This window comes from Nonomuraea sp. NPDC052116 (assembly GCF_040680035.1).
Lineage (GTDB): Bacteria > Actinomycetota > Actinomycetes > Streptosporangiales > Streptosporangiaceae > Nonomuraea > Nonomuraea angiospora_A.
Genome location: NZ_JBFAWA010000006.1, coordinates 280,999 through 392,754, shown reverse-complemented (window position 1 = coordinate 392,754; position 111,756 = coordinate 280,999). Strand labels below are relative to the sequence as shown.

General features: G+C 69.8%; 107 protein-coding genes and 1 pseudogene (2 of these 108 cut by a window edge). 60 read left to right on the top strand and 48 right to left on the bottom strand.

Going from position 1 to position 111,756, the window contains the following annotated elements; all coding sequences use genetic code 11:
- From AB0L65_RS14415 to AB0L65_RS14390, 6 genes are all read left to right on the top strand, one after another.
- Window positions 1-424 carry the 3' portion of a uracil-DNA glycosylase gene (locus AB0L65_RS14415; RefSeq protein WP_364244684.1) on the top strand. 254 nt of this gene lie to the left of the window's left edge, so only the last 424 of its 678 coding nucleotides appear in the window; its start codon lies beyond the left edge, outside the window; it ends in the stop codon at window positions 422-424.
- Window positions 425-434: 10 nt separating this feature from the next.
- Window positions 435-758, top strand: a complete 324-nt coding sequence (locus tag AB0L65_RS14410; RefSeq protein ID WP_350729967.1) for a hypothetical protein — start codon at window positions 435-437, stop codon at window positions 756-758.
- 153 nt (window positions 759-911) lie between these two features.
- Complete coding sequence (locus AB0L65_RS14405; protein ID WP_364244681.1) at window positions 912-1,205, top strand: MTH1187 family thiamine-binding protein; 294 nt, start codon at window positions 912-914, stop codon at window positions 1,203-1,205.
- 43 nt (window positions 1,206-1,248) lie between these two features.
- Window positions 1,249-1,743 (top strand): SigE family RNA polymerase sigma factor, encoded by a 495-nt coding sequence (locus tag AB0L65_RS14400; RefSeq protein ID WP_350729965.1) that lies wholly within the window; start codon window positions 1,249-1,251, stop codon window positions 1,741-1,743.
- On the top strand, window positions 1,740-2,834 hold the full coding sequence (locus AB0L65_RS14395; RefSeq protein WP_364244678.1) for a hypothetical protein: 1,095 nt from the start codon (window positions 1,740-1,742) through the stop codon (window positions 2,832-2,834). Before AB0L65_RS14400 ends, AB0L65_RS14395 begins: the two co-directional genes overlap by 4 nt.
- A gap of 387 nt (window positions 2,835-3,221) precedes the next feature.
- Window positions 3,222-4,817 carry an FAD-dependent monooxygenase gene (locus tag AB0L65_RS14390; protein ID WP_364244675.1) on the top strand — a complete coding sequence of 532 codons (1,596 nt, stop codon included), beginning with the start codon at window positions 3,222-3,224 and terminating at the stop codon, window positions 4,815-4,817.
- A gap of 1,146 nt (window positions 4,818-5,963) precedes the next feature.
- Here AB0L65_RS14390 and AB0L65_RS14385 read toward each other — a convergent pair.
- A complete protein-coding gene (locus tag AB0L65_RS14385) occupies window positions 5,964-6,596 on the bottom strand; it encodes a hypothetical protein (RefSeq protein ID WP_364244673.1) in 633 nt (210 codons plus the stop codon).
- A gap of 1,059 nt (window positions 6,597-7,655) precedes the next feature.
- Between AB0L65_RS14385 and AB0L65_RS14380 the strand changes: the two genes are divergently transcribed.
- Together AB0L65_RS14380 and AB0L65_RS14375 are read left to right on the top strand one after the other, a co-directional pair.
- Window positions 7,656-8,006 (top strand): hypothetical protein, encoded by a 351-nt coding sequence (locus AB0L65_RS14380; protein ID WP_364244670.1) that lies wholly within the window; start codon window positions 7,656-7,658, stop codon window positions 8,004-8,006.
- A 758-nt stretch (window positions 8,007-8,764) separates the two neighbouring features.
- On the top strand, window positions 8,765-10,207 hold the full coding sequence (locus tag AB0L65_RS14375; protein ID WP_364244668.1) for a serine hydrolase: 1,443 nt from the start codon (window positions 8,765-8,767) through the stop codon (window positions 10,205-10,207).
- 351 nt (window positions 10,208-10,558) lie between these two features.
- Here the strand turns inward: AB0L65_RS14375 and treZ are convergent, their stop codons facing one another.
- Genes treZ through glgX form a run of 3 tightly spaced genes read right to left on the bottom strand, consistent with a single transcriptional unit; the run spans window position 10,559 to window position 16,482 of the window.
- Window positions 10,559-12,277, bottom strand: a complete 1,719-nt coding sequence (gene treZ / locus AB0L65_RS14370; protein ID WP_364244665.1) for a malto-oligosyltrehalose trehalohydrolase — start codon at window positions 12,275-12,277, stop codon at window positions 10,559-10,561.
- Window positions 12,267-14,396, bottom strand: a complete 2,130-nt coding sequence (gene treY / locus AB0L65_RS14365) for a malto-oligosyltrehalose synthase (protein ID WP_364244662.1) — start codon at window positions 14,394-14,396, stop codon at window positions 12,267-12,269. Before treY ends, treZ begins: the two co-directional genes overlap by 11 nt.
- Window positions 14,389-16,482: a glycogen debranching protein GlgX gene (gene glgX, locus AB0L65_RS14360; RefSeq protein WP_364244660.1), complete on the bottom strand. Its 2,094-nt coding sequence runs from the start codon at window positions 16,480-16,482 to the stop codon at window positions 14,389-14,391. Before glgX ends, treY begins: the two co-directional genes overlap by 8 nt.
- Window positions 16,483-16,675: 193 nt before the next feature.
- Here glgX and mscL point away from each other — a divergent pair, with 193 nt between their 5' ends.
- On the top strand, window positions 16,676-17,095 hold the full coding sequence (gene mscL / locus AB0L65_RS14355; RefSeq protein WP_350729947.1) for a large conductance mechanosensitive channel protein MscL: 420 nt from the start codon (window positions 16,676-16,678) through the stop codon (window positions 17,093-17,095).
- 75 nt (window positions 17,096-17,170) lie between these two features.
- Window positions 17,171-17,746, top strand: coding sequence for a hypothetical protein (locus AB0L65_RS14350; protein WP_364244656.1), 576 nt, complete (start codon window positions 17,171-17,173; stop codon window positions 17,744-17,746).
- On the opposite strand, the gene AB0L65_RS14345 is transcribed toward AB0L65_RS14350, so the two are convergent.
- Window positions 17,743-18,654 carry a threonine/serine dehydratase gene (locus AB0L65_RS14345; protein WP_364244653.1) on the bottom strand — a complete coding sequence of 304 codons (912 nt, stop codon included), beginning with the start codon at window positions 18,652-18,654 and terminating at the stop codon, window positions 17,743-17,745. The two genes, AB0L65_RS14350 and AB0L65_RS14345, sit on opposite strands and share 4 nt — an antisense overlap.
- A 44-nt stretch (window positions 18,655-18,698) precedes the next feature.
- Between AB0L65_RS14345 and pip the strand changes: the two genes are divergently transcribed.
- Complete coding sequence (gene pip, locus AB0L65_RS14340) at window positions 18,699-19,670, top strand: prolyl aminopeptidase (RefSeq protein ID WP_364244650.1); 972 nt, start codon at window positions 18,699-18,701, stop codon at window positions 19,668-19,670.
- Here the strand turns inward: pip and AB0L65_RS14335 are convergent.
- Entirely contained in the window at window positions 19,624-20,172 is a 549-nt protein-coding gene (locus AB0L65_RS14335) for a phosphatase PAP2 family protein (protein ID WP_364244648.1), read from the bottom strand. The genes pip and AB0L65_RS14335 overlap by 47 nt on opposite strands.
- A 92-nt stretch (window positions 20,173-20,264) precedes the next feature.
- Window positions 20,265-20,567 carry a hypothetical protein gene (locus AB0L65_RS14330; RefSeq protein WP_364244645.1) on the bottom strand — a complete coding sequence of 101 codons (303 nt, stop codon included), beginning with the start codon at window positions 20,565-20,567 and terminating at the stop codon, window positions 20,265-20,267.
- Between the two features lie 78 nt (window positions 20,568-20,645).
- Between AB0L65_RS14330 and AB0L65_RS14325 the strand changes: the two genes are divergently transcribed.
- Complete coding sequence (locus tag AB0L65_RS14325; protein WP_364244642.1) at window positions 20,646-21,440, top strand: universal stress protein; 795 nt, start codon at window positions 20,646-20,648, stop codon at window positions 21,438-21,440.
- 93 nt (window positions 21,441-21,533) lie between these two features.
- Here the strand turns inward: AB0L65_RS14325 and AB0L65_RS14320 are convergent, their stop codons facing one another.
- The 3 genes from AB0L65_RS14320 to AB0L65_RS14310 are packed head-to-tail and all read right to left on the bottom strand — an operon-like array spanning window position 21,534 to window position 23,836.
- The gene (locus tag AB0L65_RS14320) at window positions 21,534-22,649 is read right to left on the bottom strand and encodes a glycosyltransferase (protein WP_364244640.1); all 1,116 of its coding nucleotides are present in this window, start codon (window positions 22,647-22,649) and stop codon (window positions 21,534-21,536) included.
- Window positions 22,646-23,617 carry a glucosyl-3-phosphoglycerate synthase gene (locus AB0L65_RS14315; protein ID WP_364244637.1) on the bottom strand — a complete coding sequence of 324 codons (972 nt, stop codon included), beginning with the start codon at window positions 23,615-23,617 and terminating at the stop codon, window positions 22,646-22,648. Before AB0L65_RS14315 ends, AB0L65_RS14320 begins: the two co-directional genes overlap by 4 nt.
- 42 nt (window positions 23,618-23,659) lie before the next feature.
- Window positions 23,660-23,836, bottom strand: coding sequence for a hypothetical protein (locus tag AB0L65_RS14310; protein ID WP_364244826.1), 177 nt, complete (start codon window positions 23,834-23,836; stop codon window positions 23,660-23,662).
- On the opposite strand from AB0L65_RS14310, the gene AB0L65_RS14305 reads away from it, so the two are divergent.
- Both AB0L65_RS14305 and AB0L65_RS14300 read left to right on the top strand, forming a co-directional pair.
- On the top strand, window positions 23,783-24,667 hold the full coding sequence (locus AB0L65_RS14305; protein WP_364244817.1) for a Gfo/Idh/MocA family oxidoreductase: 885 nt from the start codon (window positions 23,783-23,785) through the stop codon (window positions 24,665-24,667). The two genes, AB0L65_RS14310 and AB0L65_RS14305, sit on opposite strands and share 54 nt — an antisense overlap.
- On the top strand, window positions 24,660-25,763 hold the full coding sequence (locus AB0L65_RS14300) for a zinc-binding alcohol dehydrogenase (RefSeq protein WP_364244634.1): 1,104 nt from the start codon (window positions 24,660-24,662) through the stop codon (window positions 25,761-25,763). Before AB0L65_RS14305 ends, AB0L65_RS14300 begins: the two co-directional genes overlap by 8 nt.
- Before the next feature lie 1,184 nt (window positions 25,764-26,947).
- On the opposite strand, the gene AB0L65_RS14295 is transcribed toward AB0L65_RS14300, so the two are convergent.
- A complete protein-coding gene (locus AB0L65_RS14295; protein ID WP_350729927.1) occupies window positions 26,948-27,733 on the bottom strand; it encodes a sugar phosphate isomerase/epimerase family protein in 786 nt (261 codons plus the stop codon).
- A 2-nt stretch (window positions 27,734-27,735) separates the two neighbouring features.
- The gene (locus AB0L65_RS14290; protein WP_350729925.1) at window positions 27,736-28,764 is read right to left on the bottom strand and encodes a zinc-binding alcohol dehydrogenase; all 1,029 of its coding nucleotides are present in this window, start codon (window positions 28,762-28,764) and stop codon (window positions 27,736-27,738) included.
- Window positions 28,765-29,142: 378 nt separating this feature from the next.
- Here AB0L65_RS14290 and AB0L65_RS14285 point away from each other — a divergent pair, with 378 nt between their 5' ends.
- Genes AB0L65_RS14285 through AB0L65_RS14270 form a run of 4 tightly spaced genes read left to right on the top strand, consistent with a single transcriptional unit; the run spans window position 29,143 to window position 33,411 of the window.
- Window positions 29,143-30,510, top strand: coding sequence for an extracellular solute-binding protein (locus AB0L65_RS14285; protein ID WP_364244629.1), 1,368 nt, complete (start codon window positions 29,143-29,145; stop codon window positions 30,508-30,510).
- A complete protein-coding gene (locus AB0L65_RS14280) occupies window positions 30,507-31,415 on the top strand; it encodes a sugar ABC transporter permease (RefSeq protein WP_364244627.1) in 909 nt (302 codons plus the stop codon). The genes AB0L65_RS14285 and AB0L65_RS14280 overlap by 4 nt, the downstream gene beginning before the upstream one ends.
- Window positions 31,402-32,247: a carbohydrate ABC transporter permease gene (locus AB0L65_RS14275; RefSeq protein ID WP_350729919.1), complete on the top strand. Its 846-nt coding sequence runs from the start codon at window positions 31,402-31,404 to the stop codon at window positions 32,245-32,247. The genes AB0L65_RS14280 and AB0L65_RS14275 overlap by 14 nt, the downstream gene beginning before the upstream one ends.
- Before the next feature lie 3 nt (window positions 32,248-32,250).
- Window positions 32,251-33,411 (top strand): ROK family transcriptional regulator, encoded by a 1,161-nt coding sequence (locus AB0L65_RS14270; protein ID WP_355191338.1) that lies wholly within the window; start codon window positions 32,251-32,253, stop codon window positions 33,409-33,411.
- Between the two features lie 23 nt (window positions 33,412-33,434).
- Here the strand turns inward: AB0L65_RS14270 and AB0L65_RS14265 are convergent, their stop codons facing one another.
- Window positions 33,435-34,181, bottom strand: coding sequence for a helical backbone metal receptor (locus AB0L65_RS14265; protein WP_364244624.1), 747 nt, complete (start codon window positions 34,179-34,181; stop codon window positions 33,435-33,437).
- Window positions 34,182-34,281: 100 nt separating this feature from the next.
- On the opposite strand from AB0L65_RS14265, the gene AB0L65_RS14260 reads away from it, so the two are divergent.
- Window positions 34,282-35,085 (top strand): SAM-dependent methyltransferase, encoded by an 804-nt coding sequence (locus AB0L65_RS14260; protein ID WP_364244621.1) that lies wholly within the window; start codon window positions 34,282-34,284, stop codon window positions 35,083-35,085.
- A 34-nt stretch (window positions 35,086-35,119) separates the two neighbouring features.
- On the opposite strand, the gene tpx is transcribed toward AB0L65_RS14260, so the two are convergent.
- Entirely contained in the window at window positions 35,120-35,620 is a 501-nt protein-coding gene (tpx, locus tag AB0L65_RS14255) for a thiol peroxidase (protein ID WP_350729912.1), read from the bottom strand.
- An 83-nt stretch (window positions 35,621-35,703) separates the two neighbouring features.
- The gene (gene icmF, locus AB0L65_RS14250; protein WP_364244618.1) at window positions 35,704-38,895 is read right to left on the bottom strand and encodes a fused isobutyryl-CoA mutase/GTPase IcmF; all 3,192 of its coding nucleotides are present in this window, start codon (window positions 38,893-38,895) and stop codon (window positions 35,704-35,706) included.
- A gap of 125 nt (window positions 38,896-39,020) precedes the next feature.
- On the opposite strand from icmF, the gene AB0L65_RS14245 reads away from it, so the two are divergent.
- Entirely contained in the window at window positions 39,021-40,070 is a 1,050-nt protein-coding gene (locus AB0L65_RS14245) for a glucose 1-dehydrogenase (RefSeq protein WP_364244615.1), read from the top strand.
- Between the two features lie 23 nt (window positions 40,071-40,093).
- Here AB0L65_RS14245 and AB0L65_RS14240 read toward each other — a convergent pair whose 3' ends face one another.
- Complete coding sequence (locus tag AB0L65_RS14240; RefSeq protein WP_364244613.1) at window positions 40,094-40,969, bottom strand: CHAP domain-containing protein; 876 nt, start codon at window positions 40,967-40,969, stop codon at window positions 40,094-40,096.
- Between the two features lie 181 nt (window positions 40,970-41,150).
- Window positions 41,151-41,921: a protein phosphatase 2C domain-containing protein gene (locus AB0L65_RS14235; protein ID WP_364244610.1), complete on the bottom strand. Its 771-nt coding sequence runs from the start codon at window positions 41,919-41,921 to the stop codon at window positions 41,151-41,153.
- 76 nt (window positions 41,922-41,997) lie between these two features.
- Between AB0L65_RS14235 and AB0L65_RS14230 the strand changes: the two genes are divergently transcribed.
- The 8 genes from AB0L65_RS14230 to AB0L65_RS14195 all read left to right on the top strand — a co-directional run bounded on the left by AB0L65_RS14230 (window position 41,998) and on the right by AB0L65_RS14195 (window position 51,214).
- On the top strand, window positions 41,998-43,827 hold the full coding sequence (locus AB0L65_RS14230) for an N-6 DNA methylase (protein WP_364244607.1): 1,830 nt from the start codon (window positions 41,998-42,000) through the stop codon (window positions 43,825-43,827).
- Between the two features lie 62 nt (window positions 43,828-43,889).
- Window positions 43,890-44,780 carry a serine/threonine-protein kinase gene (locus AB0L65_RS14225; RefSeq protein ID WP_350729905.1) on the top strand — a complete coding sequence of 297 codons (891 nt, stop codon included), beginning with the start codon at window positions 43,890-43,892 and terminating at the stop codon, window positions 44,778-44,780.
- A gap of 123 nt (window positions 44,781-44,903) precedes the next feature.
- The gene (locus AB0L65_RS14220) at window positions 44,904-46,202 is read left to right on the top strand and encodes an extracellular solute-binding protein (RefSeq protein WP_364244604.1); all 1,299 of its coding nucleotides are present in this window, start codon (window positions 44,904-44,906) and stop codon (window positions 46,200-46,202) included.
- Complete coding sequence (locus AB0L65_RS14215; protein WP_350729901.1) at window positions 46,199-47,161, top strand: sugar ABC transporter permease; 963 nt, start codon at window positions 46,199-46,201, stop codon at window positions 47,159-47,161. Before AB0L65_RS14220 ends, AB0L65_RS14215 begins: the two co-directional genes overlap by 4 nt.
- Entirely contained in the window at window positions 47,158-47,961 is an 804-nt protein-coding gene (locus AB0L65_RS14210) for a carbohydrate ABC transporter permease (RefSeq protein ID WP_350729899.1), read from the top strand. The genes AB0L65_RS14215 and AB0L65_RS14210 overlap by 4 nt, the downstream gene beginning before the upstream one ends.
- Window positions 47,958-49,328 (top strand): GH1 family beta-glucosidase, encoded by a 1,371-nt coding sequence (locus AB0L65_RS14205; RefSeq protein WP_364244601.1) that lies wholly within the window; start codon window positions 47,958-47,960, stop codon window positions 49,326-49,328. Before AB0L65_RS14210 ends, AB0L65_RS14205 begins: the two co-directional genes overlap by 4 nt.
- Window positions 49,329-49,360: 32 nt before the next feature.
- The gene (locus AB0L65_RS14200) at window positions 49,361-50,356 is read left to right on the top strand and encodes a LacI family DNA-binding transcriptional regulator (protein ID WP_364244598.1); all 996 of its coding nucleotides are present in this window, start codon (window positions 49,361-49,363) and stop codon (window positions 50,354-50,356) included.
- Entirely contained in the window at window positions 50,357-51,214 is an 858-nt protein-coding gene (locus AB0L65_RS14195) for a phosphotransferase (RefSeq protein WP_364244596.1), read from the top strand.
- Between the two features lie 12 nt (window positions 51,215-51,226).
- On the opposite strand, the gene AB0L65_RS14190 is transcribed toward AB0L65_RS14195, so the two are convergent.
- Entirely contained in the window at window positions 51,227-51,985 is a 759-nt protein-coding gene (locus AB0L65_RS14190; protein WP_364244593.1) for an SDR family oxidoreductase, read from the bottom strand.
- A 62-nt stretch (window positions 51,986-52,047) separates the two neighbouring features.
- On the opposite strand from AB0L65_RS14190, the gene AB0L65_RS14185 reads away from it, so the two are divergent.
- Window positions 52,048-52,920 (top strand): LysR substrate-binding domain-containing protein, encoded by an 873-nt coding sequence (locus tag AB0L65_RS14185; protein WP_364244590.1) that lies wholly within the window; start codon window positions 52,048-52,050, stop codon window positions 52,918-52,920.
- Between the two features lie 81 nt (window positions 52,921-53,001).
- Window positions 53,002-53,991: a hypothetical protein gene (locus tag AB0L65_RS14180; RefSeq protein WP_364244588.1), complete on the top strand. Its 990-nt coding sequence runs from the start codon at window positions 53,002-53,004 to the stop codon at window positions 53,989-53,991.
- Here AB0L65_RS14180 and AB0L65_RS14175 read toward each other — a convergent pair.
- The 5 genes from AB0L65_RS14175 to AB0L65_RS14155 all read right to left on the bottom strand — a co-directional run bounded on the left by AB0L65_RS14175 (window position 53,902) and on the right by AB0L65_RS14155 (window position 59,842).
- Entirely contained in the window at window positions 53,902-55,416 is a 1,515-nt protein-coding gene (locus AB0L65_RS14175) for a glycoside hydrolase family 13 protein (RefSeq protein WP_364244585.1), read from the bottom strand. The two genes, AB0L65_RS14180 and AB0L65_RS14175, sit on opposite strands and share 90 nt — an antisense overlap.
- Window positions 55,417-55,420: 4 nt before the next feature.
- Window positions 55,421-56,377 (bottom strand): carbohydrate ABC transporter permease, encoded by a 957-nt coding sequence (locus tag AB0L65_RS14170; RefSeq protein ID WP_364244582.1) that lies wholly within the window; start codon window positions 56,375-56,377, stop codon window positions 55,421-55,423.
- Window positions 56,374-57,240 (bottom strand): sugar ABC transporter permease, encoded by an 867-nt coding sequence (locus tag AB0L65_RS14165; RefSeq protein ID WP_355191312.1) that lies wholly within the window; start codon window positions 57,238-57,240, stop codon window positions 56,374-56,376. The genes AB0L65_RS14170 and AB0L65_RS14165 overlap by 4 nt, the downstream gene beginning before the upstream one ends.
- 5 nt (window positions 57,241-57,245) lie before the next feature.
- Window positions 57,246-58,604, bottom strand: a complete 1,359-nt coding sequence (locus tag AB0L65_RS14160) for an extracellular solute-binding protein (RefSeq protein ID WP_364244578.1) — start codon at window positions 58,602-58,604, stop codon at window positions 57,246-57,248.
- Window positions 58,605-58,852: 248 nt separating this feature from the next.
- Window positions 58,853-59,842: a LacI family DNA-binding transcriptional regulator gene (locus AB0L65_RS14155; RefSeq protein ID WP_364244575.1), complete on the bottom strand. Its 990-nt coding sequence runs from the start codon at window positions 59,840-59,842 to the stop codon at window positions 58,853-58,855.
- A 237-nt stretch (window positions 59,843-60,079) separates the two neighbouring features.
- Here AB0L65_RS14155 and AB0L65_RS14150 point away from each other — a divergent pair, with 237 nt between their 5' ends.
- Window positions 60,080-63,346, top strand: a complete 3,267-nt coding sequence (locus AB0L65_RS14150; RefSeq protein WP_364244572.1) for a discoidin domain-containing protein — start codon at window positions 60,080-60,082, stop codon at window positions 63,344-63,346.
- 81 nt (window positions 63,347-63,427) lie between these two features.
- Here the strand turns inward: AB0L65_RS14150 and AB0L65_RS14145 are convergent, their stop codons facing one another.
- Window positions 63,428-64,303, bottom strand: a complete 876-nt coding sequence (locus AB0L65_RS14145; protein WP_364244570.1) for a sugar kinase — start codon at window positions 64,301-64,303, stop codon at window positions 63,428-63,430.
- Between the two features lie 176 nt (window positions 64,304-64,479).
- On the opposite strand from AB0L65_RS14145, the gene AB0L65_RS14140 reads away from it, so the two are divergent.
- The 4 genes from AB0L65_RS14140 (at window position 64,480) to AB0L65_RS14125 (ending at window position 67,031) form a co-directional block, all read left to right on the top strand.
- Window positions 64,480-65,214 (top strand): hypothetical protein, encoded by a 735-nt coding sequence (locus AB0L65_RS14140; protein WP_364244567.1) that lies wholly within the window; start codon window positions 64,480-64,482, stop codon window positions 65,212-65,214.
- A 137-nt stretch (window positions 65,215-65,351) separates the two neighbouring features.
- On the top strand, window positions 65,352-66,056 hold the full coding sequence (locus AB0L65_RS14135; RefSeq protein ID WP_364244564.1) for a DUF4344 domain-containing metallopeptidase: 705 nt from the start codon (window positions 65,352-65,354) through the stop codon (window positions 66,054-66,056).
- Window positions 66,057-66,073: 17 nt separating this feature from the next.
- Window positions 66,074-66,778, top strand: a complete 705-nt coding sequence (locus AB0L65_RS14130; RefSeq protein WP_364244561.1) for a maleylpyruvate isomerase family mycothiol-dependent enzyme — start codon at window positions 66,074-66,076, stop codon at window positions 66,776-66,778.
- Window positions 66,779-66,800: 22 nt separating this feature from the next.
- On the top strand, window positions 66,801-67,031 hold the full coding sequence (locus AB0L65_RS14125) for a DUF6343 family protein (protein WP_364244558.1): 231 nt from the start codon (window positions 66,801-66,803) through the stop codon (window positions 67,029-67,031).
- A 29-nt stretch (window positions 67,032-67,060) separates the two neighbouring features.
- On the opposite strand, the gene AB0L65_RS14120 is transcribed toward AB0L65_RS14125, so the two are convergent.
- The 3 genes from AB0L65_RS14120 to AB0L65_RS14110 form a co-directional block, all read right to left on the bottom strand.
- A complete protein-coding gene (locus AB0L65_RS14120) occupies window positions 67,061-67,330 on the bottom strand; it encodes a DUF3040 domain-containing protein (RefSeq protein WP_364244555.1) in 270 nt (89 codons plus the stop codon).
- An 80-nt stretch (window positions 67,331-67,410) separates the two neighbouring features.
- Complete coding sequence (locus AB0L65_RS14115; RefSeq protein WP_350729869.1) at window positions 67,411-67,662, bottom strand: type B 50S ribosomal protein L31; 252 nt, start codon at window positions 67,660-67,662, stop codon at window positions 67,411-67,413.
- Between the two features lie 28 nt (window positions 67,663-67,690).
- Window positions 67,691-68,491, bottom strand: a complete 801-nt coding sequence (locus AB0L65_RS14110) for an SDR family oxidoreductase (RefSeq protein WP_364244553.1) — start codon at window positions 68,489-68,491, stop codon at window positions 67,691-67,693.
- Window positions 68,492-68,589: 98 nt separating this feature from the next.
- On the opposite strand from AB0L65_RS14110, the gene AB0L65_RS14105 reads away from it, so the two are divergent.
- The gene (locus tag AB0L65_RS14105; RefSeq protein WP_364244550.1) at window positions 68,590-69,792 is read left to right on the top strand and encodes an MFS transporter; all 1,203 of its coding nucleotides are present in this window, start codon (window positions 68,590-68,592) and stop codon (window positions 69,790-69,792) included.
- 399 nt (window positions 69,793-70,191) lie between these two features.
- Window positions 70,192-72,003, top strand: a complete 1,812-nt coding sequence (gene recQ, locus AB0L65_RS14100) for a DNA helicase RecQ (protein ID WP_364244547.1) — start codon at window positions 70,192-70,194, stop codon at window positions 72,001-72,003.
- A 295-nt stretch (window positions 72,004-72,298) separates the two neighbouring features.
- On the opposite strand, the gene AB0L65_RS14095 is transcribed toward recQ, so the two are convergent.
- Window positions 72,299-72,613 carry a hypothetical protein gene (locus AB0L65_RS14095; protein WP_364244823.1) on the bottom strand — a complete coding sequence of 105 codons (315 nt, stop codon included), beginning with the start codon at window positions 72,611-72,613 and terminating at the stop codon, window positions 72,299-72,301.
- 369 nt (window positions 72,614-72,982) lie between these two features.
- Window positions 72,983-73,387: pseudogene (locus AB0L65_RS14090) on the bottom strand (maleylpyruvate isomerase N-terminal domain-containing protein); the annotation flags it as partial.
- A gap of 289 nt (window positions 73,388-73,676) precedes the next feature.
- On the opposite strand from AB0L65_RS14090, the gene AB0L65_RS14085 reads away from it, so the two are divergent.
- Window positions 73,677-73,943, top strand: a complete 267-nt coding sequence (locus AB0L65_RS14085) for a CocE/NonD family hydrolase (protein ID WP_364244544.1) — start codon at window positions 73,677-73,679, stop codon at window positions 73,941-73,943.
- Between the two features lie 384 nt (window positions 73,944-74,327).
- On the opposite strand, the gene AB0L65_RS14080 is transcribed toward AB0L65_RS14085, so the two are convergent.
- Window positions 74,328-74,795, bottom strand: coding sequence for a nuclear transport factor 2 family protein (locus AB0L65_RS14080; RefSeq protein WP_364244542.1), 468 nt, complete (start codon window positions 74,793-74,795; stop codon window positions 74,328-74,330).
- A 136-nt stretch (window positions 74,796-74,931) separates the two neighbouring features.
- Here AB0L65_RS14080 and AB0L65_RS14075 point away from each other — a divergent pair, with 136 nt between their 5' ends.
- The 3 genes from AB0L65_RS14075 (at window position 74,932) to AB0L65_RS14065 (ending at window position 77,781) form a co-directional block, all read left to right on the top strand.
- Window positions 74,932-76,002 carry a helix-turn-helix domain-containing protein gene (locus AB0L65_RS14075; protein ID WP_364244540.1) on the top strand — a complete coding sequence of 357 codons (1,071 nt, stop codon included), beginning with the start codon at window positions 74,932-74,934 and terminating at the stop codon, window positions 76,000-76,002.
- Window positions 76,003-76,281: 279 nt separating this feature from the next.
- On the top strand, window positions 76,282-77,067 hold the full coding sequence (gene thyX / locus AB0L65_RS14070) for an FAD-dependent thymidylate synthase (RefSeq protein ID WP_364244537.1): 786 nt from the start codon (window positions 76,282-76,284) through the stop codon (window positions 77,065-77,067).
- A gap of 414 nt (window positions 77,068-77,481) precedes the next feature.
- Window positions 77,482-77,781 (top strand): hypothetical protein, encoded by a 300-nt coding sequence (locus AB0L65_RS14065; protein WP_364244534.1) that lies wholly within the window; start codon window positions 77,482-77,484, stop codon window positions 77,779-77,781.
- Here AB0L65_RS14065 and AB0L65_RS14060 read toward each other — a convergent pair.
- Complete coding sequence (locus tag AB0L65_RS14060) at window positions 77,774-78,598, bottom strand: lysophospholipase (protein ID WP_364244532.1); 825 nt, start codon at window positions 78,596-78,598, stop codon at window positions 77,774-77,776. The genes AB0L65_RS14065 and AB0L65_RS14060 overlap by 8 nt on opposite strands.
- A gap of 242 nt (window positions 78,599-78,840) precedes the next feature.
- Here AB0L65_RS14060 and AB0L65_RS14055 point away from each other — a divergent pair, with 242 nt between their 5' ends.
- The 4 genes from AB0L65_RS14055 to AB0L65_RS14040 are packed head-to-tail and all read left to right on the top strand — an operon-like array spanning window position 78,841 to window position 80,919.
- A complete protein-coding gene (locus AB0L65_RS14055) occupies window positions 78,841-79,329 on the top strand; it encodes a methylated-DNA--[protein]-cysteine S-methyltransferase (RefSeq protein WP_364244529.1) in 489 nt (162 codons plus the stop codon).
- Window positions 79,326-80,039 carry a 2OG-Fe(II) oxygenase gene (locus AB0L65_RS14050; protein WP_364244526.1) on the top strand — a complete coding sequence of 238 codons (714 nt, stop codon included), beginning with the start codon at window positions 79,326-79,328 and terminating at the stop codon, window positions 80,037-80,039. The genes AB0L65_RS14055 and AB0L65_RS14050 overlap by 4 nt, the downstream gene beginning before the upstream one ends.
- Window positions 80,036-80,293 (top strand): Ada metal-binding domain-containing protein, encoded by a 258-nt coding sequence (locus AB0L65_RS14045; RefSeq protein ID WP_350729851.1) that lies wholly within the window; start codon window positions 80,036-80,038, stop codon window positions 80,291-80,293. The genes AB0L65_RS14050 and AB0L65_RS14045 overlap by 4 nt, the downstream gene beginning before the upstream one ends.
- Entirely contained in the window at window positions 80,293-80,919 is a 627-nt protein-coding gene (locus AB0L65_RS14040; protein ID WP_364244815.1) for an alpha-ketoglutarate-dependent dioxygenase AlkB, read from the top strand. The genes AB0L65_RS14045 and AB0L65_RS14040 overlap by 1 nt, the downstream gene beginning before the upstream one ends.
- Here AB0L65_RS14040 and AB0L65_RS14035 read toward each other — a convergent pair.
- From AB0L65_RS14035 to AB0L65_RS14015, 5 genes are read right to left on the bottom strand one after another with little or no spacing between them, the layout of a single operon-like run.
- Window positions 80,903-81,580 carry a helix-turn-helix domain-containing protein gene (locus AB0L65_RS14035; protein WP_364244524.1) on the bottom strand — a complete coding sequence of 226 codons (678 nt, stop codon included), beginning with the start codon at window positions 81,578-81,580 and terminating at the stop codon, window positions 80,903-80,905. The genes AB0L65_RS14040 and AB0L65_RS14035 overlap by 17 nt on opposite strands.
- 49 nt (window positions 81,581-81,629) lie before the next feature.
- The gene (locus AB0L65_RS14030; RefSeq protein WP_364244521.1) at window positions 81,630-81,797 is read right to left on the bottom strand and encodes a hypothetical protein; all 168 of its coding nucleotides are present in this window, start codon (window positions 81,795-81,797) and stop codon (window positions 81,630-81,632) included.
- 56 nt (window positions 81,798-81,853) lie between these two features.
- Entirely contained in the window at window positions 81,854-83,413 is a 1,560-nt protein-coding gene (locus AB0L65_RS14025; protein WP_364244519.1) for a serine/threonine-protein kinase, read from the bottom strand.
- Window positions 83,414-83,461: 48 nt separating this feature from the next.
- A complete protein-coding gene (locus AB0L65_RS14020) occupies window positions 83,462-84,265 on the bottom strand; it encodes an alpha/beta hydrolase (RefSeq protein ID WP_364244516.1) in 804 nt (267 codons plus the stop codon).
- A gap of 31 nt (window positions 84,266-84,296) precedes the next feature.
- The gene (locus AB0L65_RS14015; RefSeq protein ID WP_364244513.1) at window positions 84,297-84,743 is read right to left on the bottom strand and encodes a helix-turn-helix domain-containing protein; all 447 of its coding nucleotides are present in this window, start codon (window positions 84,741-84,743) and stop codon (window positions 84,297-84,299) included.
- Between the two features lie 41 nt (window positions 84,744-84,784).
- Here AB0L65_RS14015 and AB0L65_RS14010 point away from each other — a divergent pair, with 41 nt between their 5' ends.
- Window positions 84,785-85,147 carry a nucleotide pyrophosphohydrolase gene (locus AB0L65_RS14010; protein ID WP_364244510.1) on the top strand — a complete coding sequence of 121 codons (363 nt, stop codon included), beginning with the start codon at window positions 84,785-84,787 and terminating at the stop codon, window positions 85,145-85,147.
- Window positions 85,148-85,465: 318 nt separating this feature from the next.
- A complete protein-coding gene (locus AB0L65_RS14005; protein WP_364244507.1) occupies window positions 85,466-86,506 on the top strand; it encodes a hypothetical protein in 1,041 nt (346 codons plus the stop codon).
- A gap of 55 nt (window positions 86,507-86,561) precedes the next feature.
- Here AB0L65_RS14005 and AB0L65_RS14000 read toward each other — a convergent pair whose 3' ends face one another.
- Window positions 86,562-87,155, bottom strand: a complete 594-nt coding sequence (locus AB0L65_RS14000) for a TetR/AcrR family transcriptional regulator (protein ID WP_364244504.1) — start codon at window positions 87,153-87,155, stop codon at window positions 86,562-86,564.
- Between the two features lie 50 nt (window positions 87,156-87,205).
- Here AB0L65_RS14000 and AB0L65_RS13995 point away from each other — a divergent pair, with 50 nt between their 5' ends.
- Window positions 87,206-87,652 carry a hypothetical protein gene (locus AB0L65_RS13995; RefSeq protein WP_364244501.1) on the top strand — a complete coding sequence of 149 codons (447 nt, stop codon included), beginning with the start codon at window positions 87,206-87,208 and terminating at the stop codon, window positions 87,650-87,652.
- 16 nt (window positions 87,653-87,668) lie between these two features.
- Here AB0L65_RS13995 and AB0L65_RS13990 read toward each other — a convergent pair whose 3' ends face one another.
- On the bottom strand, window positions 87,669-89,165 hold the full coding sequence (locus tag AB0L65_RS13990) for an MFS transporter (protein ID WP_364244499.1): 1,497 nt from the start codon (window positions 89,163-89,165) through the stop codon (window positions 87,669-87,671).
- Window positions 89,166-89,254: 89 nt separating this feature from the next.
- Here AB0L65_RS13990 and AB0L65_RS13985 point away from each other — a divergent pair, with 89 nt between their 5' ends.
- Window positions 89,255-92,419 carry a BTAD domain-containing putative transcriptional regulator gene (locus AB0L65_RS13985; protein ID WP_364244496.1) on the top strand — a complete coding sequence of 1,055 codons (3,165 nt, stop codon included), beginning with the start codon at window positions 89,255-89,257 and terminating at the stop codon, window positions 92,417-92,419.
- Window positions 92,420-92,422: 3 nt separating this feature from the next.
- Here AB0L65_RS13985 and AB0L65_RS13980 read toward each other — a convergent pair whose 3' ends face one another.
- A complete protein-coding gene (locus tag AB0L65_RS13980) occupies window positions 92,423-92,866 on the bottom strand; it encodes an SRPBCC domain-containing protein (RefSeq protein ID WP_364244494.1) in 444 nt (147 codons plus the stop codon).
- 97 nt (window positions 92,867-92,963) lie between these two features.
- Between AB0L65_RS13980 and AB0L65_RS13975 the strand changes: the two genes are divergently transcribed.
- On the top strand, window positions 92,964-94,196 hold the full coding sequence (locus tag AB0L65_RS13975) for an amidohydrolase family protein (protein WP_364244491.1): 1,233 nt from the start codon (window positions 92,964-92,966) through the stop codon (window positions 94,194-94,196).
- Between the two features lie 11 nt (window positions 94,197-94,207).
- Window positions 94,208-95,236: an alpha/beta hydrolase-fold protein gene (locus tag AB0L65_RS13970; RefSeq protein ID WP_363962710.1), complete on the top strand. Its 1,029-nt coding sequence runs from the start codon at window positions 94,208-94,210 to the stop codon at window positions 95,234-95,236.
- Between the two features lie 29 nt (window positions 95,237-95,265).
- On the opposite strand, the gene AB0L65_RS13965 is transcribed toward AB0L65_RS13970, so the two are convergent.
- A complete protein-coding gene (locus AB0L65_RS13965; protein ID WP_364244488.1) occupies window positions 95,266-95,547 on the bottom strand; it encodes a TetR/AcrR family transcriptional regulator C-terminal domain-containing protein in 282 nt (93 codons plus the stop codon).
- 95 nt (window positions 95,548-95,642) lie between these two features.
- On the opposite strand from AB0L65_RS13965, the gene AB0L65_RS13960 reads away from it, so the two are divergent.
- Complete coding sequence (locus AB0L65_RS13960; RefSeq protein ID WP_364244485.1) at window positions 95,643-96,269, top strand: TetR family transcriptional regulator; 627 nt, start codon at window positions 95,643-95,645, stop codon at window positions 96,267-96,269.
- A 15-nt stretch (window positions 96,270-96,284) separates the two neighbouring features.
- Window positions 96,285-97,124: an NAD(P)H-binding protein gene (locus AB0L65_RS13955; protein WP_364244482.1), complete on the top strand. Its 840-nt coding sequence runs from the start codon at window positions 96,285-96,287 to the stop codon at window positions 97,122-97,124.
- 21 nt (window positions 97,125-97,145) lie between these two features.
- Here AB0L65_RS13955 and AB0L65_RS13950 read toward each other — a convergent pair whose 3' ends face one another.
- From AB0L65_RS13950 to AB0L65_RS13940, 3 genes are all read right to left on the bottom strand, one after another.
- Window positions 97,146-98,147 carry a hypothetical protein gene (locus tag AB0L65_RS13950; RefSeq protein WP_364244479.1) on the bottom strand — a complete coding sequence of 334 codons (1,002 nt, stop codon included), beginning with the start codon at window positions 98,145-98,147 and terminating at the stop codon, window positions 97,146-97,148.
- Window positions 98,148-98,292: 145 nt separating this feature from the next.
- Entirely contained in the window at window positions 98,293-99,024 is a 732-nt protein-coding gene (locus tag AB0L65_RS13945; RefSeq protein WP_364244476.1) for an alpha/beta hydrolase, read from the bottom strand.
- A 241-nt stretch (window positions 99,025-99,265) separates the two neighbouring features.
- Window positions 99,266-100,108 carry an SDR family NAD(P)-dependent oxidoreductase gene (locus tag AB0L65_RS13940; protein WP_364244473.1) on the bottom strand — a complete coding sequence of 281 codons (843 nt, stop codon included), beginning with the start codon at window positions 100,106-100,108 and terminating at the stop codon, window positions 99,266-99,268.
- Between the two features lie 90 nt (window positions 100,109-100,198).
- Here AB0L65_RS13940 and AB0L65_RS13935 point away from each other — a divergent pair, with 90 nt between their 5' ends.
- Window positions 100,199-100,777: a TetR family transcriptional regulator gene (locus AB0L65_RS13935; protein WP_364244471.1), complete on the top strand. Its 579-nt coding sequence runs from the start codon at window positions 100,199-100,201 to the stop codon at window positions 100,775-100,777.
- A gap of 107 nt (window positions 100,778-100,884) precedes the next feature.
- Here the strand turns inward: AB0L65_RS13935 and AB0L65_RS13930 are convergent, their stop codons facing one another.
- Complete coding sequence (locus tag AB0L65_RS13930) at window positions 100,885-101,283, bottom strand: VOC family protein (protein WP_364244468.1); 399 nt, start codon at window positions 101,281-101,283, stop codon at window positions 100,885-100,887.
- Between the two features lie 92 nt (window positions 101,284-101,375).
- Between AB0L65_RS13930 and AB0L65_RS13925 the strand changes: the two genes are divergently transcribed.
- Complete coding sequence (locus tag AB0L65_RS13925) at window positions 101,376-102,365, top strand: YafY family protein (RefSeq protein WP_364244465.1); 990 nt, start codon at window positions 101,376-101,378, stop codon at window positions 102,363-102,365.
- A gap of 182 nt (window positions 102,366-102,547) precedes the next feature.
- On the top strand, window positions 102,548-103,768 hold the full coding sequence (locus tag AB0L65_RS13920; RefSeq protein ID WP_364244462.1) for an exonuclease domain-containing protein: 1,221 nt from the start codon (window positions 102,548-102,550) through the stop codon (window positions 103,766-103,768).
- Window positions 103,769-103,789: 21 nt separating this feature from the next.
- On the opposite strand, the gene AB0L65_RS13915 is transcribed toward AB0L65_RS13920, so the two are convergent.
- From AB0L65_RS13915 to AB0L65_RS13900, 4 genes are all read right to left on the bottom strand, one after another.
- Complete coding sequence (locus AB0L65_RS13915; protein ID WP_364244459.1) at window positions 103,790-105,463, bottom strand: ABC-three component system protein; 1,674 nt, start codon at window positions 105,461-105,463, stop codon at window positions 103,790-103,792.
- Window positions 105,453-105,704 carry an ABC-three component system middle component 6 gene (locus AB0L65_RS13910; protein WP_364244456.1) on the bottom strand — a complete coding sequence of 84 codons (252 nt, stop codon included), beginning with the start codon at window positions 105,702-105,704 and terminating at the stop codon, window positions 105,453-105,455. Before AB0L65_RS13910 ends, AB0L65_RS13915 begins: the two co-directional genes overlap by 11 nt.
- Window positions 105,688-106,620 (bottom strand): ABC-three component system protein, encoded by a 933-nt coding sequence (locus AB0L65_RS13905; protein WP_364244453.1) that lies wholly within the window; start codon window positions 106,618-106,620, stop codon window positions 105,688-105,690. Before AB0L65_RS13905 ends, AB0L65_RS13910 begins: the two co-directional genes overlap by 17 nt.
- A 586-nt stretch (window positions 106,621-107,206) precedes the next feature.
- The gene (locus AB0L65_RS13900; RefSeq protein WP_364244451.1) at window positions 107,207-108,217 is read right to left on the bottom strand and encodes a LacI family DNA-binding transcriptional regulator; all 1,011 of its coding nucleotides are present in this window, start codon (window positions 108,215-108,217) and stop codon (window positions 107,207-107,209) included.
- Between the two features lie 223 nt (window positions 108,218-108,440).
- On the opposite strand from AB0L65_RS13900, the gene AB0L65_RS13895 reads away from it, so the two are divergent.
- From AB0L65_RS13895 to efeU, 4 genes are all read left to right on the top strand, one after another.
- Complete coding sequence (locus tag AB0L65_RS13895) at window positions 108,441-109,727, top strand: extracellular solute-binding protein (RefSeq protein WP_364244449.1); 1,287 nt, start codon at window positions 108,441-108,443, stop codon at window positions 109,725-109,727.
- Complete coding sequence (locus AB0L65_RS13890) at window positions 109,724-110,683, top strand: sugar ABC transporter permease (RefSeq protein WP_364244447.1); 960 nt, start codon at window positions 109,724-109,726, stop codon at window positions 110,681-110,683. Before AB0L65_RS13895 ends, AB0L65_RS13890 begins: the two co-directional genes overlap by 4 nt.
- Complete coding sequence (locus tag AB0L65_RS13885) at window positions 110,680-111,522, top strand: carbohydrate ABC transporter permease (RefSeq protein ID WP_364244444.1); 843 nt, start codon at window positions 110,680-110,682, stop codon at window positions 111,520-111,522. The genes AB0L65_RS13890 and AB0L65_RS13885 overlap by 4 nt, the downstream gene beginning before the upstream one ends.
- 137 nt (window positions 111,523-111,659) lie before the next feature.
- Window positions 111,660-111,756: the beginning of an iron uptake transporter permease EfeU gene (gene efeU / locus AB0L65_RS13880; RefSeq protein ID WP_364244441.1), read on the top strand. The gene runs 737 nt beyond the window's last position; only the first 97 of its 834 coding nucleotides appear in the window; the start codon lies at window positions 111,660-111,662; its stop codon lies beyond the right edge, outside the window.

Sequence of the window (111,756 nt, the reverse complement as noted above, 5' to 3'; positions counted from 1 at the left end):
CGAGGTGCGGCCGCTGCCCGGCAGCCTGGTCAACATCTACAAGGAGATGGAGACTGACCTCGGCCTCCCCCGCCCCGCCAACGGCGACCTGACGCCGTGGGCCGAGCAGGGCGTCCTGCTCCTCAACAGGGTCCTCACCGTGATGCCCGGCAAGCCCGCCTCCCACCGGGGCAAGGGCTGGGAGCAGGTCACCGAGCAGGCCATCCACGCCCTCGTGGCGCGCAACAAGCCGATGGTCGCCATCCTCTGGGGCCGCGACGCCCGCAACCTGGCCCCGATGCTCGGCAATGTGCCCCGCATCGAGTCCGCCCACCCCTCCCCTCTCTCCGCCCGCAGCGGCTTCTTCGGCTCGCGTCCCTTCAGCCGGGCCAATGAGCTGCTGGAACAGCAAGGCGCGGCACCTGTCGAGTGGAAGCTGCCCTAGAGTCGTCGCCATGAGTGATGAACCGAAGTTCCTGCGTCTCACGGTCGAGCTGACCGTCGAGGTGCTTGACGTGGACGCTTTGCAGGCGGCGGCGCTGGCCGAGATCCGGCACCCGGACGCCGACCTCACCGCCGAGGAGCGCACCGAGCAGGCCGAGCTGGTCAGCTCCGACGAGACGGGCGCCTCGGCGCTGCAGTGGCTCATCGAGCCGGACCACGTGCTGCAGCTTGTCGACCACATCAACGAGATCGAGCCGCGCGAGGCCGTCCTCGGGGTTGAGCCCTCCGAGGGGCCCAGCGAGGACGAGGACGAAGAGGAGCACGACCACGTGTGACGCGTGGGTGAAGTACGGCGGTGGCCACGGCGTTCTGGGGGAGGCGTCGTGGCTTTTCGCTTCTCTCTGGCGGCTCGTTGAGACCTGGCGGCTGTCGAGACTCGACGGCTCGTTAAGATCGGTACCCTCCGGCCCGCCGCAAGGAGGCACGCAGTGATCATCGCATTCTCCATCACCCCGCTGGGCGTCGGCGAGGGAGTCGCCGAGCCCGTCGCCCGCGCCGTCAAGGTGGTCCGCGACAGCGGCCTGCCCAACCGTACGGACGCCATGTTCACCACGATCGAGGGCGAATGGGATGAGGTCATGGACGTGGTGAAGCGCGCGGTGGACGCGGTGGCGGAGGTCGCGCCCCGGGTCAGCCTGGTGCTCAAGGCCGATCTCCGGCAGGGGGTCACCGACGGGATGACCAGCAAGCTCGAGTCCCTGGAACGCCACCTCTCCGAATAACCGATTTTCCAACCTTGGACCCTTCGGCGAAGTTGTTTTATGCATGGACCGTTACGAGGGGTTCCACGAGTTCGTACGAACCCGCCAGCAATCGCTGATGCGGACGGCGTACCTGCTCACCGGGAACGCCCACCTCGCCGAGGACCTGTTGCAGACGGTCCTCACGCGCGTCGCCTCCCACTGGGCCAAGCTCGCCAAGGGTGGCAACCCCGAGGCGTACGCGCGCAAAGCCCTGGTGAACCAGACCATCTCCTGGCGCAAGCGCAAGCGGATCGAGCTCTCTGAGGCCGAACTGCCGGAGTTCGCGGCGTCCGGACAGCCGCACGACGAGGCGACCGTGCGCCGGATCGCCCTGCTCCACGCACTGGCACGGCTCACGCCGAAGCAGCGGGCGCTGATCGTGCTGCGCTTCTACGAAGATCGCACCGAACACGAGACCGCGCAGCTCTTGGGCGTCTCGGTCGGCACCGTCAAGAGCCAGACCCACTATGCGCTGTCGAAACTGCGCGCGCTCGTCCCCCAGGAGGTGTACCGGTGAACCCGCTGCGCGAAGACCTGCACGCGCTGGCCGAACAGGCGCCCGCCGTCGATCTGGCGGCCCAGGCGGTGCGGGGCGCCCGCCGTCGGCGCGCCACCCGCCTGGCCGTGGCCATCGCCGCGGCGACCTGCCTCGTCGCGGGCGGCGGCACCGTGCTCCTCCAGCAGCTACGCCCCGAGCCCCCGATCGTGCTCACCCCGCCGGAGACGACGGTCTCTCCGCTGCCCTCGGAAGGTGTCGAGCCGATCGAACAGGCGTACCGGCCGGAATGCCGCACCACCGCGTGCGCGAAGAACGCCTGGCGGCTCGTGACCCGCGACGGCGACACCTACGAACTGACCGCGGCACCGGAGACCGGCCCCCTGGCGGTCACGGCGGACGGCCGCCGGCTGGCGTACTACAGCTCGAAGCAGCGCACGATCGTGGTGCGCGACCTGGCGAGCGGCAAGACCTGGAAGTCCCCGCTGAAGCAGCCCGCGGAGGACTTCTCGCGCTCAGCCGAACACACCCTGCGGCTGTCGCCCAGCGGGCTGCGGTTCATCGTGTCGAGCTGGGGCGGGCGGCGGGAGCCCAACAAGCTGGTGGACGTGGAGCGGGGCACGGTGTCCGACCTCCCGCGCGGCTGGTGGCCGGTGAGCGTGTCGGACGGATCCGGCCCCGTCGTGCTCGTCAAGCCGTACGAGAACTCCAGCCAGGTGCAGGTGCTCGGCCACGACCCGATCACCATCCCGGACTTCACGTACGACTACAGCGCCCTCGCCCCCGACGGCCGCACCCTCACCCGACTGGGCCAGACCTACGACCCGAACCGCCGCCCGATGGTGCAACTGGACGGCTCGATCGTCGTCTTCGACCCGATGCGGGGCGGCCGCGAAACCCGAGTCCCGATCTCCGGCATCCCGGAAGGGCTCCAGCCGTCGGGGCTCGGCGGCTGGCTGAACTCCACCGAGGTGACCGTGGTCGCCACCCCCGAGTCACCACGCGGACCCAAGCCGACGGTCTATGCCATGGACGTACGAACCGGCAAGACCCGAGAACTCTTCGCCCTACGCAACTACGGAAAAACCCTGGTCCCAGGCCTGGTCCACTGACCCCAACCGCCCACACCCACCCATCAACCCACGGGACCCGCGCACCCAAGCGCGGGTCCACCCCACCCCCACAACATCGGCACCCACCGCGCACCCCACCCCGCGCCAGCCGCGTCCGCACCCCCCGCCACTCACAACCTCCCAGCACAGGCCGGGCCGCAGGCACCCCCCAGCCACAACCCCCTCCGGCGCCGCCCAGGCCGTGCACACCCCGCACCCCGGTACCCCCGCACCCCAGCACCCCCACACCCCGCGGACCCCAAGTTCACATCCCCACCCCCAGCCCTCACCCTCAAAACGCGATATGTCTTGACCGCCTCCCCTAACGCGACATATCGTGTCCTCGACCATAGACGCGATACTACGCGTTCCCGGAGGTGGGCAAGCATGGAACAAGAGCGGGTTCCCGTCCTGGTGGTGGGCGGTGGGTACGCAGGCCTGAGCACGGCAACACTCCTGGCCTGGCGCGACGTACCCGTCATGCTGGTGGAGAAGCACCCAAGCACCTCGATCCAACCCAAGGCGTTCGGTGTCGGCCCGCGAGCCATCGAGCTGCTGCGCCCCGTACCCGGCATCGAGCAGGAGCTCCGCGAGACCTGGGCAGGCATCGGGGACAACATGCGCATAGCGATCGCCAAGAGCCTGGCCGACCCGAACCCCCACATGATCATCAACGACGAGCAGGAGGAGATGGCCTTCCTGGCCGACATCACCCCGGCGGCGCAGGTGGGGGCGCCCCAAGCCGCGATCGAGCAACTACTGCGGTACACGGCCGAGGAGCTGGGCGCCGACCTGCGCTTCTCCACCGAGCTGGTCTCGCTGGAACAGGACGAGGACGGCGTGACCGCGCTGATCCGCGACGCCGACGGCGACCGCCTCGTACGGGCGGACTACGTGGTCGCCGCGGACGGCTACCGGAGCCCGCTCCGCCGCCTCCTGAACGTCCCCACCTCAGGCAAGGGTGAGCTGGGCCGGATGTGCTCGATCATGTTCGACGCGGACCTGAGCGGGCTGGTACGCGAACGCGAGGTCACACTCTGGTACCTGCAGAACGAGCTCTTCACCGGCGTGATCGTGACCGGCACCGGCGTCGGGGCGCACGTGCTGGGCGTCAACTACTCCGACGGCCAGAGCGAAGCCGACTTCACCGAGGAACGCTGCAGAGAGCTGGTACGCATCGCGGCCGACCAACCCGACCTGAACGTCCAGTTACTGGACAAGACGTCGTTCACTCTGGGGCACGTGGTGGCCGACACGTACCGCGCCGGCCGGGTGTTCTTCGCCGGGGACGCGGCCCACACCATGCCACCGACCGGCGGGCAGGGCGGCAGCACCGCGCTCCAGGACGGCTGCGACCTCGCCTGGCGGCTCTGGCTCGTCGTCACAGGCCAGGCCGGGCCCGACTTCCTCGACACGTACGACGCCGAACGCCGCCCGATCGGCACGCTGACGGCCGACGCCCAGCTCGCCAACCTCGGCGTACGCATGCCTCCAACCGCCCGCGTCGGCTACCCGGAGCCCCTCGAGGACTTCATGAGCGTCATCATCGGATACCGCTACCACTCCACAGCCATCCTGGACGAACCCGGCGACGACGGCTCCATCCTGGAGGACCCACGCGTACCCACCGGCCGTCCGGGCAGCCGCGCCCCACACGTGGTGCTCGACTGGGAAGGCCAGCGCATCTCGACCATCGACCTCTTCGGCTCCGGCTTCGTACTGCTGGCCGACAGACAGGGCGGCCAGGCCTGGATGGACGCCGGACGTCTGGTCAAGGAGCGCCTCGGCGTCCAGCTCACGCGCTTGGTGGTGGACGAGGAACTGAAGGACGTGGAGGGACACTTCCGGAAGCGGTACGGCGTCAGCGGGGGCGGCGCCGTCCTGGTCCGACCGGACGGCTACGTAGCCTGGCGCTCCCCCGGCCCTGTCCCAAACCCGGCAGCCACCCTCGACCAGATCATGACCCAACTCCTCAGCCGCTAGCAGCCATCCCCCAACCACTCAGAGCAGATCCCAACCCATCCCCCAACCACCCCAAACCAGATTCCGAGCCATCCGCCCGGGCCACCTCAAACCAGATCCCAATCCCCTAACCACCTCGAACCAGGTCCAGAGGCATCCCACCCGACCACCTCGGGCCAGACCCGAGCCATGCCACCCGACCGCTTCGAACCGCCGCGGCCGGGCCCCGCCCCGACTTCCGCGCCCTGTGGCCGTCCAGGTCCCGAGGCATGAACCCGACCAGCTCGAACCAGGTCCCGAGCCATGCCACCCGACCACTTCGAACCGCCGCGGCCGGACCCCGCCCCGACTTCCGCGCCCTGTGGCCGTCCAGGTCCCGAGGCATGAACCCGACCAGCTCGAACCAGGTCCCGAGCCATCCACCCGACGACCTCGGGCCAGGTCCCGAGCCATCCCGCCCGACCCACGTCGAACAGGTCCCGAGCCATACACCGACCGCTGGCCCCACGGCCGCCCCACCCCTGCTCCACGGGCAGCCGTAACCCACCGAAACAGCACCTTCCGGAAGACCGGCCCCCATGAGCACGCACGTGCATCACTGAGCGCGACTCCCTAAATGCCGGATTGTTGGCCCCTTCTGCCGGTCCCCGCTGACAGGGCCCTCTGCCGGAGCCTCTCCCAGCGCCCAGGACCGGGACCTCTACCGGAGCCCTCCGCCAGCCCTTCTGCCCAACCTTCCTGCCGTAGCCCTGCTGGGCCCCTCTCCTGGGGATGGCTGGAGGCCGATGGATGGGGACCGTTGGCTGGTTGCCGTTAGCCGATGTCCGTTAGCCGACGCCGGTTGGCCGACGCTGGTTGGCCAATGGCTGGGGGATCGTTGCCCGTTGCCCGTTGCCCGTGGCCGTTGCCCGTGGCCGTTGCCCGTGGCCGTTGCCCGTGGCCGTTGCCCGTGGCCGTTGCCCGTTGCCCGTTGCCCTTGCCCGTTGCCCTTGCCCGTGACCGTTGCCCGTGACCGTTGGCTGTGGCCGTTGGCTGGTGGCTGGTGGCTGGTGGCTGGTGGCTGGTGGCGAGTGCATTCGATCACTGCACTAGCCCAACTCGCTCAGTGGGCCTCAGCTGCTGGTCCAACCGATCTCGAACGGGATAGATAGACCACGCAGGCCTGGCTCAGCCGAGCAGCAACTCCTCTCGGCGAGCCTGCAACCTGTCACGCAGCCGCACCAGCACCCGGCAACGGTCCTCGAGCTGCTCCGCGACTTGCCGGACACCACTCATCCCCTGAATGCCGTCTTCCGCCATCAGGCCGAGTGCCTCCACCTGCCGGACGAACTCGCCCACCGTCCCCCGGCCGTGCAGGGCCGCGAGACCGGCGGCACGGGCCCGTTCCCGAGCAGGTAGCTCCACATCCAGCTCGGCGAGCAACCGCCCGATCTCCAGCAGCTCGGCGCCCCGGGGATCGGCCGATGCGGCCACTCGCTGCTCTTCACGTGCCAGCAACTCCTCGTAGAGCTCCCGCGCCGGACCCACCTCGGCCAGGTCCCGTTCCACCTCCGCGAGCGCGGACGCGTACGCGCCCAGCCTCGTTTCCGCGACGGCTAGCTGCTCTTGATCCCACACCTCGACCGCATCGAGCTCCCGCCGGGCCTTTCTCACGAGGGCGATGACCGCCGTGTGGCGCTCGCTCAGCCCCTCCCAGCGACGCGCCCGCTGACGCGCTGTACGCAGATCTTCATCGATCATCTCAAAGGGGATCACGTCACTTGGACGGTCGAATGTCTCGATTCGGTTCAGGACGAGCATGCACTTTTATTAACAAATCCGGTCAGATCAGGCATCACTCCTGTCCTTCCCTTGCTCTCTCCTGCACGTGAGTGCGTAAGAGGAGGGTGTCCGTCGACGCCGGAGCCGGGTCGCGCCTGGGTCGCTGGGGCACAGGGGCACAGGGGCACAGGGGCACAGGGTCGGGCTCAGGCTGCTGCACGTTCGACCTCCGCGCGTAGGGGATGAGCGGGGGTCGGAGTCGGTGCCACGGCCAGGATTGGGGCTGCTGGCGTCGGCTCCGTGGGCGGAGCTTGCCGGACGGCTCGAATTGGTTCCAGGGGGTGGGGCGAGGTCAGGGGTACTGGAGCTATTGGGGCTGGGAGTGAGGGGGTGGGTGGGGTTGGGGGGTGGTAGCTGATCAAGGTGAGTGGGGGGTGGGCGGGTTTTTGGGTGGCGCATAGCCAGTCGTTCAGGGAGCCGGGGAAGCCGGATGGTGGGCCGACCTTCAGGCAGGTGATCTGGCCGGCGCCTGGCGGTGGGCCGATCTTGAGGCGGCGGATGGTGCCTGTGCGGCCCAGTTCGCCCTGTTCCGCGTCGTACGGCGTTAGCTGGACGCCGAAAGGGAGGCCGCCGTCCGGCTGGTCTGTGGGGCTTATCTGGAGGAAGTCGTCGATCTTGCGATCGGTGGCCTCCGGGTGAGTGGCTACGTAGGCCAGGTGGTCTGTGACGAGGCGGTGGGCCACTGTGCGGAGGAGGTTGGTCGCGCACAGGTTGTGGGCGCAGGCGGCGCCGTCGAGGGTGATCTCGGGGAGGGCGAAGCGGCGCAGGCCTCGGGATGTGACGCGCAGGCAGTCGCACACGCCCATGTCGGACGGGTCCCAGGGTGGACAGGTCGCCGCGTCGTGGACCTGAACGTCCCAGGACAGCCAGTCATCGGCGAGGCGGAAGTCCGGGGGCTCGCCTGCGCATCTTCCGCAGGTGAGGATGGTGGCGCCTGTCAGCGGGTCGATCAGGAGGCCGTCGCACTCCCTCGCCAGGGCCCGGGCCGTCGCTCTCGCCGTCTGAATGCTGGTCGGAAGCTTGTGCGGGGGTGCGGTCGTGGACACCACCACGTGTTGGCCGGTGCGGCGTAGGCGGCGTCTTTCCTCGCTTGTGAGGTTGGTCGCGGTTGGTTTCCAGGGAGTCTGGTGGTGGGTCACCGCCAAGGAGCCGCTGCCTGCTGCGGTGATCGCGGCTCTTCTGTACGGGCCGGCTATGCGCCAGGGCACGAAGGAGTCGACGTCGAACGGCAGGCGCTCCGTGGCCACGATGAAGAGGGAGGTCAGCGTGGCGGGCAACGGCAGGATGATCTTCATGGTGAATGTACTCCGGGTTGTCTCTGGCTCCGCACGAACCGTGGTGTTGAGGGTGTTGGTGGGTTTGGGCGTGTTGAGGGTGTTGATGGTTTGAGCGGTTTTGGTCCTTTGGGGCGTTGGTGCTTTGGGGGCGTTGAGGGTCGTCGCGGGGTTAGGGGGTCGCGGCGTGGCGCTGTTGGTGGTGTCGCGGTATGGAAGCCGCGATGTTGGGGGCTTGCGATGTTGGCGGGTGCTGAGGGCGCCCATGGTGTTGGGGGGTGTAGTGGTGTTGGGGGTGTCCGGGACGTATCCGAAACCTCGGGCGAGTTGGGGCTCTCGGGCGTGATGTCTGGCTCTCGGGCGTGATGTGGGTGTCTGGCGTGTTGGGGTGTCGGGCCGGTTGAGGTGTCCGGCTGGTTGGGGGCCTCTCGCGAGTTGGGGGTGTCCGGCCGGTTGAGGTGACCGACCGGTTGGAGGTGTCTGGCCGGTTGGAGGTGTCCGGCCGGCCGGGGGCGTCCGACCGGCCGGGAGTGTCCGACCGGCTGGGGGTGTCCGGCCGGCTGGGGGTGTCAGCGGGCGTTTGGGGGGTCGGGGTTGGTGAGGCACTCAGGATCATCGGTGATCGCGGGGGCCTTGGGTGGAGTGGAACGGGGTTCTGTGGATAATGCCTGGGGGCTGTGCTCGCCCTTGTGGACGGCGCTCCGCTCCGGCAGCTGTGAGTGGCCGGTCACCAGGCTCGTAGTCTGCATCGGTGAGCGTGACGTGCTGGAAGAGTCGGCCGTGCGCTTGGCGGGCCGGAGGATGGCGCTGCTCGTCAACACTCAGGTGACGTAGTTTTGCGCCGCCGGTTCGCTCGCTGGCTAGAGTGGCGCGGTGAACCTCTCAAGATCCAGAAATCGAAGTCGAGGTCTCGCCGGGCTCGCCGCCGCAGCCGTACTGCTGGGTGGTTTGGTCGCGCCGCCTCCGGCCGCGGCGGCAGAGGACGACTCCGCGAGCGTGCTCGCGCATCACTTACGCCGGGCCCTCGACCAGTTGCAGTTCGAGCAGGTCCTGGACACCAATCCGCCGACCGGCGCGGCCGAGTTGAACGCGCTGCGGCAGGACAACGTCGACAAGGAGGCCAGGAAGCCGCCGAAGAAGGCTGACCTGCTCGCGGCCGTCGCGGCGGCCGAGCCGATCTCGCAGCAGCCGCAGATCGACCTGACCGTCATCGAGCTGAACCGGGCGGGCCGCCCCGTCTCCTCGGGCACCGTGCTGATGAGCCCGCAGTATCCGGACGGGAAGGTCGTACCGGTCGACCGCAATCTGCACACCACCGACGTCCGCTGGCGCCAGTGGGACGACGCCGGCTGGTACGCCAACCACGGCCAGGGCACCATCGACGTGGTGCCGGGCCGCGAGAACGCCTCCATCGACTTCATGAGCCCGTACCCCGCGTCGGTGCTGAAGCTGATGGCGGCCTTCGGGGTGCTGCGCCTCGTGGACCAGGGCCAGATCTCGCTCGACGACACCTACAACTACGAGCCGATCGCGCCGATCAGCTCGCTGTGCGGCCCGGCCAGCAGCAACACGGTCCGCGGCTACCTGGACGCCGCGCTCACCTGGTCGTCCAACAACGCCGCCTGTGCCATGGTCAAGCTGCTGCACGACCGCGGCGCGGTCGACGGCCTCAACCAGACCTTCCAGGACCTGGGCCTGGAGACGCTGCAGCTGAAGAACACCAACCCGAACACCGGCGGCCGGTGGGGCAACCCCGTCACCATGAGCTCGCTCGACACGGCCAAGCTGCTGATGCTGGTCAACGGCGGCCTGGGCACACTGTGGACGGCTCCCGACGGCACCGGCGTCACCGCCGCCGTCCTCAGCGACGCCTCCCGCGAGTTCTTCAAGAGCAAGCTCGGCGACCAGGGCATGAACCTCACCTTGTCGACCACCAACTGGTGTGGCGCTGCCTACCCTGCCCCGGGCATCCCGCAGCTCACGCCCTCGCGTTGGATCGGCGCCGACGGCACCGTGACCATCCCCGGCCAGGGCATCGCGTACGGCCGCGACGTACGGCCGTGCAACGACGCGGCCGAGGTGACGTACGCCCACAAGAATGGCTGGGTGAACAACTCCGGCGCTGACGCGGGCATCGTGAAGGCCCTGCCCGGCAAGGGAGGCCGCACCTACGTCGTCACCATGTTCTCCAACCTCGGCTACCAGTACGTGGACTCCAACCGCCCGCCGACGGGCGCCGAGAACGTCTGGTTCAGCGAGAAGCTCGCCAAGCTGGGCAAGGTCATCGACGACTACGAGAAGCGCCGCTATCCCTAGCGAATGAGATCTTGGCCGAGTCGGGCCTGCCCAGCCCGGGGCAGGCCCGAGCGCTGGGCAGGTCCCAGTGCTGGGCAAGTCCCAGTGCTAGACAGGCCCCCGTGCAAGACAGGCCCCCGTTGCGCAGGCTCGCGCTGGGTAGCCCGCGCTGGGAGGTTCGGGGCAGGCGCGCGGAGAGCGTGAGGAATGGTGCAGGGGCCCGGTTGCCGGTGAGGGCGGGGGCCGGGGACAGACAGGGCGGTCCCGGGGTGGGGCCGGGAGGCGCGCTACGGATGCCGGCCAGCGGCACCGCGTGGTCGGGCCGCGCCGGAGAACCCGTCTGACGCCCTACGCCCCCACCACGAATGGCTGTCACTGAGCCGCGTGGGGCTTGCAGATGGCCATGGATTGGGCGGGAAGGCGCAGGGAGCGGCCGTCCGCCATGACGGGGTCGTCCGAGGCCAGCAGCACCGTCCCGGACGGCACCGGTACCGTGGCCGACTCCTGGGCGAAGTTCACCGCCACCGCCAGCGCCCCCCGCCACATCACCAGCCACTTCCCCAGCGGATCCACCTCCACCCTGACCCGGTCCATGCGCGGGTCGGACAGCTCGGGCAGGGCCTTGCGCAGAGCGATCAGGTCGCGGTACCAGCACAGCAGCGACCAGTGTTCCTCCTCCTTCACCTCGCTCCAGTCCAGTTTCGAGCGCAGGAAGGTGTCCTCGTCCGACGGGTCGGGCGCGTCCCAGACGTACCCGAACCCCTCGAACTCCCGCTCCCGGCGCGCCGCCTCGCTCTCCCGCAACGCGGTCTCCATGTGATCGGAGAAGAACAGGAACGGCGTGCGGGCCCCCCACTCCTCCCCCATGAAGAGCATGGGGGTGAACGGCGAGGTCAGCAGCAGGCCCGCGCCCAGCTTGAGCGCGGGGACGGGCAGGCGGTCGCCGCCGGGGCGGTTGCCGATCTGGTCGTGGTTCTGGAGGCAGGCGACCAGCCGGTGGCCGGGTACGCCCGTGAAGGGACGTCCGTGGGAGCGGCCGCGGAAGGAGGAGTAGGCGCCGTCGTGGAGCAGCCCTGAGGTCAGCACCTTGGCCAGCGCCGACAGGGAGGCGAAGTCGGCGTAGTAGCCGTGGGACTCCCCGCTCACCGCGCAGTGCAGGGCGTGGTGGATGTCGTCGCACCACTGGGCGGTCATGCCCAGGCCGCCGGCGTCGAGCGAGCGCACCATGCGCGGGTCGTTCAGGTCGGACTCGGCGATCAGGGACAGCGGGCGGCCGAGCGAGCAGGCCAGCGCGTCCACCTCCCCCGACAGCTCCGCCAGCAGGTGTTCGGCGCGGCGGTCGTGCAGCGCGTGTACGGCGTCCAGCCGCAGCCCGTCGATGTGGTAGTCGCGCAGCCACTGCACCGCGTTGCCGATGAAGTACCGCCGCACCTCGTCGGAGCCCGGCCCGTCCAAATTGACCGCATCACCCCAATAACTGCCCTTAAATCCGGAAAAATAGGGGGCGAAGGGGTGCAGGAAGTTCCCCGACGGGCCGAGATGGTTGTAGACGACGTCCAGGATGACCCCGATCCCCGCCTGATGGCACGCGTCCACGAACGACTTGAGCCCGTCAGGCCCCCCGTACGTCTCGTTGACGGCGTACAGATCCACCCCGTCGTATCCCCAGTTCCGCCCCCCGGGCACGGGCGCGACCGGCATGACCTCGACGAAGTCGACCGACAGCTCCACCAGGTGCGGCAGCTTCTCGATGGCCGCCGAGAACGTCCCCTCCGACGTGAACGTCCCCACGTGCAGCTCGTAGATCACCGCCCCCCGCAGGTCGCGGCCCTTCCACTCGTGGTCGGACCACGTGAAGCGAGCGTGCTCGTACACGGCGCTCTGCCCGAAGACCCCGTCCGGCTGCCGCCGCGACCGCGGATCCGGGTACGGCCCTTCGCCGTCCACCTGGTACGCGTACCGCGTGCCGTGCGAGGCCCCCGCCACCTCGACCGACCACCAGCCCCCTTCCCCACGCGACATCGCGTGAGGTCCGCCCGCGGCGAACAGTTCGACAGCCGTGGCCTTCGGTGCCCAGACCTCAAAGATCATGTCGCTCCAGCAGTGAGACCGGATACTGACCGAGCAGGTGCGCGAGCGGGGTCCGCCCCGTGTAGAGGCCGCCGGTGAGCAGGTCCCGCCAGGTCCCGCCGGGCAGCGTCAGGGACGTGGTGCCCCATCCGCACCGGGCCAGGCGCGCGGGAAGCCGGGTGGCGACCGCGACGGCCTGCGGCCGCTCCCCGCGGGCGAAGGCGATCACGTGCGACGCCGCCGGCCCCTCCGCCCACAGCGGCCGGTACGGCGCCGCTCCCCCGAGACGGCGGCGCAGCCGCAGCGCCTGCGCCGTCACCAGCAGCTTGGCCGCGTCCCACGCGGTCTCGGGTTTGCGGGGGTACGTCACCGGCCGCCGGTTGTCCGGATCGACCAGCGAGAAGTCGGTCGTCTCGTTGCCCTGGTACACATCGGGCACCCCGGGCATCATGAGCTGCACGAGCTTGGCCCCGAGCGAGTTGGACATGGCGTAGGGCTCGATCCGCGCGGTGAACTCGCCGACCGGCTGCCGCACCGCCGCAGCCGCAAACTCCCGCAACCCACGCTCATAGGACGGATCCGGATTTATCCAGGAAATGGCGGTCTTGGCCTCCCGCGCCGCCTTGAGCAGGTAATCCGTGAACCGCTCGACCGAGATCGGCCAGGCCGCCATGAGGTTCTGCCAGCCCAGATAGTCCAGATGGGGATCGAAGCGCACTGAGGCCGACCACGACGCCACCGCCGCGGCCCACTCCTCGGGCAGCTCCGACAACACCGACAGCCGCGCCCGCACGTCCTCCGACCGCTTCGTGTCGTGCGTGGACAGCGTGGTCATCGTGTACGGCCGCAGCTCGGCGCAGAAGTCGTGGAAGTCCTCCACCGCCACCCCGAACGCGTCCGGCTCCCCGCCCACCTCGTTGAGGCACGCCAGCGGATACCACCGGTAGAGCGCCGTGTCCTCCACGCCCTTGGCCATGACGGGCCCGCACGCCTGCTGGAACCGTACGACCGCCTCGTCCGGGCCGTACAGGACCTCGCGGGCCAGCGGCAGCACGGCGGGCGAACACGCCTCGGCGGCCAGCTCGACGATCTCGACGGACTCGGGCGGCGGCGGCTCGCCGGGCACCACGTACGCGCGATAGACCGGCATCGCGGCGAGCAGCTCGCGCACGGCGGCGGGGTCCTGCGCGGCGGCCCCGGCCAGGCGCGCGACCTCGGCGCCGAAGAACAGGTCGATCACCTCCCGCTTGGCCTGCGCCATCACGGGCCGGTACTCGGAAGGCTGCCCAGTTATGTCGGCAAAAAGCTGGACGAGTGGGGCTTTGCCATCGGGATCGACGAAGAGCCCGTTCACCCGGTTGAGCACGTCGTAGCCGCTGGTGCCGTCGCAGGCCCAGTCGCCCGGCAGCCGCTCGGGCCCGATGAGGATCTTCTCGACCACGGTCCAGGTCTCGCCCACCCTGGCGCGCAGCCGTTCCAGGTAGCCCCGCGGATCGGCCAGCCCGTCGGGATGGTCGACCCGCAGCCCGTCCACCAGCCCCTCGTCGAGCAGCCAGAAGATCACCTCGTGCGTGGCGAACAGCACCGACGGGTCCTCCACCCGCAGGCCGATTAAGGAGGACACGTCGAAGAAGCGCCGGTAGCCGGGCCCCTCGCGCCAGTCGACCAGCCGGTAGTGGCCGGGATAGGGGTAGGTGTGCCCGTGGTAACGCACCACGTCGCCGTGCACGTACGGCTCCGTGTCGTCGCCGAGCACGGGCAGCGCGACCTTCCCGTCCTGCCAGTCGATGTCGAACCAGCTCGCGTACGGCGAGGCGGGCCCGTCCTTGAGCACGGACCAGAACTGCGCGTTGACCGTGTTCATGTGGTTGGGCACGATGTCCACCACGATGGCCAGGTCATGGGCCGCGAGCTGCTGCGCCATCTCCCTGAACCCCGTCGCCCCGCCGAACTCCTCCCTGATCCTGGAGTGGTCGGTGACGTCGTAACCGTGCCGCGACTCCGGCGTGGACTGCAGGATCGGCGACAGGTAGACGTGGCTCACGCCGAGATCGCGCAGGTAGCCGGCGATCTCGGCCACCTGGGCGAAGCCGAAGTCGGGGGTCAGCTGCACCCGGTAGGTGGAGGCCGGCCTAGACACGGCGCAACACCCGCACACTGCGTCCGGGCACCTCGATGGCCTCCCCGCCGCGGCACATCGGCGCGTCGAGCATGATCGGCATGGCGGTGTCGATCTCCGTGTGCCACATTTCGCCGTAGTCCTTGGGGATCGTGAACTTGATCGTGTCGTAGTGCGCGTTGAACAGCAGCAGGAACGAGTCATCCCTGATCGGGCGGCCCCGCCGGTCGGGCTCGGTGATGGCGTCGCCGTTGAGGAACACGGCCAGCGACTTCGCGTATCCGACGTTCCAGTCGCCGTCCGTCATCTCCTCCCCGGACGGTGTGAGCCAGGCGATGTCGTTGAGCCCGCGTACCGGCTTGCCGTAGAAGAAGCGCCTGCGGCGGAAGACCGGATGCCGCTTGCGCAGCGCGGCCAGGCTCTGCGTGAACTCCAGCAGCAGCCAGTTCTCCCGCACGTCGGACCAGTCGACCCAGGTCAGCTCGTTGTCCTGGCAGTAGCCGTTGTTGTTGCCCTTCTGCGTGCGGCCGAGCTCGTCGCCGTGGGAGAGCATCGGCACGCCCTGCGACAGGAAGAGCGTGGTCAGGAAGTTGCGTTTCTGCTGCTCGCGCAGCGCCTCGACGGGGTCGTCCGCCGGGCCCTCCTCGCCGCAGTTCCAGGACCGGTTGTCGTCGGTGCCGTCGCGGTTGCCCTCCTTGTTGGCCTCGTTGTGCTTGCCGTTGTACGAGACGAGGTCCTGCAGGGTGAAGCCGTCGTGGCAGGTGACGAAGTTGATCGAGGCCGCGGGACGGCGGCTGTCGTCCTGGTAGAGGTCGCTCGACCCGGTGAACCTGGACCCGAACTCGGGCAGCGTGGCCGGCTGCCCGCGCCACAGGTCGCGGATCGTGTCGCGGTAGCGGCCGTTCCACTCCGTCCACCGCGACGGGAAGTTCCCGACCTGGTAGCCGCCCGGCCCCACGTCCCACGGCTCGGCGATCAGCTTGACCTGCGACAGCACCGGGTCCTGCTGCACCAGGTCGAAGAACGAGCTCAGCCGGTCGACCTCGTGCAGCTCCCGGGCCAGCGTCGAGGCGAGGTCGAAGCGGAACCCGTCGACGTGCATCTCGATGACCCAGTAGCGCAGCGAGTCCATGATCATCTGCAGGACGTGCGGCGAGCGCATGAGCAGGCTGTTGCCCGTGCCCGTGGTGTCCACGTAGTAGCGCGGGTCGTTGTCGACCAGCCGGTAGTAGTCGGGGTTGTCGATCCCCTTGAGCCCCAGCGTGGGCCCGAGGTGGTTGCCCTCGCCGGTGTGGTTGTAGACCACGTCGAGGATGACCTCGATGCCCGCCTCGTGCAGCGCCCTGACCATGGCCTTGAACTCCAGCACCTGCCCGCCGCGCTGCCCCTGGCTGGAGTAGCGGTTGTGGGGCGCGAAGAACCCGATCGAGTTGTAGCCCCAGTAGTTGGACAGGCCGCGCTGCTCCAGGATGTGGTCGGTCACGAACTGGTGCACCGGCATGAGCTCCAGCGCCGTGACGCCGAGCTTGGTGAGGTGGTCGAGGATCTCGGGGTGGCCGAGCGCCGCGTACGTGCCGCGCAGGTGCTTGGGGATCTTGGGGTGGCTGACCGTCAACCCCCGCACGTGGGCCTCGTAGATCACGGTGTCGTGGTACGGCGTCGCGGGCGGCCGGTCGTGCCCCCACCCGAAGAACGGATTGATCACGATGGACCGTGGCACGTACGGGGCCGAGTCGGCGTCGTTGCGCGTGTCGGGCTGGCCGAACCGGTAGCCGTAGACCGCCTCGTTCCAGGCCACGCCGCCCTCGATGGCCATGGCGTACGGGTCGAGCAGCAGCTTGGCCGGGTTGCAGCGCAGCCCGCGCGCCGGGTCGTACGGGCCGTGGACGCGGTAGCCGTAGCGCCGGCCCGGCCCGATCCCCGGCAGGTAGCCGTGCCAGATGAACCCGTCTACCTCGGTCAGCGGCACCCGCGACTCGACGTTGTCCTCGTCGAACAGGCACAGCTCGACGGCGTCCGCGACCTCGGTGTAGAGCGAGAAGTTCGTGCCCGCGCCGTCGTAGGTCGCCCCGAGCGGATAGGGGTCTCCCGGCCAGATCTCGATCATCGAGGCTCCCTTGCGGTCTCTCCCCATGTTCCGTTCCCCCGCTCACCCGGACAAGCCGCTTTGTTCCTTCCCATCCTCACCAGGTCGTTATTCCAGTTGAACGAGGTGAGCCGTCCCCGACGGCGCGGCATCAGAGGCGGCCGACGCTCAAAGCATGGTTTGCCGGCGCCGATCCCGGCAACGTGGTGGTGCCATGGGCGGCTTCAAGAGCTTCTTACTTCGCGGCAACATCGTCGAACTGGCCGTGGCGGTGATCGTCGGCGCCACCTTCAGCGGCCTGGTGCAGGCGCTCGTCTCCGACCTGATCACTCCGCTGATCGGCGCCGTCACCGGCGGCAGGCAGCCGAACTTCGCCGACTACTCCTTCACCGTCAACGGCAGCCGGTTCAAGTACGGCGACTTCCTCAACCACCTCGTCACCTTCCTGATGGTCTCCGCCGTCGTGTACTGGCTGATCGTGGCCCCGATGACCCGGCTGATCAGCCTGCTCGACCGGAACAAGGACGCCACGACCAAGCAGTGCCCCGAATGCCTCACCGACATCCCCGCCGAGGCCCGGCGATGCGCCGCCTGCACGGTCGAGCTGGTGCCGGATTCGGAGAAGCCCGCGTAACTTTGTCCGGCACGGCTTTCCGGTACATGGGTGCCGTGTCGCGCGAGTACGGTGCTTGTCCGTCAAGATGGACCGATGAGCGTTGAGTTGATGGTGTGGGACGAGCCGGTGCCCATCAGCAGGGACCAGGCCCGCGCCACCTATCTGGCGGTCAAGCGGGACTCCCCTGTGACCGGGGAGGCACCCGACGTCGCCAAGGAGATGCCCGGGGAGGTCACGATCTACCCGGGCCATGTGCTGGTGACGATGGACCTGGACACGATGGACGAGATGTCCGCGCAGGTGTTCACGATCGCGCGGGCGCACGGGCTGGTCTGCTACGACCCTCAGCGCGACCTGGTGCACAACGTGGCGCCCCTGGGGGTCTACGAGGGCATGCAGCTCCACACGGGCGACGGCATGCTCGTCCACGACCCGGACCTCGGCCTGGTCCACGACGTCCTCGCCACGCTGACGGCACAGAACCCGTTCGTGGCCCTGGTCAACTTCGGGCGGCACTTCCTGCAGGTGTCACCCGGCTACGAGCTGGAGTACAAGGAGGGCACGCTCATCCGGACCATGGTGCCGGAGCTGGCGGAGGTGCAGGCCGCCTTCAACGAGTACGCCACGGGCGACCGCTCGTTCCTGACGCGCCACGAGTGGGCCTCCTAGATCACCTGCCTGTACAGCTCGGGGTCCACGTTCCCCCCGGACAGCACGACCACCGTGCGCCCGGTCGCGACCCGGCCGGACAGCAGCGCCGCCGTGGTGACCGCCCCGCTCGGCTCGGCCACCAGCCGGGCCGAGCGCGCCAGGTGCCCCATGGCGGCCTTGATCTCGTCCTCCGACACGGTGACGATCTCGTCGATCCGGCGGCTGATGTGCGCGAAGGTCAGCTCGGACAGCGCCGTACGCAGCCCGTCGGCAACGGTCCGGAACGTCCGGGCCGTCCCCCACTCCACGGGGCGGCCGGCGGCCAGGCTCTCGGCGGCGTCGGCGGCCAGCTCCGGCTCGACCCCGATCACCCGGACGTCGGGCCGCAGCGCCTTGACGGCCGTGCCGACCCCGGACGCGAGCCCTCCGCCGCCCACCGGCACCAGCACCACCTCGACGTCGGGCAGATCCTCGACGATCTCCAGCCCGACGGTGCCCTGCCCCGCGATCACCGCCCGGTGGTCGTAGGGCGGCACCAGCGTCAGCCCCCGCTCCGCCGCCAGCTTCTCGGCCACGACCTCCCGCTGCTCCGGCGGCACGACGACGACCTCGGCACCCCATCCTTCGATGGCCGCCGTCTTCACCCGGGGCGTCCCCTCGGGCACGACGACCACGCACGGCACCCCGAACTCCCTGGCCGCGAAGGCGAGGGCCTGCCCGTGGTTGCCGGACGAGTGCGTGACCACGCCGTCGGGCCGCAGCGAGGCCACGGCGTTGTACGCGCCCCGGAGCTTGAACGCCCCGACGGGCTGCAGGCTCTCGGGCTTCACCCACGCCTCGCCCATCCGCACGAGCGGCGTCCGCACCGCCACGCCCCTGATCCGCCCGGCCGCCGTCCGAATGTCGTCGATCGTCACCAGCTCCATGCGATCACCCTACGGGCCGCCGGAATGAGGCAGGATCGGAGACTATGAGAACGCTGTACCCGCCCATCGAACCCTACGAGTCTGGCCTGCTCGACGTGGGAGACGGCAACCAGATCTACTGGGAGGTCTGCGGCAATCCCGAGGGAAAGCCCGCTGTCATGCTGCACGGCGGCCCCGGCGGCGGGTGCTCGGCCAAGCACCGGCGCCAGTGGGACCCGGAACGCTACCGGATCGTCCTGTTCGACCAGCGCAACTGCGGCCGCAGCCTGCCTCACGCCAGCGACCCCGCCACCGACCTCGCCGCCAACACCACCTGGCACCTCGTGGCCGACATGGAGAAGCTGCGCGAGCACCTCGGCATCGACAGGTGGCAGGTCTTCGGCGGCTCGTGGGGCAGCGCGCTGGCCCTGGCGTACGCGCAGCGGCACCCCGACCGCACGACCGAGCTGATCCTGCGGGGGATCTTCACGCTGCGGCCCCACGAGCTGCACTGGTTCTACCAGGACGGCGCCTCCTACCTGTTCCCCGACCGGTGGGAGTCGTTCCTCGCGCCCATCCCCGCCGAGGAGCACGGCGATCTCATGGCCGCCTTCCGCAGGCGGCTCGAAGGGCAGGACGGGGAGGCCAGGCTGGCGGCGGCCAAGGCGTGGGCGCAGTGGGAGGCGGGCGCGATCACGCTGCTGCCCGACCCCGAGCTCGTCGCGTCGTTCGGCGAGGACAAGCTCGCCATCTGCTTCGCCCGCATCGAGAACCACTACTTCCACCACAGCGGCTGGTTCGAGCCCGAGCAGCTCATCAGGGACGTCGACAAGATCCGGCACATCCCCGCCGTGATCGTGCAGGGCCGTTACGACGCCTGCACGCCCGCGGCCACCGCCTGGGACCTGCACAAGGCCTGGCCCGAGGCCGACTTCCACATGATCCACGACGCCGGGCACGCCTTCAGCGAGCCGGGCATCCTGGACCGGCTCATTGAGGCGACAGACGGGTTCTCGCAAGCCGTACCGCGGGGGTGACGGCCCCCACCGACAGCAGCGCGAACAGCGGCGCCAGCGCCAGGCCGAGCAGGAACCCCGCGGCCACGTCGTGCGGATAGTGCACGCCCACGAAGACGCGGGAGAAGGCCATGACCGCGGCCAGCGGCAGCACCACCCACGCGAGCGCCCGCCAGGCGAGCACGAGGGTGGCGGCGGCCCCGGCCGCGATCACCGAGTGGTTGCTGGGGAAGGACCAGTCGCCCGAGGGCGGGCAGGCGGAGATCGTCGTGACCCCGCCCCGGCACGGCCGGTCCTCCCTGACGATGGTCTTGACGACCTCGCTCACCACGTACGCGAACACCACCCCGGCCGGACCCGCGATCACCAGTGCCAGGTCGCGGGCCGGAGCCCGCCACGCCCGGAACGCGGCCGCCGCATACAGCGCCACGAACAGGAATAACCCGGCATCCGTCCCGACTTCGGCAAGGGTGTGCAGCCACCCGGGCGTGGTCAGGGCGAAGTCGACGATGTCGCGGTACACGTGTGTCCAATCCGTGAATGGGCAATGGACACGACCTTACGAACTCCCGCGGTCAAACGCCTCGACCATAAGGCCGAAAGTCGGGAAATGTCCTAAGAAAGAAGTTTGCGCGCGAGGGCGGCGTGCTGCATCTCCAGCTCGGCCCTGGTGATGAGCCCCCGGTCGAACGCCTCGGAGGTGGCGTCGCGCTCGGCGACGTAGTAGGCGGCCATGATCTCGCTGCGGAGCGGCGTGAACCCGCGCTCGACGCAGGCGGAGAAGACGGTCACTTTCTGCTCCACGGTGTCCGCGGCCACCGTGCAGGCCAGATCTCGCTCTTTGAGCTGTTGAACCGCTTCACGGAGAGTGACCGGACCATGGGTCCCGGTGAAACTGATGTCGAGGGTGATCTTCACTTCTTTGCCCTTCCGATGGTTTACAACGTTCCGATCAAGGCCGCGTATTCCCAGTTCAGAGCGGGTAGGAGGGCTCTCGTGATCGGAGAGCACGTGATCGTCGGCTACACGAACGACCCGGGCGGGCGCGACGCCCTGGCCCTGGCCGCGGCGATCACCCGGGTCACCGGCGGTGAGCTCACGGTCGCCACGATCTACCCGCCGGGCAGCCCGGGGCTGGCGGTGGAGGCGCAGGCCAATCTGGCGCACGCGGCGGAGGAGCTCGGCCCGATCCCCGCCGGCTACCTCACGTACGAGAGCAGGGGCACAGGACGCGGGCTGTCGGTGCTGGCCAGCCGCATCAGGGCCGACCTGATCGTGGTCGGCTCGGCCGAGGGCGGCCGGAACGGCCGCATCACCATCGGCGCCACCTCCAACCACCTGCTCCACCTGTCGTCCGAGGCGGTCATGCTGGTGCCCGCCCGGTACGTCCCGGTCGACGGGCCCGAGCGCCTGACGCTGGCGTACGTGCACCGGCCGCAGTGCGACGAGGCGGTGGAGCGGATGGCGCAGGCGGCGCTGCGGCTGGGCATCCCGCTCCGGCTGATCACCCTCGACCTGCGCACGGAGGATCCGGGCAAGCTCAGGGACGACCTCGCGCTGGCCGTGCGGCTGGCCTGGGAGACCACCGGGATCGAGGCGGAGTCGGAGGTGGCCGAGGGCCACGACGTGACCGCCGCGCTGGCGGACGTGGAGTGGCTGCCGGGCGAGCTGCTGATCTGCGCGGCCAGCGAGGACGCGCAGCCGCACCGGGTGTTCCTGGGCGAGCTGGCCATGAAGGCGCTGCGGGCCTCGCCCTGCCCGGTCATCGTGCTCCCCCGCGGCTTCGCCTGACGCCGCGACTGACACCGCGACTGACACCGGCGCGCGGAGGCGCCCGAGCCGGCTCCCCGACCGGCTCGGGCGCCTCTTCAGCGCGGCACGAGGTCAGCGGGCCGTGGCGGCCTCGTACAGCTCCAGGTAGCGCTCCGCCATGACGGACGGTGAGAACCGGCGGCGGGCCTCTCTGCGGCACTCCTCCGGGTCGATCTCGTCCACCCGCAGCACCCACTCCGCCAGCTCCGCCTCGGAGTCGGCCAGGAACCCGGTGCGGCCGTGGTCGATGATCTCGGGCAGGCAGCCGCGGCGCAGCCCGACCGGCGGCACCCCGAGCGCGAGTGCCTCGACGACGGCCGTGCCGCCGGGCTCGTCCCACTGGATGGGGAAGAGCGCGGCCCTGGCCTTCGCGTAGAGCTGGTCCCTGGCCTCGCCGCCCACGGCGCCGACCCACCTGACCAGCTCCCCGTCGAGGTACTGGGACACCTGGTCGAGGTGGTAGCGGACGTCGGGATGGCTGTGCAGGGGGTGGTACGGGTTCTGGACCACGTCGTCCAGCTCGGCGGGGGTGTTCCGGCCGCTGACCGGCCCCGCCAGGATCAGCGGGAGCCCCAGCTTCTGGCAGATCCTGGCCGCCACGTGCTGGCCCTTGAGCCCGCAGATCCGGCCCATGACCAGCAGGTACTCGCCCCGATCGACCCGCACGTCGCGGTCGGCGAGCGGGCTGGCCAGGTAGACGGCCCCGAGCGAGGCCGCCCGCAGGGCGTCGGGGGCGCGGGCGAGCTGCGACTCCGAGACGCCGTTGACCGCGATCGACGGCGGGAACGCGCCGTAGAACGCGGGATGCTTGCGCAGGTCCCAGTGCAGGGTGTGCAGGACGGGCGGCCCGCCGAACGCCGACAGGACCGCCGGCCCGACCACCTCGACGTGGTCGTGGACGAGGTCGATATCGCCGCGGGCGCGCAGCTCGGCCGCCACCCTGGCCTGGTGGGCGTGCGCGATGCCCATGACCTGGTTGTACGGCTTCTGCAACTCGGTGAACTGGCCGTCGTCGTACACGCTGATCAGCTCGTCCACCTCGAGCGTGCTGGACCCGACGGAGGCCAGGACGACCTCCACGCCGCGCTCGCGCAGCGCGGGCACCAGCGTGGCCACGACGTTCTCGATCCCGCCGTAGCCAGGGGGCGGGACCGCGAGCCACGGCCCCGCGTTGACCAGGACTTTCATGCCACATCCTCCTCTTGTACGAGGGAGGCGAGCGGAGGTCGCTCCGCCACGGCCACGTCCACCAGGTCCGCCCCGTCGATCCCGAACTGCAGCATCGTGTGCGCGGGGCGCTGAGCCGCCAGTACGCGCCCCTGGCGCTCCAGGCGGGACCAGGCGGTGAGCATGATCTGCCCGGCCATCCGGCCGAGCGCGCTCATCGACTGGTGTGTGTGCGTGCGGCTGCCCAGGTCCACCTGGGCCATCGCGTCCAGCCCGACGAGCTGGAGCAGGTCGACGAGGAGGCCGAACTCCACCCCGTACTCGGTGACGAAGGGCACCTGCTCCAGGACCTCGCGCCTGGCCGCGTACTCTCCGCCGAGCGGCTGGGCGAACCCGGCCAGCTCCGGCCAGAACATATTGATCAAGGGTCGGGCGACCAGCTCGGTCACCCGGCCACCCGCGGCGCGGCGGACCACGCCGTCCTCGCCCGTGAACGGACGTTCGTAGGTCGCCTTGACGAAGCTGATGTCACTGTCCACCAGCAGCGGCCCCACCAGGCCGGACACGAAGTGGGCGCCGAAGTTGAGCAGATCGGCGTCCACGAACACGACGATGTCGCCCCTTGAGGCGGCCAGCCCCTTCCACAGCGCCTCCCCCTTGCCCGTCAAGGGCGGCAGGTGGGAGAGCACCTCGTTCTGCGCCACCACGCGGGCGCCCGCCTCGCGGGCGCGTTCGGCGGTGGCGTCGATCGAGTTGGAGTCGACGACGAGGATCTCGTCGACGAGCGGAACCCGTTCGACGAGGTCGCGGCGGATCACACGGACGATGTCACCCACGGTGCGCTCTTCGTCACGAGCAGGCAGGATGACACTTACCGTGGTGGATCCCTTGGCCAGCATCAAGGCGTCGACCGGCCACTCGGCTGCCGTGCTCGAGTGCGGACCGTACCATTCCTGGATTCTGGCCAAGGCTCGCAGGTTTCTCTCCATGCAGTAAGCCCCGATCTCACGAGGTCACGACTTCTGCCCGATCTATGCGCCTTTGAACCTCTTTGTTTGATGGCGATCAGATGTGGCATATGCCGGAATGTGTCCCCAATGACCCACGTCGGCATCATCGGTGCCGGAAATGTCGCCGCTCGCCACGCAGATGTACTGTCCGGCTTCCCAGATGTCTCGATCGCGGGAATCGCCGACATTGATCTCCACAGGGCCGAGGCTTTGGCCTCGCAGCACGGCGCCCCCGCCTATGGTGACCATGCCGACCTACTCAGCGCCGGCGGTCTCGATGCTGTTTACGTCTGCGTGCCTCCTTTCGCGCACGGCACCCCCGAACATGATGTTCTGGCGTGTAATCTACCGTTTTTTGTGGAAAAACCTCTTTCGCTCGACCTCCAAACCGCAGAAAACATCGCGTCCGAAATCGAACGGAGATCGCTGCCGACCGCGGTCGGCCATCACTGGCGTTATCTCGACATCATCGAACACGCCCGTGACCTGCTCGCGGAGCGCCCCGTACGGCTCGCCCTGGGCCACTGGCTGGACAAGGTCCCGCCGGTCGCCTGGTGGCTGAATCCGAACATGTCCGGCGGCCAGATCGTCGAGCAGGCCGTCCACGTGCTCGACCTCGCCCGGGTCCTGGTGGGCGAGGTGTCGATGGTGCACGCCGTCCCCGCCGCCAACCACAGCGACGGCGAGGTGGACCGGGCCACGGCGGCGGTCCTGCGCTTCGCCGACGGCGCGGCCGGGCTGCTGGCCACCTCCTGCCTGCTCACCCAGAAGCACCGGGTGGGGCTGGAGGTGTGCGCCGACGGCCTCGCGCTGGAGCTCAGCGAGACGCGGCTGCTGGTGGACGGCCGGCGGGTGATCGAGGACGACGGCCAGGCGAAGACGCGCGTGGACCGCGAGTTCATCAACGCGGTCCAGGGTAAGGACGCCGACGTACGCGTACCGTACGGGGAGGCGCTGCGGACGCACCGCCTGGCGCTGGCCCTCGCACAGTCCGCGGCGGAACGGAGGCCGGTGGTGCTGGATGAGTAGTGTGCTCAGTATTGAGGCACCGGGGGAAGTGCGCCTGGTCGAGGAGAAGTTGCCCGGCATTCCCGAGGGTGGGTTCATGCTGGCCACCACCCACAGCGGGGTCTCGGCCGGGACCGAGCTGACCTACGTCAAGGGCACCAACCCGTACCTGTCCTCGACCTGGGACCCGGCGCTCGGGCTGTTCGCCGAGGGCACGCCGTCGATCGCCTACCCGGTGCGCGGCATCGGCTACATGCAGGTCGGCCTGGTGGTCGAGACGCGTACACGGGCCGTGAGCGAGGGTGCGCTGGTCGCGATGTGTTACGGACATCGCACGGCGTACGTGGCGGACCCGATGGCCGACCGGTTCGTGGAGCTGCCGGACGACCTCGACCCCATGCTCGGCGTCTACGTCGCCCACATGGGCCCGATCTGCGCCAACGGCCTCCTGCACGCCGCGCACGACCTGCACGGCCCGGCCGTGCAGCGGCTCGGTGACGGCGTGCGCGGGCGGCGGGTCGCGGTCGTGGGAGCGGGCGTGGTAGGGCTGCTGACGGCGTGCTTCGCCATGGCCTGCGACGCGGCCGAGGTCGTGGTCGTGGACGAGACCCCGGCCAGGCTGGCGATCGCCGCGGCGCTCGGCGCGAACGTCCTTGCCGCCGACGAGGATGCCGCCGTGGACCTGAAGCGCCGCTGGCGGCACGGCCGCGACGACCGGGGCGCCGACGTGGTGTTCCAGTGCCGCGGCCAGACCAGGGCGCTGGCCCTCGGGCTCAGGATGCTCCGCCCCCAGGGCACGCTGGTGGACCTCGCCTTCTACACCCAGGGCGCGCAGGAGGTGCGGCTGGGCGAGGAGTTCCACCACAACGGGCTGACGCTGCGCTGCGCCCAGATCGGCCGGGTGCCGCGCGGCCTGGCGCACTCCTGGGACCGGGAGCGGCTCTCGCACGAGACGATCGCCCTGCTCAGGCGGTACGGAGGGCGGCTACGCGAGCACGTGATCACCGATGTCGTCGGGTTCGCCGAGGCCCCCCGGTTCCTGTCCGACCTCGCGGCCAGACGCCGGCAGACCGTCCAGGCCGTGCTCAGCGACCACGTCGAGGATGAGGGCGGCTGACCAGCTGAAGTCGTGGCTGCCGTGGCCGTGCAGGCTGAAGGGGTCGAAGTACTCGCGGAAGCCCGATCGTGCGACCGCGTTGACCATCCCTTCGGCGACCAGGGCGCCGAGGTCGGGGCGGCGGTCCTTGAGCCCCTGCCAGACGAGCCAGGTGAGGTTGACCCAGCTCGGGCCGCGCCAGTAGCGGGCCGGGTCGAACTCGAGCCCCGCGGGAGAGTAGCTGGGCAGCGCCCCGTCCTTGAAAGCGAACCGGTCGAGCGTGGTGCCGATCAGCGCCTCGGCGACCTCGTCCGGCAGGTGCGGGAGCATGAGCGGGGTCAGCCCGGCGGTGCTGGCGGAGTGGAGCAGCCGGCCCGTGCGCACGTCGCGGGCCTGGAAGAGGCCGCCGTCGAAGAGGTGCTCGACCATGGCGTCGGTGATGGCGGCCGCCTCGCGCTCGTGCGGCTCGGGGTCGAGGCCGCACACCTCCGCGATCCGGGCCAGCGTCGACTCGGCGACGCCGTACGCGGCGTTGAACAGGGGGCACTCGACCTGGAACTCCCCCGGGCTGCGGTAGGCGGAGTCGCGGTAGGCGCGGGCGAGCGAGACGTAGCGCTTGTAGTCGCGGTCGGTGGGCCGCTCGTCGGCGCTGACCGTGGCGAGGTCCCGGCGGACGAAGCCCACGGTGTCAGGCCGTACGGCCCGCAGCGGCAGGTCCCAGGCCGGGCTGTTGTCCATGCCCGACTCCCAGGGGTGCACGATCGAGATCAGCCCCTCAGGGGAGCGCCTGGCCGCGCGCAGGAACTCCTGCTGGGCCACCAGCCGGGGGTAGATCCGGCGCAGGAACGCCGGGTCGGGCTCGGCCAGGTGCGTCTTCCACGCGGCCAGCGCGTGGACCGGTGGCTGGACGATGCCGGAGGTCGCGGAGCCCGACGGCGCGTGCGCCTGCCAGAACTCGGGCCCGGGGAAGTAGGCCCCTTCGGGCACCGCGGGGTTGAAGACGATGTGCGGCACCCTGCCGTCGCGCCACTGCGCGCCGAACAGGGAGAGCAGCTCGATCCTGGCCCTTCGCGGCGACCACTGCGCGTTGCCGATCGCGATGAAGGCGGAGTCCCAGCTCCACTGGTGCGGGTACAGGCGCCGGGAGGGGACCGTGTAGCTGCCGTCCCAGTTGGTCACCAGGACGCGCACGGCATCGCGAAGGGTCATAGGTACTTCCTGACGAAGGCCGCGGTCTGGGGCAGGACGATCTCGGGTTCGCCCCGCAGGCGGCATTCCAGGGCGAGGTAGCCGTCGTAGCCGACGGCGTCGAGCGTGGCCAGCTGCGCGCCCCAGTCGATGTGACCGGTGCCCGGCTGGTTGCGGTTGGACTCGCTGATCTGCATGTGCGCGAGGTAGGGGGCGGCCTCGACCAGCGAGCGGCAGGGGTCGTCCTCCTCGATGTTCATGTGGTACGTGTCGCCGACGATCCTGATCGAGTCCATCGAGCAGTAGGAGACGGCCTCGGCCAGGGTGTTGACCATGTGGTTCTCGTACCGGTTGAGGGGTTCGAGCATGATCAGCACGCCGTTGCGCTGCGCGTGCTCGCCCAGGACGCCCAGCGCCTCGGTCAGCACCTCGCGGTCCTCCGCCGCGCTGCGCGGCGGCTCGAACGGCGGCAGCCGGAGCGAGAACTGCCCCCAGGAGGCGGGCGTCATGACGCCGATGCCGCCCAGCTCGGCGATCACCGTGAGCTGCGACCTGAGCTGCTGGATGGCGTCCTTGCGCTTGGCCGGGTCGAAGTCGCCGATGAAGTGCGGCATGTCCACGCACACCGTCGGCATGACCACGCCGTCGGCCCGCGCCCGCTTGAGCTCCGTCAGGCGGCCCGCGAAGTGGAAATCGCCCTTGCCGCGCAGCTCGATGGCGTCGAACCCGGCATCGAGCGCGAACGCGAACTTCTCCTGCAGCGTGCGGCCGGGCAGAAGCTGCTCCTGTACGGCGAGCTTCACTGTCACTCCTCGAAGGTGAAGACGAGCTGGAGCACCTCGGACTGGTGCTTGTCGATCAGGTCGAAGGCCTCCTCGGCCCTCTCGACGGGGACCACGTGGCTGATCAGGTCGCCGACCTCGACCTGGCCCTCGTGCACGAGCGCCATGAACGTGCGCTGCAGCCGCTCGACGTCCCACCGGTGCGCCAGCCACGAGGCCACGCCGCCGATCTGGGAGGAGACGAGCTGGACCTGGTTGTGGTGGAACTCCTCACCCAGCCGCAGCCCGACGCCGTCGCCCTGGTAGAAGCCGGCGGCCACGACCCTGCCGCCCTTGCGCACGGTCCTGATGGCCTCGTGCAGGCCCTGGTGGGTGCCGCTCAGCTCGATGACGGTGTCGGCGCCCTCGACGCGCTTGCGCATGAACTCGGCCACCGACCCGGAGCGCACGTCGAACACCTCGGCCGCGCCGAACCTCCTGGCCAGCTCCAGCCGGTCGGGGATGGCGTCGGCCGCGACCACCCGGGCTCCGCTCAGCACGGCCAGGCGGGTGGCGAGCAGCCCGATGACACCCTGCCCGAAGATCGCGATCTGGTCGCCGAGGTGCACGTCGGAGGCGTGCACGGCGTTGAGCGCGATGGCCCCGACCCGGGCGAACACGCCGGTCAACGGGTCGGCGCCGGGCGGCATCACGTGCCCCACCAGCTTCTCCGCCGGCACGACGGCCTCGGCGCGGTGGCCCCAGATGCCCCACACGATGCTGCCCACCGGCGGATCGGCGACGTCGGGCGCGGCCTCGACGACCTCGCCGACCTCCTGGTAGCCCCAGCCGGTCAGCGGGTACGCGTGCGTCTGGCCATCGACGAAGAGGCGGCGCTCGGTGTCCCAATGACGGTTGAGATATGGATTTGTGCCGCGATAGGCGGTGAGCTCCGTGCCTGCCGAAACGCCGGAGTAGATCGTACGGACTCGTACGGATCCCGGCGCCAGGTCGGCTGGCGATTCCAGGCTGACGCGGACACGGCCTGGCTGCTCGAACGTGATGACGCGCATTCTCCACACTTACGCTTAATGATCAAACAAAAGTCAAAGCTTTAGTACTTGTTTGCATACGATAGTTGCGCTCGTAACACTCTTAAGTCTACGACTTCCGCCGGGGGCGGCTGGTGAAATTGGGGTTTCTGCCAGCGTGTCTTCCGGAAAGTGACCTTACCGACATCGCCTGCCAGGCCGCACACCTGGGCTTTCTAGCTAGTGCGGTGACCTCCGGATGACCGAAATACCCTCAAAGTAGATCTTTTGCGACAAAGATCCAGTTATGGCCGTGTAGGCACGGAGTGGGTACAGACCGGTCTCGTTATCGACTACCGAACGTTGCCGAGGTCATGGCGAGGGTAAGGGCGGCATATCCCCGAATCGGAGGAGCGTGCCATGCCGAAGAAGGTAACCGCCGTCCTCTCCGTCGCGCTGCTGGCCGCCGCCTCGCTGGCGGCGTGCGGCGACGGTGGCGAGTCGTCCGCCGGCAACCAGATCACCGTCTGGACCGAAGAGAACCTCAACGACCGGATGGCCGTACAGAACCAGATCGCCGCCGACTTCACCAAGAAGACAGGGATCCAGGTCAAGCTGGTCGCCATGGCCGAGGACCAGTTCAGCCAGGCCGTGACGGCCGCCGCCGCGGCCGGCGACCTGCCGGACGTGATCGGCGCGCTGCCGCTGGCGGCGGTGCGCGAGCTGGAGGCCAACGACCTGCTCGACACCGAGACCCCTGGCAAGGTCGTCGACCAGCTCGGCCGGGACTCCTTCTCGCCGCGGGCCCTGGAGCTCGACAGCTCGGGCGGGAAGCTGCTCGCGGTGCCGAGCGACGGGTGGGCGCAGCTGATCCTCTACCGCAAGGACCTGTTCGACAAGGCCGGGCTGCAGCCGCCCGACACGTACGAGCGGCTGGAGGCGGCGGCCGCGAAGCTCAACACGGGAGGCGTGGCGGGCATCACGCTGGCGATCGCGCCGAAGGACTCGTTCACCGCGCAGAGCTTCGAGCACGTCGCGCTCGCCAACGGGTGCCAGCTCGTCGACAATTCCGGAAATGTCGCCCTTGACTCGCCGCAGTGCGTGAAGGCGTTCGCGTTCTACGGCAAGCTCGCCAAGGACTACTCGGTCAAGGGCAAGCAGGACGTCGACTCCACCCGGGCCACCTACTTCTCCGGCAGGGCGGCCATGACGATCTGGTCGTCGTTCATCCTCGACGAGCTGGCCGGGCTCCGTAAGGACGCGCTGCCGAGCTGCCAGGAGTGCCGCGCCGACCCCGAGTGGCTGGCCGAGAACACCGGCGTGGTCACGGCGCTGAAGGGGCCCGACGGGAGCGCGCCCGCGCAGTACGGCGAGATCGTCTCCTGGGCGGTCACCCGTGACGCCGCCAAGGACCCCGCCGCGAAGTTCGTCGCCTACATGATGAACGAGGGCTACGAGCGCTGGATCGGCATGGCGCCCGAGGGCAAGTTCCCGACCCGCAAGGGCTTCGAGGACAAGTGGAACAAGCTGCCCGCCGGGGTCGACACCAAGAAGCCGCTGGCCGACATCTACCCGGCCGACGTGCTCGACGCCCTGCGCAAGAGCCCGGACACCTTCGCCCGCTGGGGGATCCCGCAGGGGCAGGGCAAGCTGGTCGGCGCCACCATGGGCGAGCTGCCCGTGCCCAAGGCGCTCAGCGCGGTCGTGGACGGCTCCCTGACCCCGCAGGCCGCCGCCGCCCAGGCCAAGATCGACGTGGAGACGATCAAGCGCGGGATCCGCCAGTGACCCACACTCTGCGGCAGCAGGAAGGCCGGGCGGGGCTGGCGCTCATCTCGCCGACGCTCGTCATCACGCTGGTCGTGGTGGTGTTGCCACTGCTGTGGGCGATCATGCTGGCGTTCCAGGACGCCCGGCTGATCAACATCCGCCGGGCCGGCGTCTTCGGCCACTACACGCTGGAGAACTTCTCGTACGTGGTCTCCGAGCCCGGCTTCTGGTCGTCCCTCGTCAACACGCTCGTCTACACCGTCGCGGGCACCGCGCTGTCGATCGCGATCGGGCTGGTGGCGGCACTGGCGCTGCGCGACAGGTTCAGGGGGCGGACCCTGGTCAGGGCCTCCATCCTGATCCCGTACGTGGCGCCGGTCGTGGCCGTGGCGTTCCTGTGGGAGACGATGCTCAACCCCCAGTACGGCATCGTCAACACCTGGCTCCACGAGCCGATCGCGTTCCTCACCCAGGCCAGGGGCGAGCTCCTGGGCGTGCGGGTGCCGGTGGCGCTGTTCACGGTGATCGCGTTCGAGGCGTGGCGGTACTTCCCGTTCGCGTTCCTGTTCATCCTGGCCAGGCTGCAGGCGCTGCCCGCGGAGCTGGACGAGGCCGCGGTCGTGGACGGGGCCACGCCGACCCAGCGGTTCCGCTACGTGATCATGCCGCAGCTCTGGCGGATCATCGCGCTGCTGTCGGTGCTGCGGTTCGTGTTCACGTTCACCAAGTTCGACGACGTCTACCTGCTGACCGGCGGCGGGGCCGGGACCGAGGTGGTCAGCGTGCGGGTCTACAACTTCCTGACCGCCCGCGACGACATCGGCGCCTCGGCCGCGCAGGCGATCGTGCTGGCGGTCTTCCTGGTCGTGTTCCTGGCCGTCTACCTGCGGTTCTTCGGCGGGGGTGAAGGTGAGCAGAGATAGGTTCGAGCGGGTCCTCTTCCGGGTGCTGAAACCGCTGGTGATCGCGGTGCTCTTCCTGATGACCGCGTTCCCGTTCCTCTACATGGTGATGCTGTCCGTCCGCGACATCCAGGAGCTGATCCTGGAGCCGGGCTCGCTCTGGCCGCGTGGCTTCACCCTGGACACGTACGTGGACGTGCTGACCCGGCAGGGCTTCCTGAGCTTCCTGAGGAACAGCGCGATCGTCGCGCTCGCCTCGGTGGCGGTCACGCTGCTGATCTCGATCCCGGGCGCGTACGCGGTCGCGCGGCTGCGCTTCTTCGGGCGGCGGCAGGTGCACTTCCTCTTCCTGGCGGTGTACCTGTTTCCGGCGATCGTGCTGGCCATCCCCCTCTTCGTGCTCTTCACGATGCTGGGGCTGCGCGGATCGCTTTTCGGACTGATCCTCGTGTATATCGCGCAAACCGTGCCCGTCACGGTATACATGCTCCGCAACTACTTCGAGACCGTGCCGCAAAGCGTGGAGGAAGCGGCCGCGATCGACGGGTGCACGAGGCTTTCGACCATCTGGCGCGTGGTGCTGCCGCTGTCCAAGCCCGCGCTGATGGCGACTGGTCTCTACGCGTTCATGATCGCGTGGAACGAGTTCCTGTTCGCCCTGCTCTTCCTCGTGGAGAAGCGGGAGAGCTGGACGGTGTCCCTGGGCCTCTCGCAGCTGGCGGGGAGCATAGAGATCCCGACGACGGTCCTGATGGCAGGTTCGGTGGTGCTCACGCTGCCCATCGTGATCGTGTTCTTCGCCAGTGAGCGACTGCTGACGGAGGGCCTCACGGCAGGAGCAGAGAAGGGATAGACCATGCTGACGGCAGGGCAGATCCTCCAGCTCATCCGCCATGGCACCTGCCGTACGCGCAAGGAACTGATCGAGTACACCGGCCTGTCCCGGTCGACGATCACCGACCGGGTCGACCGGCTCATCGACGCCGGATACATCCACGAGTCCGGCGTCGCGGCCTCCGGGGGCGGGCGACCGCCCTCGGTGCTCGACGTGGACGCCGGCCGGCGCCTGATGCTGGTGGCCGACCTGGGCGCCTCGCACGCCGGCGTGGCGCTCACCGACCTGGCCGCCAACACCCTGACCGAGGAGCGCACCGAGATGCGCATCGAACTCGGCCCCGAGGCGGTCCTGTCGTGGGTGCGGGAGGCGTTCCAGCGGCTGCTCGACCGGGCCGGGCGGCCGGCGAGCGACGTGTGCGGCATCGGGCTCGACCTGCCCGGCTCCGTGGACCACACCACCGGGCGGATGATCAGGTCGTTCCTGATGCCCGGGTGGGACGGCTATCCGGTGGGCGAGGCGATCGGCGAGACCTACGACGTGCCCGTCCTGGTCGAGAACGACGCCAACGCGATGGCGCTGGGCGAGTGGTGGTCGTCGTGGCGCGACACGGACTCGCTCATCCTCATCAAGGTGTCGACCGGGATCGGCACCGGGATCGTGATCGACGGGCAGATCTACCGGGGCGTCGAGGAGGCCGCCGGGAACATCGGGCACGTGCGGCTGAACGAGCACGACGACCGGGTCTGCACGTGCGGCTCGCGCGGTTGCGTGGCCTCGCTGGCCAGCGGCCACGCCCTGGCCACCGACCTGGGCCAGGGCTCCAGCCGCGACGTCGTACGCCTCGTGCAGGCGGGCGATCCGGCGGCCATCGCCCGCACCCAGGAGGCGGGGCGCACGCTGGGCCTCGTGCTGGCCACCGCGGTCAGCCTGCTCAATCCGGGCGTGCTGGTGCTGGCCGGGGACATGGCGGAGACCAGGGAGCACTATCTGACGGGGATCAGGGAGGTCGTCTACCGGCACAGCCTGCCGTACACGACCAGGCACCTGGAGATCGTGCCCACCTCGCTCGAGGACCGGGCCGGGATCGTGGGGATGGCGGTGATCGTCATGGAGCACGTGCTCTCCGCCGCCTCCGTGGACGCCGCCCTGGGCATCACCGGACGCGTACGGGTGCGCTGAGCCGGCCCCTTGAGGCGGCAGGGTCAGGCGAGGGCGCTCCGCAGCAGGGCGGGCGCCTCCACGAGCGAGGGGCCGTACCAGGTGAGCAGCCGCCCGCTGACCAGCGCGCAGGCGAGCCCGGGGAAGCACTCGGGCCCGTCCGTCTCCGAGAACGCGTACGGCTCGTCCGGCAGCACCACCAGGCCGGGCCGCCGCTCGACCAGCTCGGACAGGGGGATCTTGGGGTAACGCTCCTCGTGACCGGCGTAGAGGTTGTCCACGCCGAGGCGCCTGAGCACGTCCCCGGTGAACGTGTCGCGCCCCACCACCATCCACGGCCGCCGCCAGATCGGGACGACGGCCGTGCGCCGCGCCCCTTCCGCGGGCGCGCGCCACGCCTGCTCCGCCGCGTCCAGCCACCCGGGACGTCCGGTACGGCACGCCTCCAGGAACATGCGCTCCAGCGACACGAAAGCCTGATCCAGCGTCTCGATCTTCGTCACCCAGACCGCGATGCCCGATGCGCGCAGGGCCTCGATGTCTGGCGCGCGGTTCTCCTCGGCGTTGGCGAGGACCACGTCGGGCCGGAGCCTCCTGATCGCGTCGAGGTCGGGGTTCTTGGTTCCCCTGACCCTGGTCACGTCCAGGTCGGCCGGGTGCGAGCACCAGTCGGTCGCCCCGATCAGCGCCTCCGGCACGGTCGCCGCCACCGACTCGGTCAGCGACGGCACCAGGGACACGATCCGCCGCACGGTGCCGGGAATCTTCACGGGTACGCCGGTGTCGTCCACAACATCAGCCTAGATCCGACGGGTATTCGGCAGTGAATGTCGGTATAGATCCGTAGAATCCAGGTCGAAGATCGTTAACTCTTGATCGGGGGAATGACGGTTGGAACGAGAGTCGCCAGCCTTCGATCCGCACACTCCCAACGTCGCCCGCCTCTACGACTACCTCCTGGGTGGCAAGGACCACTTCCCTGCCGATCGGGCGGCGGCGGAGAAGCTGCTCGAGGCGGCTCCGGAGTTACGGGCGGCGGTCCGGGCGAATCGCGCTTTCCTGGGGCGCGCCGTTCGGTACCTCGCCGAGTCCGGCATCACGCAGTTCCTGGACATCGGCACGGGGCTGCCCGGCCAGGACAACGTGCACGAGGTGGCCAGGAAGATCACCCCGGGGGCCAGGGTGGTCTACGTGGACCGGGATCCGGTGGTGCTGGTGCACGCCAGGGCGCTGCTGGCCGGGCAGGGTGACACGACGGCGGTGGAGGGTGACCTGCGCAAGCCCGAAGGCATCCTGCGCAATCCCGAGGTGATGGCGGCGATCGACTTCAGCCGCCCGGTCGGCGTGCTGCTGACGGCGACCATGCACTACGTCGCCGACTCCGACCACCCTCGGGAGATCGTGGCGAGCCTGCGTGACGCCATGGCCCCCGGCAGCTGTCTGGTCATGTCCCACTGCACCGGCGACGCCCGGGCCGCGGCCGTGGAGGCGATCACCGAGGTCTACCGGGGCACCAACGCTCCACTCACGTTCAGGAGCCGGACGCGGATCGCGGCGTTGTTCGAGGGGTTCGAGTTGGTCGACCCGGGTCTCGTGTGGCTGCCGGAGTGGCGTCCCGACCAGGCCGACATGATCGACTTCGTCGACGGGCCCGAGTCGTCGCTGATCCTGTGCGGCGTGGCCAGGAGGAACTGAGATCGGGGGTCCACGTCGTGGACCCCCGGCTCACTTACTTGAGCGCCGTCAGCGCGGCGTCGTAGTCGGGCTCCTGGGTGATCTCCGGCACCAGCTCGGAGTAGACCACCTGGTTGTCACCGTCGAGCACGACCACCGCGCGCGCGGTCAGCCCCGCCAGCGGCCCCGACTCCTGCGCCACGCCGTAGTCGGTCAGGAACTCACGGCCCCGCATGAGCGAGAGCGTGACCACGTTGTCGAGGCCCTCGGCACCGCAGAACCGCTTCTGGGCGAAGGGCAGGTCGGCGGAGATGCAGAGCACGGCCACCTCGGGGTGCTCGGCGGCCACCTCGTTGAAGCGCCGCACCGAGGCCGCGCAGACGCCGGTGTCGAGGCTCGGGAAGATGTTGAGCACCTTGGTCTTCTGGCCGTACTCCTCCAGCGAGTGCTCGGCCAGGTCGCCGCCCACCAGCTTGAACGCGGGCGCGCTGTCGCCGGGCTTCGGGAAGGTGCCGCCCACGGCGACGGGCGTGCCCTTGAAAGTGACGTCGGACATGAAAGCCTCCTGGATAGCGATGTTCCCCGACCCGTGATCCTATCCGCGCGGCTCCCGAGCCCCCTCATCACCCACGCACGTGGTCAGACGTTGCGGCGGTACTGGCCGCCCGCCTCGAACAGCGCCTCCGTGATCTGGCCGAGCGAGCAGACGCGGGCCGCGTCCATCAGCACCTCGAACGCGTTCGCGTCCGACATCGCCACCTCGCGCAGCCGGGCGAGCTGCGCCGGGGCCTCCGAGCGGTTGCGCTCGTGGAAGGCGCGCAGCCGGTCGAGCTGCGAGCGCTTCTCGTCCTCGGTGCCCCTGGCCAGCTCAAGCTTGTGCGCCGGCGGCTCGTCCGTGCCGTTGCGGAACGTGTTCACCCCGACGATCGGCAGCGAGCCGTCGTGCTTGCGCATCTCGTACAGCATGGACTCGTCCTGGATCTTGCCACGCTGGTAGCCGGTCTCCATCGCGCCCAGCACGCCGCCCCGGTCGGACAGCCGCTCGAACTCGGCGAGCACGGCCTCCTCCACCAGGTCCGTCAGCTCCTCGACGATGAACGAGCCCTGCAGCGGGTTCTCGTTCCTGGCCAGGCCCCACTCGCGGTTGATGATGAGCTGGATGGCCATGGCCCTGCGCACCGAGTCGGCCGACGGGGTGGTCACGGCCTCGTCGAAGGCGTTGGTGTGCAGGCTGTTGCAGTTGTCGTAGACGGCGATCAGGGCCTGGAGGGTGGTGCGGATGTCGTTGAAGTTCATCTCCTGGGCGTGCAGCGACCGGCCCGAGGTCTGGATGTGGTACTTCAGCTTCTGCGACCGGTCCCCGGCTCCATAGCGCTCCCTCATGGCCACCGCCCAGATGCGGCGGGCCACCCGCCCGAGCACGCTGTACTCGGGGTCCATGCCGTTGGAGAAGAAGAACGACAGGTTCGGGGCGAAGTCGTCGATCTTCATGCCCCTGGCCAGGTACGCCTCCACGTACGTGAAGCCGTTGGCCAGCGTGAAGGCGAGCTGGCTGATCGGGTTGGCCCCGGCCTCGGCGATGTGGTAGCCGGAGATCGAGACCGAGTAGAAGTTGCGCACGCCGTTCTTGATGAACCACTCCTGGATGTCGGCCATCATCCGAAGCGAGAACTCGGTGGAGAAGATGCAGGTGTTCTGGCCCTGGTCCTCCTTGAGGATGTCGGCCTGCACGGTGCCCCTGACCGTGGCCAGCGTACGGGCGCGCAGGCCGGCGGCCTCCTCGGCCGACGGCGGGCGCCCCTGCTCGGCCTGGAAGCGGTCGAGGGCCTGGTCGACGGCGGTGTTGAGGTAGTAGGCCAGGATCGTGGGCGCGGGGCCGTTGATCGTCATGGACACGGACGTGTTCGGCGCCGCCAGGTCGAACCCGTCGTAGAGCACCTTCATGTCGTCCAGCGTCGCGATCGAGACGCCCGAGGTGCCGACCTTGCCGTAGATGTCGGGCCGCAGGTCCGGGTCGTGGCCGTAGAGGGTCACCGAGTCGAACGCCGTGGACAGCCGGGTCGCGGGCTGGCCCTCGGACAGCAGCTTGAAGCGCCTGTTGGTGCGGAACGGGTCGCCCTCACCGGCGAACATCCTGGTCGGGTCCTCGTCGTCGCGCTTGAACGGGAACACGCCGGCGGTGAAGGGGAACGATCCGGGCAGGTTCTCGCCGCGCAGGAATCTCAGCAGGTCGCCGTGGTCGCTGTAGCGCGGCAGGGCCACGCGCGGGATCCGGTTGCCGGACAGGGTCTCGCGCCAGAGCGGGGTGTGGATCTCGCGGTCGCGCACCTTCACCACCAGCTCGTCGGCGGTGTAGCGCTCCTTGACCGCGGGCCAGGCGGCCAGCAGGGCCCGGCTCTCCTCGCTCAGCTCCCGCTCCGCCTGCGCCTCCAGCTCCTCCAGGCGGGAGTCCTCCAGGAGGGAGCGCACGGCGGCCAGCTGCTGGCGGCGGCGGGCGACCTCGGCCTGCGCGAGCGTCTCTGCGTGGTAGGCGCGCACGGTCTCGGCGATGTCGGCCAGGTAGCGGACCCGGGCCGGCGGCACGATGGCGGCCGACGCCTGCGAGGTGCGCCCGGACACCTTCGGCAGCAGCCCCGGCCCCGGCTCGCCCAGCAGGAGGGGCTTGAGGTACTGGTAGAGGGCCGTGACCCCGGCGTCGTTGTAGCGGGCCGCGATGGTGCCGAAGACCGGCATGTCCTCCGGCCGGACGCCGAACGCCTCGCGGTTGCGTACGAGCTGGCGGCGCACGTCGCGCAGGGCGTCCTCCGCGCCGCGCCGCTCGTACTTGTTGATCACCACGGCCTCGGCGAAGTCCAGCATGTCGATCTTCTCGAGCTGCGAGGCCGCCCCGAACTCGGGCGTCATCACGTAAATCGGCACGTCCACGTGGGGGACGATCCCGGCGTCGCCCTGGCCGATGCCGGGCGTCTCCACGATCACCAGGTCGTGGCCCGCGGCCCGGCAGGCGGTGATCACCTCGTCGAGGCAGGCGGGCACCTCGTTGGCGGCGCCCCTGGTGGCCAGGGAGCGGAAGTAGGTCTGGGGGCTCAGGCTGTTCATCCTGATGCGGTCGCCGAGCAGCGCGCCGCCGCCGCGCCGGCGGGTGGGGTCGATGGCGATGACCGCGATGCGCAGCTTGTCGTCGTTGTCCACACGGAACCTGCGGACCAGCTCGTCGGTGAGCGAGGACTTGCCGGAGCCGCCCGTACCGGTGATGCCGAGCACGGGGACGCGCTTGTCCGTCGCGGCGGCCTTCAGGCCCTCGACCAGCCCCTCCGGGGCGCGGCCCGACTCGATGAGCGTGATCGCGCGGGCCAGTGCCGCCTGGTCGCCCGAGACCACGGCCTCGACCGACGGGGTGCCGTCCAGCTCGACGTCGCAGTCCTCGATGAGCTGGTTGATCATCCCGGGCAGCCCGTACCGCTGGCCGTCCTCGGGCGAGAAGATGCGGGTGACGCCGCGCGAGTGCAGCAGCTCGATCTCCTCGGGGACGATCACTCCCCCGCCGCCGCCGTACACCTTGACGTGCCCGGCCCCGCGCTCGCGCAGCAGCTCCACGAGGTAGGTGAAGAACTCCACGTGGCCGCCCTGGTACGAGCTGATCGCCACGCCCTGGACGTCCTCCTGGAGGGCGGCCGTGACGATCTCGTCCACCGAGCGGTTGTGCCCGAGATGGATGACCTCGGCCCCCTGTGACTGGAGGATGCGCCGCATGATGTTGATCGCCGCGTCATGGCCGTCGAACAAGGCCGCGGCGGTCACGAAACGGACTGGGTGTACCGGGACGTGCACGCCTGTTCACTCCTTCGTGAGGGCTCTCCCTTCCGAAGATACTAGGACGTCCTACTAATAGACACTAGGACGTCCTACTATTTCCTCCCGCCATCCGGGTAGGGGGCGCGAGGGGGTGACGTCGTATGCGCGCACTGACGTTCGCACCGGGCAAGAAGGGGACGCTCGCCGTCGAGCAGGTCCCCGATCCCGCACCGGAGAAGGGTGAACTGCTGGTCCAGGGGCTGGCGCTGGGGGTCTGCGGGACGGACAGGGAGTTGATCACCGCCGATTACGGCTGGCCGCCGCCCGGCAAGGAGCGCATGGTGCTCGGGCACGAGTCGCTGGGCCGGGTGCTGGAGGTGCCCGACGGGTCCGCGTACTCCCCCGGCGACCTGGTGGTCGGCGTGGTACGGCGGCCCGACCCCGTGCCGTGCGGGGCCTGCAAGCGGGGCGAGTTCGACATGTGCCGCAACGGCGAGTACACCGAGCGGGGCATCAAGCAGATCGACGGCTACGCCTCCGAACGCTGGACGGTCGAGGGCGGCTACGCCGTGCGCCTGGATCCGTCGCTGGAGAGCGTCGGCATGCTGGTCGAGCCCGCGTCGGTGGTCGCCAAGGCGTGGGAGCAGATCGAGCGGATCGGGTCGCGGGCCTGGTTCGAGCCCCAGACGCTGCTGGTCACAGGAGCCGGGCCCGTCGGGCTGCTGGCGGCGCTGATGGGGCGGCAGCGAGGGCTGGAGGTGCACGTGCTCGACCGCTCGGCCGCCGGGCTCAAGTCGCGGCTCGTGAAGGATCTGGACGGGACCTACCATTCCGGCTCGTCGCTGAAGGAGCTCACCACGGTCAGGCCCGACGTCATCATCGAGTGCACCGGGGCCGGGACGCTCGTCATCGACGCCATGGTCGGCACCGCCGCCGCGGGGATCGTCTGCCTGGCCGGGCTCTCGCCGGGAGGGCGGGAGCACCGGGTGGACGCGGGGCTCATCAACCGGGACATCGTCCTGGAGAACGACGTGGTCTTCGGCTCCGTGAACGCGAACCTGCGGCACTACAGGGACGCCGCCGACGCGCTGGCCAAGACCGACACCGGGTGGCTCGAACGGCTGATCACGCGGCGGGTCCCCCTGTCGCGCGCGCTGGACGCCTTCGAGCGCGACCACGACGTCAAGGTGGTCATCGACCTCACGTCCTAGCACTTCGCGGGCTGGAACGCGGGCTAGTCGGGCTCGTAGGGCTTGCGTCTCGTCGAGGTCGAGTGCCTGGTGGCCGCGGCGGCCGTGACGCGCGTCCTGGCCGGGCGGGCGGCCGGCGCCGGGGCGGGACGGGGCTTGGCCTGCACGTGCTCCGCGGGCTTGGTTGAGGCGGGCTTGGCAGGGGCGGTCTTGGTTGGGACCGTCACCCGTTCGCGAGCGGGAGCGCCGTCCCGAGCCGGAGTCGCTTCACGCTCGGTGGTTGGTGCGTTCCAGGGCAAGGCGAGGCGGCGGTGGGTGCCGCGGCGGCGGCCGGTGATGCGGAGGGACAGGACGACGGTCATGAGCACCATCGCGGTCAGCAGCGCGGGCGGCGTGCCCAGGACGTCCAAGGGCGATCCCCGCCCGGTCTCCACGCGCGGCGCCGGCACGAAGGGCTGCTCGGTCGAGCGGATCTCCCCGAGCTTGTCGGCACTGGCCTTGACCAGGCGCGGAATGCCGTAGCCGACGACCTTGTCCGTCTCCCGCGTCTTGCGCTTGAGCCAGATCCGGTCCACGTTCGCCTCGATCGTGTGGATCTTCTTGCCGCTGACTTTCTCCACGATCCCCACGTGGTCGATGCCCTTGTAGCTTTTGCCGCCCTTCCAGTCGAAGAAGACCAGCGCACCCGGCTCGGGCTTCTGCGTCCACGCCCCCTGTTTCATGAACCAGGCGGCATGGGAGGGCGTCCAGGCGAACTCGCCCACAAATTGGCTGAGGTCGGCCTTGTCCGCGGCCCAGGCGATGAACATGTCGCACCAGGGCCCGTTGCGGTACTGGGTGTCTTGGACGCGATCCGCGTACCACTGGCCGAACTTGGTGAACTGGCCGTTCTTCTCCTTGTAACCGAGTTCCTGCCGCACCGTCTTCAGCAGCTCGTCCGCGATCGGGTCCAGGGTGACTCCTCCCAGAAAACCGATAAATCACGATGGACTGTAGTAGCGCCATCGGGAAATTGCGCGAATCACTCGGAAAGTGTCGTGCTATTAACCAATATTTCGGTTTTGTGACTGGTGAGGCAGGTGAGACTGATGACCGCTCCCGTTAGGCGCCGGCTCCCACGCGATAGACGGCCGCCTCGCCCGAGCCCGGCGCGACCACGTCGGCCACGATCACGGTCACGTTGTCCGGCGAGCCGCCCTCGTTGGCCAGATCGATCAACCGCTGGACGGCCGCGCCCGGGTCTGCCACGGTGGTCAGGACCTCGTGCAGAACCTCGGGACCGAGTACGGTCGTGAGGCCGTCGGAGCAGAGGAGGTAGCGGTCATCAGGCTCGGCTTCGCGCAGCGCCATGTCAGGCTCTGCTCTGCCCTCGCTGCCCAGCACCCGCAGCACCATCGAACGCCGGGGGTGTACGGCGGCCTGGTCCTCGGTTATCCGTCCTTCGTCCACCATCGACTGCACAAGTGTGTGATCCTTGGTCATCTGGTAGAGCGCACCATCGCGAAGCAAATATCCGCGGGAGTCACCGAGATGAGCCAGGGCGAACCGGTAGCCGTCCCACAGCATGGCGGTCACCGTGGTCCCCATCCCCCTGCGCGCGGGGTCGATGTCGGCCAGCTCGACCAGCCTGCGTGCCGCCTCGTGCACGGCGCCCTCCAGGGCCGCCTCGAGGTCCGCGCCCGTCTCGGGAAGCGTGGCATCCAGCTCGCGCATGACGGCGATCGCCGCCGAGCTCGCCAGCTCGCCGGCCGCGTGTCCACCCATCCCGTCGGCCACCACGAGCAGCCGGCCACTCGCATAGCCGGAATCCTCGTTCTGCTCCCTGCGGCGGCCCACGTCTGATCCGGCGGCATAGCGGATGTTGTGCTTCATACCCTGCAGTAAATCATTGGTTGAAAGACTTCACAAGCAGATGCGCTGAAGACTCTTGTGAACTACTGTGGGCACCATGAGCCACGACCCGACCGTCAACGCCGGGGACATCGCCCGGCTCGCCGGTGTCGGGCGTGCCGCGGTGAGCAACTGGCGCCGTCGCCACGACGACTTCCCCGATCCCATCGGCGGCACGGCCAACCAGCCGCTCTTCTCGCTCCGGCAGGTCGAGTCCTGGCTACGTCGCTATGGGAAGTCCTACCAGGTCTCGCTGGGAGATCGGGTGTGGCAACGCCTGAAAGCCGCAGGCGATTTGCGCCTGGGCGAGCTGGTGGCCCAGGCCGGCGCCCTGCTGACCCGCCCGGCCGCCCCGGGTGAGCCGGGTCCCGAATCGCCCGTGGCGGGCGGGTTGGAGCCGGAGCTGGCGGAGCTCCTGCTGGAGCTGGCCGAGCAGCTCGGCGCGCTGACGGCGTACGAGTTCCTCTGTGAGCGCTACCTCGAGGCGCACTCGCGGCAGCTCTCCGTGACCCGCGAGGACGTGGCCGGGCTCATGGTCAGCCTGGTACGACCGGGCGGCTCGACGATCCTCGACCCGGCCTGCGGCGTCGGCACGCTGCTCCTCGCCCCCACCCACGACCGGCACGCCCAGGCGGAGCCGGGGGCGGCCAGGATGCTCGGGCAGGAGCTCAGCGAGACCTCGGCGGCCATCACCGCCTCCAGGCTCCGCCTGCGCGGCATCGAGGCCGAGGTCGTGGCCGGCGACTCGATGCGCGACGACGGGTTCGCCGGCGAGCGGGCCGACGCCGTGGTGTGCGACCCGCCGTTCAACGAGCGGGCCTGGGGCTACGAGGAGCTGACCGGCGACCCGCGCTGGGAGTACGGCCTGCCGCCGCGCGGCGAGCCGGAGCTGGCCTGGGTCCAGCACTGCCTCACCCACGTCAAGCCACGCGGCCTGGTCGCCATCCTCATGCCCCCGGCCGCCGCCAGCCGCAAGGCGGGCCGCCGCATCCGCGCCAACCTGCTGCGCGCGGGCGCGCTGCGGGCCGTCATCGCGCTGCCGGGGTCGGACCTCTGGCTGCTGCGCCGGCCCGCGGCGGGCGAGCGGCCGCCGTCCGAGGTGCTGATCCTCGACGCCACGGCCGACCTGGCGAGCGTCGAGCCGGCCTGGGAGGCGTACCTGGAGGACCGTTCCGACCAGACCGTACGCATCATCGACCTGCTGGCCGACGAGGTCGACATGACCCCGGCCCGCCACCAGCGGCGCGACGACGTCGGCAAGGCGTACACCGAGGCCCGCGACCGCTTCATGGCCGCCGCCTCGGCCCCGCCCGACCTGAAGGTCCTGGAGCAGCCGCTCGACCAGCCCGCGACCACGCTGGGCGACCTGATCAAGGAAGGTCTGGTGGCCACGTCCCAGGCTCCGCCCAAGATGGCCGCGGACGGCGGCGAGGTGCCCGTGCTGACCTCCGACGACGTGCTCAACGGCACGCCGCCGTCCGGCTCCACCACCATGCAGCAGGGCCTGATCGCGATCCGCCCGGGTGACGTGGTGGCCTCCTACTCCAGCGTGCGCGTGATGGCCGACGGCGGCGCGGTGCTGGGGCCCCATCTGACGCTCTACCGGGTGGACGCGCGCCGGCTCGACCCCGACTTCCTGGCGGGCTTCCTGCGGGCCGCCGGCGGCCGGGCGACCACCGGCTCCAGCAGGTTCGACGTGCGCCGCACCCGGCTGCCGCGCCTGTCGCTGAAGGAGCAGAAGGCGTACGGCGACGCCTTCCGGCAGCTCGCCGTGCTCGAAGACGCCATCCGCGAGACCTCGACGCTGGGGCAGGCGCTGATCAGACTGGGCCTCGACGGCCTCGCCGACGGCCACCTGCATCCGCGCGCTCATGACCTCACCCCATGACGCGACGGCATTCCCTCGCGTGACGGTGTAGTTTTTTCCCGGAAGGCTGCGGGGAGGGGCGAATGGTCATCGGCGACCGCTATGTGCTCGACGACCTCCCTCTCGGGCAAGGCGGCATGGGTGCCGTCTACGCGGGCCACGACCGCCACCTGGACCGCCGGGTGGCGGTGAAGCTGCTCAGGCTGCCCAGCGGGCACGATCACGAGCTGGAGCGCAGGTTCATCCGCGAGGCCCGCATCCTGGCCCGGCTCGAGCACCCCGGCGCGCCGGTACTCTACGACTTCGGCACCCACGAGCAGCGGCTCTACCAGGTGATGCAGTTCATCGAGGGCGTCACGGTGGCCGACGTGGTCAGCGAGCACGGCCCGCTGCCCGTCTGCTGGGCCGCCGCGATCGCGGCCCAGGCGTGTGCCGTGCTGTCGGCGGCCCACGCCCTGGCGATCTGCCACCGCGACCTCAAGCCCACGAACCTCATGCTCTGCCCCGACGGCAGCGTGAAGGTGCTCGACTTCGGGCTGGCCATGCTCCGGGACGCCGAGGTCACCACGTTCACGAGGATCGGGCAGATCCTGGGCACGCCGGCGTACATGGCTCCCGAGCAGATCAAGCACGGCGTCGCCGAGCCGCGCAGCGACCTCTACTCGCTCGGCTGCGTGCTGCACGAGATGCTGACCGGGCAGCAGCTGTTCACCGGGCCCACCGACTACATGGTCTTCGAGAAGCAGGTCAAGGAGCGCCCGCCGGCCATCCCCGGGCTGCCTCCCGAGCTGGACGCGCTGCTGTCGCAGCTGCTGGAGAAGCTGCCGGACGACCGGCCCGCCGACGCGAACGAGCTGTACGAGCGGCTCGACCCGTTCGCCGTCGAGCTGCCCGTGCTGCCCGGCTTCCTCACCGAGGCCCCGAGCCCCGGCCGCATGTACGCCCGCATGGCCGGCCGCGCGCTCAACGCGTGAACGCGCTCTCTCGCTAAGCCGGATCGTTATTTAGCCCCCGTTGACAGGCCGGTGTTATCGCCGCGAATCTCTTGAGAGAGCGCTCTCTCACATACCTCGCAAGCACCGACCAAGGAGGGTTCCATGACCCCTCGCGTCCGGCGATTCGCCATGCCCTTGATCACCGCGTCCCTGCTCGCCCTGGCGACAGCCTGCGGCGGCGGAGGCGGCGGCGGGAGCACCGCCACGGAGAGCGCCAAGCCGGGAGAGAAGATCAAGCTCACCGTCGGCCTCTTCGGCGACTTCGGCTTCAAACCGCTCTACGAGGAGTACAAGAAGACCCACCCCGACATCGAGATCGTCGAGAACGTCACGCAGTTCAACGACCACCACAGCAACCTCGTCAAGCGGCTGGCCACGAACGCCGGCGCGGGTGACATCGAAGCGGTCGAGGTCGGCTACATCAGCACGTTCACCGCCCAGCCGGGCAAGTTCGTCGATCTCAAGCAGTACGGGCTGGACAAGCGGCAGCCCGACTACCTCGACTGGAAGTGGCAGCAGGGCCTGAGCAAGGACGGCACGCAGGTGCTCGGCCTCGGCACCGACGTGGGCGGGCTGGCCATGTGCTACCGCAAGGACCTGTTCAAGAAGGCCGGGCTGCCGACCGACCGGACCGAGGTGGCGGCCCTCTGGCCGACGTGGGAGCAGTACATCGCGACCGGCAAGAAGTTCGGCGCGGCGAACGTGGCGGGCGCCAAGTTCGTGGACTCCCCCGGCGAGATCTTCCGCGCGATGGTCAACCAGGCGCCCACCGGCCTGTACGACGCCCAGGACAACATCATCGTGGCCTCGAACCCCGACGTGAAGAAGGCCTGGGACCTGTCCAACCAGCTCACCCAGGAGGGCCTGACCGCCAAGCTGGCGGCCTTCACCCCGCCGTGGAACACCGGCTTCGCCAAGGGCTCGTTCGCCACGATCATCTGCCCGGCCTGGATGACCGGCTTCATCCAGGAGCAGGCCAAGGACTCGGCCGGCAAGTGGGACATCGCGACCGTACCCGGCGGCTCCGGCAACAGCGGCGGCTCCCACCTCATGGTGCCCAAGCAGAGCAAGCACCCGAAGGAGGCGGCCGAGCTGATCGACTTCCTGACCTCCAAGGACAACCAGGCCAAGGTGTTCAAGGAGGAGGGGACGTTCCCGTCGATCCCGGCCCTCTACGACGACCCGTCGATCCAGAACTTCACCAAGCCGTTCTTCGGCGACGCCCCCATCGGCAAGATCTACTCTGACGCCGCCAAGGCGCTCAAGCCGCAGCACCTCGGCCCCAAGGAGGCCGACGTGCGCACGGCCGTCGGCAACGGCCTCGGCCGCGTGGAGCAGGGCAAGCAGTCGCCCGACGAGGCGTGGGCCCAGGTGCTCGAGGACGTCAAGAAGATCAAATGAGCTCCCTTCCCCTCGCGGTCTCGCGACGGCGTAGGCGTAGCGTGCGGCACACCCTCGACCTGAGGGTGTCGCCGTACGCCTACGTGGCGCCGTTCTTCCTGCTCTTCTGCGCCTTCGGGCTGTTCCCGCTGGTCTACACGGCCTGGGTGAGCCTGCACGAGTGGTCGCTGCTGTCGGAGACCCAGACGTTCATCGGGCTGGACAACTACTCGACGCTGCTCAGTGACGGGTACTTCTGGAACGCCACGTTCAACACCCTGTCCATCGGCGTGCTCTCGACCGTGCCGCAGCTCATGCTGGCCATCTGGCTGGCGCACCTGCTCAACCGGCGGCTGCGGTTCCAGACGCTGTTCCGGGTCGCGCTGCTGCTGCCGAACGTCACGAGCGTGGTGGCCGTCGTGGTCATCTTCAGCCAGCTCTTCGGCCGGGACTTCGGGCTGATCAACTGGGTGCTCTCGTGGTTCGGCGTCGGCAGCATCGACTGGGCGGCCGGCACCGCGACCTCGCACCTCGCGCTCTCCGTAATGATCATGTGGCGCTGGACCGGCTACAACGCGCTGATCTTCCTGGCCGCCATGCAGGCCGTGCCACGCGAGCTGTACGAGGCCGCCACCATCGACGGCGCCAGCGGCTTCACCCAGCTCCGCAGGATCACGATCCCGATGATCCGGCCGACGATCGTCTTCGTGGTCATCGTCTCGACGATCGGCGCCATGCAGATCATCGCCGAGCCCCTGCTGTTCGGGCAGAGCAGCGGCGGCGGGGGCGGCATCGCCACCGGCGGGCCCGACCGGCAGTTCCAGACCCTGGCGCTGTTCGTCTACGAGCAGGGCTTCGCGAACTCGACGTTCGACTTCGGCTACGCCTCGGCCGCGTCCTGGCTGATGTTCCTGGCCGTGGTGATCGTCGCGCTGGTCAACTTCCTGATCACCCGCCGGGTGAGAGGGGGCCTGATATGAGGCTGCGTTATCTGACCCTGACCGCGGTGGCCTTCTTCTCGGCCTTCCCGCTCTACTACAGCGTCGTGGTGGCCTCCCGGCACAACTCGGCGCTGGGCCAGGTGCCGCCGCCGCTGATCCCCGGCGGCAACTTCTTCGCCAACGTCTCCCGGGTCTTCGACACCGTCCCCTTCGGGCTCGCGCTGCTCAACTCCGTCATCGTGGCGGGGTCGATCTCGATCGCGGTGATGTTCTTCTCGACGCTGGCCGGGTTCGCCTTCGCCAAGCTGAAGTTCAGGGGCAGGAACGTCATGCTCGTGATCACCGTGGCCACCATGATGGTCCCGGCGCAGCTCGGCATCATCCCGCTCTACATGCTCATGGTGAAGCTGGAGTGGACCGGCACCACCTACGCGCTGATCGTCCCGGCGCTGGTCAACGCGTTCGGCGTGTTCTTCATGACCCAGTACCTGTCACGGGCCCTGCCCACCGAGCTGCTGGAGGCGGGCCGGGTGGACGGGTGCTCGACGTGGGGGCTGTTCTGGCACGTCGTGCTGCCCGCCGCCCGTCCGGCGGCGGCGGTGCTCGGCATGCTGACGTTCATGTCGGCCTGGAACGACTACTTCTGGCCGCTGGTCGTGCTCAACCCGGACAACCCGACGGTCCAGGTGGCGCTGTCCACGCTGGCCAGCGGGTACGTCAACGACTACGTGCTCGGGCTGGCCGGGACGGCGATCGGCACGCTCCCGCTCGTGGCCGTCTTCGCCCTGTTCGGCAGGCAAATCATCGGTGGAATCATGCAAGGAGCTGTTAAGGGATGATCTTTCCCGAGGAGTTCGTCTGGGGTGCCGCGACGGCCTCGTACCAGATCGAGGGGGCGGTCAAGGAGGACGGGCGGGGCCAGTCGATCTGGGACACCTTCTCCCACACCCCCGGGAACGTGGCGGACGGCGACACCGGCGACGTGGCCTGCGACCACTACCACCGCTACCGCGAGGACGTCGGGCTGATGCGCGAGCTGCGGCTGAGGGCCTACCGGTTCTCGGTCGCGTGGCCGCGCGTCCAGCCGGACGGCGCGGGCCCGGTCAACCCGCGCGGGCTGGCCTTCTACGACCGGCTCGTGGACGAGCTACTCGCCGCCGAAATTTCGCCTTATGTCACGCTTTATCACTGGGATCTTCCCCAAGCCCTCGAAGACCGTGGAGGGTGGACAAATCGCGATACGGCCTACCGGTTCGCCGACTACGCCCAGGCCGTCCACGACCGGCTCGGCGACCGGGTGGGCGACTGGACCACGATCAACGAGCCATGGGTGTCGGCCTTCCTCGGCTACGGCAACGGCGTGCACGCGCCGGGCCGCCGCGACCCGGCCGACGCCCTGCGCTCGGCGCACCACCTGCTGCTCGGCCACGGGCTGGCCGCGCGGCGGCTGCGCGAGTCCGGCGCGCGCAGCCTCATGCTGGTGGTCAACTCCTCCCCGGTGCTCACCCCCGCCCAGGTCAACGACCCTTCGGCGGTGGCCGGCGAGGCGGACGCGGCCGTCGCCGACCGCGTCCACGCGCTGCTGACCAGGCAGTTCCTCGATCCGGCGGTGCACGGCACGTACCCGCCGGAGGTCCTGGAGGCGGCGGCGCGCAACGGCGGGACGGAGCACATCCTGGACGGCGACCTTTCGCTGATCAACGCGCCGATCGACCTGGTCGGCGTCAACTACTACAACCCGTGCGTGGTCGAGTCGGGCCCGGGGCTGCCGGCCGACGCGGCGTGGCCGGGCTCGGAGGACGTCAGGTTCGCGGCGGCGGACGCGCCGACGACCGCGATGGGCTGGCCGATCGTGCCGGACGGCCTGTCCCGGCTCCTCGTACGGCTCTCGCAGGACTATCCGCAGGTCGGCCTCATGGTCACGGAGAACGGCGCGGCCTTCGACGACGTCGTGGCGGACGGCCGCGTGCACGACGACGAGCGGGTGGCGTACCTGGAAGGCCATCTGCGCGAGGTGCACCGGGCCATCGGGGCGGGCGCGGACCTGCGCGGATATCTCGTCTGGTCGCTGCTCGACAACTTCGAGTGGGCCGAGGGCTACCGGCGCCGGTTCGGCATCGTGCACGTCGACTACGCGACCCAGGCCAGGATCCTCAAGGACAGCGCTCTCTGGTACAGAGACGTCATCACCAGGAACGGCCTGTAGATTTTTTCCGTGCTCTCCCACTTGGTGCAGTCATGAGACGCCCGACCCTCGAGGCGGTCGCCGCCCGGGCGGGGGTCTCGCGCGCCACCGCCTCCCGGGTCGTCAACGGCCAGACGACGGTGGCGCCCCACATCCGCGACGCCGTGCAGCGCGCGATCGACGAGCTGGGCTACGTGCCCAACTCGGCCGCGCGCAGCCTGGTCACCCAGCGCACCGACTCGATCGCGCTGGTCGTCAGCGAGCCGGGCACCCGGGTCTTCTCCGAGGACCCGATGTTCTCCACGGCGATCAGGTCGGCGTCCGTGGCGCTCGAAGCGGTGAACAAGCAGGTCGTGCTCATGCTGGCCTCCTCCGCCAAGAGCCACGCCCGGGTGGAGCGTTACATCGCGGGCGGGCACGTCGACGGGGTCATGCTGATCTCCATGCACGGCGCCGACCCGCTGCCGGCCGCGCTGTCGCGCCTGCGCGTCCCCGTGGTCTCCTACGGGCGGCCCGCCGTCCCCGTGGACATCCCGTACGTCGACAACGACAACGTCGGCGGAGCGGAGATCGGGGTCCGGCACCTGGTGGAGACGGGACGGCGCAGGATCGCCACGATCGCCGGCCCGCAGGACATGATCGGCGGCCAGGACCGCCTGGCCGGCTACCGCAACGTGCTGCGCGACTCCGACCTCAGGTCGATCGTGGCGATCGGCGACTTCACCCGGGAGTCGGGCGCGGTCGCGATGCGGCAGCTTCTGCGCGACGACCCCGACCTTGACGCCGTCTTCGTGGCCAACGACCTGATGGCCGTCGGCGCCCTGCAGTCACTCCGCCAGTCCGGGCGCCGGGTGCCGGACGACGTGGCGGTGGTGGGCTTCGACGACATCGAGGCGGCGAAATACACCGAGCCGCCGCTGACGACGCTCAGGCACCCGGTGGCCGAGCAGGCGACGGCCATGGTCGGGCTCCTGCTCGGCCTGTTCGAGGGCGGCCCGGCCGAGCCGGTGATCATGCCCACGGAGCTGGTGATCAGGGAGTCCGCCTAAATGATCCCCGCTGTGGCCGCCGCCGTCTCCCTGGCCGAGGAGCACGGCATCCGGGTGGCGGATCCGGTCGTCCTCAACGACTCGTTCAACCTCCGGATCCACCTGCGCCCGGCCCCGATCGTGGCGCGGGTGCCGACGGTGACCGCGCTGGGGCGGGCGCGGCCCGCCGACGCGTTGCGGCGGGAGCTGGACGTCGTGTCCTACCTGCACGGGCAGGGCGTGCCGGTCGTGCCGCCGAGCGACCTGCTGCCTGCCGGGCCGCATCTGCGTGACGGAGTCGCGGTCTCCTTCTGGAAGCACGTCGAGCACGACCCCGGCCATCGGATGGGCCCGGAGACGGCCGGGCGGGCGCTCGCCGAGCTGCACGAGGCACTCCGGGGCTTTCCCGGCGAGCTGCCCTATCTCGGGCCGGTGCTCGACGAGCCGCTGCGGCTGCTGGAGCTGCTCGACGGAGAGGTCCCGCCCGACGTGCTGGCCCGGCTGCGGGACGCGCACGCGGGCCTGGCCGAACGGCTGGCGGGCCGCACGGCGCAGGCCGTCCACGGCGACGCGCACCCCGGCAACCTCCTCGCCACCCCCGCCGGGCTGCTCTGGAACGACTTCGAGGAGAGCATGGCCGCTCCCGCCGAGTGGGACCTGGCCTGCCTGCTGCGCACGAAGCGGCTCGACGGCCGGGCGGCCGTCCAGGCCTATGGGCACGATCCCGACGATCCCGAACTGCGGGAGTTCCTGGCGGCGCGGGCGCTGCAGGGGACGCTGTGGATGCTCCTCAGAGGGCTGCGGCTGCCCGCCGGGGCCGCCGACGCCCGCGCCACGCTGGAGGCGTGGCTCCGGGACCCCAGCGGCGCCACCCGCTAGACCGCTCCCCCGCTAGACCGGGATCACGCCGCCGCGCGGGCCGAGGAAGTAGCCGCCGGTGACGTCCAGGACGTGACCGGTGATCCACCGGGACTCCTCGCTCGCGAGGAGCGCCACGGCGTCCGCGATGTCCTGCGGGCGGCCGATGCGGCCCAGCGCGGTCACCTCGGTGACCGCGCGCTCGGCGGCGCCGTCGTCCGCGCGGAGCCAGGCGTTCATGTCCGTCTCCGTGACGCCCGGGGAGACGGTGTTCACGGTGATGTTCCGGTCGCCGAGGAGGGGCGCCAGGCTGAAGCCCAGCGTGTCCAGGGCGCCCTTGGTCATCGAGTAGACGAGGTCCGGGAGGGCGATGCGGACGACGGCCGAGGAGATGTTGATGATCCGGCCGCCGTCGTTCAGGAGCGGGAGGGCCCGTTCGATGATGAAGTACGGCGCCCGCACGTTCACCGCGAAGACCCGGTCGAACTGCTCCTCGCTCACCGTGCCCAGCACCCCGGCGAGGATGGCGGCGTTGTTGACCAGGATGTCCAGCCCCTCCCCCCGGAGGCCCTCGAACAACGCGTCCACGCCGTCCTCGAACGCCGCCTTCACCGCGTACGCCTGCCCGCCCGCGCCCTCGATCGCGGCCACCGTCTCCTTGGCCAGGTCGTCGTTGCTGGCGTAGTGGACGATCACCCGGGCCCCATCGGCGGCCAGGCGCTCGGCGATGGCCCGCCCGATCCCGCGTGAAGCTCCGGTTACCAATGCCGTCTTTCCCGACAAATCTCTCATGCGCTCCATCGTGGGTCCGAGCTCTCCCACCCGTCCAAGACCGGCTGTTATAGCTTTTTGCTATGGATGCCCATATTCGGGATCTCAGGTATTTCGTGGCGGTCGCCGAAGAGCTGAGCTTCACCCGGGCGGCGGCCGAGCGGCTCTTCATCTCGCAGCCCTCGCTGAGCAGGCAGATCAGGCAGCTGGAGCTGTCGATGCGGGCCAAGCTGTTCGAGCGCGACCGCCGTACCGTGGCGTTGACGGCGGCGGGGGCGGCGCTGCTGCCCGAGGCCCGGCGGATCATCGAGCAGTGGGAGGGCGCGCAGCGGGCGGTGGCGGCGGCGCGCGAGGAGCGGACGCTGGTCGTCGGGTTCCAGACGCGGATCGGGCGCGGGCTCGTGCCGTCCATCTCGTCCGCGCTGCCCGGCTGGGACCTGCGCTTCCGGCAGGTGCCGTGGAGCGACCCCACCGTGGGGCTGGGCGACGGCCAGGTCGACGTGGCCGTCGCGTGGCTGCCCATGCCCGGCCACGACTACGACTGGACAGTGGTCAGCACGGAGGAGCGCTGGGTGGCGCTGCCCGCCGCCCATCCGCTGGCCGCCCGCCGCGAGGTCACGTTCGCCGACCTGGCCGGGGAGTCGTTCGTGGCGATGCCGGTCTCCGCCGGGCCCATGCGGGACTTCTGGCTGGCCGACGACCAACGGGCGGCGCCCGCCGTGGTGGGGGCGGAGGCGGAGACGGCCGAGGAGGCGTTGGAGCTGGTCGCGTCGGGGCGGGCCGTGGTGCTGGTCTCGGCCGGGAACGCCGAGCTCTACCGGCGCGACGACGTGGTCAGCAGGCCCGTGGCGGGGCTGCCGCCGAGCAGGCTGGCCGTCGTCTGGCGGCGGGACGACCGGCGGCAGGCCGTGCGGACGCTGGTGGACGTGTTCGTCACGTGCATGTGCGCCACCTGATCGTCTTTTGTTGACACCGTATACATTGCTGTTTACGGTGTATATATGATATTCGGAGCAGCCGCTCCGCTTTTATCCGCGGTGCTTTTCTATTTCGGTACGGGTTTCTCGCCGATCCCCGCGCTGACCTGGCTTGCGCCGCTGCCGATGCTGCTCCTGGCCTCACGGGCGAGCGGCAGGGCGACGTTCGCCCTCGCGTTCCTGGCCTTCCTGGCGGGAATGACGAACCAGCTCGACTTCTTCCTGCGCACCCCGTCGGTGCCGCGGCCCATCGGGATCGGCATCATCGTCGGCTGCTCGCTGCTGTTCGGGCTGGTGGTCTGGCTCTTCAGGGCGCTCGCCCGGCGCGGGCTGATCATGCTCGCCGCCTCCGCGCCGCCCGCGGTGTGGGTGGCGCTCATGTACCTGACCGTGCTGGCCAACCCGACGGGCATCATCTGGCCGCTCGCCACGTCCGTGGCCGACGTGCCGGTGGTGACCCAGATCGCCTCGGTGACCGGCGCCTGGGGCGTGGAGTACGTGGTGATGCTGGCGCCGACCACCTTGGCGGCGGTGCTGTGGCCGGGGACTGTCGCGGCGGCGCGGCTGCGTACCGGCGTGGTGGGGGCGGCGGCGTGCCTGCTCGTGCTCGTCTTCGGGACCGTGCGGCTGGCCGGCGCCGACTCGACCGGGTGGCGGCTGATGGCGGCGCCGGCCGCCGACGAGTTCGGCAACGGCCGGCAGCACAGCCGGATGGGACTGCTGCGCGGCGTGGAGACCGGACTCTCGGTGGCCTGGGCGGCGCAGTGGGGCACGCCGATGATCTCGGACCCGTGGGGCCGGGTGCTGGCCGAGCGGGACACCGAGGGCACGCGGCAGCCGTTCGTCACGGCCTTCGCCGACGTGCCCTCGGGCCCCGGCCCCACCGTGTACGCCCGGTTCGGCGACTGGTTCGCGTGGCTGTGCCTCGCGCTGGCCGCCGCCGGGCTGGTCGCGCTTCGGTCAGTCCCTCGTCAGCCAGGCCGTGGTGTCGGCGGGCAGGGCGCCGTCCTCCAGGGGGCCGCTGGCCAGGAGGAGGCGGCCCGCGGGTAGCGGCACCGGGTCGGGGCCCAGGTTGGTGACGCTCGTCAGCCCCGAGTCCCTGGTGAAGGCCAGGACCTCGCCGCCCGTCGGGAGCCAGATCAACGTGCCGTCCCCCAGCAGGTCGCGGCGCAGGCCGAGGGCCGTCCGGTAGAGGTTGTGCATCGAGCCCAGGTCCGTGCGCTGGGCCTCGGCGGTCAGCTTGCGCCAGCCCTCCGGCTGCGGCAGCCACGGCGTGCCCGCGCCGAAGCCGAACGGGGGCTCCTCGCCCGACCACGGCAGAGGGATGCGGCAGCCGTCCCGGCCCGGGTTCGTGCCGCCCGACCTGGCGTACATCGGGTCCTGGCGGAGCTCGTCCGCGAGATCCTCGACCTCGGGGAGGCCCAGCTCCTCGCCCTGGTAGACGTACACGGAGCCGGGGAGCGCCATGGCCAGCAGGGCCGCCGCCCTGGCCCGCCGGTAGCCCAGCTCCAGGTCGGAGGGGGTGCCGTGGAGGCGGCCCCCGTGCGCGAACGTGGTGTCGGCGCGGCCGTACCGGGTGACCGGGCGCGTCACGTCGTGGTTCGACAGCACCCACGTCGGCGGGGCGCCGATGGGGGTGTGGGTGGCGAGGGTCAGGTCGATGACCCTGCGCAGCTCGGCCGGGTCCCACGGGCAGGACAGGAAGTCGAAGTTGAAGGCCGTGTGAAGCTCGTCGGGCCGCAGGTAGCGTGCGAAACGCTCCTGGTCGGGGAGCCAGACCTCCCCGATCAGGATGCGCTCGCCGTACTCGTCGGCCACCTCGCGCCACCGACGGTAGACGTCGTGGACCTCGTCGAGGTCTTCGTACTTCGTGTCCGACTTGATCAGCAGGGCGGCGGAGTCGATGCGCACGCCGTCCACGCCACGGTCGAACCAGAACCGCAGCACGTCCTCGAACTCCTGGTGGACCTCCGGATTGGTCCAGTTGAAGTCCGGCTGCTCCGGGGCGAACAGGTGGAGGTACCACTGGCCGTCGGGGACCTGGGTCCAGGCCGCGCCGCCGAAGATGGACTGCCAGTCGTTCAGCGGCTCGTCGGCGAACCAGAAGCGGTCCCGCGCCGCGGGGTTCTCCAGCGCCTCCTTGAACCAGGCGCTCTCCGTGGAGCTGTGGTTCGGCACCACGTCGATGATGACCTTGATGTCGAGCTCGTGCGCCTCCTCGATGAACCGCTCGGCCTCGGACAGCGAGCCGAAGACCGGCTCGATGTCGCGGTAGTCGGCCACGTCGTAGCCCCCGTCGGCCATCGGCGACGGGTACCACGGGTTCAGCCAGATGGCGTCGATCCCGAGATCCTTCAGGTACGGCAGGCGGGAGCGCAGGCCGGCCAGATCGCCGATCCCGTCACCGTTCCCGTCGGCGAAGCTACGCAGGTAGACCTGGTAGATCGCGGCCCCCCGCCACCACGTTTGCGACATGCGCTTATCCCTTGATGCTTCCGGCGGTGAGCCCCGCCATGATGTGTCGTTGGAAGACGAAGAAGACGATGATCATGGGTATGGAGGCGATGACCAGGCCGCCCATGATCTGGTTCTGGGTCACCGCGCCCGCCGTCTGCGACAGGCCCACGCTGATCGTCATCTTCTCGCTGTCGGTCATGACCAGCAGCGGCAGGACGAAGTCCTTGAACGCGGTGACGATCGTGAAGATGGAGACCACCCCCAGGATCGGCCTGGAGACCGGCAGCACGACCGACCACAGCACCCGCAGCGGACCCGCGCCGTCGATCTGCGCCGCCTCGATCAGCTCCCGCGGGATCGAGTCGAAGAACCGCTTGAGCAGGAAGATGTTGAAGCCGTTCGCCGCCGCCGGGAACCACAGGCCCCAGGCGTTGTTGAGCAGCCCCAGGTCCACGATCGTGACGTAGAGCGGGATGAGGATGACCATGGGCGGGATCATCAGCGTGGCCAGCATCGCGCCGAGGATCACGTTGCCGAACATCGGGCGCAGCTTCGACAGCGCGTACGCCGCCGTGACGTCCACCGCCATGGAGAACAGCCACGCGCCCAGCGAGTAGTACGCGGTGTTCGCCAGCAGCGTGCCGATGTCGAACAGGTCCCAGGCCTCGAAGAAAGCCTCCAGCGACGGGTCGGCCGGGACGAGCGACGGCGGCATCTGGGCGATCTCCTCCGGCGTCTTCATGGCGCCGGTGATCATCCAGTAGAGCGGGAAGACGAAGGCCAGCGTGAAGACCACGATGACGGCGATCAGCACCAGCCAGTAGATCCGCCGGCCCCACCTGCTGTTGAGCTGGTGCGGCGAGACGATCGTGCGGAACTGCACCTGGATCGGCTTCGGCGGCCTTCGCCGGCGCTTCGGCCTGGCGCCGCCGCCGGGCGGCTCGGACACCGGGGCCCGCCTGTGTTCGGTCGCCGTCATGCCCTGTCCTCACGGGTCGTCCTGAGCTGGAAGGCCGCGAAGACGAGGAGCGCGAGCATGAGCAGCATGCCGAGCGCGCCCGCCTGGCCGTAGTTCATCTGCGAGAACGCGAACTGGTACATCAGGTACGCGACGCTCACGGTCGCGTTCTCCGGGCCGCCGCCGGTCAGCATGTACGGCTCGATGAACACCTGCATGGTCGCCACGATCTGCAGCATCAGCATGAGCAGCAGGATCAGCCGGGTCTGCGGGATCGTGACGTGCCTGATCCGCTTGAAGATCCCGGCCCCGTCGAGCTCGGCGGCCTCGTACAGCTCGGGCGGGATGTTCTGCAGCGCCGCCAGGTAGATCAGCGTCGCGCTGCCCATGTTCATCCAGGTCGAGACGAGGACCAGGGAGATCAGGGCGGTCGACGACGAGTCCAGCCAGGCCAGCGGCGGCAGGTGGAAGAAGTCCAGGACCTGGTTGAACAGCCCGGGCCCCGGATCGTAGAACCACCTGAACAGCAGCACCGCCACGATCGGCGGCAGCATGACCGGCAGGTAGACCACGAACCGCAGGTAGGCCCGGGCGTGGCGCAGCTCGTTGAGGACGAGCGCGACGACGAACGGCACGGCATAGCCGCACAGCAGCGCGAGCAGCGTGAACTCCACGGTGTTCAGCCAGGCCTCGCCGAAGGCCGGGTCCTGGACCGCCGCCTTGAAGTTGTCCAGCCCCACCCAGGTGGGCGGGTTGATCAGGTCGGTCTTCTGGAAGCTCAGAATGAACTCCCTGACCATCGGATACCAGGCGAACACCGTGAAACAGATCAGGGCCGCGCAGAGGAACCCGTAGGCCGTCAGGTTGCGCCGCAAGATTCCCATCAAGGTCAGCCCTTGGCCGCCAGCATGGAGTTCGCCTTGGTCTCGGCGTCCGTCAGGAGCTGGTCGACGCCGGCGTCCTTACGGCTCAGCACGCCCGACATGACCACGTCGAGGATGGCGTACAGCTCCTGCGCGTGCACCGGCTCGGCCTTCGGCGGGATCGTCGCGGCAGCCTGCACGTACGGCGCGTAGTTCGAGACCGGCAGCGAGGCGTTCTTCTCGCGGTCGGCCTGGATGGCCTTGCCCGTCGCCGAGTCGCCGTAGACGGCGTTGTCGGGCACGCCGACCGGGTTGCCGATGGCCTTGCCGCGGGCGAAGTCGAAGCGGCCCTTGCCGACGGTGTTGTAGCGGAAGTCGACCCACTCCAGGCCCGCCTTGGCCTCCTCGGGGGTGGCCTTCGGGTTGATCATGAACGCTTCGCCGCCGCTCAGCGACGCCTTGGCCTCGGGGAAACCGGTGATGCCGTAGTCGGCGACGTTGCCCTTGAACTTGGTGACCACGTCGGTGACCACGTCGGGCGCGCCCAGCATCATGCCGACCTTGCCGCTGCCCATGGCCATCATGAGCGACTCCCAGCCGACCAGGAGCTTGTTGCCCATGCTGTTGTCGACCCAGCGCATGTCGTGCAGGTTCTGCAGCACGGCCTTGCCCTCGGGCGAGTTGAACGCGGCCTTCTTGTTGTCGGGGGTCAGGATGCTGCCGCCGCGGCCGTAGATGGCCTGGGTGAAGTGCCAGCCGCCGGTGTTGCCGCCGGAGTACTCGCCGTAGCCGACGTAGCCGGCGCCGAGCGCGCCGATCTTCTTGGCCGCCTCGCGGACCTCGGCCCACGTCTTGGGCGGGGTGTCGGGGTCGAGGCCGGCCTTGGTGAACAGGGCGCGGTTGTAGACCAGGCCGACGCCGTAGTGGACGTTCGGCACGCCGTACACCTTGCCGTCCTTGGTCACCATCTCGCGCACGTCGGGGCGCAGGTCGTTCCAGTTCTTGATGGTGCTGGTGTACTGCGTGATGTCGAGCGCCTGGCCCTGGCCGATGACGTCGTTGTAGTTCGTCACCGGGACCACGAAGACGGTCTCCATCTGGCCGCCGGCCAGCTTGGGGCCGAACGTCTTGGGGTCGAAGCAGGGCTGCTGGTCCGTGCTCTTGACCGTCACGCCCGGGTGCGCCTTCATGAACGTGGCCACGTCGTCGTCCCAGGCCTGGCGCTCCTTCGGCGCGGACTTGGCGGGCTGGCAGGCCACCGTGATCGTCACGGCCTTGGCGCCGCCGCCGGCGCCGGCTGACGGGGTGGCGGGGTTGCTGGAGCCGCAGGCTGTGGCTGAGATGCCGAGCACGGACACGAGCAAGAGCCCAGTGGATCTCCGCATGGTCTGACCCTTCTGATGCGAGGTGCCCACACCATAGGATCGGGGACGGATGTTCGCAATATTTCGACTGCATATTGCAAGATAACGACTGGATTACGCCTGCGCTGCGACGCCTCTGACCCACCGCACGGGTTGAGGTCCCTTGGGGAGGAGGGAGGAGAGGGGGCACCGGCCGAGAGCCCCCCAGGAAGAGGGGGCACGGGCCGAGAGCCCCTGGGAGGAGGGGGGAACGGGCCGGGCTCAGGCCCCTAGACCGCCGCGCGGGCGGTGGAGGCGCGGACCACGAGTTCGGGCTCGAACAGCAGCTCGTCCGCCGGCACCACCGCCTTGTCGATCTGCGCGACCAGCAGGTCCACGGCGGCCCGGCCCATGGCGTCGATCGGCTGGCGGACCGTGGTCAGCGGCGGGTCGGTGCAGTTCATCAGGGCCGAGTCGTCGAAGCCGATGACCGAGATGTCCCCCGGCACGGTGAGCCCCGCCCGGCGGGCCGCCCTGATCGTGCCCAGCGCGAGCAGGTCGCTGGCGCAGATCACGCCGGTCACCCCGCGCTTGACCAGCCGGGCGGCGGCCGCGTGCCCGCCCTCCAGCGAGAACATCGTGTGCTCGACCAGCCCGGGGTCCCCGCCCTCCGCCTGGAACGTCTCCAGCTTGCGCCGCGACGGCATGTGGTCCTTCGGCCCGAGCACCATGCCGACCCGCTCGTGGCCGAGCGCGCGCAGGTGGGCCAGGGCCATCTCGGCGGCCACCGTGTCGTCGCAGGAGACCTGCGGGAAGTCGAGGTGCTGGACGGCCGCGTTCACCAGCACGGTCGGCAGCTTGCGCTCGTGCAGCAGCTCGTAGTGCCCGTGCGCGGCGTCGGCCTGGGCGTAGAAGCCGCCGGCGAAGACGACGCCGCTCACCTGCTGCTGGAGCAGCAGGTCCACGTAGTCGGCCTCGGAGACGCCGCCGACCGTGCGGGTGCACAGCACGGAGGTGAACCCTTGCTGGGCCAGCGCGCCGCCGACCACCTCCGCGAAGGCGGGGAAGATGGGGTTCTGCAGCTCGGGGAGCACGAGGCCGACCAGCCGGGCCCGGTCGCCGCGCAGCTGGGTGGGGCGCTCGTAGCCGAGCACGTCGAGGGCGGTCAGCACGGCCTCGCGGGTCGCGTCGGAGACCCCGGGCTTGCCGTTGAGCACCCGGCTCACCGTCGCCTCGCTGACTCCGACTTTCTTGGCCACCTCTGCGAGTCGTCGCGTCATGCGCAAACTATACGGCCTTCAGCGCAAGCGCTTGCAACGGCTTACGTCGATCCGACGTAGGGCTTTGCGCCGCCCCACAGCCGTCTCCGCAGCCCGAGCGGCTTCCTGACCAGCGAGGAAAGACTGCATACGGTGATTCTTGTCAGTCAACTGTTTGCGAAATCTCGTCGAAATATTGGGGCAATCTGCTTGGCATCCTATGGTTCGGCCATCCGCCTTACCCGGAGGGCCACCCCCATGAGAGCAGTCTTAGCCGCCCTTTCGTTAGTCCTCGGATTCCTGGCCGCACCCGCGTACGCGGCGGCCGACACCAACCTCGCGGCGGGTAAGACCGCCACCGCGAGCAGCTTCACCGAGGTGTACGCCGCCCCCAACGTGACCGACGGCAACCAGGCCACCTACTGGGAGTCGGCCAACAACGCGTTCCCGCAATGGGTCCAGGTCGACCTCGGCGCCAGCGCGAGCGTCAACAAGCTCGTGCTGAAGCTGCCGTCCGGCTGGCCCAGCCGTACCCAGACGCTGACCGTCCAGGGCAGCACGAACGGCTCCGCCTTCAGCACGATCGTCGCCTCGGCGACGTACACCTTCAACCCGACCGCGACGATCACCTTCGCCGCCACGACCGCCCGCTACGTCCGGCTGCAGATCACCGCGAACACCGGCTGGCCCGCGGGCCAGCTCTCCGAGTTCGAGGTGTGGGGCAGCGCGCCGGACAACCCGCCGCCGAGTGGCGCCAACCTGGCGCTCGGCAAGGCGATCACCGAGTCCTCGCACACCCACACGTACGTGGCCGCCAACGCCAACGACGACAATCTCCAGACGTACTGGGAGGGCGCGGCCTACCCCAACACGCTGACCGTGCAACTCGGCGCCAACGCCGACCTGACCTCGATCACCCTCAAGCTCAACCCCGACCCCGTCTGGGCCAGGCGGACCCAGACCATCCAGGTCCTCGGCCGTGAGCAGAGCGCCACCGGCTTCACCAGCCTCGTCTCCTCGGCCACATACACCTTCGACCCGGCCACGGGGAACTCGGTGACCATCCCGGTGACCGGCAAGGCCGCCGACGTCCGGCTGCAGATCACCGCCAACTCGGGCGCGCCGGGCGGGCAGGTGGCCGAGTTCCAGATCTTCGGCACACCGTCGGCCAATCCGGACCTGACCGTGAGCGATCTCACGTCGTCCCCGGCCGCGCCGGTCGAGACCGACGCGGTCACGCTGTCGGCCACCGTCAGGAACGCGGGCACCGCGGCCGCCGCCGCGACCTCCGTGAACTTCTACGCGGGTGCGACCAAGGTCGGCAGCGCGAGCGTGGGCGCGCTGGCCGCGGGGGCGTCGACCACCGTGTCCGCGAACATCGGCGCCAGGGACGCCGGGACCTACCAGCTGTCCGCCAAGGTGGACGAGGACGGCAAGGTCGTCGAGCTGAACGAGGCCAACAACACCGCCACCGGCACCCTGACCGTGAAGCCGGTCGACACGGCCGACCTGGTCGCCTCCCCCGTCGCCTGGACGCCGGGCAACCCGGCCGCGGGCAACACGGTGACGTTCTCGGTGGCGATCAAGAACCAGGGCACGGTGGCCTCCAGCGGCGCCTCCCACGGCATCACGCTCACCGTCACGAACGACTCCGGCACCGTCGTCAAGACCCTGACCGGCTCGACCGGCGGCGCCATCGCGGCGGGCGCGACCACGAGCCCGGTGAGCCTGGGCACGTGGACCGCGGCCAACGGCAAGTACACGGTCAGGACGGTGCTCGCCGACGACGCCAACGAGCTGCCCGTCAAGCGCGCCAACAACACCAGCGAGCTGCCGCTGTTCGTGGGCCGTGGCGCGAACATGCCGTACGACACGTACGAGGCCGAGGACGCCGTGATCGGCGGCGGGGCCACGCGCGTGGGCCCGAGCAGGGACATCGGCACGATCGCCGGCGAGGCGTCCGGGCGGCGCGCGGTGACGCTCAACCAGACCGGCGCGTACGTCGAGTTCACCACCAGGGCGGACACGAACACCCTGGTCACCCGCTTCTCCATGCCCGACGCGGCGGGCGGCGGCGGCCTCAGCTCGACCCTGAACGTCTACGTCAACGGCTCGTTCCTCAAGGCCGTCAACCTGACCTCCCGCTACGCCTGGCTCTACGGCGCCGAGGCCAGCCCGAGCAACTCCCCCGGCTCGGGGCCGCCCAGGCACATCTACGACGAGGCGAACGTGCTCCTCGGCGCCACCGTGCCCAAGGGCAGCACGATCAGGCTGCAGAAGGACGCGGCCAACAGCCAGACGTACGCGATCGACTTCGTGGACTTCGAGCAGGCAACCCCGGTCGCGAACCCGGACCCGGCGAAGTACGCCGTACCAACCGGTTTCACCCACCAGGACGTGCAGAACGCGCTCGACAAGGCCCGCATGGACGCCAACCTGACCGGCGTCTACCTGCCGCAGGGCGACTACCAGACCTCGGGCAAGTTCCAGGTGTACGGCAAGTCCGTCAAGATCGTCGGGGCGGGCCCCTGGTTCACCAGGTTCTCCTCCCCCGCCGGGCAGGACAACACCGACGTGGGCTTCCGCACCGAGGCCTCGGCCAACGGCTCGACGTTCGCGAACTTCGCCTACTTCGGCAACTACACCTCGCGCATCGACGGCCCCGGCAAGGTCTTCGACTTCTCGAACGTGGCGAACATGACGATCGACAACGTCTGGGCCGAGCACCAGATCTGCCTCTACTGGGGTACGAACACGGACAACATCACGATCAAGAATTCACGGATCCGCAACCTGTTCGCCGACGGCCTGAACATGACCAACGGCAGCACCGGCAACCACGTCACCAACGTCGAGGCCAGGGCCACGGGCGACGACAGCTTCGCGCTGTTCTCGGCCACCGACAACAACCCCGGCGAGCAGACCGGCAACGTCTTCGAGAACCTGACCTCGCTGCTCACCTGGCGGGCCGCGGGCGTGGCCGTGTACGGCGGCTACGACAACACGTTCAGGAACATCTACGTCGCGGACACGCTGACCTACCCGGGCGTCACGATCAGCTCGCTGGACTTCGGGATCCCGATGAACGGGTTCGGCGCCAGCCCGCCCACGACGTTCGACAACATCTCGCTGGTCCGGGCCGGCGGGCACTTCTGGGGACAGCAGACGTTCCCGGCGCTGTGGCTGTTCTCCTCGTCCAAGGTGTTCCAGGGCATCCGCGTCAACAACCTGGACATCGTGGACCCGACGTACAGCGGGATCATGTTCCAGACCGGCTACACCGGCGGCTCGCCGCTGAACCCGGTCAAGGACACGATCCTCACGAACGTGTCGATCAGCGGGGCGCAGAAGAGCGGCGACGCCTTCGACGCCAAGTCCGGGTTCGGCATCTGGGTGAACGAGTTGCCCGAGCCCGGTCAGGGCCCGGCCGTCGGGTCGGCCACGATCAACAACCTGAGGTTCGCGAACAACTTCCAGAACATCAAGAACACGACCTCGACCTTCACCCTGACCACCAACTCCTAATAGGAAACCTGCTCGGACTGCCGCTACGGTCCTGACAGCGGCACGAGAGCAGGGCGGCAGACCTGGCTAGCAGGCTTCCTGTTAGGAGAGGTCAATCCTGGTAGGCAAGCCCTGCCAGTCGCTGACGCTGGTCACCGCGGCGGCGCTCAACAGCGCCCCGCGGTGCAGGCGTTCCTGGGGGATGAGGCCGTCGAGCGCGGCGCTGATGTACCCGGCCGCGAACGCCTCCCCCGCGCCGGCCGTGTCCACGATGGGGACCTGCCAGCCCTGCACGTCGTAGCGCATCCGGTCGGCGCGCACGCTCGCGCCCTTGGCGCCGCGGTCCACCACGACCTCGCGCTCCGCCGTGAGCGCGGGCTTGACCAGGTCGAGCTCGTCCTGGCGGAGGAAGAGCAGGTGCGAGTCGCAGGCCAGCTCGCCGAGCACCTCCTCGGCCTCGCGTACCGACGGCCACAGCTCGGGCACGTAGTCGACGGAGAAGGAGACCATCACGCCGGCGTTCTTCGCGGCGCTCACGGCGGTGCGCACCGCCTCGAGCGCGTCCCGGCCGAGGCCCGCCGTGAGACCGGTCACGTGGAGCATCTTCGACGCGGCGATCCGGTCGATCGGCACGTTGCCCGGAGTGAGCCGCGAGCCCGCCGAACCCGCGCGATACTGCGTCACTCTCTGTGAGCGGCCGACACGGATCTCTCTGAGGATCAGGCCCGTGCGCAACCCCTCGGACACGCGCATGTCCGCGACGTCCACACCCTCGCCCCTGAGCGCGGTGAGCACCCTCGCACCCAGCTCGTCATCGCCCACCTTGCCCAGGTAGGCGCTGCGGTGCCCGAGCCTGGCCAGCGCGATCGCCAGGGTGAACTCGGGCCCGCACACGTCCAGCCGGGCTTCGCTCTCGTGGCGAACCCGGCCGCTGGAGACGATCCCCAAGGGCTCGCCAAGCGTGTAGACGTCGGTCATGCGCCAGACTGTAGCCGGTCAAGTACTTTTCCCGCATAACCCCTGGTTGCCAGCGTGATCAAATATTTTCTGTAACATTAGCCAACCTTTTCCCCTTCTCGTGGCTCAAAGTAGTAAAGGGGTCGGCCACCCCGAGCCGGCTCCAAGTCAATACGGGGAGAGGAATCAGCACCCTCATGAGAAAGATCGCACTTGGTATCGTTTCCGCCCTTGTGGGCGGGGCCATGCTGATGTCGGGCGCGAGCACTGCTTCGGCGGCCACCAAGGTGGACACCCAGCTCAAGATCCGCGACATCGACCCTAATCCGGTCGTGGTGGAGCCCGGATCCGAGACGACCGCGTACTTCGACATCGGGGCCAGCTCCGACGTCAAGAAGGTCGAGCTCAGCGTGGCGCCCGAGGGCGCCCGCACGCTCCGCGCCAAGGACGTCAAGGACCTCGAGGGCTGGCGCTTCGCCGTCGGCTTCACCGAGGGGGACCCCCAGGGCAAGTGGCAGGCCACCGCTGTAGCCTTCGACTCCGCCGGCAAGGAGATCGCGAAGGACACGGCGTTCTTCTCGGTCGAGCTCGAGAAGAGCAAGTCCGAGACGCGTATCTCGCGCTTCTCCGCCGACCCGTACAAGATCCGCAAGGGTCGTACGATCGAGTTCTCCGGCCGTCTCCAGGTGGATGACGACGGCTGGGAGGGCGTCCGCGGCGAGAAGGTGGACGTCTACTTCCGCGCGAACGGCTCCAGCGGCTGGAAGTGGGTCGCCTCCGCCAAGACCAAGTGGGGCGGCAAGTTCTACGCCGAGACCCGCGCCTACAAGAGCGGTACCTTCCGCGCCGTGTTCAACGGCAACGACGAGCTCGACGGCTCCAAGAGCCGCACGGACTCCGTGCGGGTCTACGGCAGCTGGTGGCGTCGTTAATCCATAAGACGGAGGCCCGGTCCCTGCCCAGGGGCCGGGCCTTCCGGCTTTTCGAGGGCCCTCAGGTTTAGGGATCACGCTTTGCGTGCATGGACAGTCGCATTGCGTGGATCTACCGACCCCCGAAGGAGCCTCGTATGCCGCATCCCCTCATCGCCCTCGTCCTGAGCATGACGAGCACGCTGGGGGCGGCGCCTTCGTCCGATCTGTCCGTACGCTACGAGCAGCCGGGCTCGCCGGGCGCCGAACAGGCCAGAAAGCTCCTCAAGGACGGCGAGACGCTCAAGACCCGGATCCGGCTGCCCGCGTCGGTCAAGGTCGTCGCCCGTGACTGCGACGCGCCGGAGGCCACCTGGGACCTCGAGGAGCGCCGGATCACCATCTGCTACCAGCTGGTGGACAAGGTGCGCCACGTGATGGACGGCATCTCCGAGACCGAGGAGACCGACGCCCGTACCAGGTCCGCCCGCATGGACGGCGCACTGGCCGTGCTCTTCCACCACCAGCTCGGCCACGCCCTGACCACGCTGAACGGCCTGGCCGACAGCGAGGAGCAGGCCGACCACTTCGCGGCGCTGACGCTCGCGTCCGACGCGCCCAAGCGCGTGGTGGCCGCCGCCGAGGCCCGTCACCTGCTCGCCGGCCACGCCGGCATCGACCACCTGTCGGGGCCGCCCGAGTCGGCCACGTTCTCCTGCCTCCTGTACGGCGCCGACCCCGGCAAATACGACCGGATCGCCCAGGGCGGCTGGGTCCCGCCCGAGCGGGCGCCCACCTGCGCCGACGAGTACGACCGGGTCAGGTCCGCCGTCGGATCGATGGCCGTGAAAGCGGGCACGTAGCGGGTAGCGTCCGGAGTATGGCCGACGAGCTGCTCAAACACTTCAATCCGTTCGACATCTTCGACACGGAGGCCGCCCGGCTCGACCGGTTCTTCAGCGGGCTCGACGAGGCCGGCTGGCAGCGGCCGTCCCGGTGCGAGGGATGGTCGGTGCGCGACGTGCTGGGCCACCTGGCGGGCGAGGAGCTGTACAACCACGCCTGCCTCGACGGGACCGTGCAGAACCTGCTGACCCGGCTCTCCAAGGCCGGCGTGTCCGGCTACAACGACTTCAACGAGTGGTCGGTGCGGCAGCGGCGCCACCTGCCCGTGGCGGAAGTGCTGGAGGAGTGGCGGGTCCAGAACGGCGAGACGCGCCGCCGCATGCGCGAACTCGGCCCCGGCGGGCTGATCGACACCATGGCCGGGCCCTACCCGTGCGGCCGGCAGGCCTTCCACTACGACTCCGAGTACGCCACCCACGCCGACGACGTCGGCGCGCCCGTCCCCGACGCCGAGGTCGACGACCGGACGCTGTGGCGGGTGGCGGTGGGGCGGTTCGTGCTGGCCGAGCAGGAGGCCAAGGTGCAGGTGGAGCAGACGGCCGACGAGATCTGGGCCGCCGTGAACGGGGTCACGGCCTCGCTGTCGTACCCCGAGTTCGTGGAGGCCACGGTGGGGCGGCTGCCCGCGTCGCACGGGATCGACCCGCGCGTCGTCGCGGCTCTGAGGTGCCTCGCCTGACCGTTCGGAAGGGGGATCGACCATGTGGCTGCGTAACCGGGCGGGCACGGAGCCACTGAGCGCGCGCAGCCCGCTGCGCACCCGGCGGATCCTGTCGCTGGTCGCGCTGGTGCTGGGGATGGCGGCGGCGGAGTTCTTCGCGGTGCTCGCCGCGAGCACGGGGGCGGAGGTCTGGCGCTGGGAGGCCGCGATCGCGGCCGCGGTGGCCGTCGTGGCCGCCGCCGACCTGGCACTGCTGCGCCGGCGGCGCTGACTGTGCCGTCAGGTGGTCAGTACGGCGAGTCAGGTAGTCAGTACGGCGAGCAGGAGCAGGACGATCACCAGCGCGCCGGCCGTGAAGATCATCCAGACGTGTGCCAGCACCCACCTGCGCAGGCGATCACCATACGCGTGGGGGAAGTCCCCGTCTGATTCGATCTTGTTGATCGCCGCGACGCGCCTTGCCAGCTCGGGGTCCTCTCGCTCAAGGGCCTGCTCGATCTCAGCGAGAATGCGGCGTTCCTTTCCAGAGAGACTCATGGCCATCACCACTGCTCCGATGCCGGTGACCACCTTTTACCCAGCAGTAGCGCAGGCATGCCCCCTCCGGCCGATCCCCCGCAGGCGCGTACATGCCTGCGGGGGGCCGCCCGTCACTTGCGGCGGTTCGCGTAGCGCTGATTGAAGCGCTCGACGCGGCCCGCGGTGTCGAGGATGCGGCCGCGGCCGGTGTAGAAGGGGTGGCTGGCGGACGACACGTCCACGTCGACGACCGGGTACGTCTTACCGTCCTCCCACTCGACCGTCCTGTCGCTGGTGAGGGTCGAGCGGGTGAGGAACGCGAACCCGACGCTCGGGTCACGGAAGACGACGGGGCCGTACGCGGGGTGCAGGTTCTTCTTCATGGCCTGCACAACCAGATGACAACGGTTTTCATTCCCGAGCTTCCGGGTCGAGTCCCAGCACCGTGCGGCCGCCGTCCACGGGGATGGTGGCGCCGTTCACGAACGCCGCCTCGTCCGAGAGGAGGTGCGCCACGACGGAGGCCACCTCGGCGGGGGTCGCGACCCGGCCGAGCGGGTGCAGCATGGCCAGCTGCTCCTCGACGGCCTGCCGCGCCCGCGGGGCCTGCGACTCCAGGAACGCCTCATACCGTTCGGTGGCCACCGAGCCCGGGGCCACGGCGTTGACCCTGATGCCGTGCCTGCCGTACTCCACGGCCAGCGCCCTGGTCAGGCCCTCGGTGGCGGCCTTGGCGGTCGAGTAGGGGAGGCTGCCGGGCACCGCCCTGGTGGCCTGGTGGGAGGTGACGTTGACGATGGCGCCGGGCGTACCGGCCGCGAGAAAGTGGCGTACGGCGGTGGCGCAGCCCACCACGGCGAGGTCGAGATTGGCCGCGATCAGGGCTCTGACCTCGGCGATCGGGGACGTGTGGACGGAGGCGTCGCGGAACACGGCGGCGTTGTTGACCCAGCCGCGCAGGATGCCGGCCTCCTGGGCCAGGTCGGCGGCCCAGGCGGCGACCTCCTCGTCGGCCGCGTCGCCGATCAGCGGGATGACTCGGGGGCCGGCCCAGGCGAGGGCGTCGGGGTCGCGTTCGACGGCCACCACCACGGTGTCCTTCTCACCGTCCTTCTCGCCGTCCTTCTCGCCGCCCTTGTCGGCGAGGAGCCGTTCGACCACGGCCTTTCCGATGCCACGCCCGCCGCCGGTCACCACATAGGAAAAGGTCATGACTCGACGCTATTCCGCTTTCACGGTGCGCTATTCCTGACGCGGCGAAGTGACATTTATCACCGTATTTCTGACCGGTGAACGGGAACGATCCTGGAGTGATCGACGCCACCGTGCCGAAGTCCCCCATGTGGATGATCGGCGCTCTCTCGATCACGCAAACCGCCGGATATGGCGTGCTCTATTACGCGTTCTCGGTGTTCATCCCACCGATGTCCCGCGACCTCCACGCCGGGGTCGCGCAGCTGACCGGAGCGATCACCCTGGCCGTACTGGTGTCGGGGGTCGCGGCGCCGCTCATCGGCCGCTGGCTCGACCGGCACGGCGGGCGCGGGCTCATGACCCTCGGGTCGGTGCTGGGCGGGCTGGCGGTGCTGGCGTGGTCCCAGGTGCGCTCTGTGACGCAGCTGTACCTGGTCTGCGGGGTGCTGGGCGTGGCGTCGGCGATGGTGCTGTACGAGGCGGCCTTCGCCGTAATCGTGGCCTGGTTCGACGCGACCAGGCGGGCTCGGGCGTTACTCGCGGTGACCGTCGTGGCGGGCTTCGCGTCCAGCATCTTCCTGCCGCTGACGGGCTTTCTCGTGGACCTGTACGGGTGGCGCCAGGCCCTGGTCATCCTGGCCGCCGGATACGCCCTGACCTCGGTGCCACTGCATTTCCTGGCCGTCCGGAGCAGGTCCGCGCCGCCGCACGTGAACCGGCGCGAGATCGTCGGGGCGGCCCTGCGCGAACGTCCCTTCTGGCTGCTGGCGGCGGCCTTCCTGACCCAGACCGGCGCGGTGTCGGTCATGGGTGTCCTGCTGGTCACGTACCTGATCGCCCTCGGCCACTCCCCCCTCTTCGCCGCAGGGGTCGCGGGCCTGCTCGGAGTCCTGTCGGTCGCGGGCCGGCTCGTCACCACCGGCCTGCAGGGCCGCTGGTCGGTGGCGTTGATCACGGCGGTGATGTTCGGGGTGCAGGGGCTGGCGGCGGTGCTGCTGCCGCTGGTCGGCAGGAGCACGGCGGGGGCGGTGGCGGGGGTGGTGCTGTTCGGGCTGGGGTTCGGCGTGGGCACGATCGCCCGGCCTGCTCTTCTTGCCGATCGGTACGGCACGGGAGCGTACGCGTCACTGAGCGGGGCGCTCGCGCTGCCCATCACGGTCGCCAAGGCCGTCGCGCCGCTGCTGGCGGCCGGAATCGCGCAGTTCGCCGGGTATCCGGCGGTGATGGGAGCGGTGGCAGCGGCCTGCGCCCTGGGCGCCCTCTCCCTGATCGCCTACCACCGCAACGCCCACCCCGCCCCCGCCCCCGCCACCGCCTAACCCACCTTCACTCCCTCACCCCCACAACCCTCACCCCACCCACGCCCCGCCCTCACCCCAGCCATGCCCAACCCCAGACGCCCCGCCCGCGCCCCCAGCCACGCCCAATCCCGCTCCGCTCCTCCCAACCCCAGCCATGCCCGACCGGTAACCCCCGGCCACCCCCAACCCCGCCACGCCCAACTCGCACCCCGTGCTCACCCCCGCGCCCAAGCCCCACTTCGCCCTCAATCCGCAGCCCCGCCCTAACCGTGCCCCGCCCCACTCGCGTGAAGGGCTGGCTCACGGACCGATCACCGTCGGGCAGACTGGGGGATGCCAAGGCGAGCGCGTTGGAGCCCCCGATCGCCGTCGGCGGAACTCACGAAACGCTCACCCGCGAACACGTAAGGTAGCCACATGGATACCCCCACCGACGTTCTGCACCGCGTATTCGGCTACGACTCGTTCAGGGCGGGGCAGCAGGAGATCATCGACCACGTCGTGGGCGGCGGCGACGCGCTCGTGCTCATGCCCACCGGCGGCGGCAAATCGCTCTGCTACCAGATCCCCGCCCTGGTGCGCCGCGGCGTGGGGGTCGTCATCTCACCCCTGATCGCGTTGATGCAGGACCAGGTCGACGCGCTGCGGGCGCTCGGCGTGCGTGCGGGGTTCCTCAACTCGACGCAGGACTTCGACGAGCGGCAGCTGGTCGAGTCGGAGTTCCTGGCCGGCGAGCTCGACCTCCTCTACCTCGCCCCCGAGCGGCTGCGCGTGGACGCCACGCTGCGGCTGCTGGCCAAGGGCGAGATCTCGGTGTTCGCCATCGACGAGGCCCACTGCGTGGCGCAGTGGGGGCACGACTTCCGGCCCGACTACCTCGAGCTGTCCACGCTGCACGAGCGCTGGCCCGACGTGCCGCGCATCGCGCTGACCGCCACGGCCACCCCGGCCACACACGCCGAGATCTCCTCCAGGCTCGGCCTGAGCGAGGCCCGCCACTTCGTCGCCAGCTTCGACCGGCCCAACATCCACTACCGCATCACGCCCAAGAGCGAGCCCAAGCGGCAGCTGCTGGAGTTCCTGCGCACCGAGCATCCGGGCGATTCCGGCATCATCTACTGCCTGTCGCGCTCCTCGGTCGAGAAGATCGCCGAGTTCCTGGTCGACAACGGCATCGCCGCCGTGCCGTACCACGCGGGTCTCGACGCCCGCACCCGCGCCACCCACCAGTCCCGCTTCCTGCGCGAAGACGGGCTGATCGTGGTGGCCACGATCGCGTTCGGCATGGGCATCGACAAGCCCGACGTACGCTTCGTCGCCCATCTCGACCTGCCCAAGTCGGTCGAGGGCTACTACCAGGAGACCGGCCGCGCGGGCCGCGACGGCCTCCCGGCCACGGTGTGGATGGCGTACGGCCTCCAGGACGTCGTCCAGCATCGGCGGATGGCCATGGAGGGCGACGAGGCCCACCGCCGCCGCCAGGTGGTCCACCTCGACTCCATGCTGGCGCTGTGCGAGACCGTGGGGTGCCGCCGGGTGATGCTGCTCGACTACTTCGGCCAGAAGGGCGCCGAACCCTGCGGAAACTGCGACACCTGCCAGAATCCGCCCGAATCCTGGGACGGCACCATCCCCGCCCAGAAGGTCCTGTCGACGGTGTTGCGGCTGGCGCGGGAGCGGCGGCAGAAGTTCGGGGTGGGGCAGGTGGTCGACATCCTGCTCGGCAAGAAGACCGCCAAGGTGCTGCAACACGGCCACGAGACGCTGACCGTGTTCGGAGTGGGCACTGACCTGGGCAACGCGGAGTGGCACGGGGTGGTGCGGCAACTGCTGGCGCAGGGACTGCTGGCGGTCGAGTCCGACTACGGAGCGCTGGTGCTCACGGACGACAGCACTTCGGTGCTCCGGGGACAGCGCGAGGTCCTGCTGCGCCGCGACACCCTGCGCCCCGCCCGGGCCAAGGTAGCCTCCTCATCGAAAGCCCAGGCGGTGGCCGAGCTATCCGCCGAAGCGGCCCCGCTCTTCGAGCGGCTCCGATCCTGGCGGGGCGCCACCGCGAAGGAGCAGGGGGTGCCCGCGTACGTCATCTTCCACGACGCGACCCTGAGAGAGATCGCCACCGCCCGACCGTCCTCACTGGCGGAGCTGAGCAGCATCAACGGCGTCGGCGAAAACAAACTGGCGAAGTACGGCGAACTCGTCCTGGAAGTCCTCCAGGACGACACCTGACCCCCTCCGCCCCGGCCCTGGATGGAAGCCTCAGGCGTGCGTTCACCTTGTGCAGGAAGGGCGAGGCGTGGTGGTGGCGACGGCCGCACGAAGAACGGTCGTCGCCACCACGTTGGTCGGCCGGGTCACGGCGATCGGGTGTCGCCGCCCCGCTGACGACCGGCCGGACGTGTGCTGGGCTTTATGGTCGGTGTCCCCGACGTGGTTGCGGTACAGGATGATCGTACGGCGTGTGAGCGGGAAATGCTGGATGGGCTGGATTGTTCTATCTTTGAGGTTGGGGTCGTTGAGCTGGTCAGAGGGCTGTTGGCCAGTTCGGGTCACGGCCGAGATAGGCCAGAAGGTAGTCCTGGGCAGAGGCGCGCGGGGGCAGGGTCCTCGGCGGGGCGAACCTGTGCGGCCGGTCAACGTCCGTGACGAACAGATGGGCCAGGTCCAGCAGTTCCTCGGCCATGAGGTCCGGGATCGGGTGCTGCTCACCGCAGGCTCTGGCCACGTCCCAGCCGTGCACGGCAATCTCGATCGCACCCGCGGCGGCCACCATGGGCGCGGTCAAGTGGCGATCGCCTATGGAGACCACCCCGGGATGGGTGACCGTGCCCACCCACACACCCAGCACCTCTGTGGCCCGGTCCCTGAGAAGGAGCGCCGGGTTGGCCCCGCATCCTTGCTTTCGCGGCGCAGAGCCGCTGAAGCACAAAGCAGTGCTGTCTTCCTCTCCGGTCGCGGACGCAGCCCCCCCGCGGATACCAGAGCGCGAAGAGGCGCTGTCGCCTCCCCCGGACGCGTCCGAACCGCGAAGGCCCGTACCCGATGAAGTGCCGCACCCTCCACCCGACGTAGACGCAGCCGAACCACGAAGGCCCGTGCCCGATGAGGCGCCGCACCCTCCACCCGATGCGGATGTGTCCGAACCGCGAAGGCCGGTACCCGGTGAGGCGCCGCCCCCTCCGCCTGACGGAGATGCAGCCGAGCCGCGGATGCCGAAGCGCAATGAGGCGGTGTCTGCACTGCCGGACGCGGGTGTTGTCAGCCTTCGAAGGCTGCGCTGTGGAGGAGTGCCCATGCCGTCGCCTGGTGCGGGGGCGGTCGGCCTTTGGGGGGCCGGGGTGGGCGGCATGCGTTGGTTGGGAGGTCCTGGCGTTGGGACAGGGGTGACGGGTATACGTGGCGGTGCTGGGGGGATGTGGCCGGAGGCGGCGTCGTTCAGGGTTCGGAGTGAGTCGGCCATGTGGTCGAGCAGGTGCTGGAGGTTCCAGTCCGCGCAGGGAGTGGGACGGCAGAGGGCGGCCGGGGTGACTACGCGAAGGCTGCCCAGCGCGTAGTCGATCGCCCGTTCCAGCAGCGCAACCCCCGCGGCCAGTGCCTTTTCTTGATCGCACATATCGCCTCCTCTCTCACATGCAGACCCGCGTGCCCGGGAAAAATCATCGGCCCCGCATACGCTTGAGAGCCGGAGCCGGAGCCGGAGCCGGAGCCGGAGCCGGAGCCGGAGCCGGAGGGGAGATCTGTCACTGACTCGCCGAACGTCGGCGTGACCCGTAGCCGCAGCCGGAGGGTAGTTCTGCCTTGGGCCTGTTCAGCGGACTGCTCGACCGTTTGCCCGGTTTGCCCAAGGCCACGACGCCCAATATCGAGGTCGCCCACGGCTGAGCGTTCCGATACCCGATGGCGTGGTGCTGTTCGGTGGCCGCTATCGACTGCGCGGTGCGGGGCCGCTGCGTGTGGTGCTCGTACGGACTCCGTACGGCAAGCATGAGCTCGACGCCAAGGGCACCCCTCGCGTGCCGGGCAGGCGCGGCATGCGGGTCGTCGTGCGGAACGTACGCGACGCTTTCGGATCCGATGGCCGGTTCGCGGCCTTCCACCAGGAGAGGGAGGACGGGCTGTCCGCGGGTGCCTGGTTGCCGCGAGCAGGCGGGGGTGTGACGGGCGACTGACGACGGCGGGGGCCAGTTACCTGGATACACACACTCAGCGGGCGGTCGAGGCGTACCTCGATCCGCAACTGGAGGCGATGTGCCTGCGGTTACAGCCGTCGCCCCCAGCCTGGAGGTTATGGCCGCCACCCTGGGGTTACGGCCATCGCTCCCAACGTGGGGATGCCGCCGTCGTGCCCCGGCCTGGGGTTACGGCCATCGGCCCCCAGCCTGAGGTTGCCGCCGTCGTGCCCCGGCCTGAGGTTGCGGCCATCGGCCCCCAGCCTGAGGTTGCCGCCGTCGCACCCCGGCCTGAGGTTGCGGCCATCGGCCCCCAGCCTGGGGTTGCGGCCGTCGTGGCCCGGCCTGGGGTTATGACCGCCGACCCCAGCCGAGGCTTTTGGGCTAGTGATGGGTGGTGGTCGCTTCGCGTTGGTCCTGCCGGTCCGACATCGTGGGTGAGTGGAACCATGCCGCGCCGCGTTGTGTGTCCATGTATTCGCGGACCCGCTTGACCAGGCCGGACTCCAGTTCGAAGACGAAGCAGTATTCGTTGTCGTAGTGGCCACCGTGGGCAAGGGTGGCCTGCAGTCGCATCTCAACGATCACGGTGTCCCCGTCGGCGTAGAAGCCGGCGAACTCGATGGACACGTTGTCGACGAAGACCGTGGAGAATTCCTCGGTCAGGAAGCGCACGATGCGGTCCCGGCCGATGAGATGGTGGGTTCCATCGATGGCGCGGGAGGTCGCGTTGTCGGCAGGGGCGAGCCACTCCGCGTCAAGGGCGAAGACGGCGCGGACCCGGTCGGCATCACGCGTGGCGAAGATCCGCCAGGCGTCGATGACGAGTTGCTTGTTCGATTCGGCGCTCATGGAATGTCCTTATGGAGATGGGTGAGCCCGAATTCTCGCGGGGCCCTGATCAGCAGGTCTGGTCACATTCGGCCAGCGTTGGCAGCCTGTCCGGATCCGTCCGATCCGGTGAGCCGGTGGATGCCATGCTGGAAGCGTGAACGCAGTCGGCGCCGTCCTGACCACCGGTATCTACTGCCGGGACGACTGCCCGGGCCGCCCTCTCCCTGCGAACACCACCCGCTACCCGTCCGCGGCCGCGGCGGAGGCGGCCGGGTACCGCGCCTGCCATCGGTGCCGCCCGTACCGGCAGGAACCGGCCACCGTCACGGACATGCCCGAACTGGTGTGCCGCGGGGTCGAACTCATCGCCGACGGAGCGCTGGACGACGCGACAGAGAGCAATCTCGCCGGTCGGCTCGGCGTGTCCCCACGTCACCTGCGGCGCATGTTTCTTCAGCATGCCGGGGTCACGCCCGACCAGCTCGCCCGCTCCCGGCGCGCGCACTTCGCCCGCCGGCTGCTCGACGACACTGACCTCCGCATAGCCGACATCGCCTTCGCCGCGGGCTTCGGCAGTGTTCGGCAGCTCAACCGAGTCCTCATGGGCACCTTCCGCGGCGCCCCGCGTGAGCTGCGGGCCCGACGGCGGGTCACCGACCGCCTCCAGGCCGACGGCGGGCTGGTCCTCCGGCTCACTCACGACAAGTCACTCGATTTCGCGGCCGCCCTGCGCCACCTGGCCGCCCGCGCGACACCGACCGTCGAAGCGGTCTCGTGCACCTCTTATCGGCGCACCATCCTCATCGATCACGACCCCGGCATGATCGAGATCACCGAGCGATCCCCGACCGACCTCCTGCTCGTCGCCCATCTCCCCCGGCTCAACGGGCTCATCCACCACGTCCACCGGGCCCGGCGCATCTTCGCTCTCGACGACTCTGCGAGGACGTGCGGTTCGTGGGATCCGTTCGAAGTCGGCGTGCATGACATCGTGCGTGCCGGGGTGCCGGACGCCGCACGGGCACGGGCGATCCTGGGTGACCTCGCCGGCCGGTTCGGCGCGGTCGTGCCTGGCCTCGCCCCAGTCGGCCTCACCAGGATGTTTCCGCTTCCCGACGTCCTCGCTCGGGCCGATCTCGACGCGCTGCTCATCCCCGATGCCACTGTCCGCGCCCTACGATCGTTCGCGCAGGCGGCCGCGGACGGCTCGGCGACCCATCGATAGAAGCCGGAGCAGCCTGCGTTCGCCCCGGCGGGCTCGAGGCCTTCAACGGTCGCGAGATCGGGGAGGCAGAAGCTGCAAGCCGTGACGTCTGCTGACCGTCGAAGCCGCGAGGCATGGTGCCTGCCGACCTTGGACGTGGGATGCCCGCGAGGAGCGTGCAGGGGGCCGGTCGACTCGCGCCGAGCAAGGAGCGTCCAGGAGGCGGTCGACTCGCGCCGAGTGGCAGGAGCTGGTTGGCTTGGGGCCGTCAAAAGCGGTCGATCCGAGCGGGGGCTCTCCATGCGCAGTGTCGAACCCGAGGTCTTCATCGTCTCCCGTCCGTCGCTGGACTACGACGAGCTGGCCCGCTACCTGGCCGAGGTCGGCGGCGAGAGCTGGCTGGAGCGGCTCGATCGCGGCGACCTCGACGCGCAGAACCTCGCCGAGTTCGCCGGTCGGCTCTGCTACCGCTCCTTCGAGCCCGGCCTCAATCCCAACGTGGTCAGGATCAGGGAGAACCAGGACGATTACCTGCGCAACATCCTGGCCAGCGCACACGGCTCGGTCCTCGAGCACGTCAGCTTCAGCTTCGTACTCCACAACGTCAGCCGGGTGCTGACCCACGAGCTGGTGCGGCACCGCCCGGGTGTGGCCGTCTCGCAGGAGTCGCTGCGTTTCGTCCGGCTGGACGAGCTGCCGTTCTGGTTCCCGGAATGGGCACGGGAAGACGACGAGCTGATGAAGCGGGCCACGGCGGTGCTGGAGCAGCTCGAACAGTTCCAGCTGTGGATGGGCGAGCACTTCGGGCTCGATGAGGAGGGCGTGCCGTTCTCGGAGAAGAAGCACCGAACGTCGTTCATGCGCAGGTTCGCCCCGGAGGGTGTGGCGACCGGGCTGGTGTGGACCGCGAACGTGCGCACGCTGCGGCACACGATCGAGGCCCGCACCGCCGCCGGCGCGGAGGAGGAGATTCGCCTGCTGTTCCAGCGCATCGGCGAGCTCATGCGCCAGGAAGCCCCCGCTCTGTTCGGCGACTACACCGTCGAGGAGGGCGGGGCCTGGGTGCCCGGCTGGCGCAAGGTCTGAGCGGTCGCGTCAAAGCTCCTGGCGCTCATGCTTCCGGCGAGTCCGGCTTGCTAGCCGGAACCTCCCGGTATCGCCCGGAGTACAGGTTGCATGAAGTGGTTGATGATGGTGACGCTGTTGGTGGTCGCGGCTGGGTGTTCGGCCGAGGTGCCCGCACCCGTGGCTCGGTCGTCCGTCCCGAGTTCCATAAGCCCAAGTCCCGCAAGCCCCAGCGCCGTGGGCCCAGGCGCCGTAAGCCCGAGCCCCAAAAGCCCCAGCGCCGTAAGCCTGAGTCCCATAAGTCCGAGCGCCGTTAGTCCGAGCGCCGTTAGTCCGAGCGCCGTTAGTCCGAGCGCCGTAAGCCCGACGGCTACCAGGGCTGCGTGCAACGGGACCTCGGTGCTCCTCGGCGGAGGGTTTCCGGAGGTGCGGGGGGTGGGGAGGGATGCGGAGCTGTGGGGGTTGTTGTTCGTGGCGGGTCCGCCGCTGGCGCGCGGTGAAGAGATCAAGATCGTGTGGCGGATGACCGGTGAAGGGCCGCTGCGGGTCACGGCGACGCTTCCCGACGGTACGCCCGCCAGGCTCGCCTGGGGGCCCGAGGAGCATGGCGGGTCGAGCTGGCACAAACCCGGCGAGGAGTGGGGTACGGGGTTCGTCTTCCCGAAGCGGGGCTGCTGGAAGATCGAGCTCACCCGTACGCGGGGTTCAGGGTACGTATGGCTGCCGGTCAAATAGCCCGGTCGATGAAGGCCGTCACGTCGTCCAGGACCTCGGCCTTGTTGGTCTCGTTGAAGACCTCGTGCCTGGCGCCCTCGTAGATCCGTTCGGTCAGGTCCGTACCCTTGATCGCCTCGACCCCCGGACGGCTCCCGCTCAGCGGGACGAGCTCGTCGTCGGCCCCGTGCACCCACAGCGTGGGCAGGGGGCCGAGGCGGCCGCCCTTGGCGATCGTGGCCAGCGTCGTGGCGAACGCCTCCAGCGTGGCGCGCTTGAACGGGCCGTGCCACACCAGCGGGTCGGCGGCGTACGCGACGCCCACCGAGAGGTCGCGGGAGAGGGTCGCCGGGTCGATCGGGACGTCCGGGGGCTCCTCGTAGGCCAGGAGGGTCGGGACGACCGCCCAGTCGCCGATCACCGGGCCTGACAGTACGAGCGCCGCCAGGCCGTCGCCGTAGCGCTGAGCGTAGCGGGCCGCGATCATGCCGCCCATCGAGTGGCCGATCACCACGACCGGGACGCCGGGGTGGTCGTCCCTGGCCTGCTCCTCTACGGAGTAGACGTCGGTGACCACGTCCTCGAAGTCCGCGATGTGCACCCGGTCGCCGGCCGACTTGCCGTGGCCCGTGTGGTCGAGGCCGTAGACGGCGGCGCCGTGGCGGACGAGCCGGTCCGCCACGTACTCGTAGCGGCCGATGTGCTCGCCGTACCCGTGGATCAGGACGGCCACGTAGCGCGGCCGGTCATGGGGCCATACGCAGACCGTGTTGAGGCCCGCGGTGCCGGTGAAGGTGTGCTCGCGCGACTCGGCCATGGTCACCGAGCGTACGCCCATGATCGCGTGACCGTCCACTGGCTGGGATGCGGCCTGAGGTGTGCGGGTGGCGGGGACTGACGGTGCGCGGGTGGCGGGGACTGCCGCGGCCGGAGGCGGTGGCGACGGGGGAAGCCGAGGGGGCGGGGGTTGAGGCGCGGGGCCGAGGGCCGGGGCGGAGGCTGAGGGGCGGGGATGAGGACGGGGTGCTGTGATGTCCGAAAACCGCTGACCTTTGAGGGCTCGGCGGTGTTGAAGAAGGTATGGACATCCACAGCATCATCGAAAGCCCGTTGGGCCCGATCCTGCTCATCGGCGACGGCTCCGCGCTGACGCGCGTGTCGTTCGACGTAAGCGGAAGGGCTGGTCTGCGGTGGGAGCCGACCGCGTTCGAGGAGGTCGAGCGGCAGTTCGCCGAGTACTTCGCGGGCGAGAGGGTCGCGTTCGACCTGCCGCTCGCCACCCGCGGCACCCCGTTCCAGGAGCAGGTGTGGGCAGCCCTGGATGAGCTGCCGTACGGCACCACGACGACCTACGGCGCGCTCGCCGCGCGGGTGGGCGCGCCACGTGACCGGATCCGCGCGGTCGGCGCCGCCGTCGGCGCGAACCCGCTGCTCGTCGTCCGCCCCTGCCACCGCGTCGTCGGGGCGGACGGCTCGCTGACCGGGTACGCGGGCGGCCTCGAGCGCAAGCACGAGCTGCTCACGCTCGAAGGCGCCCTGCAGCCGCAGCTCTGGAGCGTCGGCGGATGAGCTCGGCGAAGCTGACGGAGGAGACCAAGATGGACTGGGCGAAACTGACGGAAGAGGTCAACTCGTACGGGTGCGCGCTGACGCCGCCGGTGCTCACCCCCGAGGAGTGCAAGGAAATCGCCGGCCTGTACGACGAGATCGGGCTGTTCCGGTCCACGATCGACATGGAGCGGCACCGGTTCGGCGCCGGGCAGTACCGCTACTTCAGCCGGCCGTTCCCGCCGCTGGTGGAGAAGTTGCGGGCGGAGTTCTACCCGAGGCTGCTGCCGATCGCCCGCGACTGGGCGGCAAAGCTGGGCCAGCCGGCGCCGTGGCCGGACGACCTCGACGAGTGGCTGGACATGTGCCACAGAGCGGGGCAGACCAGGCCGACGCCCATCCTGCTGCGGTACGGACGGGACGACTGGAACGCGCTGCACCGCGACCTCTACGGCGACCTGGTGTTCCCGTTGCAGGTCGTGATCGGGCTGGACCGGCCCGGCGAGGACTACACGGGCGGCGAGTTCCTGCTGGTGGAGCAGCGGCCGCGGGCCCAGTCGCGGGGGATGGTGACGCTGTTGCCGCAGGGGCACGGGCTGATCTTCACCACGCGCGACCGGCCCGTGCGCTCCTCGCGGGGCTGGTCGGCCTCCCCCGTGCGCCACGGGGTGAGCACCGTACGGTCCGGGCTGCGGCATACGCTGGGGCTCGTCTTCCACGACGCGAAATGACGTACACGCTGGTGGGGGCCGACGGCCGCCCGTATGCGAGTCCGGTGCCCGGCACGCTGGGCGGGCATCGAGGGGCCCGGCTGTACGGGCGGCTGGACTGCCCCTCGGCGCTGCGCTCGATCGCTCGCGGGGGATATATCCGGCATCGTGTGTTCTTCGCGGACGCCGGTGACGCGGTGGCGGCCGGGTACCGGCCGTGTTCGAGGTGCTTGCCGGAGGCGTACCAGGCATGGAAGGGCCGGGAGACAGCGTGATGCGGGAGATCGCGCCGGGGGCGGTACACGTGCCCGGCTGGCTGACGCTGGACGAGCAGCGCCACCTGGTCGAGGCGTGCCGCGGATGGGCCATGGGGCCCGTGCCGATCCGGCACACCGTGCTGCCCCGGGGCGGCGTGATGTCGGTCCGGACGGTGTGCGTGGGGTGGCACTGGCAGCCGTACCGGTACACGCGCGTCGCCCACGACGTGAACGGCCGGCAGGTGGCCGAGTTCCCCGCGTGGCTCGGCGAGCTGGGACGGCGCGCCCTGGCCGACGCGTACGGACGACCAGGCGACACGTACGAGCCCGACACCGCCCTGATCAACTTCTACGACGGCCAGGCCCGGATGGGCATGCACCAGGACAAGGACGAGAAGTCCGACGCCCCGGTGGTGTCGCTGAGCATCGGCGACCGGTGCCTGTTCCGCTTCGGCAACACCGAGACGCGCGGCCGGCCGTACACGGACGTCGAGCTCGCCTCAGGCGATCTGTTCGTGTTCGGCGGGCCGTCGCGCTTCGCCTACCACGGCGTGCCGAAGGTCCATCCGGGCACCGGCGATCCCGCCACCGGCCTGGCCTCCGGCCGCCTCAACATCACGATGCGCGTCACCGGCCTCCGGTGACGTAGTCGAAGTCCTCGTCGGAGAGCGTGCGCCGCAGCGTCCGCAGCACCTTCGCCGGGTCGTCGTCCGGCCCCTGCGCGTAGAAGGGCCTGCCGTCACGGCCGAACGTGATCGCCGCGTCCCCCTCCCACTTGCCCAGCACGTCGGCCGCCGGAGCGAAGTCCTCGTGCGGCTCGAACCCGAGCGTCCGCGCGTAGTCGACCGACCCGAACACCAGGTGCCGGGCCAGCTCGATCGGCGCCTCCTGGAAGCCCGCGTACTCGCCGAAGAAGTACTGGCGGAAGCGCCGCAGGTCGCGGTCGTCGAGCACGTCGGGGCCGATCGCGTTCTTCGCCCCGAGGCAGTAGACGTCGGCGAGGTAGCCGGCCACCGTCATCCTGTCCCAGGTGTGCCGCCGCGCGACCAGCACGCACACCAGGCCGCCCAGTCCCGCGTCGGGGGCCTCGTCCACCCATCCGCGGGCCGGGTCGACGGTGAGCCCCTCGCTCCAGCCGACGTTGACCCAGCACCCGACCACCTCGGGCTCGGCGGTGGGGGCCTCCGAGGCGATGGCCCGCACCAGCGGCGCCACGACGGACGGCGACACCTTCAGCGCCTTGGCGATCTCCTTCGGGGAGCGGCCCTCGGCGCGCAGCTCGCGTACCCGATCCTTCAAGTCCATTCGGGCAGCCTAGCCGTCCTGGCCACCGCAGGCCGCGCCACCATGACGGTCAGGGCGGCGTGGCGAGAAGGACGTACATCAGCTGGGCGCCGATCAGCGCGAACGGCGCGAGCACCCGCAGCCCGCTGAACAGCCACCCCATGTGCAGGGCCAGGGCGACGAACACCAGGCACGACACGGACATCCACAGCAGGAGAGCCCAGGAAGGAATCCGCACGATCCGAGGCTAGGGGTCGCTTGTGCAGACAGAGCCCGCCGAATGTGGAGAAAGCGTCAAGCTCCCCGGTGGAAGTAGGACCGGCGCGGCTCCTGACTGGTCAGGCGGCCGATGCAGCGCAGGAAGCGCGTGCCGTTCTCGAACTGCGCCTGCGACGGCGGCATCACGTCCGCCATCCAGCCGGCCGCGCCGGTGTTCCTGGCCGTGCCGACCCTGCTGGCCAGGAGCACCGCCCGGCTGCAGATCCGCTTGATCGTGGGGTGCTTGGCGAGGTCCTGCTGCACGTACGTGTCAGCGTCCGACGGGATCGGGACGACCGCGAACGTCTCCCACGAGTGCAGTTCCTCGCACCCGACCCGCCTGGCCTTCGTGTCGCCGGAGATGATGACCAGCCCGCCCCAGCACTCCGACTCCTGCACGCACGCCGCCTCACCGCCGCGCACCTTGCTCGCCGGGCAGTTCTCCGTGTACGTCTTCAGCCCCTTGAACACGGTCTTCGCCTCTTCCGTGGCACTCGTGGAGGCCGACGCGCTGGGAGTCGACGCCTGGTTGCCACCCGGCTCCCTGGTGACATACGTGTAGACGACCACGCCGACGCCTATCGAGATCACCAGGGCCAGAGCGGCGGCGATCGAGACCAGCGCCCTCGAGGCACCGCGCCGGGCGGGTGGCACGGTGTCCGCGTGGCCGCCCGGCGGCGGACCGGTGACCGGCGGACCCATCATCGGCTGCGGCCCCGGGTTACTCGGATACTGCCCCATCGGCTGGGAGGGGGTCGGCGGCGCGGCGTGCCGTCCCCCGGAGGGTGCCGGGGCGGGCCCGAGCGGGACGGCGGCGAGGGCATCGCGGAACGCCTCCGCGGTGGGCGTGCGCTCGCGCGGGTCGCTGGCCAGCGCCTGGCGCAGCACGGCGGTCAACTGGGGCGGCACGCCGGGAATGTCTGGAACGGGCAGACGGTGCAGGGCCAGGATCATCGCCAGGTTCGGCACGCCACTCTCGGGGAAGCGCGGCGGGCGGCCGTTCAGCAGCGCGTAGACGGTGGCGGCCAGCGCGTACACGTCACCGGCCGGGGTCGGCTCGGCCAGCTCGAACGCCTCGGGCGGCGCGTACGACGGCGTCAGGGACTCGCGCGTCACCGACGCCTCGGGCCCGGACGCGGGCATGGTGGCCAGCCCGAAGTCGGACAGCGCCACCTGGCCGTACCGGTTGACCAGGATGTTGCCCGGCTTCACGTCCCGGTGCAGCACCCCCTGCGCGTGCGCGGCGGCCAGCGCGTCGGCGATCCGTACGCCCACGTCACGCGCCTCGACCGGCGAGAGCCTCCGTCCGGACAGCGACCCGCCCGGACACAGCTCAAGCACCATGTACGGCCGCCCGTCGGGCAGCAGCCCCGCGTCATAGACGGCCACGACGTGCGGGTGACCGGACAGGGCCCCGGCGGCCGTGACCTCGCGCATGAACCGGCGCCGGTCGCGGTCGGACAGCAGCACCCGGTTGTCGACCTTGAGCGCGACCTCGCGACCCACGGCCGACTGCACGGCGAGGTAGACGACACCGAAGCCGCCCTGGCCGAGAACACCCTTGATCTCATAGCCAGAAACCGATAATTCGGACACGCGCGGAAGCGTACAGGTTCGGGGCGACACCCACCGGAGCGAGGTGATTCAGCCGACGGTCTGGAGGACCTCGCGGAGCCGGGCCGCGTACGCCCGGGGATGGCTGGTGTTGCCGTTGTGCCCGCCCGGGAACTCCACCAGCTCCGTGCCCAGCAGCTCCGCCAGCTCGACCGCGCACCGGCGGTCGAAGACGTGGTGCGGGGTGGTGTGCCCGGCCGCGGGCACGATGCGGGTACGGCATTCGCTCAGGTCGAGCTCGTCCTCGACGACGGCGGTGAAGTCGTGGCGGATGAAGAAGTCGAAGTTCGCCTGCCGTTGCGGCGTGATGGGCTGCGGGGTCAGGTCGGTCTCGGCGTCGTCGGTGATGCCGAGCACCCGCTTCACCTGGCCGATCGCCGCGGGCAGGCCGCCTTCGCGGTAGAGCGACTGGAGCTCGGCCAGCTCCTTGCGGTGTTCGGCCCGTTCGGACCCGGGCAGCAGCCACGGCGAGACGGGCTCGTGCGCGATGAGCAGGCTGAGCTGTTCGGGGTGCTCGACGGCCAGGTGCAGCCCGATGGAGGCGCCCAGGCTCTGCCCCACCATGATCACGGGCTGGTCGGTGAGGTGGGCCAGCAGCCGGTGCACGTCGTCGGCGTGCTCGCGCACGCTCACGCCGGCGCCGGGGACCGTGCTGCGGCTGAGCCCGCGCCGGTCGTACGTGATCACCGTGTACGCGTCCACCAGCCGATCGACCAGGTCAACGGTGCGACCGGCGTCGCCCTCACCGCTCTGCGAGATCAGCAGGAGCGGGCCGCTGCCGCGCACCTCGTAGTAGAGGTCGACGCCCGGGATGCGCAAGATGTCTGCGTTCATGCCTCCAAGATAATCCATCAAATCTGATGCATCAAGTTCGATGCATTATTCCGGGGATCAGTTTGGCGGCCAGTTCCTCCAGGACCGCCACGGTCTCCGCCACGCGCCGCGGGTCCTCCGTGCCCAGCGCGACCCCCAGCGCGGCGTCGATCGGGGTGTCCCTGACCTGCGTCACCCGTTCGGACACCCCAGGCGCCTCGCGGATGATCGTGCGCCGCCGATCCGCGGGATCCGTCTCGGCGATCACCGCGTCCACGGAGCGCAGCCGTGCGATGGCCGCCGACACGGCGCTCTGCGGCAGCCCGGTCCGGGCGGCGATCTCACCCACGGTGGTGTCGGGGTGTCCGCGCAGGTCGCTCACCACGATCAGCACCGTGCGCACGCTCGTGGAGTGCTCACCGATGCCCTCGGTCGGCATGGCCTCCTCGCCGATCTTCATCAGCGTCCGGCCCAACAGGAACAGCTCGACCCCATTCACGAGCAGCAACATACCGGCGGTGATGGGTAGGGTCGTGCGACGTGACGACGGACTTGGAACGCCTTGCCGAACGCCTGCGCGAGTTCGCCAGGATCAGGGACTGGGAGCAGTTCCACACGCCCAAGAACCTGACGATGGCGCTGGCGGGCGAGGTCGGGGAGCTGGTGGCGGAGTTCCAGTGGCTCACGGCCGACGAGTCCGCTCAGCCCGATCCCGACGCGCTCGCCCGGATCCGTACCGAGCTGGGCGATGTCACCCTCTACCTGGTCCGGCTGGCCGACGTGCTGGGCGTGGACCTGGTGGAGGCGGCCCAGGCCAAGCTGGACGACAACGACCGCCGCTACGACGCCGACCGCTACCGCGGCTCGGCCAGGAAGGCCCCGCCCTCCTCGCACTCCGGCTGAACCCCGGCAGCACTCACGACCTTACAGACTGCGTCCTTTGCTGTAAGTTCGCTGGGAATCGGATCAAGGACGCGATGACGAGCCGTCGCGGCGACCTGGACCTTTCACTCCGCGTGACCGCCGAGCCGGATCGGCCCTGGAGCGGATCTTCGCAGTATGAGAGCCGACCACACCCCATTCGACACCGTGTTCGATTCTTGGATAGGTCACTTTCTGTGCTTCTTGACCGAATGTGCCGTTTTGTGGCGTGATGCGGATGTTTTGGATCGAGAGATCTTTAGATCCTCCTTATCTGCGACAAGAACGGAAAGATCAGTCATGAGACGCACACTGACCACGTTAGGCATCGGCCTGAGCCTGCTGGGATCCACCGTCATCTCCACCCCGGCGCAGGCCGAGGGCGAGATAACGGTGGCCCCTCTCGCCACTGTGTCGGCCGCTCAGGAGATCGCGCGGTTCTGGCTCGCCGACGGAGCCGCCAACCTGAAGAACGCCACCCCCTATGCCGTACAGACCGAGGTCCAGGGGGAACGCGTATCCATCCCTGTCTCCCCGGACACCAAGCCCGGCTCGGTCGCGCCGGTGGCGGGCCCGGCCGAGCCGAAGGGCAAAATGCCCACGAGCACGGGCAAGGTGTTCTTCATCGGTGGTGACGGGCAGCCGCACTGGTGCACGGGCACCGCACTGCAGTCGCAGTACCGCAACCTCGTCGCCACGGCCGGTCACTGCGTGTACGACATCGAGCGCTCCGACGCCACACTCGGCAAGTGGGTCTTCGTCCCCGGCTACACCGCCGGCACCACCCCGTGGGGCCTGTACGTCGGGAAGCAGTCCTTCGCCCACTTCGACTTCTCCACGTCCCAGAACTACGACCGCGACTTCGCCTTCGTGAACGTCTACAACGGCGTGGTCTCGCCCTCCCCCGACGTGCTGACCAACACCGGGAGGCTGGTCGACAACGTCGGCGGCCAGGGCTTCGCCTGGAACCAGCCGACGGACTCCATGATGGACGTCTTCGGCTACCCCGCCGGACCCAACCCTGACGGACGGCGACCCTACACGGGCGAGAACCTGGAATGGTCCACCGGGCCGATCTCCACCATGACGCTGTCCGGCCTCCCCGACGACCTGTTCCTCGGCGTCGAGTCGCCGTTCACCGGTGAAGGCTCTCTCGGCTCTTCCTGGCTGTACAAGTACAGCAGTGACTACCGTGCCGGCTACCTCAACGGCATCACGATCAGCGTTGCCGACACCAATGGCGACGGCCGCTACGACACCGGCGTCTCGCCGTACTTCGACGGCGCGGTGAGCGTCATCTACAGGGCCGCCACAATGGCCTGGACCGGCTCGATCGCGTAGAACAGCTACCGCGGCCGCTGCGCCTGCCCGGCCCGGGCGGGCGCGGCGGCCGCTGTCACGGACCGTCGCCCTTTCCGGTCAGGAGGCGGGCCACGTCGGAGGCCAGCGTGTTCGCCAGGGTGTCCAGCCGGGCGGGGTCTTCGAGCAGGAGGAAGAGCCAGGCGAAGATCGATCCCAGGAGCATGGCGTGGACGCGCGCGGGATCCGGCCGGGAGGGCAGTTCGCCGCGCGCCACCGCCCGGTCCAGCACCTCGGTCACGCACTCCCGCTCGGCCCTGACGAACGTCCCCGCGAACGCGGCGGCCATCCCCTCGTCCGCGTGCACGTCCGCCAGCAGTCCCGGCACGACCCCGGGCGGCGGCGTGCTCAGGGTGGTGGCGATGACGTGGGCGACGGCGGCCAGGTCGGTGGCCAGGGAGCCGGTGTCGGGCGGTGTCTCCAGCTCCAGGTCGTGCATGACGGCCGCGAAGATCATGGCCTGCTTGGTGGGGTGACGGCGGTAGATGGCGGCCTTTCCGACGCCTGCCCGTGCCGCCACCGCGTCCACGGTGAGCTGTGCGTATCCCTGCTCGGCCAGCAGTTCGCGGGCCGCCGCGGCGATGGCCCCGTCCACGCGCCCGTCCCTGGGGCGGCCCACCGGCTGTCTCATGTGCGCCAGCTTATTACGGAACCGACGGATCCGTAATACGATTCGGAACTATGAGTTCCGATACTTCCGTTCTCGTAAGGCGGGCGGGCGGGATGCTGGTGTTCCTGGGCTGCGTGCACCTGGTCGCCACCGCCGTGCTGAGCGCCGAGCACATTCCGGGCTGGTTCGGCGGGAGCATGTGGTTCTTCCCGCCGGGGCCGGAGGACCTGTCGCGGCTCGCGCCCGGCGTGGGGGCGTTCTGGCTGGTCTGGGGGAGCTTCGCGGTGCCGCTGGGGCTGATCGGGGCGCTGGTGGTGGGGTTCGGGCGGCGGGGGCGGGTGCCGCCTGCCTATCTCGGGATCGGGGTAGGGGTGTGGGCGCTGGGTGGTGCCGCGCTGTTCGAGCCGTCGCCCTTCGTGCTCGCGGTGGTGCCGGCCGTGCTGCTGCTGGTCGCCCATCGCCGGGAAACCGCAGAACGCGACGACGCCGGACGGGCCTCGGGGGCCGGTCCGGCGTGAGTCGCGGTACAGGGGGTCATGCCGCGTGGCGCCTGAGGATGGCGAGCGTGAGGGCGGCCAGGCCGACGAAGGTGATCGCGCTGACCATCGCCACCGTGTTGAGCCCCGTGGTGAACGCGGCCCGCGCCAGGTCCAGCAGGTCGGGCTGGTCCTTGGCGGCGATCACCGCGGCGGTGATGCTCTCGCGGACCGCCTCCACCGGCAGGTGCTCGGGGAGCTGCCCGCGGTAGACGGCGCTGCCGAGGCTGCCCAGCGCGGCCACGCCCACCGCGACGCCGAACTCACCGCCCGTCTCCGACAGCGAGGCCGCGGAGCCGGCCTTCTCCGCCGGCGCGGCCGTCATGATGACGCCGTTGCCCACGCCCATCGGCAGCGCGATGCCCGCGGAGGCCAGGACGAGCCCGGTCACGACCAGCCCGGTGCCGCCGGCGCTCGGCACCTGCGTGTGCAGGAACAGCCCGACCGCGCCCACGGCGAATCCGCCGGCCATGACGTACGCGGTGCCGACGCGGCGGGCGAGGGCGGGGGCCAGCGTCAGGGCGACGATCATGGCGAGGTTCTGCGGCACGAGCCAGAGACCCGCCTCCAGCGGGGACATGGCCTCGACGGTCTGCAGGTACTGGGTGGTCATCAGCGTCGTCCCGGCCATCACGACGCCGCCGAGCAGCATGGTCCCGAGCGTGGTCGCGAAGGCCCGGTTGCCGAACAGGCGCAGGTCGAGCAGGGGGTCGGCGAGCCGGCGCTGCCGCCGTACGAACACCACGGCGAACGCCGCCCCGGCCACGACCGCCGCCACGGGCACCGGGTGCCAGCCGCTCCGCGCGATCTCCTTGAGCCCGTACACGACCGGCAGGATGGTCGCGAGCGACAGCGCGACGCTGGCGAGGTCGAGCCGGCCCGCGTTCGGGTCGCGGTACTCGGGCAGCAGCGTCCGCCCGGCCACCAGCAGCGCCACCATGAACGGCACCCCCATCAGGAAGGCCGCCCCCCACCAGAAGTGCTCGAGCAGCAGCCCGCCCACGATCGGCCCGGCCGCCATGCCCAGCATGAAGCAGCTGAACCAGAGCCCGATCGCGGTCCCCATCTGCCTGGCGTCCTGGAACATGTTCCTGATCAGCGCCATCGACGACGGCATCAGCGTCGCCCCCGCGATGCCGAGCAGCGCCCGGGCCACGATCAGCATCTCGGCGCTCACCGAGTACGCGGCCACCACCGAGGCCGCGCCGAACGCCGTCGCCCCGATCATCAGCAGCCGGCGCCGCCCGATCCGGTCGCCCAGCGTCCCCATGGTGACCAGGAACCCGGCCAGCATGAAGCTGTAGACGTCCATGATCCAGAGCTGCTGCGGCGCGCTGGCCCCGAGGTCGGCGCTGAGGTGTGGCAGCGCCAGGTAGAGCACGCTGACGTCGACCGAGAGCAGCAGGGCCACGGAGGCCAGGACGGCCAGCCCGGTCCATTCCCGGCGGCCCGCGCGGGTGCCGGGAAGTGTGCCCTCGAGTGTGGTGGTGTTCATCTCGTTCCCCTTTCAGTTGCCTTCACCGTGCTGTAAGGGGCTTCCGATGTTCTTTTCGTGGGCTTAAGGCCGCGCATAAGGTGACGTCCATGCGTTTTGGGGTGCTGGGTCCGCTGGCCGTGTGGACGGATGCCGGCGAGAGCGTCACGGTTCCCGGGCTCAAGGTACGGGCGCTGCTCGTGGACCTGCTCGTCCACGAGGGCCATCCCGTGTCCGTGGACCGGCTGGTCGACGACCTGTGGGGCGCCGAGCCGCCGGGCAATCCGGCCGGGGCGCTGCAGGTGCGCGTCTCGCAGCTGCGCAAGGCGTTCGAGGACGCCGAGCCCGGCGGCAAGAACCTCGTCGTCTCCCGCGCCCCCGGCTACCTGCTGCGCCAGGAGGACGGGGCCGTGGACGCGGCGCGCTTCGCCGGCCTGCTGGCCCGGGCGGAGGCCACCGACAGCCCGCGGACCAGGGCGGGGCTGCTGGCCGACGCGCTGGCGCTGTGGCGGGGGCCGGCGTACGCCGACTTCGCCGACGAGGAGTACACCAGGTCGGCCATCCTGCGCCTGGAGGAGCAGCGGCTGTCCGCGCTGGAGCAGCATGCCGAGGCGCGGCTGGAGCTGGGCGAGCACGGCCTGCTGGTGGGCGAGCTGGGCGATCTGGTGGCCAGGCATCCGCTCAGGGAACGCCTGCGCGCCGTCCACATGCGGGCCCTCTACCGCGCGGGACGCCAGAGCGAGGCGCTGGCCTCGTACGGCGAGCTGCGGGACCGGCTGGCCGACGAGCTCGGCCTGGACCCGGGACCCGAGCTGGTCGCCCTGCACCAGGCGATACTCGGGCAGGACCCGGCCCTGAGCGTGCCCGCCGACCGCCCCGTCACGAACCTGCCCGCCTCCGTCAGCAAGCTCATCGGCCGGGACGAGGCGCTGGCCGAGGTGTGCGCGCTGGTGGGCGACGAACGGCTGGTGACGCTCACCGGCAGCGGCGGGGTCGGCAAGACCCGGCTGGCGCTGGAGGCCGCGAACCGGCTGGTGGACGGGTTCGCGGACGGGGCCTGCCTGGTCGCGCTCGACCAGGCGTCCCGCTCCCCCGCCGAGGCCGTGCTGGCCGCCCTGGACATCCGCGAGGACGCCGGCGCGCCCGCCGGGGAGCCGGCCTCCCAGGGGGACCGGGCGCTGGAGCGGCAGCTCGGCGCGGCGCTCAGGGCCAGGCGGATGCTGCTGGTCCTGGACAACTGCGAGCACGTGGTCGAGCAGGTCGCCGAGCTGGCCGAGGCGCTCCTACGCGCCTGCCCCGACCTGCGGATCCTGGCCACGAGCAGGGAGCCGCTGGCCGTGGCCGGCGAGGTGCTGTGGAGCGTGCCGCCGCTCGACGTGCCAGGCAGCGCCGATCTGGCGGTCATGGCGCGCTCGGACGCGGTCAGGTTGTTCGTGACCAGGGCCGCGGCCTCGGCGCGCGGGTTCGCGCTCGACGCGCGCAACGCGGCGGCCGTGGCGCAGCTCTGCCGGCGGCTCGACGGCATCCCGCTGGCGCTGGAGCTGGCCGCGACCCGGGTGCGGGCGCTGGGCGTCCAGGGCGTGGTGGGCAGGCTGGACGACCGGTTCAAGCTGCTGGCCTCGGGGCAGCGGGGCGCGCCGGCCCGCCAGCAGACGCTCACCGCGGTGATCGACTGGAGCTGGGACCTGCTGTCCGACGACGAGCGCCGCGTCCTGCGCCGCCTCGCCGTGCACGCCGACGGCTGCACGCTGGAGGCCGCCGAATCCGTCTGCGACGCCCCTGAGCTCGACGCGCTCGACGTGCTCGACCTGCTGGCGCGCCTGGTCGACCGCTCGCTCGTGGTCGTCGTCGAGGCCCCCGCCGGAGTCCGGTACCGGCTGCTGGAGTCGGTGTCGGAGTACTGCCGGGCCAAGCTGTCCGACGCGGGCGAGCTCGACCGGGTACGCCTCGCGCACCTGCGCCACTACCTGGCGCTGGCCGTACAGGCCGAGCCGGGGCTGTACGGGCATGACCAGCGGGACTGGCTGCTGCGCCTGGACGCGGAGGCCGCCAACCTGCGGGCGGCGCTCGACACGGCGGTCGCCGGCAAGGACGCCGACAGTGCGGCCCGGCTGGTGAACGCGCTGGCCTGGTACTGGTTCCTGCGCGGCCGGCTGGCCGAGGGCCGGCGGTCGCTGGCGGCGGCCCTGTCCGTCGATGGGCCTGCCTCCCCGGCCCGGGCGCGGGCGGCGGCCTGGGAGGCCGGGTTCGCGCTCATGCTGGGTGAGGAGGTCGACTGGGAGCCCGTGCTGGCGGCGGTCGAGGACCCGGGCGAACGGGCCAGGGCCGAGCTGTTCGTGAGCATGCACGTCAAGGACATGCCGACGGGGCAGAAGCTGGTGGGCCGGGCGCTGCCCACGTTCAGGGAGACCGGCGACCGGTGGGGCGTCGCGGCGGCGCTCGCCAGGCAGGCCAGGGACGCGTTCACGACGCGGGACATCGAGGCGCTCGAACGGACCGGCGAGGAGAGCGCGCGGCTGTTCACCGAACTGGGCGACCGGTGGGGGCTGCTGCAGGCCACGGCCTGGCTGGCGTCGCTGGCCGAGATGGCGACCGACGCGGAGCGGGCCACCCGGCTGTTCGGCGAAGGGCTGCGGATGGCCGAGGACCTGGGGCTGTGGCCGGAGGTCTCCACGCGCATCGCCTGGCTGGGCTGGATCGCGATGCAGACCGGCGACTACGACCGCTCCATGGAGTTCTGCGAGCGGGCCATGAAGCTGGCGCAGAGCCAGGGCTACATGGAGGGCACGATCATGGGTGAGATGGGCCTCGCCTTCGCCGCGCGCCGGGCCGGGCGGCTGGACCTGGCCGAGACGCACCTGCGCCGGCTGCTCGAAGGGGTGCCGCGCGGCGCGGACGTCGAGCCCCCCTTGTACGTGCCGGACACGCTGATCGAGCTGGGCTACCTCACGGAGCTGCGCGGGGACCCGGCCGCGGCCATGGAGCTGCACGTGGAGGCGCTGGCCGCGGCCCGCAGGATGGGCGACGTCAGGACGATGGCGTTCGCCGTGGAGGGCGCGGCCTCGGCCGCGGGGCCGACCGAGAAGGCGGCCGTGCTGCTGGGGCTGGCGGCCGCGGCCAGGGAGCGGAACCAGACCCCGGCGGGGGCGGCCGAACGGGCCGACGTCGAGCGGGCGGCGGCGCGGGTACGCGAGGCGCTCGGCGAGGAGGCCTTCGCGGCCGCGTACCGGGAGGGCGCCACCCGCAAGCTCGACGAGGCGGCCGACCTGCTCTGAGGGCTAGGCAAGGTACTCGGCCAGGCGGTCGAAGAACTCGGTCCAGCCCGCCTTGGCCTGCTCGGCGTGCGCGGGGTCGGTGTTGACGCCGTACTGGTGGAAGCGCATCCCCGTCTTGCCGTCCGCCTCGGTGAAGTCGATCGTGACGACCGACGCTGGCCCCTCGCCCGGGTTGTCCGGGTCGCCCGTGGTGAACACCAGCCGCTCCGGCTCCGTCACCTCGCGGTAGGTGCCGTCCAGCGTCGCCTCGAACCCCTCCTCGCCCACCAGCGTGGCCCGCCAGACGCCGCCGGGGCGGGTGTCCAGGGTGATCCGGCCGACCGGGGTGCTGAGCATCCGCGGCCCGAACCACTGCGAGAAGCGCTCCGGCTCGGTCCAGGCGGCCCACACCAGCTCGCGGGGGGTGTCGAAGAGGCAGTTGATCTCGTATTCGGCGGTCTGGGTCATCGTCGTGTCCTTTCCGGTTCGTTCGATGGCTCAAAGGTCGCAGGGCGCGCTTCAGATCTCCTTCTCGTGGCCTTAAGGCGCGTGGCAGGCTGGCGGTATGAGGATCATTCGCGCCGCCAGAGTGCTCACCGGCCGGCCCGGAGAGGTGATCGCCGACGGCGAGGTCCTCGTCGACGGCGAGGTCCTCGTCGACGGCGACCGGATCGTCTCCGTGGGGCCGCGCGGCAGCGGGGGCGAGGCCGCCGAGGTCCTCGACCTGCCGGGCCACACGGTGCTGCCCGGGCTGATCGACGCGCACGTGCACCTGGGGTTCGACGCGAAGGTGGACCCGGTGACCCGGCGCAGCTCCGAGAGCGACCACCACCTGCTGTTACGCATGGCCGAGAACGCGCGCAAGCTCGTCTCCGCCGGCGTCACCACCGCCCGCGACCTGGGCTCGCGCGGCTTCCTCGACCTGGCCCTGCGCGACGCGATCGAGGAGGGCCTCACGGTCGGCCCGCACATCGTGGCCGCCACCAGGCCCATCACGATCACCGGCGGCCACTGCTGGTACATGGGCGGCGAGGCCGACGACGAGCCCGCCATCCGCCGCGTCGCCAGGGAGAACCTCCGGGCGGGCGCCGACTGCCTGAAGGTGATGGCCTCCGGCGGCCTGATGACGCCGGGCGCGCCACCGAGCTGGGTCCCGCAGTACGGCACCGGGCAGCTCAGGGTCGTCGTGGAGGAGGCCGCCTCGCGCGGCAAGGGCGTGGCCGCCCACGCCCACGCGCACGCCTCCATCCGCAGCTCCATCGAGGCGGGCGTCACGACGCTGGAGCACTGCACGTTCTTCGGCCCGTCGGGGCACGACTACGACGCCGAGCTGGCCGACCTCGTCGCGGCCAGCGGCACGTACGTGTGCCCCACCGTGCACGGCGTGTTCTGGCGGATGCGCGAGACCTACGGCCCCGAGATGATCGATGCCTGGCTGAACGCGGTGGCCGCCATGCGGGAGGCCGGGATCCGGCTCGTCGCGGGCACCGACGCCGGGTTCACCAACGGCGGCATCGCCAACGAGACCGACGGGTACGTCGCCGGCCTGGAGGTGTTCGCGGAGGCCGGGTTCGGCCACGCGGAGATCATCGAGATGGCCACCGTGCGCGCCGCCGATGCCTGCGGGGTGAGCGGGGTGACCGGCAGCCTGGAGGCGGGCAAGCGGGCCGACCTGATCGCGGTCAAGGGCGATCCGCTCGAACGCCTGGCCGACCTGCGCGATCTCACACTCGTCCTGATCTCCGGTCGATCCGTCACGCAGACGGGCATCGACACGGTGACCTCGTCCGTCGGCTGAGAGGATTCTTCATGCTGCCCTGGTCCGCCGAGCTGGCCGGCCGTCTCGACCACGCCGTCATCGACAGCGCCCTGCTGCGCGGCAACCCCCTGGGGGATCCGCACGAGCGCCCGATCATGGTGTACGTCCCGCCCGGGTACGACGACGATCCCTCCCGTCGCTACCCCTCGATCTACGTGCTGCTCGGCTACACCGGCCACGTCGCCATGTGGCTGAACCGGGCTCCGTTCCGCCAGCCGTACCCGGAGCTCGCGGACGCCGCCTTCGCCTCAGGGGAGGCCCTGCCCGCGATCGTCGTGTACGTGGACGCGTGGACCTCGCTCGGCGGCAGCCAGTTCCTCGACTCCCCCGGCACCGGGCGCTACCACTCCTACCTGCGGGACGAGGTCGTGCCGTGGGTGGACGCCCGCTACCGCACGATCGCCGACCGCGACCACCGGGCGGTCACCGGCAAGTCGAGCGGCGGCTACGGGGCCATGGTCACCGCGATGCTGGCGCCCGACGTGTTCGGCGCGCTGGCCACGCACGCCGGCGACGCGTTGTTCGAGGTGTGCTCGCGCGGGTCGTTCCCCGAGGTGGCGCGCAGGCTGCGGGACATGTACGACGGCTCGTACGACACGTTCCTCGCCGACTTCCGCGGGCGCCTGGCCGGGACCAAGGAGGGGGACCTGGAGCTGCTGGAGATGTACGCGTACGCGGCCGCCTACTCGGCGGACCCCGACGGGACCGTCCGCGTGCCCTTCGACGACACGGGCGCCGTCGTGCCGGAGGTGTGGGAGCGCTGGCTGTCCTGGGATCCCGTGCTGATGGCCCCGCGGCACGCCGAGGCCCTGCGCTCGATGCGGGCGATCTGGGTGGACGCCGGGAGCAAGGACGAGTACTTCCTGGACTTCGGGGCGGTGGCATTCCGGCGGGCGCTGGAGGCGGCGGGCGTCAAGGACGAGAACGTCTACTTCGAGCTCTTCGACGCCGGCCACGGCGCCATCGAGTACCGCTACCCGCTCGCCCTCGCCTGGTTGTCGCGCCGCCTGACCCCCTAAGGACCGGAGGCTGCGCACGCCGGCGAGGATCAGGCGCGGAAGGCCGCGTCGCGCTGCTCCCTGGGCCAGGTCTCGGCCTTCCCGCCCTGCTCCTCGACCGTGTAGCCGGTCACGTAGGCCATGACGGTGTCCACGGCCACGGCGGTCCTGTCCGCGGGGATGCCCGCCGCGGCCAGGGCCGCTATGAGCGCGTGGAAGCCGGCCACGGCCTCCTCCTGGCCGAGGTCCACCGGGGCGAGCGGGACCTCCGGTCGGCGCTGACGGAATACCAGGCCGACCTGCTGGAACGCGGGAACGCGGCGGTGGAGCACGGCAAGGAGGCCATGAAGCGGTTCGTCCCTACGGACTCTCAATCATCTAGGTGACACTTGTCAACCAAACGATTGATGCTCTACCGTCCTTGCACATGGCGGCACGAAGGGCGCCGCGCCCTGAGGAGCGCGGCAAGGCGGCGGAGCTGACGCGGGAGCGGATCCTGCGGGCCGCCGTGAGCGAGTTCGGCGAGAAGGGATATTCCGGCGCGCGCACCGCCGGGATCGCCGCCCGCGCCGGCGTCAACCAGCAGCTGATCTCCTACTACTTCGGCGGCAAGCAGGGACTGCTGGAGGAGCTGCGGCGGCGCCGGCAGGCGGACGAGGCCGCGTCCGACGCCTCGTCCGTCTCGTTCGCGGAGTCGGTCGGGGCCCAGCTGGAGCGCACGCTCGACGACCCGGAATGGGCGCGGCTGGTGGTGTGGCAGGCGCTGGGCGACTGCCCGTTCGCCGACGCCGAGGAGGGACAGCGGTTCGCGCAGGCGCAACGCGCCCGGATGGCCGAGTCGCTGGAGCGGATGCGCGGGCGGCAGGCGGCCGGGGAGGTCACCGATCGGGTCGATCCGGCGTTCGCGCTGCTGGTCGCCTATGCGGTGGTGTTCGCGCCGATCACGATGCCGCAGTTCGTCCGGGACATCTTCGGCGACGAACCGCTCTCGCCCGAGGTGCGCCGCCGCCTGCACGGTGAGCTGGTCAGGCTTCTCGGCCAGGCCGAGGATTAGGGAGGTTCTGCGGCGATGGTGATGGTGGTCTTCGGGGCTCGGGGCAGTGTGGGGCGCCATGTCGCCGCCGGTCTGCTGGCGGCCGGCGAACAGGTGCGGGTGACGAGCAGGGACCCGGAAAAAGGCGGCCTGCCCGCTTCCGCGGAGGTCGTGGCGGCCGATCTGGACCTTCCCGAGACGTTGCCCGCCGCGCTGGAGGGCGCCACGAAGGTGTTCGTGTACGCCAAGCCGGACGGTGTCGCGGGCTTCGTCGAGGCGGCCCGGTCGGCCGGGGTGCGGCAGGTGGTGCTGCTGTCGTCGGCGGCGGTCGTGATCGAGGGCTCCGAACACAACCCGATCGCCGTGCACCACCAGGTCGTCGAGACGGCCGTGGAGGGCTCGGGGCTGGACTGGACGTTCATCCGGCCGGGGATGTTCGCGACGAACACGCTGTGGTGGTGGCAGGCGGCGATCCGGGGCGGGGGCGGGGTGCGGCTGCCGTACCCGGAGGCCGAGACCGCCCCCATCCACGAGAAGGACCTGGCGGCGCTCGCGGTGACGGCGTTGACGGAGTCCGGGCACGAGCGGCTGGCGTACACCGTGTACGGGGTGGAGTCGCTCACGTTGCGGCGGCAGGTCGAGCACATCGGGGAGGCGATCGGGCGTGCGATCGCCGTCGAGGTGGTGTCGGAGGCGCAGGCGCGGGAGGAGATGGGCCGGACGACGCCGGCGGTCGGCGTCGAGGTGATCATGAAGCAGTGGGCGGCCCGCGACGGCATACCCGCGCAGACCTCGACGGCGGTGGAGAAGGTGACCGGCCGCCCGGCGCGCACATTCGCCGAATGGGCCGTCGACCACGCGGACGACTTCCGCTGAGCGCGGGTGCGGCCGGCGTCTTCACCTGTTCTGCGGGGGTGTCTTCTTCCTGCGGCCGCGGCGGGGGCTCGATCCGCGCGGGTTCTGCGGCGGCCCAGGCCTGGGCTCGACTCCCGGCGCGTACCCGGGTGAGCGATACAGGGGCCGGCCTCCGTACCAGCCCCACATGAGGCAGATCAGCCCCACGAGCAGGGCCAGGACCGGCACCAGGTAGAGCAGCGCGTCGAGCCGGAGCAGCCCGGCGGCGGTCACCCCCGTGATCGACGCGACCAGCACCCAGCCCGGCCCGTGCCAGTACGGTTTCCCCAACGGCCTGTCGGACTCCTCCCAGCCCCGTGGCGTGCGCCGCCGGAGCCGCCCCGCCGGCCACAGCCGCGTGCCGCCCCCGGTGATCACGACCGCTCGCCTGAACGGCCCTCCCCCGATCCGCACCTGCGCCTTCAGCCCCTCCGCCCGCTCATCGACGGCGGGATCCCAGTGGACACGCTGGTAGTACGGCCTCGCCCCGCGCTCGGGGACGAGCTTCAGGTACGGGCTGAACCAGCGGACCCCCTTCGTCCTGTACTCCAGGATCAGCGGCCGGACCTGCCACCGCACCTCGGCCGCCGACGCCGCGTGCCGGTTGAGCAGGAACCGGGCCAGCACCAGGACGAGCCCGAGCCCGTAGACCCCCGCGACGACGAACGGAGCCCGCCTGAGCATGTCCCCGGGAGGGGGCACGTCCTCATCTCCGGTGGGGAACACCAGACCGCCGGGCTCGGCCGGGTCGTAGCGGATGGGCAGCACCGAGCCCCGCACGAAATGTTCGGAGTCGGCCTGGATCATCGTCTGATGGCTGTTCCTGCCGTCGGACCAGTCCAGGTAGAACATCTCCGGATTGCCCCGGTCGTCGAAGTCGATGTACTGCACCGTGGCCGCGGCCCTCGCCGTGGCGCGAGAATCCGCGTCGGCGACGCCGGCGGCCTGGACCGCGAGTACGCCGAACGCCACCAGCGCTCCCAGCGTGAAACCCCCGAGCGACACCAAGGCGATACGAGATATCGGCCGCAAGCCATGCACCCACACAGTTTGGCGGGAGGGTCTTTCGCCACGCTTTCATCAGTCTGTCGCCGTTCTCCGCGCCTTCCGTTCGTAGTCGGCTGACGCGTCAGCCGACTACGGACGGGTGTCAGCCCAGATGCCGGGCGAAGAACCGCAACGAGCTGTCGGTCTCGAACCGCGGCAGATCTCCGTGCTTGCCGGGATTCGCGTGCAGCGTCTTCTCGGCCGAAGCGAAGGCGTCGAACAACGCCAGGCCCTCGGCCCGCGGCACCCGCTCGTCATCCCACTGGAGCAGGAACTGCACCGGCACGGTGATCTGCGCCGCGGTCCCGGCCAGCGTGGTCGCCCCGAGCAGGCCCAGCACCGCGGCGCCGACCCGGGGTTCCGCGGCGACGAACGGGACACCGAGCCCGCAGCCCATCGACATGCCCCAGTAACCGACCGGACCTGTGCCGACGTGGTCGAGCTGCTGGAGCGCGGTCAGGACCGCCTGCCATTCCGCGACGGCCTGCCCGGCCAGGAGGCTGTGCATGGCGAGGACCTGCGCGGTCGCGTCCTCGCCGGCGGCCGCACGGGCCCGCATCTCGGTCGCGATCCGGCCGAACTCCTCGCCCTTCGGCCGCTCGCCGTGGTTGGGCGCGTCGATCGCGGCGACCGCGAACCCGCCCTCGGTGACGAAGTCGTGCGCGCGGGCCAGGATGCCCGGTGCCTTCTTGTGCTGCCCGCCACCGTGTCCCATCAGGATTAGAGGACGGGTGCTCGGGGCGGCTTCCGGCGTCCACAGCACGCCGGGGATCTCGCCGAGGGTGAAGAGCTGTTCGGTGACGCCGTCCGACGACGTCCGGGAGATGAAGTGCATGGCGTTTCAAGCCTTTCGGGAGGCCTTCTGCGGGCGCTCCCTAGACCATGCGTGGGAGGGAGCCCCGACCTGTCACAGCGTTGATCGGTCTCACCTCCTCGAGTTCGCGGCGATGCACGGCGCCGCCGAAAGTATCACAAGAGGCACCGCTCGCGTGACATCAGGCATGGGGTCCGGCCGGGTGCCGCTGGGGTTCCAGTGAGCTTGCTCCTTGCGCTTGCCGCGGGGCCGCCGCGGTGCGTTACCGAGTTGCGGCGATCTGTCCGAGCAGGTCCGTCGTCACGCGGTCGAGGCGGGCCGCAGCGTCCGGGTCGAAGTCCTTGCCGGTCATCGGCAGCGGCTTGCCGCGCATGTAGGCGGTGACCGCGGGTTCGGGCGCGGCGTCCAGCAGTGCGGCGATCGGCACGATCGCCTTGCCGACCGGCATCGCGAAGAACCGGGCGAGCGCCTTGGTGACGGCACGCCTGGGCTGCGGCAGCGGGTCGGCCATGCTCGTGTTCACGAAGCCGGGGTTGTAGAGGACATAACGCGTACGGGCGGCCGGGTAGCGAGCGGGGAAGCCGGCTCCCAGCAGGTCGTTGCAGCGCGAGGACTGCATCGCCGCGCGCATCCCCGTGTAGTCCTCGCGCCATTGCAGGTCGTCCCAGTTGACGCGGCCCGGCAGTCCGCCGGGTCCGGCGATGTTCATCACGACGGGCGCCTGCGCGCGTTCCAGGTGCTCCATCAGGCCGTGGCCGATGACGAACCGGCTCAGGTAGGCGAGCGCGAAGGTGAACTCCAGCCCGTCCGCCGTCTCCTCGCGCTTGGGCCGGAACCGCTGGGCCGCGAACACCAGCCCGTCCACGGCCTCTGCGGTCGCCTTGACCTCCTCGACCACCTGCCGCATGCCCGCGACGGTGCTCAGGTCGGCCCGGAGAAACACGGCCCTGCCCTCGGCGCCGAGCCCGTGCGCTTCGGCGAGGAAGGCACGCCCCTTGTCCTCCCCGCTGGCCACGGCGATCACGCTGTCCCCGCGCCGCAGGAAATGCAGCCCCAGGCCCTTGCCCATGCCGTCCGTGCCGCCGGTGATCACGTATGTACGCATTCCCGAGCCCCCTCAAGTCATCGATCGGTGACAAGAATGCTAGGCCCGGCTGCTGGTTAAGTCAACGTACGATGACTTAGGATGATTTGCATGGACCAGCCGAAACGCCGCGACAAAGCCGCCACCCGCGCCAAGCTGCTCGACGCCGCCCGCCTGCGCTTCGCCCGTCAGGGCTACGACGGCACCGGCGTACGTGAAATCGCGGCCGACGTGGGCGTCGATCCGGCTCTGGTCTTCCGCTACTTCGGCTCGAAGGAGCAACTCCACGAGGAGGCCGTACGCGTGGAGATCCCGGCCGGCCTCACCGACGATCCGGCGCGTCCGCTCACCCACATCACCGACACGCTGCTGCACGATGTCGTCTTCGCCGACTGGGAGCAGTTCGCCGGCGAGCACCCGCTCCTGGTGATGCTGCGCTCCGCGGGACGCCCGGCCATCCGCGACCAGTTGCGTACGCAGATCTGCGAGGGCTACCTGCCCGACTTCGCCGAGCGGATGGGCGGCGAGAACCCCGCCCTGCGGGCCGAGATGGTGGGCGCGCTGCTGCTCGGCATGGGGGTGATGCGCTCGCTGCTCGGCAGTCCTGCCCTGAGCGACGCCTCCTTCGAGGAGACGCGCGCGCTGGTCGCCCGGCTGGTCACCGCCTTGAGCGATCAATCCCCTCGATAACTCCCTGGTTATGCTCCCATGCGCCTTGTGTCGCGGAGCGCCGACCCGGCGTGGGGCTGACCCGAGTCACGGTGATCGGCGGCGTTCGTGCTCGGCGGTGCGTGGCGTCAACCTGCGAACTTCTCGACAGCCGCCGGGGTGACGGGGGTGAAGAAGTTGACGAGGTTGCCGTCGGGGTCGCGGAACAGCAGCGACCGGTTGCCCCAGGGCATCGTGGTGGGCTCGTTGACGAAGTCGGTCACGAAGCCGGTCAGGTTCTGGTGAACGCGATCCACGTCGTCGACGAGGAACTCGGTGATCACGCTGTGGTTGTCCGCCGGGCGGGCAGAGCCCGGGGCGAACAGCGGGACGGTGCGGGTGCCGGCGATCGCGAGGGTGGCCTTGGGGGTCTTGAGTTCGGCGAAGTCCTCGGTGGCCCACATCGCACGCACCCCTGTGGCTCGTTCATAGAACTCGACGAGGCGCGCGACGTCGCTGGTGATGATCCGGATCGAGACGAAGTTCATGGGGAGCTCCTTGGCTGTGCTGAAGTCGTGCGCTTCGCAGACTAGGAGAAATACTGGACAGAATCGGTCCTGTATTCGCATAGGCTGCGAACATGCCTCGACCCACCGGGCGCGTGCTGACACTCCTGGAGCTGCTGCAGTCGGGCGGCATCCGGACCGTGGCCGAACTCGCCGACCGGCTCGGCGTCGAAGGACGTACCGTGCGGCGGTATGTGGACCAGCTGATCGATCTCGACGTGCCCGTGGAGTCGGTGCGCGGCCGCTACGGCGGGTACCGGCTCGCTCCCGGGTACCGCCTGCCGCCGCTCATGCTCAGCGACGACGAGGCGCTGGCCGTGCTGCTCGGCCTGGTCGCCGGCCGCCGGGCAGGGTTGATGACGACGCAGCACACGGCGAGTGAGACGGCATCGGCCAAGATCCGGCGGGTGCTGCCCAGGCACATCGCCCGCCGGCTCGACACACTCCTGGAGTCTCTCGCCTTCACGGACCAGCCCGGTGAGTTCGCCGCCCCGGACGCCGGGGTCCTGCTCACCATCGCCGACGCGGTACGCCACCGCCGACCGGTCTCGATCCGATACACCGACCGCGACGGGCGGCTCAGCGAACGCACGCTGCACGCGTACGGGATCGTCGCCCATTCGGGCCGGTGGTACGTCACCGGCAACGACGCCCGGATCGGCGAGGACCGAACCTTCCGGCTCGATCGCATCGCGGACGCGAGGGCCCTGCCCGGCTCATTCGACGCGCCCGCGGGTCCGGATCCGGCACAGCGCGTGTTGTCAGGGTTCGCCACGGCTGAGTACCGGCATGAGGTGACCTTGCGGATCCACGGGACGGTTGAGCAGATTCGCGCCCACCTTCCCGCCAGCGTCGCGAGCCTGGAGGAGCACGAGCCCGCGGCCGGCCAGGACCGGGCGAGCGAGCGCTGGCTGCGCGTCGAGCTACGGGTGGAGCGGCTCGACTGGTTGCCTCCGGCACTCGCCGCACTCAACCGGCCGTTCGTCATCGAGCGTCCCGACGAACTGCGCGACCGCGTCATCGCGCTCGCCGACCACCTCGCGTCCTACGCCCGCCAAGCCTGACGGCGAGGGACCAATGTCATGAGGTGACATACCTGGTCGTCGTCGGGCAGGGGCCGGTCGCCGGACGTGACCAGGCCCAGGGCGAGGACCGCCGCGGTACGGCGGCGCGCTCGGCCGGTGGAGTCGCCACCCTTGGAAGGGGGCATATCCCGACCGAAAGCCATCAGAGGGAAGGCGGGCCGATGGCGACGGCTCCTCACGGCTACGCGGTCATCGACACCGAGACGACCGGGCTGCGACCTACCTGGCATGACCGGATCATCGAGCTGGGCATCGTGCACCTGGACGCGTCCGGCGAGGTCACCCGCGAGTGGGGGACGCTCGTCAACCCTGGGCGTGATCTGGGACCGCAGCGGATCCACCGCATCATCGCCGCCGACGTACGTCACGCGCCGCCCTTCGCGGAGATCGCCGGGACCGTCGCGGCCCTCCTTCGAGACCGGGTCGTCGTCGCCCACAACCTGCCTTTCGACCTTCTCTTCCTGGTCGACGAGTTCAGGCGGCTCGGCGTGGATGTCCCGCTCGCGCCGGAGGCGGGGGTGTGCACCATGGCATGGGCGCCGCACTTCTTACCCGGGGCGCCGCGCAATCTCGCCGGGTGCTGCGCACTCGCCGAGGTCCCGCTGGACGGACATCACGACGCGCTCGTCGACGCGCGGGCCGCCGCCGGCCTCCTTCGCCACTACATCACCCTCGCCAGAGCACAGGTGCCCTGGAGCGACCGGCTCAACGCCCCCTCATCTGCAGGCTGGCCCGATCTCCCCGACTCAGGGCTGCCGATGGTGCGGCGGGGCGTCTCCGCCGAACGCGACACCCATTTCCTGGCCCGGATCCTGGACAGACTGCCGCGCGTGCCCGAGCCCGCCGCGGCCGATTCCTACCTCGCCCTGCTCGACCAGGTGCTCCTGGACCGCCATGTCTCTCCGACAGAGGCCGACGCCCTCATCGGGTTCGCCTCGGCAGTAGGTTTGAGCAGGAGCGACGTCGAGCAGTTGCACCGCGACTACCTGGCCGGGCTCGTCCGCGCCGCGCTGGCCGAGGGCACCGTGGACGACGCTCAACGGGACGAGCTCACGCGCGTCGCCGGCCTTCTCGGGCTGCCCGACGACGCCACTGAGCAGGCCCTGGCACAGGCGGACGGGCAGAGGCCGCAGTCGTTCACCAGGTTTCAGCTGAATCCAGGTGACCTGATCGCCTTCACCGGCGAGACGGAAGTCAGGCGGGAGGTCCTGGAGGAACGTGCCCGCGTGGCGGGACACGTCCCGTATCCCCGGGTCACCAGGCAGGTCAGGCTGCTGGTCGCCGCCGACCCGGACACCCTCTCCCAGAAGGCCCGCAGGGCGCGGATCCATGGCATACCGATCGTGACCACCGAGGCTTACCTGCGGCTGATCAGCCAGTAGCGGAATCCCGAGGAGATCGGCCTACGTCTCGTCGGGCATCTCCATGCACAGGTGGTAGTCCAGATCCGGGCGCTCCCGGAGCACGGCGTCGAGCCGGTCGGCGTCGATGGTCGTCACGTACTGCATGCCCTCCTGCCGGCATACTTCCGAGGCGAGTCGCAGCGCGCCGGCGACCCTGTGGGCATCCGCATGATCGAAGAGATGGCCGTCGTGCACGAGGAAGTCCGGGCCGTGGCCTGCCCGCTTCGCCGTCACCGCCATGCAGAGGTCGAAGCAGAACAAGGTCATGCCGCGAACCTCATGGTCGGACTCCCCGCCGATGGTGGGGACGAACTTGTACCCGGACCGCTTGGCCTCGATGGTCAGCGCCGCCGGACGCTTGTCGCCGTAGAGCTGGTACGCGTACGAGGCGTAGCGCCGGGAGATGGTCGCAAGGTGATCGCGCCGATCGTGCAGGTCGGCGTTGACCTGCAGTTCGAGTTCGGCTGAGTGAAGCTGCAGATGCCGGCTGGTGTTCACCCACCGGTCGACGATGGCGCGGCGTTCGACCAGCTCGGCGATCCGGCCGTCGACGACGGAGAGCTCCCGCTGCAACTCGCTGTACGTCTCGAACGCGCCGCCCGCCGCCAGCAACCGCATCAGCTCGGCACGTTCGCGGTCAAGCGCGGCCAGCTTCTCGCGCTCCTGAGAGGTGTCCCGCACCAGCCGTACGCGCTCCGCCTCCAGATAGCGGCGCCGATTGGCCACGACCGATCGGTGGAAGGCCTCCACCTCCTCGAAGCGGCGGGTCACCAGGTCGGGAAGCACGACGTTGAGCTGCTCGAAGACCTGCTGGAGATAGGCGCGGTCGGAGAAGCCCCCCTCGTCCTCGGAGATCGCCTGCTCGATGTCCTTGACCTTGCGCTCGACGACCACCAGATGATCGTTGATCTCGCGGATCCGCCTGCTGAGCTCGTCGACCCGCTCCCGGTGCTGGGCATAGCGCTCCACCACGCGGAACTCGGCGATCTCACCGGCGAGCGCCTCGCGCTGGATCTGCAGGGTCCGGATGCGCGCGTCGAGGTCGTTGCCCCGGCCCAGGGTCATGCCCATGACCGTCTCTTTGGCGGCCTTGCGTAACTCGCGAAGGCTCCTGTCGGTCTCCCTCACCTCCCCCACTTTCGCCACCAGATCGACGTCCAACGCGAAGAGATAGGCGAGCGCCAGCCGCGTGTCGAGTCCGCGCTGCTTGCGATATGTCTCCGTCGGAGAGGCGAATCCGTCGACGCCGACGTCCCTGAGGTAATAGGCCGCCACCGTGCGGAAGGTCGGTTCGTTGCCCGAGCCGGTGAGCCCGAACAGCGCCTTGCCGAGGTAGGCGCGGAACTTCGGCATCCTCATGCTTGCCCCGTTCACCTGGGCCGTCAGCAGGTTCTGGACGCCGCGGACGATCGTCCGGGGCTGGCCGAAGAGATCGAGAGTGAGGCCGAACTCCGCCTCTGCCGAATCCGCGCGGCGCAGCGGGTTTCCGGCACGGACATCGGATCCCAGAAGGAAGTCCAGCACCCGTACGAAGTCCGTCTTGCCCATGACGCGCCCGCTCCCCTCGGCGGCGGCACCGGGCGTCTCACTCCTCTGGGCGATGACGACGTTCAAGCCGTCTCCGAAGCGCGCACCCTTGAACCCGGGCAGATGGCCCTTGAGCTCATACAGCACGGCTCTTCCTCACCAGCTCTCCGTCGCGCTGCTCGACGACATCGATCGTGTAGAGGACGTCGAGGGCCAATGAGAACCACCAGAACGGCAGCGCGGATCTCATGCCGCGCTCTGTCCTCCACTCTTGCAGCCGTTCCCAGACCGCGCTGACACTGCCAGGCCGTTCGAGCTGGACCAGTATCTGGGCGCCCACTGCCAGGAGGGCCTGGTCGGCCGGGATGGACTTAGAAGGAAGCAGCATGGCCTCGCGCCTCCGGAGCCTTGAAAATCTCGCAGTTCTCGAAGAAGTGAGTGACGACCATGAGCGCGGCGCTGCGCTGCTGGGTCGCGTCCGGAAAGCCCTCCTTGCCGAACGCCTCCGCGATGAGATCGTCGCAGAGCGCGTGAAAGACGGCGTCGGAGGATTCGTAGCGGGCACGGTGACCGGCGAAACGGGCCTGCAGGTTTTCGGACACCTGTGCCTGCTCCCCTGGAGAGGCGAACCTGAAGTAATAGCGTACATGGCCGGTGTGAATCTGAAAACGCTTGATCAACTCGGTCACCTCGGGGCCGAAACCATTGTGCTCGATCTTGCCGAAGGCGACCTCCGGCACCGGATCCAGACCGGGCTGCAGCCGAGTTCTGGCCAGGGATTCCACGCAGCGGGCAATGTACGACATCCCCGCCGGATGCTCGGACGGCGGATAACCGATGATCGTCGCAAGGTGTTCGCGCGGCAGGAACACGCAGTAATTCCACAGGACCTGGGGCGGCCACACCTCGATCCGCACGGAACCGCGCTGCCTCCGCCGCAACTCGATGACGGCCCGCGCCGCCATCTCGGGGAGCCCGTTCGCGTTGTTGTGCACGAAGGCCCACCTGTCCATGCTGTCACCCCAGTATTTCAGGGCTGTGGTGAAATCACTCTCGACCTTCTTCGTCACATATCTCTGATTCGGGTTCGTCGCCCCGTAGCAGGCCAGCATGAGCCCGCCCACCCAGCCGTCGCACCCCTTGTCACCCCGTCCGCCCGGATCGACCGCCACGAATTCACCGGGGTGCACCGAATGCATGAGATCGTTGACGAACGCCTGCCATTCGAAGCCGGTCTTCCTGGTCGACAAAGACATGAACTGGCTGTGGAACCAGGCCTTGTCCTGGTCACCGTATGCGTTCATGGTTCCCTCGAGGTAGCACAGTCCGGCGGCAATGCCCCACTATGCCGACTTTACTGTAACCGTTACCACTGTTGGTTTACCAGGCAGGGTGTCCTCGGTTAACCGTGCAATTCGCGTAGATGTCTAATAAATCAGACGCGCGACGCGTTATCACCGTCGGCCAAAAGAGTTCCGAACGATGTTCTCCTCCCGCCCCGGAATCAGCGATCGTCGCGGCCTGACACTCTCATGTCCGACTGGGCGAATGGATCAGCGCCGGTACTCGCACCTTGGCTTCGATCGTGCCACGTTCGCACAAATGCGCGCTGCTCTGGAGCTCTATCCGGACATTTCGGCCTTATAGAAGCTGAGATGCGCACCCGTTTCGATGGGTGGCGCACTGATCTTTCCCGAAACCAGCTCCTGTCGCACGCTGAGTTACTGGCTCTGGCCCGAACTTGGGGGTGTCTACTGGCGTCTCGCCTTTCAGGGGTATCAACCGACCCATGGGTGGGGCCTTTGGCGAGCGGGGTTCTGGGTGGGCTCCAGCAGGCCAGACCAGCAATCGGGTCACGGGTGGGCGAGCCTGGCCCACCTACCCGGATGCCTACTCGTGGCGGGCTGTGCTGTCTCGGACGATGAGTTCTGTTGCCAGTTCGACCCGCTTGGTCTCCGGGACCTCACCGCGGCCCATGGCCAGGACCGTGCGGGTGGCGAGGGCGGCCATCTCCTGCAGCGGCTGGCGTACCGTGGTCAGGGGTGGCCAGGCGGACTTGGACAGGGGCAGGTCGTCGAAGCCCACCACGCTCAGGTCCTCGGGGACGCGAAGGCCGCGCTGGCGGGCCGCCTCGAACACGCCGAAGGCCATCAGGTCGCTCCCGGCGAAGATCGCCGTCGGGGGCGCGTCCAGGGAGAGCAGCGCGTGGCCCTCGTCGTGGCCCGACTCCACCAGGAACGTGCCGCGGCGGATCAGCTCCGGCTCGATCGGCACCCCGGCCGTCTCCAGGGCCGCGCGGTAGCCGTCCACGCGGGCCTGGCTGCACAGCATGTCCGTGGGGCCGCTGATCATGCCGATGCGCCGGTGGCCGAGTTCGAGCAGGTGGCGGGTCGCGGCCAGGCCGCCGTTCCAGTTGGTGGCCCCGACCGAGACGACGCCGGGTGCGGGCTCGCCCTCCGGGTCGACCACCGCGAACGGGAGCGAGCGCGCGCTGAGCTGGGCCTGGATGCCGGTGGACAGGCGCGAGGCGACGATGACCACGCCGTCGGTACGGCGGGCGGCCAGGCGTTCGAGCCAGTCGCGGCCCGGTCCGGCATGGGTGTGCAGGACGGAGATGACCACGCTGGCCCCGGCCTCGTGGGCCGCGCCCTCCGCGCCGCGCACGATCTCCATGGCCCACGGCGACTCGATCTCGGCGAAGACCAGGTCGACCAGGCCGGCCGGGGTGTCGTCCTGGCTGATGCGCCGCTGGTAGCCGTGTTCCTGCAGGAGTCGTTCGACTCGATGGCGGGTCGCCGGAGCGACCTCTGGACGTCCGTTGATGACCTTGGACACCGTCGGAATGGAGACCCCTGCCTCTTCCGCGATCAGTGCGATCGTCACCCGCCGCTTCGCTGACACGTTCGGGAGTGTATCCGAAAGTTTCGGTTTGGGATCGCTCCCAATCGAGGTGTTGACGCTTTACGCAGCGTTTACCTACGATCCAGAAAGCGAAACTATCGGGGAGGTAACGAAACTTTCGCCCGGTGCGCCGCGCTATGCCCCATGAGTCACGCTGAGTCCCGCGTATCACGTGCAGGGGGTCCGTACGGCAGGCCGAGCCAGTCTGAGGGAAGGACCCCTGATGAAACGCAGTCTGGTGTTGATCGCGACCGCAGTGCTCATAACCGGCTGCGGGGGTGGGGGCGGTGGGGGCAGCAGCGCGGCCCCCCAGCAGGGCGGCTCGGCCGCCAAGGTCACTCTTGAATGGTGGCACCTGTCGACCGCGGAGCCGCTCAAGTCCCTCTGGGCGCAGCGGGCCAAGGACTTCGAGGCCAAGCATCCCAACGTCACCATCAAGGCGACCGTTCTGGAGAACGACGCGTACAAGGCCAAGCTGACCACGATCACGCAGTCCGGCAAGGCCCCCGACCTGTTCGCCACGTGGGGCGGCGGCGTGCTCAAGCAGCAGATCGACGCCGGGCTGGTCAAGGACATCTCCTCCGACGTCGCCGACGTCCTGCCCAGCTTCACGCCGGCCGCGCTGAGCGCGTACCAGATCGACGGCAAGACGTACGGGCTCCCGACCGACATCGGCCTGGTCGGCTTCTGGTACAACAAGAAACTCTTCGCCAAGGCCGGCATCACGCAGCCGCCCGCCACGTGGTCGGCGTTCCTCGAGGACGTCAAGAAGCTCAAGACGGCGGGCGTCACCCCGATCGCCCTGGCCGGCAAGGAGAAGTGGCCGGGCCACTACTACTGGGCCTACCTCGCGATGCGCATCGCCGGCCTCGACGCGCTCAAGCAGGCGGCCGTCGACCACGACTTCACCAAGCCCGACTTCGTGGCCGCCGGACAGCAGGTCAAGGCGCTGGCGGACCTGCAGCCGTTCCAGAAGGGCTTCCTCGGCGCGGGGTACGGCACCCCGGACGGCCAGGCGGCCACCGTGGCGAACGGCAAGGCCGCCATGGAGCTGATGGGCCAGTGGGCGCCCGCCGTACAGAAGGACGCCGGCAAGGGCCTCGGCGACGACCTGGGCTTCTTCCCCTTCCCCGCCGTCGAGGGCGGCAAGGGCTCGATCTCCGACGCGTTCGGCGGTGGCGGCGGCCTGGCCGTGGGCGCGGACGCCCCCGCGGAGGCCGTGCAGTTCGTGAAGTTCATGACCGAGATGGACAACCACTCCAAGGCCGTGGCGGCCGGCGGCGTGCTGCCGGTGCTCAAGGGCGAGGAGAGCGCGGTCACGGACCCCAACCTCAAGCAGGTGGCGACCGCGCTGGCCGCGGCCGGCGGCTACCAGCTCTACCTCGACCAGGCCTACCCGCCCGCCGTCGGCCAGCAGGTCAACGACAGCGTGGCCGAGCTCATCGCCGGTACGAAGACGCCGGAGGAAGTCGGCAAGGCCATCACCGAAGTGGCCAAGAGCGAAGGATGACGACCCTCGTCAAGGGGCCGGAGGCGGTCACGCGTCCGGCCCCCGCCCCTGCCGCCAGGCGGCGCGGCCGCTGGGTGACCATCGCCCTGTTCCTGCTGCCCGCCCTGGTCCTCTTCCTCCTGCTGGTCGTCGCACCCATCCTCGTGGCGTTCTACGCGAGCCTGTTCAGGTGGAACGGTTTCGGCGGCCTGCCGACCAACTTCATCGGGCTCGACAACTTCACCAGGCTCTTAGGCACCGAAATTTTCGGCCAGGACCTGTGGCACCTGCTGGTCCTCGTGCTGCTGTCGGTCTGCGTGCAGCTCCCGTTCTCGCTGGCCATCGCGATGCTGCTGAACCAGCGCATCCGCGGGCGGGCGCTGTACCGGGTGGTGTTCTTCGCGCCGTACGTGCTCTCCGAGGTCATCACCGGCGTGCTGTTCTCGATGATCCTCTCGCCCGAGTCGGGCATGGCGAACCAGGTCCTGTCGGTGTTCGGGCTCGACTCGGAGTGGCTGGCCGACCCCGACACCGTGATGCCGTCGCTCTTCCTGGTCATGACGTGGAAATATTTCGGCTTCCACATGATGATCTATCTCGCCGGACGGCAGGCCATCCCGAACGAGCTCATCGAGGCCGCCCAGATCGACGGGGCCACGAGCTGGAAGACGTTCCGGCACATCACGCTGCCGCTGCTCGGGCCGACGATCCGGATCAGCGTCTTCCTGTCCGTCATCTACACGATCCAGCTCTTCGACCTGGTGTGGATCCTCACCCAGGGCGGGCCGTCGCACTCGTCCGAGACGATGGCCGTCACGATGATGGACTGGGGCTTCAAGCGCTCCCAGGTCGGCTACGCCAGCGCGATCAGCGTCGTGATGTTCGCGCTCAGCCTCGTCTTCGCCCTCGTCTACCAGCGGTTCGTGCTGCGCCGCGACCTGGAGGGCGCGACCACCTCGATGGGAGAGCGCCGATGATCCATCGCAAGAAGTCCTCGCCGCGGCGCAACACCCTGCCGCTGCACCTGATCGCGTGGGTCGTCGGCCTGTTCATCATGATCCCGGTGCTGTACGCGCTGATCGGCGGCTTCAAGTCCACCAGCGAGCTGTCCACCAACCCGTTCGGCCTGCCCAGCACCTGGGCGACGGACAACTACACCGACGTGATCGGCTCCGGCTCGTTCTGGCTGCAGCTGTGGAACAGCACGTTCATCGCGGTCGTGACGACCGTGCTGACCGTCGGGGTGTCGGCGCTGGCGGGGTTCGTCTTCGCCAGGTTCGCCTTCCGCGGCAGGGAGCTGTTCTTCACGCTGTTCACGGCCGGACTGATGTTCCCGTTCGCGGTGGCCATCCTGCCGATCTTCGTGCTGCTGCGCACGTTCGGGCTGCTGGGCAACCCGCTCGGCGTGATCCTGACGCAGGCGGCCTTCGGGCTGCCGCTGACGATCATCATTCTGCGCGGCTTCTTCCGCGGCATCCCGGGCGAGATCGAGGAGGCGGCCATCATCGACGGCTGCAGCCCGTTCGGCTTCTTCTGGCGGATCCTGCTGCCGATGGCCAGGCCCGCCATCGCCACCGTCTCGGTGCTGGCCATCGTGGGGAGCTGGAACAACTTCATGCTGCCGCTCGTGGTCTTCAACGAGGAGTCGAGCTGGACGCTGCCGCTGGGCATCCAGCAGTTCCAGGGCCAGTACGCCTCCGACACCGCCCGCATCCTGGCCTATCTCGTCCTGGCCATGGTGCCCGCGCTCGGGTTCTACGCCGTCGCGGAACGTCACCTGGTCGGCGGTCTCACCGCGGGCGCGACGAAGGGGTGATCACCTTCCACCTGCGAACGTGACTCGCCGCACACTGTCGCTTCCAGCTCTTGCGCTAGGTATGCTTCGCCTGCCCTAATTTAGGTAAGCCTTTCCTCAGGGAATGCCAAGCAAAACCTCAGCAAACGGGAGTGACGGTGCTCGCCAGTTACCTCATCGGACTGCGCGAAGGTCTCGAGGCGGCACTCGTCGTCTCAGTCCTGGTCGCCTTCCTGGTCAAAAGTGACCGCAAGG

Coding starts and splice junctions, on each gene's coding strand:
- AB0L65_RS14410 (WP_350729967.1), top strand. CDS start 435: ATGAGTGATGAACCGAAGTTCCTGCGTCTCACGGTCGAGCTGACCGTC.
- AB0L65_RS14400 (WP_350729965.1), top strand. CDS start 1,249: ATGGACCGTTACGAGGGGTTCCACGAGTTCGTACGAACCCGCCAGCAA.
- AB0L65_RS14390 (WP_364244675.1), top strand. CDS start 3,222: ATGGAACAAGAGCGGGTTCCCGTCCTGGTGGTGGGCGGTGGGTACGCA.
- AB0L65_RS14385 (WP_364244673.1), bottom strand. CDS start 6,596: ATGCTCGTCCTGAACCGAATCGAGACATTCGACCGTCCAAGTGACGTG.
- treZ (WP_364244665.1), bottom strand. CDS start 12,277: ATGATCTTTGAGGTCTGGGCACCGAAGGCCACGGCTGTCGAACTGTTC.
- glgX (WP_364244660.1), bottom strand. CDS start 16,482: ATGATCGAGATCTGGCCGGGAGACCCCTATCCGCTCGGGGCGACCTAC.
- mscL (WP_350729947.1), top strand. CDS start 16,676: ATGGGCGGCTTCAAGAGCTTCTTACTTCGCGGCAACATCGTCGAACTG.
- AB0L65_RS14350 (WP_364244656.1), top strand. CDS start 17,171: ATGAGCGTTGAGTTGATGGTGTGGGACGAGCCGGTGCCCATCAGCAGG.
- AB0L65_RS14345 (WP_364244653.1), bottom strand. CDS start 18,654: ATGGAGCTGGTGACGATCGACGACATTCGGACGGCGGCCGGGCGGATC.
- pip (WP_364244650.1), top strand. CDS start 18,699: ATGAGAACGCTGTACCCGCCCATCGAACCCTACGAGTCTGGCCTGCTC.
- AB0L65_RS14320 (WP_364244640.1), bottom strand. CDS start 22,649: ATGAAAGTCCTGGTCAACGCGGGGCCGTGGCTCGCGGTCCCGCCCCCT.
- AB0L65_RS14315 (WP_364244637.1), bottom strand. CDS start 23,617: ATGGAGAGAAACCTGCGAGCCTTGGCCAGAATCCAGGAATGGTACGGT.
- AB0L65_RS14300 (WP_364244634.1), top strand. CDS start 24,660: ATGAGTAGTGTGCTCAGTATTGAGGCACCGGGGGAAGTGCGCCTGGTC.
- AB0L65_RS14290 (WP_350729925.1), bottom strand. CDS start 28,764: ATGCGCGTCATCACGTTCGAGCAGCCAGGCCGTGTCCGCGTCAGCCTG.
- AB0L65_RS14285 (WP_364244629.1), top strand. CDS start 29,143: ATGCCGAAGAAGGTAACCGCCGTCCTCTCCGTCGCGCTGCTGGCCGCC.
- AB0L65_RS14270 (WP_355191338.1), top strand. CDS start 32,251: ATGCTGACGGCAGGGCAGATCCTCCAGCTCATCCGCCATGGCACCTGC.
- tpx (WP_350729912.1), bottom strand. CDS start 35,620: ATGTCCGACGTCACTTTCAAGGGCACGCCCGTCGCCGTGGGCGGCACC.
- AB0L65_RS14245 (WP_364244615.1), top strand. CDS start 39,021: ATGCGCGCACTGACGTTCGCACCGGGCAAGAAGGGGACGCTCGCCGTC.
- AB0L65_RS14235 (WP_364244610.1), bottom strand. CDS start 41,921: ATGAAGCACAACATCCGCTATGCCGCCGGATCAGACGTGGGCCGCCGC.
- AB0L65_RS14230 (WP_364244607.1), top strand. CDS start 41,998: ATGAGCCACGACCCGACCGTCAACGCCGGGGACATCGCCCGGCTCGCC.
- AB0L65_RS14225 (WP_350729905.1), top strand. CDS start 43,890: ATGGTCATCGGCGACCGCTATGTGCTCGACGACCTCCCTCTCGGGCAA.
- AB0L65_RS14220 (WP_364244604.1), top strand. CDS start 44,904: ATGACCCCTCGCGTCCGGCGATTCGCCATGCCCTTGATCACCGCGTCC.
- AB0L65_RS14215 (WP_350729901.1), top strand. CDS start 46,199: ATGAGCTCCCTTCCCCTCGCGGTCTCGCGACGGCGTAGGCGTAGCGTG.
- AB0L65_RS14210 (WP_350729899.1), top strand. CDS start 47,158: ATGAGGCTGCGTTATCTGACCCTGACCGCGGTGGCCTTCTTCTCGGCC.
- AB0L65_RS14205 (WP_364244601.1), top strand. CDS start 47,958: ATGATCTTTCCCGAGGAGTTCGTCTGGGGTGCCGCGACGGCCTCGTAC.
- AB0L65_RS14200 (WP_364244598.1), top strand. CDS start 49,361: ATGAGACGCCCGACCCTCGAGGCGGTCGCCGCCCGGGCGGGGGTCTCG.
- AB0L65_RS14195 (WP_364244596.1), top strand. CDS start 50,357: ATGATCCCCGCTGTGGCCGCCGCCGTCTCCCTGGCCGAGGAGCACGGC.
- AB0L65_RS14190 (WP_364244593.1), bottom strand. CDS start 51,985: ATGAGAGATTTGTCGGGAAAGACGGCATTGGTAACCGGAGCTTCACGC.
- AB0L65_RS14185 (WP_364244590.1), top strand. CDS start 52,048: ATGGATGCCCATATTCGGGATCTCAGGTATTTCGTGGCGGTCGCCGAA.
- AB0L65_RS14175 (WP_364244585.1), bottom strand. CDS start 55,416: ATGTCGCAAACGTGGTGGCGGGGGGCCGCGATCTACCAGGTCTACCTG.
- AB0L65_RS14170 (WP_364244582.1), bottom strand. CDS start 56,377: ATGACGGCGACCGAACACAGGCGGGCCCCGGTGTCCGAGCCGCCCGGC.
- AB0L65_RS14165 (WP_355191312.1), bottom strand. CDS start 57,240: ATGGGAATCTTGCGGCGCAACCTGACGGCCTACGGGTTCCTCTGCGCG.
- AB0L65_RS14160 (WP_364244578.1), bottom strand. CDS start 58,604: ATGCGGAGATCCACTGGGCTCTTGCTCGTGTCCGTGCTCGGCATCTCA.
- AB0L65_RS14155 (WP_364244575.1), bottom strand. CDS start 59,842: ATGACGCGACGACTCGCAGAGGTGGCCAAGAAAGTCGGAGTCAGCGAG.
- AB0L65_RS14150 (WP_364244572.1), top strand. CDS start 60,080: ATGAGAGCAGTCTTAGCCGCCCTTTCGTTAGTCCTCGGATTCCTGGCC.
- AB0L65_RS14145 (WP_364244570.1), bottom strand. CDS start 64,303: ATGACCGACGTCTACACGCTTGGCGAGCCCTTGGGGATCGTCTCCAGC.
- AB0L65_RS14140 (WP_364244567.1), top strand. CDS start 64,480: ATGAGAAAGATCGCACTTGGTATCGTTTCCGCCCTTGTGGGCGGGGCC.
- AB0L65_RS14135 (WP_364244564.1), top strand. CDS start 65,352: ATGCCGCATCCCCTCATCGCCCTCGTCCTGAGCATGACGAGCACGCTG.
- AB0L65_RS14130 (WP_364244561.1), top strand. CDS start 66,074: ATGGCCGACGAGCTGCTCAAACACTTCAATCCGTTCGACATCTTCGAC.
- AB0L65_RS14125 (WP_364244558.1), top strand. CDS start 66,801: ATGTGGCTGCGTAACCGGGCGGGCACGGAGCCACTGAGCGCGCGCAGC.
- AB0L65_RS14115 (WP_350729869.1), bottom strand. CDS start 67,662: ATGAAGAAGAACCTGCACCCCGCGTACGGCCCCGTCGTCTTCCGTGAC.
- AB0L65_RS14110 (WP_364244553.1), bottom strand. CDS start 68,491: ATGACCTTTTCCTATGTGGTGACCGGCGGCGGGCGTGGCATCGGAAAG.
- recQ (WP_364244547.1), top strand. CDS start 70,192: ATGGATACCCCCACCGACGTTCTGCACCGCGTATTCGGCTACGACTCG.
- AB0L65_RS14080 (WP_364244542.1), bottom strand. CDS start 74,795: ATGAGCGCCGAATCGAACAAGCAACTCGTCATCGACGCCTGGCGGATC.
- thyX (WP_364244537.1), top strand. CDS start 76,282: ATGCGCAGTGTCGAACCCGAGGTCTTCATCGTCTCCCGTCCGTCGCTG.
- AB0L65_RS14060 (WP_364244532.1), bottom strand. CDS start 78,598: ATGGGCGTACGCTCGGTGACCATGGCCGAGTCGCGCGAGCACACCTTC.
- AB0L65_RS14055 (WP_364244529.1), top strand. CDS start 78,841: ATGGACATCCACAGCATCATCGAAAGCCCGTTGGGCCCGATCCTGCTC.
- AB0L65_RS14050 (WP_364244526.1), top strand. CDS start 79,326: ATGAGCTCGGCGAAGCTGACGGAGGAGACCAAGATGGACTGGGCGAAA.
- AB0L65_RS14045 (WP_350729851.1), top strand. CDS start 80,036: ATGACGTACACGCTGGTGGGGGCCGACGGCCGCCCGTATGCGAGTCCG.
- AB0L65_RS14040 (WP_364244815.1), top strand. CDS start 80,293: ATGCGGGAGATCGCGCCGGGGGCGGTACACGTGCCCGGCTGGCTGACG.
- AB0L65_RS14035 (WP_364244524.1), bottom strand. CDS start 81,580: ATGGACTTGAAGGATCGGGTACGCGAGCTGCGCGCCGAGGGCCGCTCC.
- AB0L65_RS14020 (WP_364244516.1), bottom strand. CDS start 84,265: ATGAACGCAGACATCTTGCGCATCCCGGGCGTCGACCTCTACTACGAG.
- AB0L65_RS14005 (WP_364244507.1), top strand. CDS start 85,466: ATGAGACGCACACTGACCACGTTAGGCATCGGCCTGAGCCTGCTGGGA.
- AB0L65_RS14000 (WP_364244504.1), bottom strand. CDS start 87,155: ATGAGACAGCCGGTGGGCCGCCCCAGGGACGGGCGCGTGGACGGGGCC.
- AB0L65_RS13995 (WP_364244501.1), top strand. CDS start 87,206: ATGAGTTCCGATACTTCCGTTCTCGTAAGGCGGGCGGGCGGGATGCTG.
- AB0L65_RS13990 (WP_364244499.1), bottom strand. CDS start 89,165: ATGAACACCACCACACTCGAGGGCACACTTCCCGGCACCCGCGCGGGC.
- AB0L65_RS13985 (WP_364244496.1), top strand. CDS start 89,255: ATGCGTTTTGGGGTGCTGGGTCCGCTGGCCGTGTGGACGGATGCCGGC.
- AB0L65_RS13980 (WP_364244494.1), bottom strand. CDS start 92,866: ATGACCCAGACCGCCGAATACGAGATCAACTGCCTCTTCGACACCCCC.
- AB0L65_RS13975 (WP_364244491.1), top strand. CDS start 92,964: ATGAGGATCATTCGCGCCGCCAGAGTGCTCACCGGCCGGCCCGGAGAG.
- AB0L65_RS13970 (WP_363962710.1), top strand. CDS start 94,208: ATGCTGCCCTGGTCCGCCGAGCTGGCCGGCCGTCTCGACCACGCCGTC.
- AB0L65_RS13960 (WP_364244485.1), top strand. CDS start 95,643: ATGGCGGCACGAAGGGCGCCGCGCCCTGAGGAGCGCGGCAAGGCGGCG.
- AB0L65_RS13955 (WP_364244482.1), top strand. CDS start 96,285: ATGGTGATGGTGGTCTTCGGGGCTCGGGGCAGTGTGGGGCGCCATGTC.
- AB0L65_RS13945 (WP_364244476.1), bottom strand. CDS start 99,024: ATGCACTTCATCTCCCGGACGTCGTCGGACGGCGTCACCGAACAGCTC.
- AB0L65_RS13940 (WP_364244473.1), bottom strand. CDS start 100,108: ATGCGTACATACGTGATCACCGGCGGCACGGACGGCATGGGCAAGGGC.
- AB0L65_RS13935 (WP_364244471.1), top strand. CDS start 100,199: ATGGACCAGCCGAAACGCCGCGACAAAGCCGCCACCCGCGCCAAGCTG.
- AB0L65_RS13930 (WP_364244468.1), bottom strand. CDS start 101,283: ATGAACTTCGTCTCGATCCGGATCATCACCAGCGACGTCGCGCGCCTC.
- AB0L65_RS13925 (WP_364244465.1), top strand. CDS start 101,376: ATGCCTCGACCCACCGGGCGCGTGCTGACACTCCTGGAGCTGCTGCAG.
- AB0L65_RS13920 (WP_364244462.1), top strand. CDS start 102,548: ATGGCGACGGCTCCTCACGGCTACGCGGTCATCGACACCGAGACGACC.
- AB0L65_RS13910 (WP_364244456.1), bottom strand. CDS start 105,704: ATGCTGCTTCCTTCTAAGTCCATCCCGGCCGACCAGGCCCTCCTGGCA.
- AB0L65_RS13905 (WP_364244453.1), bottom strand. CDS start 106,620: ATGAACGCATACGGTGACCAGGACAAGGCCTGGTTCCACAGCCAGTTC.
- AB0L65_RS13895 (WP_364244449.1), top strand. CDS start 108,441: ATGAAACGCAGTCTGGTGTTGATCGCGACCGCAGTGCTCATAACCGGC.
- AB0L65_RS13890 (WP_364244447.1), top strand. CDS start 109,724: ATGACGACCCTCGTCAAGGGGCCGGAGGCGGTCACGCGTCCGGCCCCC.
- AB0L65_RS13885 (WP_364244444.1), top strand. CDS start 110,680: ATGATCCATCGCAAGAAGTCCTCGCCGCGGCGCAACACCCTGCCGCTG.